Origin of the sequence: Stutzerimonas stutzeri (assembly GCF_024448715.1) — a bacterium.
GTDB lineage: Bacteria > Pseudomonadota > Gammaproteobacteria > Pseudomonadales > Pseudomonadaceae > Stutzerimonas > Stutzerimonas stutzeri_AR.
Genome location: NZ_JAMOHZ010000008.1, coordinates 1 through 115,343 on the forward strand (window position 1 = coordinate 1; position 115,343 = coordinate 115,343).

A 115,343-nucleotide genomic window follows, 5' to 3' on the forward strand; every position below is an offset into this window, starting at 1 on the left:
AGCGTCAATGGTTGTTTTCAGGTTTGTTTAAGCACACACGCTACGCATATAAACAGAGAGCTAAAACCATAACCCGAATGATATCTTCCGTGTTTAACCGAGCAGCAAGACCACACATAGACCATGTGGTTCAACTCGAAACGCTATAAAGAAGTTAACCAGTACTCATCTTGAGCAGCGCGACCGCTTCTGGGCCGCACTACACCCATAGTTGTAAACCACTTCACAGTCATGTCGGTGCATCACGCCTAGGATGCGTCCTCATCAGGCGTGCCCAGGTTGCATGCGGAAACTTCAGCGCATGAAGCGCACCTGCAGCATTGCTAAGCAGGAACGAATCGAGTCACGGAATGACGTTCTCTACCAAGCTGGCTGCTCACTATTTAGAGCTAGCCAAGTCTCCCATCACAGCAACCTGCTTCGCAGGTGAAGACGCTCGCTATGCTCCCGAGTATGAAGTTCTCGAGCAAGAACTAGCTAAAGCTGCTTCCGTGCATGCCGCGGGCGCTGTCGATTGGGAAGTCATGCGTGCAGGCAGCGAAACCCTGCTAGCCACGCAGTCTAAGGACCTACGAATAGCCTCTTGGCTTACCTGGAGCTTGTACCAGCGCGATTCGTTTGCTGGGCTACAAGCCGGTGTCAGCATGCTCAACTATCTGTGCCGAGAGCACTGGGCGGAACTCCACCCTTACAAGCCCCGCACTCGCTCAGCAGCAATCAGTTGGCTCGTTCCGAGGCTAGAACAAGTGCTGGCCGATCATGTGCCGATGGGCGAGCAGCTTCCTTTGTTTGAGCACATTGCGCTTGATCTACGCAGTCTTGAAAGTTGTCTTGCCAGCCATATAGGTACGCAAGCTCCTCTTCTATTACCTCTCTGCCGTCGCCTCGAGGACATGGTCAAACGTGCAGGCAATGCCCATCCACAGCCAGGTCCCGTCGGGGCAGCCATAGCTCAGGTTAAGCAGGCCGCCGCTCAGGTTTTTAATGCAACTGCACCGGTCGAGCATGAGAAAGATGCGCACAAGAGTCTGCGCAGCCTGCAAGATCAGGCCCGCCCGTTGTGCAGCTGGTGGCTGAAGCAGAAAGCCACCGACGTCAAACCGCTTCGCCTCGCGCGGACCCTGCTGTGGCTGCCGATCGACAGTCTGCCTGAACGCAACGCCGAACAGATTACAGTTCTGCGCGGCGTTCCGGCAGATAAGCTCGCCAGCTATCGCGAGCGTTTCACCCAGAGACTTTATGCCGACCTGTTAGCAGACTTGGAAGCCAGCATCGCGCGCGCGCCTTTCTGGCTCGACGGCCAGCGCCTCGCCTGGGAATGTCTGAACGAGCTCGACGCTGAGCAGGCCATACGCGAAGTGGAAATCCAGCTCGCGCTGTTCCTGCAGCGCATGCCGGGCCTCGACGAGTTGCGCTTTCATGACGGCTCGCCTTTCGCCGACGCCGAAACCCGCGCCTGGATCAGCGCCAGGGTGATGCCACACGTACAACCGGCACAGGCACCAAGCGAACCTGTGGCCAGCCACGGCAACGCCACACCAGCCTGGGAAGAAGCGCTCCAAGATGTATTGCCACAGCTTCGCAAGGACGGCCTCAAGAGCGCCGTGCAGAAACTCAAGCTGGGTCTCAACCAGGCCCGCGGCGGACGCGAGCGCTTCTTCTGGCAGCTGACTCTGGCCCGTCTGTGCTTCCAGGCCAAGAAATACGACCTAGCCAAGACCCAGCTCGAATCTCTCGATCAGACGCTGCAGGCAACCGGCCTCGGCGACTGGGAACCCGATCTCGCCCTCGAAGTGCTGCGCCTGTTGCATAGCTGCTATGAGCTGCTGCCGCAGAACCACACCGTGCGTGAAAGCAAGGATGAGATTTACCGCAGACTGTGCCACCTCGACCTCGAAGTGGTACTCGATTAGGCCCCCGGGGCCGTAAACGCAAAGGAGAAGAACCATGGCCAAAGAAGGCTCGGTAGCCCCTAAAGAACGTATCAACGTCACCTTCAAGCCGTCCACCGGCGGCGCTCAGGAAGAGCTGGAGCTGCCACTGAAGTTGATGGTGCTTGGCGACTTCACCCAGCGCGCCGATGATCGCAAGATCGAAGACCGCAAGCCGATCGCCATCGACAAGAACAGCTTCGACGAAGTCCTGGCCAAGCAGGAATTGAACCTTACCTTCGCAGTTCCGAACCGCCTGAAGGACGAGCCCACCGATGAAGAGCTGGCCGTGCAGCTGAACATCAACTCGATGAAGGATTTCAACCCAGCCAATCTGGTCGAGCAGGTTCCAGAACTGAAGAAGCTGATGGAACTGCGCGACGCACTGGTCGCCCTGAAAGGCCCGCTAGGTAACGCCCCGGCCTTCCGCAAGGCGATCGAAAGCGTGCTCGCCGACGACGACTCGCGCGACCGCGTACTTGGTGAGCTGGGTCTCGCCGCGAAAGAACAACTGGACGCCTGAATCTCCCGACAAGGAAAGCCAACACAATGAACACTAGTGCAGCAGCCGTCGAAGGCGGCAAGAACCTCGCCGAACTCGGCATTCTCGACCGCATCATCGCTGAAACCAAACTGACCCCCGACGACGAGGCGTACGACATCGCCAAGCGCGGCGTCTCCGCTTTCATCGAAGAACTGCTCAAGCCGCAGAACGAACAAGAGCCAGTTAAGAAGGCCATGGTTGACCGCATGATCGCGGAAATCGACGCCAAGCTCAGCCGGCAGATGGACGAGATCCTTCACCATCAGCAATTCCAGGCCCTGGAATCGTCCTGGCGCGGTCTCAAACTGCTGGTCGATCGCACCAATTTCCGCGAGAACATCAAGCTTGAGATTCTCAACGCGTCCAAGCAGGACCTGCTGGAAGATTTCGAAGATAGTCCGGAAGTGGTCCAGTCCGGCCTCTACAAGCACATTTACACCGCCGAATACGGCCAGTTCGGCGGCCAGCCCGTCGGCGCTCTGATCGCCAACTACTTCTTCGACCCCAGCGCACCAGACGTCAAGACAATGCGGTACGTGGCTTCGGTCGCAAGCATGTCTCACGCGCCTTTCATCGCCGCTGCTGGTCCGAAGTTCTTCGGGCTGGAAAGCTTCACCGGCTTACCGGACCTGAAAGATCTGAAGGATCACTTCGAAGGCCCGCAGTTCGCCAAGTGGCAGAGCTTCCGCGAGCAGGAAGATGCCCGCTACGTGGGTCTGACCGTCCCGCGCTTCCTGCTGCGTAATCCCTACGACCCCGAAGACAACCCGGTCAAATCCTTCGTCTACAAGGAAAACGTAGCTAACAGCCACGAGCATTATCTGTGGGGCAATACCGCCTACACCTTCGCCAGCCGCCTGACCGACAGCTTCGCCAAGTTCCGTTGGTGCCCGAACATCATCGGCCCGCAGAGCGGCGGTGCGGTGGAAGACCTGCCGCTGCACCACTTCGAGAGCATGGGCGAGATCGAAACAAAAATCCCGACCGAAGTGCTGGTTTCCGACCGTCGTGAATACGAATTGGCCGAAGAAGGCTTCATCGCCTTGACCATGCGCAAGGGCAGCGACAACGCCGCATTCTTCTCCGCTAACTCCGCACAAAAGCCGAAGTTCTTCGGCAACAGCGAGGAAGGCAAGAACGCCGAGCTCAACTACAAGCTCGGCACTCAGCTGCCCTACCTGTTCATCGTCAACCGCCTGGCGCACTACCTTAAAGTGCTGCAGCGCGAGCAGATTGGTGCATGGAAAGAACGCACCGACCTGGAACTGGAACTGAACAAGTGGATTCGCCAGTACGTGGCCGATCAGGAGAACCCCAGTTCCGAAGTTCGCAGCCGCCGTCCGCTACGTGCCGCGCAGGTCGTCGTTAGCGATGTGGAAGGCGAACCGGGCTGGTACCGCGTCAGCCTGAACGTGCGCCCGCACTTCAAGTACATGGGTGCCGATTTCACCCTGTCGCTGGTTGGCAAGCTGGACAAGGAATAAGCATCTATGGCCTACGGCAGCCTTTTCGAACGCCTCGGCGGGGACGCTGACAAGCGCGCCGGCTGGAGTCGCGAAGTTGCGGCAATGGCGTCGGTGGCTGCCCATCTGGCCAAAATGCTCAGCACCCGGGCGGGCAGCGTGCAAACGTTGCCCGACTACGGGTTGCCCGATTTGAACGATATGCGCCTGTCGCTGCATGACTCGCTGCAACAGGCGCGTATCGCCATCGGACGCTTTATAGAAGCGTACGAACCCCGCTTGAGCCAGGTGCGGGTGATATCCCTACCCCGCGACCACGACCCGCTGAGCCTGTCTTTCGCCATCGAAGGCCTGCTGGAACTGGATGGCACCAAGCGTCAAGTGAGTTTTTCCGCAAGCCTGGATGGCAGCGGACAAGTCAAAGTGCACTAAGGAGAGTCAATGCCCGGTAAATCAGCACCTTTCGCTCCTGGTCAACGGCTGATGCCAGGCGAATCCGTCGAAGTGCTGTCCCATATCTCGTTCAGCGAAAGCATCGGGAAGAGCCTCCCGTCCGGCTACCGTCTGGACATTGCCGCGCACGGCGAGTCGATGCTGCTCGATAAGGAGCGCGTCCTTGCGCAGCTAGCGCACTCGCCGATTGAACGTAAAGGCAGCGCCATTAGCATATGGACGATCCGCGACACGGCCTTGTACCCGTGACGTCAAGCCCAGGGATGAGCAAACAGCATGTCGTTTAACCACTATTACCAGAGCGAACTTACCGCTCTGCGCGAGCTCGGCAAGCGCTTTGCCGAGCGTAGCCCGGCGTTGGCGCCGTTCCTGGGCCAGGCCGGGCGTGACCCGGATGTCGAACGGCTGCTCGAGGGATTCGCCTTTCTAACCGGGCGTTTGCGCCAGAAGCTCGATGATGAGTTGCCGGAGCTCACCCATTCGCTGATGCACCTGCTATGGCCGAACTACATGCGCCCGCTACCGGCGTTCAGCATGTTGCAGTTCGATCCGCTCAAGCGGCCCGGCTCTGCGCTCATGGTGCCGCGCAATACGCCCGTCGAATCGAAGCCGGTCCATGGCGTTACGTGCCGTTTTCGTACCGCCTATGCAACCGAGGTGTTCCCCTTGGCGCTCGAGGCGCTGGATTACTCCGTGAAGGGCGGCGGCGCACTGCTCAGCCTGCGCCTGCAGATGACCGCCGACGGCAACCTCGGGGAATTGAGCCTCAAGCAATTGCGCCTGCACCTGGCCGGCGAGCGCTATATCAGCCAGATGCTCTACCTGAGCCTGCTGCGTCACCTTGATGGCGTTTATCTGGTCGCGTTGGATGCCAACGGCAAACCCTTCACCGATGGGTTCGACATTGCTCTGCCTGAATTAAAGCTCGACCCCTCGAAGCTGCACCCGGTGGGTTTTGCCGAAGACCAGGCGCTCATTCCATACCCGCTCAATACATTCCGAGGCTATCGCTACTTGCAGGAATACTTCGCCTTCCAGGACAAATTCCTGTTCGTCGACCTGCAGGGCTTGGATGCGCTGCAGCGATTCCCCGAAGAGGTGCTCAAACAGGCTCGCGGCTTTGAGCTGCGTTTCGATATCCGTAAAGCCGGCGTGCAACGCATCCGCCCAACGCTGGACAACGTTCGCCTGTACTGCACCCCAGTGGTAAACCTGTTCGAGCACGACGCTAGCCCGATCCGCCTCGATGGCAAGCAGGACCAATACCTGCTGCTGCCATCGGAACTGGACAGCAGCCAGTGCGGCGTTTTCTCCGTCGACCGCGTCACCGGCTGGAAACCCGGCGGCATGGGCTACGAAGAATACGTGCCGTTCGAGTCGTTCGAACACGATCCCAGTTTCGACGTCCCGCTCGCGCGCTCGCATTACAGCGTCCGCCAGCAACCGTCGGTGCTCGGAGATGGCCTGGAGACGTATCTGAGTTTCGGCCTGCGTAACCTCGACCAACACGAAACGCTTTCGATCGAACTGACCTGCACCAATCAAAACCTGCCACGGCAGTTAGGGCTCGGCGACATTTGCCTGCCCAGCGAAGACACGCCGGAGTTCCTGACCTTTCGCAACATTAGCGCCGTAACGCCGAGCTACGCGCCGCCGTTGCACCAAGACTTCCTATGGAAGCTGATCAGCAACATGTCGCTCAACTACCTGTCGCTGGCCAATGTCGAGGCGTTGAAGGTGATCCTCGAGACCTACGACTTGCCGCGACATTACGACCAGCACGCGAAAAAGGTCAGTGAGCGCCTGCTCGGCGGGCTCAAGCAGATCGGGCATCAACAGGTCGATCGTCTGCACCGTGGGCTGCCGGTACGCGGTGTGCGTACCGAACTGGAAATGGACCTCGAAGGTTATCTCGGCGAGGGTGACCTGTTCCTCTTTGCCTCGATACTCAATGAATTCTTCGCGCTGTACGCCAGCCTCAACTCGTACCACGAGCTGCGCGTCAGGAGCACACAGGGAGAGGTGTACCAATGGACGCCGCGTATGGGGCAACAGCCCCTGCTGTAAACCGGATCAGCCGGGGCATTCGCGAGTACAGCCTGTTTCAGGGTGTGCTGTTGGTGATGGACCGCCTGAAGACTGCACACCCCGATTTGGACGAAGAGTCCCTCTACGAACACCTGGAGTTCCAGGCCAACCCGAGCCTGGGCTTTCCCGGCAGCGACATTGATCGCGTGGAGTTCTTCGAGGAGCGCGGTGAGTTGCGAGCGCGCATGCGGATCAACCCTATCAGTCTGTTCGGCGCCGGCTCGCCGCTGCCCGCTTTCTATGCCGACCAGGCATTGGGCGACAGCCCCGAGGGCAACCCGACGCTCGAATTCCTCGATTTGTTCAACAATCGCCTGCAGCGCCTGATGCTGCCGATCTGGCAGAAATATCGCTACCACGCGCGCTTCTCCAGCGGCGCGAGCGATCCGCTGTCTGAGCAACTGTTCGCGCTGATCGGGCTGGGCGGCGAACAGATCCGCGCCGCATCGGAGCTGAACTGGAAGCGCCTGCTGCCCTATCTTGGCCTGCTCAGCCTGCGCGCACATTCGGCGGCCCTGATCGAATCCGTGCTGCGCTATTACTTCAAACACGCCGACCTACGCATCGAGCAGTGCCTGGAGCGCCAGGTCGAGATCCTCGCCGAGCAGCAGAACCGCCTCGGTCTTGCCAATAGCCAGCTCGGCGAGAGCTTGGTGCTGGGCGAGCGGGTCCGCGATCGCGGCGGCAAGTTTCGTATCCACATCCGTCAGTTGAGCTGGGACCGTTTCCACGAATTCCTGCCTGTGGGCAACGGCTACCAGCCGCTCTGCGCCTTGGTCCGTTTCACCTTGCGCGACCCGCTCGACTACGACATTCGGCTGGAGCTGCGTCGCGAGGAAATCCACGACCTGCGCATCGGCGCTAAAAACCCCTGCCGCCTCGGCTGGACCAGTTGGCTCGGCAGCGAACGCGCCGACGGCATGGTCACCTTGGGCAGCCAAACTCATTAAGGAAGATGAAATGATCAACGTAGACCTCCAACAACTGGTTCAGGCCCTCGATGCCGAGACCAAGCGCGATCTGGAAGCCGCAGCCGAATGCTGCGTGATGCGGGGCGGCAGCAAAATCCTGGTCGAAGATGTGCTGCTGGGCCTGCTGGAACGCCCCGAAGGCTTGCTCGCGCGCGCTCTGCAGAACGCCAACATCGAAGCGGCCACGCTGATCCAGGCACTGCGGCCGCGCGGCGAATACAGTGAATCGCGCAACCCGGTGTTTTCCGCAGAATTGGTGCAGTGGCTGCAAGACGCCCTGCTGGTGGGCAACCTTGAACTCGGCCAGAGCCATATCGACCAAGCCGCGCTGATCCTTGCGCTACTACGCAACCCGATGCGCTACGCCGGCAGCCATTACCAGCCGCTGCTGGCGCGCTTGAATGCCGAATGCTTACGCGAGTTCGCTCTGGCCCAGCAACCACAGGCTGCTCCGGGCAAGTCAGCGTCGGCGGGCGAATCCAACCTGTCGCGCTTCACCCACAACTTCACCCAGCAGGCGCGCGACGGCAAACTCGACCCAGTGCTGTGCCGCGACGCCGCGATCCGCCAGATGATCGACATCCTCGCGCGCCGCCGCAAAAGTAACCCGATCGTGGTCGGCGAAGCCGGCGTCGGCAAGACTGCCATCGTCGAAGGTCTGGCCCTGCGCATTGCCCACGGAGAGGTGCCGGATGCTCTCAAGGGCGTCGAGCTGCTGTGCCTGGACCTCGGCTTGTTGCAGGCCGGCGCCAGCGTCAAAGGCGAATTCGAGCGCCGCCTGCAGGGAGTAATCGATGAGGTCAAGGCCTCGCCCAAGCCAATCATCTTGTTCATCGACGAAGCCCATACCCTGATCGGTGCTGGTGGTCAGGCTGGCAGCGGCGATGCAGCCAACCTGCTCAAGCCGGCCCTGGCGCGGGGCCAACTGCGCACCATCGCCGCCACCACCTGGAGCGAGTACAAAAAATACTTCGAGAAGGATCCGGCCCTCGCACGGCGCTTCCAGCCGGTTCAACTGCACGAGCCCACCGTCGACGAAGCGGTGACCATCCTTCGCGGCCTCGCCCCGATCTACGAAAAGAGCCACGGCATCTACCTGCGTGACGACGCCGTAGTCGCCGCCGCCGAACTCTCGGCCCGCTATCTCGCCGGGCGCCAGCTGCCGGACAAGGCAGTGGACGTGCTCGACACCGCCTGCGCCCGGGTACGTATCAGCCTGGCGGCCGCGCCGGAAGCGCTGGAGCGCCTGCGTGGCGAAATTGCCGAAGGCGAGCGACAGGGGCTGGCCCTGCACCGCGATCTCGACGCCGGCCTGCAGATCGAAACCGATGCGCTGGACCGCCTGGAAACCCGCTTGGCTGTGGCTCGCGCGGAACTCGAACAGCTGGAGACCCGCTGGTCAGCTCAACGCAGCCTCGCCGAGCGCCTGCTGGAGTTGCGCAAGCAATGCGCCGCCGCTCGACTGAACCCCGAAACCGAGCCTGGCGAAGCAGCGCATTCCGATCTCGAACAGCTCGAAGCCGAGCTGCGTGATCTACAGGTCGAGCTCGCCAGCGCGCAGGCCACCGAGCGCCTGGTGAGCTTCGAAGTCTGCCCGCGCCTGGTAGCCGAGGTGATCAGCCACTGGACCGGCGTGCCGCTTTCTCAACTAGCGCGCGAGCACAACAGCAAAGTACTCAGCTTTGCGACCGATCTGCGCCAGCGCGTACGGGGCCAGGAACAGGCCATCCAGGCACTGGACCGCTCGATGCGTGCCACTGCTGCAGGTCTCAACAAGCCCGATGCCCCGGTCGGTGTCTTCTTGCTGGTCGGCCCCAGCGGGGTCGGCAAGACCGAAACCGCTATAGCACTGGCCGACCTGCTGTATGGCGGCGAGCGCTTCCTCACCACCATCAACATGTCCGAGTTCCAGGAGAAGCACACAGTGTCCCGCCTGATTGGCGCACCACCGGGTTATGTAGGTTACGGCGAAGGCGGCATGCTCACCGAGGCCGTCAGGCAAAAACCCTACTCGGTTGTGTTGCTCGATGAGGTCGAGAAAGCCGATCCGGACGTGATGAACGTCTTCTACCAGATATTTGACAAGGGCGAAGCCAACGACGGCGAGGGGCGTGAGATCAACTTCCGCAACACCCTGATCCTGATGACCAGTAACCTCGCCAGCGACCGTATCGCCAGCCTTTGCCAGGGTGGTCAGCGGCCGGCGATTGAAGACTTGGAGCTGGCCATTCGCCCAGCCCTTACCCAGCACTTCAAGCCCGCACTGCTGGCTCGCATGCGCGTGGTGCCCTACTACCCGGTTCAGGATGAAGTGCTCAATGAACTGGTCGCGCTCAAACTGTCGCGCTTCGGCGAACGTCTGGCGCGGCGCCAGTTGCAATTCAGCCACTGCGAAGCGCTGGTTGACAATCTGGCCGAGCGCTGCACCCACAGCGACAGCGGCGCACGTCTGATCGACCATCTGATTGATCGGCACCTGCAGCCGCAGGTCGTCGACCGCCTGCTCGACGCCATGGCGGGTGGCGAGACCTTGCAACGCGTGCACGCAACTCTCGACGGTAACGGGGCGGTGGTTTGTGAGTTCGCTTAAGGCCCCGCCGATGCTCACCGAGCCTTCGCCTCTTGCCAGTGCGCTATTGGATCGCTTCGCCGAGTTGGCCTGGACGACCGATGCCAGCAAGTGGCTGGACGGGGTGGTAAAAATAGCGGCACAACTGGCTAACTGCCCGCTCATCCAGCTTTACTTGCTGGATGCGACCCACACACGCCTGACCTTGTCGGCCGAATGGTTCGAAGGCTCGCGGCGGCACGAGACCGCGAGCCTGCCCAGCGACTACCACGACGAACAACTGCTGCAGTACTGCCTCAGCCAGAATCGTCAACTGAGTATTGTCCCGCTGGATGCCAGCCTGCATCAGACCGGCTTCCTGCCCGAGTCATCGCGCTCCTGGCACAGTCTGTTGTGCCTGCCGTTGGAGGATGCAGAAGGTCATGCGGTCGGGCTGATGGTAGCGGCCAGTATTGCCAGGCAGGACCTCGCCACCGCAGCCGCAACCTTGACCAACCTTGGCAGGTTCGCCCTCGGCCAAGCCCATCTGCTCAATAGACTGCGCGGCGCGGCGCAACCCGCACTGGCGGAAGTCGCCCCGCCGCGCCCTTGCGCCAGTGGGTATGGGCTGATTGGTGACAGCCCGCGCATGCGCACGGTCTACGGGCTGATCGGCAAGGTTCTGCACAACCCGGTCAGCGTCCTGCTGACGGGTGAAACCGGCACTGGTAAGGAGCTTGTTGCCCGCGCTATTCACGAGTGCGGCTCGCGCCGCAGTCAAGCTTTCATCGTGCAGAATTGTGCGGCCCTGCCCGAACATCTGCTTGAAAGCGAGCTGTTCGGCTATCGCAAAGGTGCCTTCACCGGGGCCGAGCGCGATCACGAAGGCCTGTTCGATGCCGCCAATGGCGGCACGCTATTCCTCGACGAAATCGGCGACATGCCGCTGACCCTGCAAGCCAAGCTCCTGCGCGTCCTGCAGGAAGGCGAAGTCCGGCCGCTTGGCAGCACGCGCACGCACAAAGTCGACGTAAGAATCGTCGCCGCAACCCATCAGGACCTGCACAAGCGCGTCGAAGAAGGCCGCTTTCGTGAGGACCTCTACTACCGCCTTTCCATCTTCCCAATCGAGCTACCGCCGCTGCGCGACCGGGACCAGGACATCCTTCGCCTGGCCCGGCACTTCGCCGACAAGGCTTGCAGCTTCCTGCAGCGCGATACCGTGCGCTGGTCGGACGCGGCACTCGAACAACTGGCCGACTATGCGTTTCCCGGCAACGTGCGCGAACTCAAGGGGCTGGTCGAGCGCGCCGTACTCTTGTGCGACAGCGGCGAACTACTACCGGAACACTTCAGCCTGCGCACCGTGACCGACGAGCTGGACAGCACGCTGAACCTGCGCGAACGCCTCGAACGGGTCGAACGCAATCTGTTGATCGACTGCCTACGCAAGAATGGTGGCAACCAGAGTCAAGCCGCGCGCGAGCTAGGACTGCCACGCCGCACGCTGCTGTATCGCATGGAGCGCCTCGGGATCAGCGCTGCAGACATCTAAGGACGGTTGAACATGTATAACCCTGCCAACGAAACCCATTTCAGCCTCAGCATTGACGGCATAGCGCATGACTTGCAGATATTGGAGTTCAAAGGCCGCGAAGCGCTATCGGAGCCCTTTACTTTCGAGCTCGAGTTAGTCAGTGAGCACGCCGATCTGGATATTGAAAGCCTGATCCACCAGCCGGCCTTTCTTACCCTCTCACCGGTCGGTAACGGCATCCACGGACTGATCTACCGTGTCGTCCAGGGCGACTCCGGCAAGCGCCTGACGCGCTACCAAGTCACCCTGCGCCCGCAGTTGGCCTATCTTGCCCACCGCACCAACCAGCGCATTTTCCAGCATCTGACGGTGGAGAAAATCATCGCTCAGGTGCTCGAAGAGCATGGAATCCAAGCCAACGCGTTCCGTTTCGGGCTCGGCTCGGTCTATCCCGAGCGCGACTACTGTGTGCAGTACGACGAGAGCGATCTTCACTTCATCCAGCGCCTTTGCGAGGAAGAAGGGATTCACTATCACTTCCAGCACAGTGCCTCGGGCCACGTGTTGGTTTTTGGCGACGATCAGACGCGCTTCCCAACACTCGCATCAGTTGCTTATCAACAGGACAGCGGCCTGGTCGCCGACCAGCCCGTAATCAAGCGCTTCGGCCTGCGCGTCGAGACCCGCACCAGCCGCGTCACCCGCCGTGATTACGACTTCGAAAAGCCGCGCCTGACTATGGAAAACACCTTCCAGTGCGAGCTCCAACCGGACCTGGAAGACTACGACTACCCCGGCCGCTTCGTCGAACGAACCCGCGGCAAGCACTTGTCACAGCGGGCACTCGAACGCCACCGCAGCGACTACGAACTGGCCGAAGGGACGAGCGATCAGCCGCTGCTGGTCACCGGTCACTACCTCGACCTCGCCGATCACCCACGGAGCGCTTGGAACCAGCTCTGGCTGCTCAATGAGATCATCCATGAGGGCAAGCAGCCGCAGGTACTGGAAGAGTCAGTCACTGATCTCGGAAGTAGCGACAGCTTCACCCAAGGCTATCGCAACCGCTTCACTGCCACTCCGTGGGATATCCTCTACCGCCCGGCACTCAAGCATCCCAAGCCTAAAGTCTTGGGTAGCCAGACCGTTGTAGTTACAGGCCCCGCCGGTGAAGAGATTCACTGCGACGAGTACGGACGTGTGAAGGTCCAGTTCCCCTGGGACCGCGAGGGCCAGAACGACGGCAAAACCAGCTGCTGGTTACGCGTTTCAAGCAGCTGGGCCGGCGACCGCTACGGCGCCATTGCAATCCCCCGGGTGGGCATGGAGGTATTGGTCACTTTCCTTGCAGGCGATCCCGACCAGCCCCTTGTTACCGGATGCCTGTACCACGCCGAACATGTGGTTCCCTACGACCTGCCGGCGAACAAAACCCGCACCGTCTTCAAGACCCTGAGCTCTCCCGGCGGGGGCGGCTACAACGAACTGCGCATCGAAGACCGCAAGGGCGCCGAGCAGATCTACATTCACGCCGAGCGCGACTGGGACGAGAACATCGAGCACGACCAGAAAATCAGCGTCGGCCACCAGCGCCACGACACCGTCGAGGCCAACAGCTACAGCGACTTCCGCGCCGAAGAACACCGCACCACCCACGCCGACCGCAAGATCGAAATCCGTGCCAGCGACCACCTGACCGTGGGTAACACCCAGCACGTGAAGGTCGGAACGGGGCAATTCGTCGAGGCGGGCAACGAAATCCACTACTACGCCGGCAGCAAAGTCGTCATCGACGCCGGAATGGAACTCACCGCGTCGGGCGGCGGCAGCTTCCTCAAACTCGACCCAAGCGGCGTCACGCTAAACGGCGCGACCATCAAGATGAATTCGGGGGGCTCGCCAGGTAAGGGCTCGGGGCTGCGTATCCAGGTTCCCGAGATCCCTTGGGCCGCAGACAAGGATAAGGCCGGTGCCAAGCCCAAGCTCGCGATGGCGAACGCCCAACTGCAAATCGCTCGCAAGGCCAGACAGATTGGAGCCAGCCGTTGCCCGATCTGTGAAGCATGCCGGGCGGGGATGTGTGAAATTGGAGCAAGCCGATGAACGATAGGGTTGAACAGTGGCTCAGCGAGCAACAAGCCCAGCGCCGGCAGTTGCTGCTCGTTATCGATAGCCTGGCAGAGCCTTCTCTGCTGCCTCATCTGTTCTCAGCGGACCTGGTGCACAGCTACGCCAATCTCTATCAGGGCACCGAGGTCGACGAGATGGCCGGCGTCGGCCCATGGCTGATATCGCTGAACGAGCTGAATCTCACGCAGCTACGCGCGTTGACCGATGCACCGGAGCAGAACTGGGGTTGGCTCGCCAGCATCGAACACGCCGAAGTGGGCGCCCTCATCCAACACTGGCAAGCCCGTATCTTTGCCGACGAACAAGGCCAACGGTCGCTTTATCGATTCCAGGACAACCGCATCGTCGCGCGTCACCTTGGCGAAATGGACGCGTCACAACGCCCACTGCTGCTTGGCCCACTGACCAGCGTGCTCTGCTGGGATGGTCAACATTGGCAGTGTTTCGATAATGGCCGACCTGGCGACTACCCAGAACCCTTTGAAAAGCCCTGGCTGTCCATCGCAGAACCCGCGGACGTACGGCGCGCTGTGGCACACCACAACTTCGAGTTGTGGCTATGGCAGAACCACACGCATGCGACCACTCGGCTCGCCGAAACCCAGGTGCTGAGTGAATGGCTCGACCTTCAGCTCGATAAAGCAAGCGAATGGAACTGGCACAGCGAGCCGCAACTGCACTTTTTACTCTGCTACAAGCTCGACCCCACACTGGCCGATCATCCGGCCTGGCTTCCGGCCGAGCGGGAACCCCCAGAAGCACACTATTCGCGGGTCAGCTCAGCGCTAACTTCAAGCTCTTCTGCACGGAATCGATTCGATGACTGCTAACACCTTTTTCCATAGCCGCTTCCTGCGCGCTCACGCATGGTCTTCGCTATTCGGGCTCTTGCTCAGCGGTTGCAGCACGCTCGGCTCGTTCGGTGCCGACACCTTTACATTTAAAGGCGAACTACCTGCTGATTTCGCATTGAAAGCCCAAGCGCATTACGGCGCGTCCGAGGGATGCAGTGGCCGCGGCCATGTGGAGACTTTCAAAAAGGACTTCGACAAAGCGCCCCATGGGTACCAATTCAAAATTCCCGTTAGCTATCGCGATGGTCTTTGCGATCTGCAACTGGTTAGGGTTGGGTTGTTTATCTATACCAAGTATGGAGAACAAGACTGGCAGGAAACGTACGATAACGGCGGATTGATGGTCGTAGAAGAACTGCCGTTAAATGCTCCGACCTTCAAAGCAGACGGGACTTTATTTAAAACCGCTCGATGTTCTTGGCTATTTCAAATCAGCAAGCTTGAGCTAGGGATAGCCAAAATGCTGGATTGCAAAGGCGCGGGTGCTTATTTGATGCGCAACGTTCTTCCAAAAAAAACTATAACGCTCAACCTAGAATTGGGCGGTAATGATCGACCTTATATGAGGAACTATTGGAAAAAAACCGCGGCGGGCTGGAAGCCATGCACGGGCCGCTGGGGAACAAGTTTTGAGGAGCTTTGTACAGCCCCGCCGCAATTTCGCACCTTCACGATGGATGGCCGTACATGCACGGTTTATCCAAACTGCACAGAGTGACTAAGGGATGAGCAACTCAACCTCGCAAGCCTTGCTCCAATGCCCGATTCGTTTGGATCGGATAAGCTTTCGTTTGGTAGATGAGCATGGAAACGGCCAACCATACGCTGGACTAGCCTACCGGATCACGGACAGCCAGGGGCTTGATTATTACGCGACTCTAGACGACCACGGCTATGCACGTGTGGATGGTGTTCATAGCGGCCCCTTGGTTTTATCTTTTCCCAACGATTATACCGGCGGCGACCCATGGTATACGGGCTTATACAACAGGGAATATTTCTCGATTCCTCTTTCGGACCTTCAGGTTGCAGCCGAGCAGTCACCAGCGGGGCCTCGGCATGCTGATGGACAAACCTATCTAGCGCAAGAACGCGCAGAGAAGGAGGAAGCTTATTTCATACGGGCCGAAGTAAGCGATTTCGTAGAGAGCAAGGGCCATCTTCCGACCCCAGACGCAAATTGGACGACACCGTCCTCACTAAAACAGAACGCAGGCCCAGCAGCCGGAAAGCCTGGTATTGCTCTTGGTTGTAGCAGGCACCATGTAATCGAGATAAAGGCGCTACGTGCCTATAGCCCTTTGCTTTCCCGCGGCGCTGATTTCTGCGCGCTGAATGCCTATCACCTTGCGGTTATGAGCGCCTTCGTCTACGCACCTTTCAGTACACCCAAAGATCCTTACTCTTCAACGCCGCCGCCCTATTCCGCGCTTGGCAGCATCGGATACGTACTTCAGAACCAACTAGGCTGTCGAATTAGGCCAACGCAATTCAATACCGCGTCCCCCTATCATCTGCTTTGTGAAGAAGTCCCCTATTCGAAACGTCTTGAGATCATGCCGTACGATCCGTCGCGCTATGGAAAAGAAGTGCAAGAGGGCTGGCGTAATCCTGAGGACGTGCATTTTCTGCACGATACGGATAACGAGACAAATACTAATACACAGGCCTTCATTACCCATAACGACAAGATCGTGCTGATCTCTATCCGAGGCACGCAGGAACTTCTAGCAGATGCCAGCCGCGACGCAGACGCCCGTCAAGTACCTTATGAAGAAGGTCAGGGCCAAGCACACCGCGGCTTCTATAGAGGCTTCCAGGCCGCGAAGCCTTTCGTGGAGCGTTACCTCAATGCTTTTTATACGGGCGAGCAGACCCTGGTTGTCTGCGGCCACAGCCTTGGCGGAGCAATCGCGCTTTTAGTCGCCGAATGGCTACGTCGCAAACCCACCAAACCGAAAGTCATTCTTTATACCTTCGGCGCCCCACGTGCGGGCGACTCGGCCTTTGTCAAAGCAGCCCAATCCCTCACCCATCACCGTATCGTCAACCACAACGATCCGGTCCCGGCCGTTCCACTGCCCTGGATGGACGCGGAGTGGAAGCTCGCCCTCCCCGGCACAGCTCTGCTTTTCAGCTCGCCAGCAACCGGCATCGCGTTGTTGCTTGCAGGCCTCGTGAACCTTCACGGCGACCCTTACGAGCACCACGGCGAGCAGTGGCATTTCATGCCGCGTAAGCCCGGGGCAGGGAGCGAGGCCGCGGTTCTCTGGCAACCGGGTTGCGCGCTGATCGACGAGCAGACCTGCGCACGCTACGTTGGGGAAGTCGGGCTTGATGGTGATATGCCGAACCGCCTTGCACTATGGGGAACTCACCACTCCAGCGATAGCGGCTACGCACGGGCAGCGCTCACAAACCTGCTGCGCTGGAACGCCAGCGTCGAGGAGCGCAACGGAAAGCTCTTCACTGAAGCCGAAATTCGTGACATTTACGCCCAGCTGCTGAGCACCGCCCAGCTACTGGATAGCTGGCAAGCGCGCTCATTCAACGAATTCCGCTGGGAAATCAGGCGCAGGGGGGAGATGCGTTTCTACGGCAAGAGCGATATGGAACTGCGTGCTATCTACGCCAATGCGGTCGAACAGGGAGAACGCGTTCGAGCAGAACAGAGTCCGGCGCTCACCCGAGCTCAGCAGCGTTTACTAGCCCAGGCCGAGCGCCTGGTTACTCCACGCAGCGTGTTCGGCGAGCACTCGGAACGAGCCGATCTTGCGGAGCTGGTAGCGCAGTGGCGCGCCATCAACGACAACCAGGTCGCAGAGCGGCTCGCCGCTATCAAAAAAGAAAGCGCCCAAGCTTTCTCCTAGTAGATTCGTCACATCGGACGAGAGCGAAAGCATTTATAGCTGCAGCTCTCGTTTCCAACCCAACCCGGCCGTTTTTCGTGACCCCGTTCACCCACGCAGACACGCGGGTGAACTTCAATACTCAGCCTGAGTCTCGCGTCGCCGTTTTCGGCGGGCGAGGCCGTCTGCCCACACGCATTCAAGGAGGAAGTCGCGTGCTAGCCCGCTATTGCGCCCTCGTTTTATTCGCTGCATCCCTCGCCCTTGCCGGCTGCTCCGGCAATTACAAGTTCAACGACGACGAGTATCGCCCGCTGGGTGATCCGCAGGTGTCTGCTCGCGGCAACTGACTCACCAGGAGGAAAAAAGCCATGGAATTGGTTTTCGATATGGTCAGTGCACAGCAATTTGCGCCAGGCCTCATCAGCAGCAAGACCTTCAAGCAGGCCGGCGGCACTATTGGCCGTGCCGAGGATTGCGACTGGGTGATACCGGACCGCAAGCGTGTCTTGTCCAGCCGCCACGCTGAGGTGAGCTACCGGGACGGCGCGTTCTTCCTCACCGACACCAGCAGCAACGGCATTCAGCTCAAGGATACTGGCGCCAGCCTGGACAAGGGTCGGGCGCAGAGAATCGAGCACGGCAGCGTCTATTGCCTGGGCGACTTCGAAATCCGCGCTCGGCTGATCCAGGACCCGGCCTCTTTCGAAGGTGACATCGGGCGTCCGCAGCCAGCCGGCAGCATCATTCCCGACGACGCTTTTCTCGACCTCGATCCGCTGACCGCAATGGACCAGCAGGAGCGCGTATACGCCGAGGTGGACGACTTGACCGCCGTGCTCGCCCCGTCACGAGCCCAGGCGCAACAGCGTGACTACGCACAGATCGACGAAGAAAATCTGCAGATTCCCGAACTGGTGATGCCCAACAAGCTGTCCGCCCAACCCAAGGTCGCGCCCGAGCCAGAACGCTTGCCGCCCGACTTCTGGGCACGCTTCGGCGAAGCGTTGGGCGTTGATCTAGCGGGTCTAGATGAAGAAGCCCGCCAAGCGCTAGCGCTCAAAGCCGCCGGCCTGCTCAAGCAAAACGTTGGTGGGTTGCAGCAGGCGCTGCGCACCCGGAGCGAGCTGAAAAACGAGATGCGCCTGTCGCTAACCACCGTGCAGAGCGCCGGCAACAACCCGCTCAAACATAGCATCGACACCGGCGAAGCGCTGAACCTCTTGCTGCGCGGTGGCAAAGCCGGTCAGCTGCCAGCCGAGCAGGCCGTGAGCCGTGCTTATCGCGACCTGCAGGCGCACCAGGTGGCAATGTTGGCCGCCAGCCGCGCCGCCATCAAGAGCATGCTCGAGCAATTCTCCCCAGATCAGTTGGCCTTGCGCTTCGAGCGTGACAACAAGCCGCTGATTTCTACTTCCGGCAGTCGCTGGCGCGCCTATAAACGCCTGCATCTGGCCATGCAACGTGACGACGATTGGAGCGAACGGCTGTTCGCTCGAGACTTCGCCCAGGTTTATGAGGAGCAGGTACGCCTGATCGCCACACTCAACACCGACCTTCAAGGATGATGTTCATGTCTCGCTTTTTCCCCGCCGCTGTCTTCGCGGCGCTGGCCGTGCTCGGCGGTTGCTCGGCACTTTCGCCCAATTCTGATCTGACCAAGCTCGACCTGTCGCTGCAGGGGAGCGACCGGCTCAACCCCGACCTCAACGGCCGCCCCTCGCCCGTCGTGATTCGCCTGTTGGAACTCAAGCATCCGGTGGCGTTCGAGAACGCCGACTTCTTCTCGCTCTATCAGCGGCCCAAGGAGGTACTGTCCCCGGACCTGGTAATTCAGGAAGAGCTGGAACTGCGCCCGGGCGAGCAGCGCGACCTCAAGCTCTTCGTTCAGGATGGCAGCCGCTACGTCGGCGTGCTGGCCGCCTACCGCGACTTACCCGAATCCAACTGGCGTTTCGTCATTCCTCTGCAGCACAAGGCGCGGAACCACATCGAGCTGAGTCTCGACGAGCACGGCATTCAAGTCGGCGATCCGCTCGCGAAGGGGAACTGATCGATGAGCATGAACAAAGTGATCTGGCAGGAGGGCATGCTGCTGCGTCCGCAGCATTTCCAGCAAAGCGACCGCTATTACGACGCGCAGCTCAAGCTGCGGACCCAGAAGTTGGGTCACTACGCCTGGGGCTTCTTTGGGCTGGAGATTGACCGTCAGTTCCTCAACATGGGCAAGCTGGTACTTAGCCAGGCCAGCGGCCTGCTTCCCGATGGCAGCCTTTTCGAGATTGGCGCCGAGCGTGAGCCACTGGCCCTGGACGTACCGCCCAACACCGGTAACACCCCGGTCTACTTGGCTCTACCGCTGGTGACTGGTAATCACATCGAGAGTCGCCGGCCAGAGCAGAAGGACGTGCTGGCGCGCTATACCGCTTTTGACGAGGAAGTCGCCGACTCCAACGCTGGCGATAGCAGCAGCAGCCAGGTCAGCACCGGCCGACCGGACTTTCGCCTGCTGCTCGGCGAGCAGCAGAGCGACCAGGCTTACGTAAAGCTCAAGCTCTGCGACATCCTCGACACCACGCCGGACGGGGTCATCAGCCTCGACGCCGAGTACATCCCCACCTTTATCGACTTCCAGGCGTCCGGCTATCTGCTGTCCTGCCTGAAGGAAGTAATCAGCATGCTCGGCCATCGCGGCGACATCCTGGCCGAACGTATCCGCGCGACCGGCAAGGTTGGCGGCGCCGAGGTCGGCGATTTCATGATGCTACAGCTGATCAACCGCTACGAGCCGGTGCTGCGCCACTACTTGGGCATCGACCGGGTGCATCCCGAACAGATCTATCGCGAGCTACTGGGGTTGCTCGGCGAACTGGCGACCTTCTCCAGCGAGACCAAACGACCGCGGCTGGATGGCCGCTACCTGCACAACGACCAGGGATTGTCGTTCCGCAAGTTGATGGATGCGATCCGTCAGGTGTTGTCGATGGTACTCGAGCAGCACGCCATCGAGCTGTTGCTGCAGCAACGCCAGTACGGCATCCAGGTCTCGCCGTTGCACGATCACAAGCTGTTAGGCAGCGCCTCCTTCGTGCTCGCCGCCAGCGCGCAATGCGACTCCGAGGAGCTGCGCACACGCCTGCCCGCGCACCTGAAAGTCGGCCCGGTGGAGCGCATCCGCCAGCTGGTCAACCTGCACCTGCCGGGTATCAAGGTGAAGCCTTTGCCGGTGGCGCCGCGGCAGATCCCGTTCCACTCCGGCAAGACCTATTTCGCCTTGGAGCTGAGCTCCGAGGAACTGGCGCAGCTGGAGCGTTCCGGCGGCTTCGCCTTCCACGTGTCCGGCGAATTCACCGGGCTTGAGCTGAAATTCTGGGCGATCAGGGACTGACCGACATGATCAGAGAAATGGACTATGGACAGGACGACAAGACCGTCATCCTCAATCGCCACGGCGACGCCCCGGCACAGAGCCCGCTGACAGACTTCAGTGCGCCACCCAAATTCGAGCAGCTCGAGGAGCGGATGATCTACGCCGCGCGCTTGCGCCCGGCCGAAACCTTCAACATCAGCCTTAACCCGCTGGTCGCGGCCGCATCCTCGCTGCTTTCAGAAGTGGTGCGGCTCAAGCACAGCTACGAAGGCGAAGACCTGCATGCCCTCAACCAGCGCCTGTCTGGCGAGCTCAGGCTGTTCGAACACCGCGCCCTGCACGACGGCGCCGAGAGCAGTCAGGTCATGGCCGCCCGCTACGTGTTGTGTACCGCGATTGACGAAGCGGTGGTCACCACGCCCTGGGGTAACGAGAGCGAATGGTCGCAGATGAGTCTGCTGTCGAGCTTCCACAACGAGACCTTCGGCGGCGAGAAGTTCTTCCAGCTGCTCGAGCGCCTCTCGCGCAACCCGGTCAAGCATCTGCCGATGCTGGAATTGATGTACCTCTGCCTGTCGCTGGGCTTCGAGGGTAAGTACCGCGTACTGCCGCGCGGCATGCTCGAACTCGAAGCGGTACGCGACAGCCTCTACCGGCAGATCCGCCAGCTGCGCGGCGACGTGCCGCGTGAGGTTTCACCGCACTGGCAAGGCCTGCGCGACACGCGTCGTCGTCTTGTGCGCATCGTGCCCTGGTGGATGGTCGCGCTGTTCACGCTGATTTGCCTGGGAATGCTATATGCAGGCTTCGCCTGGGTACTGGGCGAGCATCGCGACACCGTTCTGCAGCCGTACCAACCCGTCGATCCGACCGTTCAAGTCGAGCCTCAGCCGTAACAAGGACGTAATGCCATGAAGGTTTTTTTCGGCAAGCTTGCCGCGTTTTTCCGCAAGACCTGGGTATGGAGCCTATGCGTCCTGCTGGTACTGGCCCTGCTGGTGTGGTTCGTCGGACCGCTGCTGGCGGTGGACGATTACAAATTCTGGGAATCCTCGACCAGCCGCCTGCTGACCATCGCCGGCCTATGCCTGGCCTGGGGACTGTTCATCGTCTTCACCAGCTGGCGTAGCACTCGCCGCAAGCAGGCCGAGGCCAGCGACGAAGAGGCACAGGAGCGCCTGCGCCGCGAGGGCTTGGTCAGCGAAGAGCAAGGCATCCTGCGCCAGCGCTACCGGGACGCCATGCGCACCCTTAAGCGTTCGAGCCTGTATCGCGGGCGCAGCGAAAAATGGCGCAACGACCTACCCTGGTACCTGTTGCTCGGCCCCCAAGGCAGCGGCAAGACCTCGCTGCTGGACTTTTCCGGTTTGGACTTCCCGCTCAACCGCGGCGAAAACCAGCGCCTGACCAAGGATGTCTCTGGCACGCGCTATGCGGACTGGTACTTCGCCGATCACGGGGTGCTGATCGATACCGCCGGTCGCTACCTAACCCAGCCCGACGCTTCCGTCGACAGCAAGGCCTGGGATACGTTGCTCGGCCTGTTGCGCCGCCGCCGTGCGCGGCCGCTCAACGGTGTGCTGGTCAATATCCCGGTCGAGCGGCTGCTGCAATCGAGCGAACTGGAGCTCGAGACCCTGGCACGCCAGAGCCGCCAGCGCCTGCATGAGATCCACCAACGCCTGGGCGCCGACGTGCCGGTCTATCTGGTGCTGAGCAAGGCGGACAAAGTGCTTGGCTTCGACGAGTTCTTCGATCAGCTGTCACGTGAAGAGAGTGACCAGGTGCTCGGCGCTAGCTTTCGCAAGGAGCAGGACGGCACCGACGTCAACGTGGTCCGCGGCGAATTCGAGGAATTGCTGCGCCGGCTCAACAGCCAGGTCATCCTGCGCATGCACCAGGAACGCGATACCCAGCGCCGTGGACGCATCCTCGACTTCCCCCATCAGCTCGGTCAGATCGGCGAGCGCCTGTGTCTATTCGTCGAGCTGGCGTTCTCCGGCAACCGCTACCAACGCGCCAGCCAGCTGCGCGGTTTCTACCTGACCAGTGCACCGCAATTACAAGGTGGGCTCGATCCGCTCACCAGTGGCATCGGCCGTAATCTCGGGCTGTCCAGCAACGCCCTGCCGACCTTGCACAGTGGCCGGGCGCGTTTCATCAATCATCTGCTTAGCCGAGTGATTTTCCCTGAAGCTGACCTCGCCGGACTGGATCAGAAGGAAGTACGCCGCATCGACTGGGGCCAGCGCGCCCTGTATGCCGCGAGCTTCGCCTGCCTGGCACTGTTCGGCGCGCTCTGGGCCAACGGTTTCTCCGGTAACCACGAACGGCTCGAACAGCTGCGCAGCCTGGCCGATCAGCTGAGCGACGAACAGCAGAGCATCACCGCCCAGGACGACGCGCTGCGCACGCTCAAGGCGCTGGATACCAGCTATGCGGCGACACAGGTGTTCCCGAACAAAGCCGAGGTGGCCTACCTGCAACGTGGCGGGCTTTACCAGGGCGAGGTGGTCGACTCAACACTCCATCAAGCCTACCGCCGGGAGCTGGAAAGCCTTCTGCTGCCCCGCGTAGCGCGCCAGCTCGAAGCCCAGATACGCGCCAATCTCGCTGATCGCGAGCGCTTGCTCGGCAGCCTGCGCGCCTACCTCATGCTTAACCTGGAAGAGCGTCGCGACGACAGCTTTCTCAAGGACTGGATCGCCGCCGACTGGTCGCTGCGCTACGCCGGCAACTCGGTCGCACAGAACGGCCTTAACACCCATTTCGAGCGGCTGCTTAGCGACGGCTTCGCTCCGTATGCGCTCAATGACCAGCTCGTCGCCGAGGCACGTCAGGTGCTACGCAGCGAATCGCTGGCCAACGTCGTCTACCGCATGCTGCGCGACCAGGCTCGCAGCTTGCCCGACTATCGTTTCAGCCAACGTCTCGGACCTCAGGGCGCGCTGTTCAACGGCAGCGACTACGCCATTCCCGGCTTCTACACCCAGAACGGTTATCAGAAGTTCTACGTCGCCCAGGGCAGCGACCTGGTGCGCGAGATCCTGCGTGACAACTGGGTGCTCGGCGAGGGCGATAGCCTGAGCCTCAAGGACCTTGGACGCCTGATGGTCGAGATGGAGCAGCTCTACTTCCGAGACTACGCCAACTATTGGAGCGAAGCAGTCGCACAACTGTCGCTGGAGCCTATTGCTGGCGCCGGTCAGGGCGCCGTACTGCTAAGCGGGCTGAGCGCTGCCAATTCGCCGCTGCTGCAATTGCTGGTCGAAGTGCGCGACAACACCCGCTTTGCCGGGTCCGTGGACGCCGCTGGCGACGCCGCAGAAGCCGCCGATGCGCTCAAGGACGCCAATGGCAAGCTGGGCAAAGCCGCCAAGCTGGCATCGGCCGCAGCTGAGCAGGCTCAGGCTGCACTGGCCAAGAATCTTCCGGACACTGCGCGTAAGACCCTGGAGCGTCGCTTCGAACCGTTGCATCGCCTGCTCGACGACAACGCAGGGGCCGGCGCCGAACTGGTCCCGACGCTACAGGCCCTAGACGCATTACAGCTGCAACTGGCGGGCCTGGCCCACTCCAGCGCGCCGGATCAGGCCGCGTTCGAGCTCGCCAAGGCACGCATGGGAGGCCAGCGCGATGCGATCAACCAGTTACGCGCCAGCGCAGCGCGTCTGCCGCATCCGATCGGCAATTGGCTCGGCCTGCTCGCCGAAGACAGCTGGACGCTGGTCCTGAACGACGCCTATCACTACCTCAACCAGCGCTACCAGAGTGAACTGTACGCGTTCTACAAAGGCTCGCTGCGCAAGCGCTATCCGTTCAGCGCCTACAGCGAAAGTGATGTTGCCATCGCTGACTTCCGCGAGTTCTTCAAGGCACAGGGCGTGGCTGAAGGCTTCTTCGATCGCTACCTCAAACCCTTCGTCAGCGGCAGCGCTGGCCGGTACCAACTGCGTCGTGTCGATGGCCGCGGCTTGCCGTTGTCACGCGAGTTCCTTTCGCAAATGAGCAACGCGCAAACCATCCGCCGCAGCTTCTTCGCCGAAAACCCGAACGAGCCGCAGATCCGCTTCAAGCTTGAGCCTTACTCGTTGGATTCGAGCCTGGGCCGCGCCGACTTCCGCTTCGGCAATCAGCAGATGGAATACCGCCACGGCCCGATCGTGCAAACCGCCTTCAGCTGGCCTGCCGACGCCGAGGACGGACGCACCAGCCTGGTAGTCGAAGAGCTCGGCGGGCACCGTGTCGGCATCGAGCAGAACACCGGTCCTTGGTCGCTGTTCCGTCTGCTGGACCTGATGCAAGTGGACTACCACAGCGGCCGTGACGTGCTGATGCTCAAGGCCAATCTGGGCGGCCGTCACGCCAACTATCTGCTGCACAGCCAGCGCTCGCCGAACCCATTCGACATCGACTTGCTGCGTGATTTCAAGCTGCCGGCGACGCTGTGATGACGATTACCGCAAGCCTGGCCCATGGCTGGCGTAGCGCCGCGCGGACCGACACCGGCAAGGTTCGCGCACGCAATGAAGACGCCTTTCTCGACTTCCCCGAGCAAGGCTTGTGGGTGGTCGCCGATGGTATGGGCGGCCACCACAACGGCGCGCTGGCCAGCCGCCTGATTGTCGAGCAGCTGGCCGAGCTGCCGGAAGGCAGTCTGGCCGAACGCCTGGCTAACCTGCGTCGCTGCCTGCACGACCTCAACCGCAGACTCGGCCAGGAACTGACGGTCACCGCCGACCGCCCCGACCCGGTGACCGGCAGTACCGTGGTCGCCCTGCTGATGGAAAGCGATCGTGCCGCATGCGTATGGGCCGGCGACAGTCGCTGCTACCTCTGGCGTGGCGGCCGTCTTTACCAGCTCACACGTGACCATTCGCTGCTACAGCAACTGATCGACGAACAAAACTTAACCCCGCAGGAAGCCGCACGTCACCCCGCTGCGCATGCGCTCACTCGCGCGATCGGCGCCAGCGAGCAATTGGTGCTGGATATTCTCGAGTTCGATGTCTATCCAGGCGATACCCTGCTGCTGTGCAGCGATGGGCTCTACCAGAGCCTGTCGCCGGACGCACTGGGTGCAGCACTCAACTCGCCATCGACGACGCTTGCGCTGCAACGGCTGTGCGACCAGGCCATGGACGGCCCGGCGCGGGACAACCTTAGCGCGGTGGTAGTACGCCGATGAGCGAGCCCCTGCGTGCCGAGCCGGCTTCGGACCTGACCTACTTCGCCTTCGCCTCTACGTCTGCCGCGCCGGGTACTCCGAAGCCGCCTACCATCAGTACCGGCGAATTGCCGCAGGTCTTAGGCGGACGCTACCGGATCGAACGGCTGCTCGGCGTCGGCGGCATGGGCGCGGTCTATCGCGCTCGGGACCTGTTACGCGAACAGTTTGGCGACCCGGAGCCCTACATCGCGCTTAAAACCCTGAGCAATGATTTCGCCGAATACCCCGACGCCCATGCGCTGCTCTACACCGAGTTCGCCCTGACCGCACGGCTGAACCATCGCCATGTCGTGCGACTGTTCGGCTTCGACGTGGACGCGGCCAGCCAACGCGCCTTTATCACCCTCGAATTTCTCAAGGGACCGACCCTCGACCAGTTACTCAGCGAGCGCCCTGATGGCCTCGCCTGGGATGAGCTGCGCGAAATCGCCTTGCCGCTGATCGACGCGTTGGCCTACTCCCATAGCCGCGGCGTGATCCACGGCGACATCAAACCGAGCAACGTAATACTTGCGGAGGACGGGTTGCGCTTGTTCGACTACGGGCTCGGCCAGCCACTCGAGGGCATCCTCAAGAAGCTGCCGAGTCTGTCTCGCAACCGATTCAAGGCCTGGACGACGCGCTATGCGGCCCCTGAACTGCTGGACGGCGCAGAGCCGTCCGCGCTCAGCGATGTCTACGCGCTCGCTTGCCTGCTGTTCGAACTTGCGAGCGGCCAGCACCCGTTCCGCCGACTAAGTGCCAAGCAGGCCAAGGCTATGGCTCTGGATAAAGAGTTGCGGTGCCCACCGAATTTCCCAGCCCATGGCTGGCTGACGCTGCGCTCGGCGCTGGCGTTCGATACCGATAAGCGCACGGCCAGCGTGGCCCACCTGCTGGACATTTTTCACCGCCTCGCACCCAGCCGCCTGCGGCGCTGGTTCGGGCGCACCCACGGATGACATGAGAACAAGGAGGCGCCATGTTTAACGCGGCCAATGACACCCATTTCAGCCTTACCATCGAAGGCGTCGAACACGACCTGCAGGTACTCGCTTTTACCGGTCGCGAAGCCATCAGCCAGCCCTATCGCTTCGACCTCGAGTTGATTAGCGAACGCCCTGACCTGGACCTGCAGAGCCTGCTGCACAAGCCAGCATTCCTGGAACTCTCTCCCGCCGGCAATGGCATTCACGGGTTGATTCATCGCGTCGCTCAGGGCGAATCCGGCAAACGCCTGACCCGTTACCGACTGGCGATCGTTCCGCAACTGGTCTATCTGACGCACCGTACCGATCAGCGCATCTTCCAGCACCTGAGCGTGCCGCAGATCATCGCCCAGGTGCTCGAAGGTCACGGCATCCAGGCAGACGCCTATCGTTTTCAACTCGGCCCGGTGGTCTATCCGGAGCGTGACTATTGCACCCAATACGACGAGACCGACCTGCATTTCGTCCAGCGCCTGTGCGAGGAAGAAGGCATCCACTATCACTTCGAGCACAGCTCGGGAGGCCACGTCCTGGTGTTCGGTGACGACCAGACGAGCTTTCCCAAACTCGGCCAACCCACCGCCTATCTCCAGGACAGCGGGCTGGTAGCCGACGAGCCTGTGATCAAGCGCTTTGCCGTCCGCCTGGAGACCCGTACCAACCGCGTCAGCCGGCGCGACTACGACTTCGAACAGCCGCGCCTGGTGATGGAAGCCGGCCACAAGGGGCCCGAACAGCAGAGCGCAGCAGGATCTAACCTAGAAGATTACGATTACCCCGGGCGCTTCACGGATCGCACCCGCGGTAAGCATCTATCGCAGCGTGCCTGGGAACGCCACCGTACCGATTATCGGCAGGCTGAAGGCCGCAGCGACCAGCCCACACTCGTCAGCGGGCACCTGCTGGAAATTTCCGACCACCCCCGCCGGGAATGGAACGACCTCTGGCTGCTGACCGAGGTGCTCCACGAAGGCAAACAGCCACAGGTACTGGAGGAGTCGGTTACCAATAGCTCAGGTCAGCAAAGGCGCGCCCACACAGCTCAACCGGAAGAAGGACTTAGTTCGGCGGACGAACACTTCACTCAAGGCTATCGCAACCGTTTTGTCGCGACCCCATGGGATGTTCCCTTCCGGCCCGCTTTGCGCCACCCAAAACTCCGCGTACTTGGCGCCCAGACCGCAATCGTCACGGGCCCCGCCGGCGAGGAAATCCACTGCGATGAGTTCGGTCGAATCAAGGTGCAATTTTTCTGGGACCGTGAAGGCCAAGCGAACGACAAGACCAGCTGCTGGCTGCGCGTCGCCAGCAACTGGGCCGGAGACGGCTATGGCGGTATCGCTATTCCGCGTGTCGGGATGGAAGTGCTGGTCACCTTTCTTGAAGCGGACCCTGACCAACCCTTGGTGACCGGCTGCCTCTACCATGCCGAGCACCAGGTCCCCTACGACCTGCCGGCGAACAAAACCCGCAGCGTATTCAAGACCCTGAGTTCACCAGGCGGTGGCGGCTACAACGAGCTGCGTATCGAGGACCGCAAAGGCGCCGAGCAGATCTACCTACATGCCCAGCGCGACTGGGACGAAAACATCGAGCACGACCAGAAGATCCGCGTCGGCCACGAACGCCACGATACGGTCGAAAAGAATAGCTACACCGAGCTGCAGGCCGAGGAACACCTGACCGTCAAAGCCGAGCGCAAGGTCGAAGTCAAACCCGACGACCACCTCACCGTCGGACAGAACCGACACATCAAACTCGGCACCGCACAACTGACCAAAGCCGGTAGAGAAATCCACCTCAAGGCAGGCCAGAAGATGCTCATCGAAGCCGGCGTCGAACTCACCCTCACTGCCGGCGGCAGCTTCATCAAACTCGACCCCGGTGGCATCACCATCAGCGGGCCGATGGCCAAGATCAATGCTGGTGGCGCGCCGGGTAAAGGCTCGGGCATTAAGATCGAGCCGCCCGTGCTACCGGGAGTGGTGGCTAGTGACCAGGCGGGAAGTCTGTTGAAGAACGCATTGCCCGGCGAGCTGATCAGTGCACCGAACAAGCGCAAGCGGATGCTGGACTTCTCGGGCTAACAGGAATAGAGCACGAGTCGGGAGTTGGCTCGCAGCTAGCCTTGTTCGAGCTTCTTGGCGGTCAGCTCTTCGTGTTGATCGCGGTCGTGCTCGGCTTGCGGCGCCCAACCACAGTGTTTCCGGCCGTACAGCTTTCCCTTTCTCTACTCGCTGCGACCCGTGGCGTCACGATCCTGCTCGTATCGTCTTATGAGCGGAAACGGCGGCAACCAGGACTCACGTCGGACGATCCAGCTTTCGTAGGTTGGCATCAGTTGGTCAGGGGCATCCAGCGATCCCAGGCTTACTTCGATTTCATCCGCGGTACGTGCGAAAACGGACGAGCCGCAGCGGGGGCAGAAAAACCGCCCGGCGTAATCACGTGTTTCGCCATCGATGGTCACCGCGTCTTGAGGAAAGACCGCAGCAGCATAAAAGAGCGCCCCGTGATGCTTACGGCAGTCGAGACAGTGACAAAGGCCGACCCGGTATGGAGGTCCCGACGCCGTTATCCGAACGTTGCCGCAAAGGCAACCGCCTGTGAACTGATCCATTCTGCGTCTCCTTTAAAATCAAGCGATCAGAACGTTCCTTTTACATCTGGACCTACGCCAAGTAGCGCCTGAACCACTCCAATGTGCGATCCCATGCCAGCTCGGCCGCAGCCTCATCGTAGCGGGGGGTGGAGTCGTTGTGAAAACCATGGTTCGCGCCAGGGTAAATATGAGCCTCATAGGTCTTGCCCGCCGCCTTTAACGCCTGTTCATAGGCCGGCCAGCCTTCGTTGATGCGCGTGTCGAGCTCAGCATAATGGAGCAACAGTGGCGCCTCGATCTTGCTTACGTCGTCCGCGTCGGCCTGGCGTCCATAGAAGGGGACCGCAGCGCCGAGCTCGGGATAGGCAACGGCGGCGGCATTGGCCACGCCGCCGCCATAGCAGAAACCGGTAATTCCCACCTTCCCAGTTGTGAACGGATGATCCATCAGCCACTCGACGGCAGCGAAGAAGTCATTCACGAGCTTTTCTGGATCGATTGTCTGCTGCAGCTCTCGGCCTTTATCGTCGTTACCGGGATAGCCGCCCACAGAGCTCAGGCCATCCGGGGCAAGCGCGACGAACCCTGCTTTGGCCACTCGCCGGGCGACATCCTCGATGTAGGGGTTGAGCCCACGGTTTTCATGAACGACAACTACAGCCGGCAATCTGCCGGTGGCATTGGCGGGACGAACCAGATAACCACGGACCTGCCCGTGACCTTCGGGCGATGGGTAGGAAACGTACTCGGGGATGATAGCCGGATCGGTGAATTCCACCTGCTGGGCAAGGGCGTAATTCGGACTCAGCGCGGAAAGGATTGTGGTTGCGGTCAGACCACAGACAGCGAAAGCCCCAGCTCGATCGAGAAACTCGCGTCTGCTGATCCTGCCGTGGGCATAGTAGTCGTACAGCTCCAGCAATTCGGGGGAAAAATCTTTAGCGGTAAGACGAACCATTTTTGCTCTCCTTCTGCGTCAAGTCGGCTGGTGCACAGAGAGCCTAGTACCGAAACGCCTTTTGGGCTGACTCAGAGTGTAAGAGTGCAAGACCGGCCAGCTTTGTAATTCACCCCTGCCTTGAGACGGCCACATCGATAACCGAATGAAATTCACTGATGGGCTTTCAAGCCAAGATCGGCATCGCTTCTCGCCCCGCCGGCCGGACCAGCTTTGCCTCCGCAGACCGCTTTGGGCGGCCGCACGGGCAAGTGCATGCCGAACGTATTAACGCCGTCAGCGCTGCGCACGAAAACGTCGCCACCATGCATTAGCGCGATGGCCTTGACGATGGCAAGACCAAGTCCGTGGTTGGCGCCGCTGTTGCTGCGCGAAGGGTCGGTCCTGAAGAACCGTTCGAACAGTCTCGGCAAGTGTTCGCTGTCGATGACCTCGCCCGGGTTGGCGACGCCGATGCTGACTTGATCCTCCCGCTCAGTGATCCACACCTGAATGCTCTGCCCTGCGGCGGTGTGTTGCACCGCGTTGTTAAGCAGGTTAATCAGCGCACGCCGCATGTGAGCCTTCTCGATCTGCACCGTTGCGTCGCCGCTGACCTGCACCTTCACCTGAGCATCTTCGAAAATGAAATCCAGGTAGTCCAGGGTGGTGGCGACTTCAGCGGCGAGCGAAGCCGATGTCAGCTCAGTCGCCTTGCTACCCTGGTCTGCGCTCGCCAGGAACAACATGTCGAGGATGATGGAGCGCAGCCGCTCGAGCTCCTCAAGATTCGATTGCAGAACCTCGAAATAGTCATCCGCCGATCGCCCCCGGCTCAAAGCCACCTGCGTTTGCCCAATGAGGTTCGTCAGTGGCGAGCGCAGCTCATGGGCCACATCGGCATTGAACGAATCAAGGCGCCCGTAGGCCTGCTCGACCCGTTCGAGCGTGGTATTGAAGGCACTGGCGAATTGCTTCAGCTCAGGCGGGAGCGACGAGAGCTGCAAACGGCCGGAGAGTCGCGGCGGCGTCAGCTTCTGGGCTTCATCGGACAGCGTGATCAACGGTTTCAGGCCGATGCGAGCAACCCAATACCCCAGAGCCGCTGCCAGCAGGACGCCAACGATGGCCAAGCTGACAAGTACCAAGAGCAGGTGGCGCTGGGTTTGCCAGAACGCCTCGGTATCAATGGCGATCAAAAAACGCACAGGTGGACGCTGGTCCTTGGCTGGCAATTCGCGTAGCAGGACTTTTATCGGATAGCCGTAGCCATCGAGCATCAGGTCGCGCATGCCTTCCGGTCCTTGGGCGAAACTACGCAGTTGTTCGTCCGGGTCACCGAATTCGAAACGAGGATCGTCACTGACCGCCCAGAAGCGGATGCGGCTGTCTTCCTTGCGAAGGAGCGTGAGCTTGGCGCTTATCTTGGCCCAGTGCTCAGGCGTTCCATAGCGATTCAGGGCCGACTCGAGCACGCTATAACGCGCATCCAGTTCTGCCTCTGGCAGCAGCCCCAGGCCTTTGCCGACCTGGTGGTAAAGCGTCCAACCGATCAATAAAAAGATCACCGTCGCCACGAGCGTGAACATGCCGCTCAGGCGCAGCGCGATAGAGTCAGTAGACACGACGGTCTTCCAATACGTACCCCATGCCACGAATGGTGTGCAGAAGCTTGTGCTCGAAGGGACCGTCGAGCTTGGCTCGCAAGCGCTTGATGGCGACTTCGACGACGTTCGCGTCGCTGTCGAAATTGATGTCCCACACCGTTTCAGCGATCGCGGTTTTCGACAAGATTTCCCCATGACGCCGCGCCAGCACGCTGAGTAGCGCAAACTCCTTGGCGGTGAGGTCCAGGCGAACGTCAGCCCGGGTGGCCTTGCGGCTGATCAGGTCGATCCAAAGGTCGGCAATGCTGATCTGTACCGGCTCGTGACCGCCGCCGCGCCGCGTAAGGGCTTGCAAGCGGGCCACCAGTTCGAGAAAGGAGAAGGGTTTGCCTAGGTAGTCATCGGCCCCTTCGCGAAGGCCCCGAACGCGATCTTCCACCCGCTCGCGCGCGGTAAGCATGATTACCGGCGTCTGCTTGCGTGCCCGCAAGCTGCGAAGCACGCCAAAACCGTCGAGTCCAGGCAGCATGACGTCAAGAATGATGACTGCATAATCGCGCTCAAGCGCAAAGTGCAGCCCTTCGACACCGTCACCTGCGCGGTCCACCGTGTAGCCTTGCTCGGTCAAGCCCCGGTGCAGATAACCAGCGGTTTTCTCTTCGTCTTCGATAACCAGAACACGCATGGCCCAGCCTCAATGATTGGTCGCTGGCTGCAAGGTTGGCTTGCGCCGATGGAATAGCCGCTCGAGCCACAAGTATATGACCGGCGTGGTGAACAGCGTCAGCGCCTGACTGACCAACAGGCCGCCCACCACCGCCATACCCAGCGGCTGACGCAGCTCCGCTCCGGGACCGGAGCCGATGATCAGCGGGACCGCACCGAGCATTGCGGCAAGCGTCGTCATGATGATGGGCCGGAAGCGAGTGACACACGCCTCGTAGATGGCGTCCTGTGGCGACAGGCCACGGCTGCGCTGCGCGTCCAGGGCGAAGTCGATCAGCAAGATGCCATTCTTCTTGACGATGCCGATCAGCAACACCAGCCCGATCAGCGCCATGATCGAGAAGTTCTGACCGAACAACCAGAGCATCACCAACGCGCCGAGCCCCGCCGCAGGCAACGTGGAAATGATAGTCAAGGGATGAACGAAGCTTTCGTACAGCACGCCGAGGATGATGTAGACCGCTACCAGCGCAGCGAGAATCAGCCAGGGCTGGCTCGCCAGCGAGCTCTGGAAGGCCTGCGCCGCGCCCTGAAAGCTGCCACTGATCTCGGTCGGCATGCCGATTTCGTTCTTGGCCCGCTCAAGCATGCTCACCGCATCGCCAAGCGCCACCCCAGAGGCGAGATTGAACGACAAGTTGGACGCGGGAAACATACCGTCATGACTGATCGACAGCGGCCCGCTGACAGGCGCGTCGATCCTCGCCACCGCGGACAGTGGCACCATTTCGCCGCTCAACGGGGATCGCATATAGAAATAATCGAGGCTTTCCGCTCTGCCACGCTGATGCCGGCTAAGTTCGAGAATGACGTTGTACTGGTTCGTCTCGGTCTGGTATTCGCTGATCTGCCGCTGGCCGAAAGCGTCGTACAGGGCCTGATCGACATCGTTGGTGGTCAGGCCGAAGCGTGCCGCAGCGGCGCGGTCGATGCTGATGTGCGTGGTGCTGCCCCCCAGTTGCAAGTCGTTAGAGATGTCACGGAATGCCGGATTTTCCCGCAGCTTTTCGGTCAACCGCTGCGTCCAGGTATTGAGCGTGGGCCCGTCATTACCCTTGAGCACATATGGGTACTGGCTGCGACTGGGACCCGCGCCGAGATTGATGTCCTGCCCCGCACGCAAGTACAAGACGACGCCCGGCACCGCCCTCAGCTTGCCTCTTACCCGATCGATGAAGGCGCTGGCGGAAACGTCGCGCTGGTCGCGATCCTTCAGCGAGATCCAGAAGCGTCCATTGGCAATGGTCTGGTTGCTACCGGTCACGCCCACCGCATGGGTAAACGCTCTGACCGCAGGGTCTTCGCCAAGGATCTTCGCCAATGCCAGATGCTTCTCGACCATGTCCGGGTAGGAGATGTCGGCCGCCGCCTCGGTGGTACCGAGGATGAATCCGGTGTCTTGCACAGGGAAGAACCCTTTCGGGATGAAAACGTAGCCCGAGACAGCCAACGCCAGTGTCAGGCTGAACAGCCCAAGCATGATTCGCTGATGCGCGAGCGCGCGGCGCAAGCCGTTTGCATAGCGGCTTAGCAGCCGCTCGCCGAAACCGGGACGCTGCTGCGCGTCATGATCAGGAGCCCGCATGAATAGCGCGGCGAGCGTCGGCGCCAGCGTCAGGGAAACCACCACGGAAATGAGAATGGTGGAAGTGGCTGTCAACGCGAACTCCTTGAACAACCGTCCTACCACACCGCCCATGAACAACAGCGGGATGAACGCCGCGATCAGCGAGACACTGATCGAAATGACCGTGAAACTGATCTCATTGACACCCTTGATCGCAGCCTCGCGCCTGCCTTCGCCGGCCTCCAGATGACGGTGAATGTTTTCCACCACCACGATCGCATCGTCCACTACGAAACCCACCGCGATCACGATGGCCACCAGGGTCAGGTTGTTCAGGCTGAAACCGAGCACATACATCAGCGCGAGTGAGGCGATCAACGAAACGCCAAGCACGCTGGATACGATCAGGGTTGCCGACCATTGCCGCAGAAACAGCGCCATCACGCCGATCACCAGCACCACCGCGATCAACAGCGTGAGTTCCACTTCGTGCAAGGAGGCGCGAATGGTCTCGGTACGATCGTTGAGTACAGTAACTTCGATCGACGCGGGCAGAAGGGCTTGCAAGCGCGGCAGTTCACCCAGAATGCGATCCACCGTTTCGACGATGTTGGCGCCGGGCTGACGCCTGATCACGAGGTTTAGGCCTGGTTCATCGCCCGACCAGGCGCGCACGTAATCATTTTCCGATCCGCTCGTAACCCGCGCCACATCGTTCAGGTGCACCGGAGCACCATCGACGTAGGAGACGATCAGTTGCCCGTATTCCTCGGGCTGGAACAGCTGGTCGTTGGTCGAGATCGTCGAGATGCTCGACTCGCCATAAAACGCGCCCTTGGCCAGGTTGAGGCTGGTGTTCTGAATCGCCTGGCGAATGTCCGCCAGGGTGAGGCCGACCGCCGCCAGTTTGTCCGGCGATGCCTGCACGCGGATGGCCGGGCGACGCTGGCCGGTGATATTGATCAGCCCGACCCCTTCGATCTGACTGAGCTGCCTTGCCAGCACGGTTTCGACCTGGTCGCTCAATTCCGTCGCAGGCATCAAGGCGGAACTGACGGTGAGAATCAGCACGGGGCTGTCAGCGGGATTGACCTTTCTCCAGGTCGGCAGGCTCGGCATATCCTGTGGCAACTTGCCGGCTGCACTGCTGATCGCGGCCTGTACCTCCTGCGCAGCGGTATCGATGCTCTTGTCGAGGGAGAACTGCAGTATCAGGTTGGTCGAGCCCAGTGCGCTGCTTGAAGTCATCTGCGTCAGGCCGGAAATCGCGCTGAATTGCACTTCCAGCGGCGTCGCCACAGATGACGCCATGGTTTCCGGGCTGGCGCCAGGTAGCTGCGCCGTCACTTGGATGGTCGGAAACTCCGCCTCTGGCAACGGGGCAACCGCCAATCGGGGATAGGCGATCAAGCCCATCAGCAGCATGGCGAAGGTCAGCAACAAGGTCGCGACCGGGTGATGGACGCACCAGGTCGATACCGAACCCCGGCTGCTCATTGCTGCGCCTGTATGGCAAGCGTCTGTTCCGATGGCGCTTCGAGCACCTCGACTTTTGTGCCCGGCTTAAGTCGCGATTGACCATCGCTGACCAATACATCGCCGGCTTGCGCGCCCTCGATGATGACTGTCTCGCTGTCGCGATAAATCAGCTTCACCGGCACCACCTCAGCGACATCACCGTTGAGCCGATAGACGAAGTGATTGTTCAGGCCGCGCAGCACCGCCTTGGGCGGGACGACCAGCGCGTTCTTGTAGAGCGCGGTCTGCACCTTGACGTTCACCAATTGCCCGGGCCAAAGGTTCTGGTCGCCGTTATCGAATTCGGCCTTAGCCCGTAGCGTGGCGGTGGTGGTGGAGATTTGATTGTCGATCAGGGTGAGGCGGCCTTTCCCGAGCACGTTCTGCGCCGACCTGTCATCGCTCACGTAGGCTTTGACGATTGCTGATTCCGGCGCATCGAGTAGCCGCTTCAGGGTCGGCAACATCCCTTGCGGCAGCGAAAACTCCACCGCAATGGGTGCGATTTGCGTGACCGAAAACAACCCCTCGGCATCGCTCATCCGCAAAAAGTTGCCCTCGTCCACATTGCGAATGCCCACCCGGCCAGCAACCGGCGACCGAATCTGAGTGTGGGACAGTTGTACCTCGGCTGCGGCAATCGCGGCCTTGTGCCCCGAAACCGTAGCCTTGAGTTGATTGAACAGCGCCTGCTGTTGATCGAAGGTCTGTCGTGACACGCCGTTGTCGGCAATCAACAAACGGTATCGCTTGAGATCGATTTCCGCTCCATCCAGTTGCGCCTGGCTTTGCCCCAATTGCGCCTTGGCCTCGGCGAGGCTGGCGCGGATCGAACGGTCATCTATGGTGGCAAGCAATTCGCCCGCCTTCACCCACTGCCCTTCCCGGACGTGGTGGCGGGTCAGCATGCCGTCGACTTGAGGACGGATCACCACGCTGTGCAGCGAAGCCACTCGGCCGATGCCGCTTGCATAAGCCGCCACATCCCTTTTCTCGACGGCCACAACCCGCACCGGAACCGCAGTGGAGGTTAAGGCCTTGGTAACGGCAGGCTCGCTCGATAGCCAGCTGCCTGCGATAGCCAGGCCGACTAATCCACATAAGGCTGCAATTACTTTGGTTCGGGTACGCATCGATAGGACGCCAGACGAGGTTATTAGATTTTTGTGGCTCACTTATAACCTGCCGGACGGGTCAGCAGAATGACCACCAACTGACAGCGCTGTCAGCAAGGGCTAGCTGCGGGACCGAATTGTCGTCACCGGTCGCAACGCCGTGCTCCATCAGTAATCTTTTCAGTACCGCTGACATGTCGTCACGCCTAAAAGCGCACACAAAATCAGACTCAAAGGTAAATCCGACGACTCATGGGTAAAAACCCGTAGCGGGGGGTAAGGCAACCTATTCGACGTCTGCCAATACTCGGGACACAAACAGAACAAGAGTCCCGCAATGAATATGTACCAACCCACCGAGCGGAACGAGGCCGGCCAGATCGGACGTTCCCAGGCTCGCGTCGAAGATGCGGCGCTGTTGCGTGGGCTGGGCCGCTATGCCGATGACATGGCCACCCCGCCCGGCACCCTGCACGCTGCCATTGTTCGTTCGCCCCATGCGCACGCTCGCATCATCTCGGTCAATGCCTCGCCTGCACTGGCCATGAAGGGCGTACATGCCGTGCTCACCGGAGAGGACGTCAAGCGTTGGGCAAACCCTTTTCCAGTCGGCGTCCGTGCCCCCATGGAGCATTGGTGCCTGGCGGTGGACAAGGCTCGCTATGTGGGTGAGCCCGTCTGCGTGGTCATCGCAGACGACCGTTATCTGGCCGAGGATGCGCTTGACGCGATTCAGGTCGAGTATGAGCCGTTACCGCCGATCATCGATCCGGAAGCCGCCACCCAAGAGGAAGCGCCCGTACTCCATGAGGCGGTGGGTAGCAACGTGGTCAATGAGCGTAACTTCCGCTACGGCGATCCGGAGCGGGCGTTCGAAGAGGCGCCTCACCGGGTGTCGATCAAGGTCCACTACCCGCGAAACTCCTGCACTCCGATCGAGTGCTATGTGGTTCTGGGACATTACCAGGCAGCCACCGGCACCTATGACGTCCTTTCCAATTTCCAGGGCCCCTACGCGCTGCACTCGGTAATGGCACGTGCGCTGAACGTCGCAGGGAACCGCCTGCGCCTGCGCACGCCGCCAGATTCAGGTGGCAGCTTCGGCATCAAACAGGGGGTGTTCCCCTATGTAGTTCTCATGGGCCTGGCGTCACGCAAGGTCGGCGCCCCGGTCAAGTGGGTCGAAGACCGACTGGAGCACCTGCAGGCCTCATCCAGCGCCACCAACCGCGTCTGCGAGATTCAGGCAGCAGTCGAGAGCGATGGCCGCGTGGTCGCCTTGCACTACGACCAGATCGACGACTGCGGTGGCTACCTGCGCGCGCCGGAGCCCGCCACCTTCTACCGTATGCACGGCAACCTGTCCGGCGCCTATGCCATTCGCAACCTGTCGGTGCGCAACCGCGTCGTGCTCACCAACAAGGTACCCAGTGGGCTCAACCGCGGTTTTGGCGGCGGCCAGGTGTACTTCGCACTGGAGCGCCTGATGCATGAGGTCGCGGTCCAGCTTGGTCTGGACCCGCTGCAGGTTATTCGGCGCAACCTGGTTCCGGCGGGCGTGTTCCCCTATCGAGCTGCCGCTGGAGCCCTTCTCGACTCAGGCGACTATCCCGCAACCGTCGACCTCGCCATTCGGGAGGGTGGACTCGACGAACTGCTGCGCCGCCAGAAACAGGCACGTGCCGAGGGCCGCCTCTATGGCATCGGCTACACCGCCGTGGTCGAGCCGTCGATTTCCAACATGGGCTACATCACCACCGCGATGACGCCCGAAGAGCGGCGCAAGAGCGGTCCCAAGAACGGGGCGGTCAGCACGGCCACCGTCAGCGTTGACCCGCTTGGTGGCGTGACGGTCCATATTTCGTCGACCCCCCAGGGCCAGGGTCACCAGACCGTTGTCGCCCAGATCGTGGCGGAGGTGCTGGGCGTGGCGCTCGGCAGCATTAACGTCAATGTCGAACTGGACACAGGCAAAGACGCCTGGTCGATCGCATCGGGCAATTATTCCAGCCGCTTTGCTGGCGCGGTCGCAGGCTCGGTATACAACGCAGCGGTAAAGATCCGTGAACGCATGGCCGGTATTGCGGCCGCGATGTGGGATGTACCTGCGGATCAGGTGCGCTTCGCCGGTGGCAAGGTTTTCGTTGAAGACGGCCCCAGCCAAGCCTTCCATCGTATTGCAGGATCAACCCATTGGTCGCCTGGCCTTCTCCCTGAAAATGAAGAAGGCGGACTGCGCGAAACCGCCTTCTGGACGCCGCCTCAGCTGACCGCTCCAGACGACAACGACTGCATCAATAGCTCGCTGTGTTACGGCTTCATCTTCGATTACTGCGGCGTGGAAATCGATCGGATCACAGGTCAAGTCCATATCGACCGCTACGTCACCTGCCACGACGCCGGCCGAATCCTCAACCCGATGCTGGTCGATGGGCAGATCCGTGGCGGATTCACCCAAGCGCTCGGCGTCGCGCTGATGGAAGAGTTCGCCTATGGCGACGACGGCAGCTTTCTTTCGGGCACCTTTGCCGACTACCTGGTACCGACTGCGCCCGAGGCCGTGGAACCGGTGATTTTGCATATGGAGACGCCCTCGCCCTTCACCCCGCTTGGCTCCAAAGGGGTGGGCGAAGGCAACAACATGAGTACACCGGTGTGCATCGCCAATGCCGTGGCCGACGCACTGGGCCGTTCGGATATCAAGCTGCCGATGACGCCGTCACGCGTGCGCAGCATGATCGGCATCGACGAGCCACCACCGCCCGAAGGCGTGGTGTCTGAAGCACCACGGGTCGCCGGTGGCTCGGCGCTGCAGGCACAGGACTCGGTGGTAATTCCGGCGCCGCCACAGCAGGTTTTCGATGCCCTGCTCGATCCGGAAACGTTGCAGTCGATCATCCCTGGTTGCCATGCGCTCGAGCTGGAAAGCGAAAACCATTACCGCGCCGATGTAACCGTAGGCGTTGGAATGATCCGCGCTCGCTTCGCGGCGCGTGTTGGGCTCACGGATCTGGACCCGCCGCATTCGCTGCGCCTTTCCGGCTCGGGCAACAGTCCGATGGGCTCGGCGACCGGTAGCGCCAAGGTCACCTTCGTCGAGCTGGACAACGGCCATACGCGACTGGAATACGCCTACGACGCAGCCGTGAGCGGCAAGGTCGCTGCCGTGGGCGGACGCATGCTGCAGAGCGCCTCGAAAGTGATCATCGGCCAGATATTCACCCGCCTCGCCCAGCGCCTGACCGGCAAGCCAGTGAAGACCAGCCCCTGGCAACGATTGCTCGCCCTGCTGGGCTTGGGAGGTGCGAAATGAAACCTGCTGCATTCGATTACGTCCGCGCCGCCAACAAGCGCGAAGTGCTGCAGTTGCTCGCCGAGCACGGCGAACAGGCCCGAGTCATCGCTGGCGGTCAATCGCTGATGGCGGTGCTGAATATGCGCCTGGCACAGCCGAAAGTACTGATCGACATCAACCATGCCAGCGACTTGCACTACCTGAATCTGGAAAAAGGTCGATTGGTGGTCGGCGCCGCCGTGCGCCAGGTCGAGCTGATGGATCGCCCAAGCCTGGCCGACGAAGTACCACTGCTGGCCCAGGCCATGCCCTGGATCGGCCACTTCCAAACCCGCAATCGCGGCACCGTTTGCGGCTCGGTCGCTCACGCCGATCCCAGCGCGGAAATCCCCCTGTGCCTGGTCACGCTTGGCGGCACCGTGGTGCTTGAGTCACTCAAGGGCAAACGTCGGGAAATCGCCGCAGCGCAATTTTTCCAGGGCGTACTGACCACCGAAAAGCGCCCGGACGAGCTGGTCGTTGAAGTGCACTTTCCGCTATGCGAAGCGGGTGTCACCTATCGCTTCCAGGAAATCGCCATGCGCCACGGTGATTTTGCGCTCGTCGCGCTGGCCGCCTGCATTCGGCAAGAGCATGTGGATCTGGGCGTCGGCGGCGTTGCAGACCGCGCCGTCCTGCGCCGCCTGCCCCTTGGCGCGGAGCTGAAAGACGCACTCAACACGTTCGCCTGGTCGCTCGGCGCGCAGGACGATGTACATGCCAGCGCGGCATACCGGCGTCAGCTGGTCCGCGAACTGGGCCAACAACTGATCGAGGGCAATACCCATGCACGCGCCAGCTGACCAGCGCTATCCCGTCAAGTTGGAACTCAACGGCCGGAAGCGCGAAGCGCTCGCGGAGCCGCGTATGCAGCTATGCGACTTTCTGCGCCATGAGCTGGGCGCCACGGGTGTACACGTGGGCTGCGAGCATGGCGTCTGCGGTGCCTGCACCGTGCTCGTGGACGGCGTGGCCTCGCGCTCCTGCTTGATGCTGGCGGTACAGGCTCACGAGCGTCGGATCGATACCGTGGAGTCGCTCGCCCGTGACGACGTCATGAATGATCTGCAACAGGCATTCAGCCGCCACCACGCGCTGCAGTGCGGCTTCTGTACCGCCGGCATTCTGATGTCCTGCGTGGAATACCTCGAACGCGTGCCGAACCCGGACGAAACCCAGGTTCGCGACATGCTGTCCGGCCACCTGTGCCGCTGTACCGGCTACACCGGCATGGTTCAGGCGGTACTCGAAGTAGCACAAAAACGACAAGAAAACCCCGTGGAGAACAACAACAATGTTTGATCTTGGACGCAGCTTCCTCGCCGCGGTCGAACGCCGGCCGCAGACGGTGGCGATCAGCGACGGCGAGTTGAAGAAAACTTACGAGACCTGGTTCGCCGATATTCAGAACGCCGCCCACGGCCTTGAGCGACTGGGCCTGAAAAAAGGCGACCACCTGGTTGCCGTCATGCAAAACCGCTGGGAAATGGCCACCTTGCACTGGGCCTGTCAGTTCGCTGGCATCATCATGACGCCTCTGAACTGGCGCTGCAGCGCCGACGACCTGAGCTGGTGCGTCAGCGATGCCGAAGCACGCGTAGTGATTCATGACGACTCGGCACACGAAGCTGTCAGCGCCTGCGAATTCGATGGCGTTCAATGCATCAGCTCCGGGCTGCCAACCAACGGCAACGTCATGAGCTTCGAGCAACTGATTGCCGACGCCCCAAGCGAAACGATCCTGCGCGCCGGCCCCGAAGACTGGTCGCTGATGCTCTACACATCCGGCACCACCAGCCGTCCCAAAGGCGTACCCCGAAGTCACCGTGCCGAACGCGCCTCCGCCGTCGCGCACGTGGCGCAGAATCTGTATGGCCATGAAGAGTGCACATTGGGCGTGATGCCGCTGTATCACACCATGGGCGTGCGCTCATTGCTGTCGATGGCATTGCTGGACGGCCATTTCGTCTGCGTGCCGAAATTCGATGTCGAAGCCACGCTGAACGCCATCGAGCGCGAGAAGATCACCAACCTGTATCTGGTGCCGACGCTCTATCACATGCTTATCGAACACGCTGCGTTCAGCGCCGAGCGTGTCGCCAGCGTGACCAAGCTCGGCTTCGCCGGCGCGCCGATGAGCGATGGATTGATGCAACGGGTCGAGGCGGCATTCAAGCCCGAACTATTCGTCAACCACTACGGCAGCTCGGAAATCTACACCTTCACCATCGACCAGAAGGCCAGCGGCAAGCCCGGCTCGTCGGGGCGTAGCGCGCTCAACCAGCGCATCCGTGTCGTGGCGCTCGACGCCCAGTCAGCCGACGACCTGTGCAAGCCCAACGAAGAAGGCCAGATCATCGCCGACCTTTCCAGCGACGAAGCCTTCGATGGCTACTGGAAGCGGCCAGATGCGGATGCCAAATCCATTCGCGACGGCTGGTACTACACCAGCGACACCGGTTATTTCGATGACGATGGCGATCTGTTCGTCACCGGCCGCGTCGATGATTTGATCATCACCGGCGGCGAGAACGTCAGCCCCGCCGAGATCGAAAATGCCCTGTCCCTCCACCCGGCAGTCGAGGAAGTCGCCGTGGTGGGCTTGCCGGATGAACAGTGGGGCAAGCTGATCGCTGCGTTCATCAAGCTGCGCCATCCGATTACCGAAGATGAATTGGACGCCCATTGCGTCTCGTCCGGCCTGGCGCGCTTTAAGCGCCCGCGTCGTTACGAATTCGTCGACCAGATCCCCAAATCGCCGGTCGGCAAGGTCCTGCGCCGCGTACTCGTCGCCGAGTACGGCCAGCCCGTGACCACTAATTGAATCCCCTTTTCGCACGTAGGAACATCAGACATGAACAGCCAGCAGATCGCCCAATTCCTGGAAACCTCCTTTGACGGCTTTACCGTCGAGCTCAATACCGAACGCGAACGCGCCGACATCATTCTGGGGCGTCCACCGTTCAACGTTATCGCCATGAGCCAGCGCGATACGCTGCGCGAAGTTTTTGAAGCACTGGATGCTCACCCGGACGTGCGTGTCATCGTCCTGCGCGCCGAGGGCGAGCACTTCTCCAGCGGCGGTGACATCAAAGGCTTCCTCGAAGCATCTCCCGAGCACGTCTCCAAACTGGCCTGGAACGTTGCAGCGCCGGTGCGTTGCACCAAGCCGGTTATCGTGGCCAACCGCGGCTACACCTTCGGTGTCGGCTTCGAGCTGTCACTGGCCTGCGATTTCCGTATCGCTTCGGAGACGACCCGCTATGCCCTGCCCGAGCAGAACCTCGGCCAGATCCCGGGCTCGGGTGGCTCCGCGCGGCTTCAGAAGATCATCGGCATCACCCGCACCAAGCACATGGTCATGCGCGCCAAGCGCATCACCGGGCAGCAAGCCTACGACTGGGGCATCGCCACTGAGTGTGTGCCGGATAACGAGCTGGAAAGCACCGTAGACGCGTTGGTTGATGAGCTGCGCCGATTCTCGCCGCTGGCCCAGCGCACCGCGAAGAAGCTGATCAACGACAACGAAGACTCGCCGTTGACGGTCGCCATTGAGATGGAAGGCCATTGCTACAGCCGCCTGCGCAGCTCGGCAGATTTCAAGGAAGGGGTCGAAGCCTTCCACGGCAAGCGCCCGGCGGTGTTCCGCGGCGAGTAAGCGACACCCAAAAGCAAAACGTAACCGAGCGTTGCGCGCCGCCTGGCCAATGCATCTTTGATCAGAGGGATGCGAGCCACGCAACAGCCGGCGCAGGTTTCTTCGCCGGCTGCATGCGCTTGGCCTGGATGCGAAGTCAAGCGAATGGGTCCCGGTAGCAGCTGCAGATAACAACAAACAGAGGCATCACGATGCTCAACGATATGACTCCTTTGGCGAATGATCTGCCAGACGCCAAACCCGGCAAACCAGCGCTGCGCCAGATACTGAACAGCAAAACCATCAGCGTCGGCCTGGTCGCGGCCGTGTTTGGCTGCACCGGCCCCGCACTGGTGGTGATCAAGGCCGCCGAGGCCGGGCAACTGAGCGCTGGTCAGACCGTTGCCTGGTTGTTCTCCATCTACGTGCTGGGCGGGCTGCTAAGCCTGTTCCTTGCACTGCGGTATCGCCAGCCAATCTGCGGCGCCTACACCATTCCCGGCGCTGCGATCCTCGCTACATCGCTTGTGGGCATGAACTTCAGCGACGCCGTGGGCGCCTTTATCATGAGCGGCTTGCTGGTCTTGCTGCTCGGCGTTTCCGGCCTGATCGGACGGCTGATGCGGTGGCTGCCGATGCCTATCGTGATGGCGATGATCGTGGGGGCCATGATTCGCTTCGCCACCGGAGCCGTCGATTCGATTGCCGCCATGCCATTGATCGCAGGCTCCGCGGCGCTGAGCTTCTTTCTGGTCACGCGGTTCGTCAAATCGGTGCCGCCGGTAATGGTGGCGGGCATCGTTGGATTTGGCCTTGCGCTGGCGATGGGTCAAATACAGCCCGCCGATGTGGACGTTGTTTTCGTGATGCCCGCCTTTACCGCACCGACTTTTTCGCTGGATGCCTTTCTGGCCATTACCATTCCGTTGACTGCATTGGTCATCGGCGCCGAAAACGCCCAGGCGGCGGGCGTACTGATGGCCGAAGGTTACAACCCGCCCATCAATGCCATGACGGTGGTCAGCGGCGTCGGCGGTATGCTCGCCGGATTGCTGGGCGGCCACAACGCGAATATCGCCGGACCAATGACCGCGATCTGCTCATCCGAGCAAGCGGGCGAAGACCCGCAGCACCGCTACGGCGCGGCGTTGGTCAACGGCGTGCTGTTCGGTCTATTCGGATTGTTCGCAGGCCTCGCCGTGCCGTTCATCCTGGCGTTGCCAAAAGCGCTGATCATGATCGTCGCCGGGTTGGCGATGATCGGCGTGCTGCTCAGCGCTCTGCAGCAGGCATTCCAGAAGGGCGGCGCCTGTCAGATAGGCGCCTTCGTTGCCCTTGCGGTGGCGATGAGCAATTTTTCGCTGATGGGAATCAGCGCGCCCTTCTGGGCGCTGGTTTGCGGCGTGCTGGTGTCCTGGCTATTGGGCGAAATCGAACGCTGATCGGTGCTCTGAATAACCCGCACGGCGCGCAAACAGCCAGGCCAGAGCCCTGGCTTTTCCAAAGCGCGCGCTGATGGCTCGTATCAGTATTCATTAATTTCATCCATTTACTGCTGAACCTAAGATGGAGCCAGCCACAGAGCCAGCTACTGCACAGCATTCATAACAATAAGTAGAGGCGGATATGAACGACCCCGTGCTTTTTCAGCATTTCCCGACAGGCCCAGTGCGTTCACGCCGACGGCCTCTGTTCGATATAGCCGACCCCGTCTCCACGGCAAAGGCGTCCCACAAAAATAACAGGCGTCTCGCCAAGCCCATCGAGCCTGCCATCAGGCTAGAGGCTGCATATCGGCATCCCGCCAGCCAACGTTCGGTATTGGCCGACCACGGAGATGGCAGAACATCATGAAAAGTCTTTTGAATCCTGCATCAATCATCGCGCTCTGCTGGGCGGCCTTCCAGATTCACATGGTGTACGGCGAACCTCTGGAACTGATAGTCGCCGTGCCTATTCACGTCATGTTTGGCGTGGTGCTTACCTTTATCACCCATCCGCTGCGCCAAGACAGCCGGGGTACGCTGTCGCTTGCCCGTGCTTCGGATTACCTGCTGGCGGCAATCGCAGCGGCCATCGCTGCGTACTACCTGATTGACGCGGAACGGCTAGTCACGCGGATCGCCATGGTCGATCTGTTGGAAAAATGGGACTTCATCGTCGGCATTGCAACCATTGCCCTTGTGATCGAGGCCGTACGCCGGTCGCTGGGAATGGGCTTGACGGTAGTTATCCTGGTATTCCTCGGCTACCAGTTCATCGGCCCCGCGTTACGCGATCTGCCGTTGTTGAGCATCATCGGTCACGGTGGCGAACCGACCATGTTGTTCCTCGAGACGTTCCTCGATCTGCAAACCATGCAGAACGAAGGCGTGTTCGGTATCCCGAGCATCGTTTCCTACAGCCAGGTGTTCTACTTCCTGCTGTTCGGCGCGTTCCTGCAGCTGTTTGGTGGCGGCCAGCTGTTCATGGACATGTCCGTGCTGTTGGTGGGGCGCTTCCGCGGCGGCATGGCCAAGGTATCCATTGTCTCTTCGACCCTGTTCGGCGCGGTGAGTGGCAGCGCCACCGCCAACGCGGCGGTGATGGGCATGTTCACCATTCCGGCGATGAAGAAGTCGGGGATGAGTTCGGAAGAGTCCGCTGCGGTCGAAGCCGCCTCGTCAACCGGCGGGCAATTGATGCCACCGGTCATGGGCGCGGCGGCCTTTCTGATCGCGCAGTTCATGGGCATCCCTTATGCTCAGGTCGCCATCGCCGCGCTGATCCCGGCGCTGCTGTTCTATATCGCGCTGTACTTTGTCGTGGATCTACTGGCCCGTCGCAAGGGCCTGACAGCGCTCAAGTTGAGCGAGATGGACACCAACTGGGCCAGCGTCTTCAAGCGTCTTTACCTGTTCATTCCCGTGATCATGCTGGTCTATCAGATCATGGCCGGCCGCGCCTTGAGCTCCGCCACGCTGGAAGCCATCTGGGTCACGATAGTCTTCGGCCTGATCACCCGTGTTTGGGGAGGTTTCAGCACTGAGGGCATCAGCGGCGCAGTCAAGGCCACCGCCAACGTGTTCATCGATTCGCTGAAGGCGCTGGATTCCGGTTCGCGCGGCGCCATTGCCGTGGCAATTCCTTGCGCTGGGGCAGGCATCGTCGTCGGCATCGCGTCGATGACCAACCTGGGTCTGACGTTCGGCTCGTTCGTCACTGCGCTATCGGGCGGCATGCTGATCCCTGCCCTGCTGCTGGTGATGCTCATGGTCATCGTCATGGGCATGGGTATGCCGACCACCGCCGCCTACATCATGGGCGCAATCCTGGCCATCCCGGCACTGGACAAGCTTGGGATCCCGGCGTTGTCGTCGCACTTCTTCGTGCTGTACTTCGCCGCTCTGTCGATGGTCACGCCACCCGTGGCGCTCGCCGCCTTCGTCGCAGGAGGAATCGCCAAGGCGAATATCTGGAAGACAGGCTGGATCGCGTTCCGCTACAGCCTGGCCGGCTTCCTCGTGGCATACGCTTTCGTCTTCAGCCCAGCGCTGCTTTTGCAGGGCGAGTGGACCGAAATACTTCCCGCAGTCGTCACCGCGGTCATCGGTTGCTATGCCCTGGCTGGCTGCGTGGCGGGCTATCTGAGGGCTAGAAACACACTGCTCGAGTCGTTCCTGCTGTTTGTCGCTGCCGCGATGCTGATTGCACCGGTAATCAAGGCGTCGCTCGCAGGCCTGGTTCTGCTGACCCTGGTATGGGTCTGGCAAGTCCGCAAAACAAAGGCCGCCTCCAGCAACGCCTTGATGGAGAGTTCAAGAGCCTGATTTAACGCCAGCTCAGCTCAACTGTCTGGCAAACGTTTCACCCATAAAGAGAACAAGAAAATGATTAAAGCATTCAAGAAAAACGCACTGCCTTTCATTCTCGGCGGCTTCCTCGCCTTCTCCGGTACGGCCTTTGCCGCCGACCCGGTAAACGTCAAGTTTGCTGCCGGGCCGACCGGCACCACCTGGTACGCCTACGCGGGCTCCCTGCGCACCGAGATGCTCGAAGGACTACCGCAGGGTTCGACTGTCGACATCCTTGGCACCCCCATGGCTATCGCCAATACCAAGCTGCTGGCTGCCAAACGCACAGACATTGGTTTGATTTTCCCGCCAGTCGCCTCTTGGGCGGTGCAGGGCTTCGGGCCGTTCGACAAGAAGACAGACAACGTGCTCGGCCTGGTCGGTGGCCTCGACCAGTATTACCAGCGCATCACCGTGCAGAAAGACAGCCCCATCACCTCTATCGCTGAGATAAAGGAGAAAAAACTTGCAGTGCGTATCGGTACCGGCCCGCAGGGCAGTCTGAACGAGTACATCAGTAAATTGATTCTCGAAGCCAACGGACTGACCTATGAGGATATCGAGGCCTTTGGCGGCAGCGTCAGCAAGTCCAGCCTGAGCATTCTGCAGGACCAGTTCGGCGACAAGCAGATCGACATGATCATCGGCATCACCACGGACGGACACCCGAACACCGCGCAGCTCTCGATCGCTCCCGGCCAGCGCTTTCTCAGCCTGAGCGACGATGCCGTGAAATTCCTCGAAAAATACGGCTTCGCGCGCGCCACCATGCCCGCCAACATGTTTGAAGACCAGAGCGAGCCGGTAGAGGGTGTGGGCTTCAGTACCTCGCTGTATGCCAATGCTTCGGTGTCCGAGGAAGATGCCTACCAGATCACCAAGGCGGTCATGGAGCGTCGTGAAAACCTCCAGCGCTCGTTCGGTTCGATGAAAGGCTGGACCGCTGAAGGCTCGGCCGCCGAAATCAACCTGGGCACCCCGCTGCACCCAGGTGCGAAGAAATACTACAAGGAAGCCGGGCTGCTCAAGTAAGCCGCGCCCACCGTCTTGCAGGAGCGAATGAATGACCGGCAATCCCGAAACACTAACCGGCGGGCAAGCGATAGTTGAGTTGCTGCGGCGCAATGGCGTCGACCGCGTGTTCACTGTTCCCGGCGAAAGTTTCCTGCCGGTTCTCGACGCCCTGCATGACGCACCGGACATCGAGCTGGTGGTATGCCGCCAGGAAGGCGGTGCCTCAATGATGGCCGAGGCACACGCCAAGATCACCGGACGCCCCGGCGTCTGCTTCGTCACTCGTGGCCCCGGCAGCGCCAACGCGCTGGCCGGGCTGCATGTGGCGTCACAGGATTCGACCCCGCTGCTGGTGTTCGTCGGTCAGGTGCCGCACGGCTTCCAGGAGCGAGAAGCCTGGCAGGAAGTCAACGTGAAGGCGCTGTTCGGATCAGTCGCCAAGTGGGCCTCGGACATCCAAGAGGCTGAACGTCTTCCCGAATATGTCAGCCGCGCCTTTGCCACCGCTCAGTCGGGACGCAAGGGGCCCGTGGTGATGGGATTGCCGGAAGACCTTCTCTATCAACGACTGAACAGGGTCGAGCTTGAACGCTCGCCCGGCGTGCAGAGCTACCCCGCCCCACGCGACGTACTGTCGCTTCTCGCATTGCTGGCCGAAGCCAGGAGGCCGCTCGCCATATTTGGCGGGTCAGGCTGGACGCCGGAAAGCCGCCAGCAGCTGCAACACTTCGCCGAAACACACGGCCTGCCTGTGGTGACAGCCTTCCGGCGGCAGGATCGCTTCGACAACGGCAGCCCGAACTATGCAGGCGACGCCGGCCTGGGCATGAACCCCCAACTGGCGGAGCTGATAAAGGATGCCGATTTGCTGATTGCGGTCGGTACCCGGCTGGGTGACATCGCCACCCGGCACTATGAGCTGGTCGAGGTCCCGCGGCCTCGGCAGCAACTTATTCATGTCCACCCCGAGGCCGAGGAGCTGGGCCGCGTCTACCAACCGGATCTTGCGATCTGTGCGGGGATACAGGGTTTCGCCGACGCGGTCGGCGCCCTGACCCGACCACTGTTGACGGCGGAGCGCGAATCCTGGCTTGGCCGGGCTCGCCGGGTCTACCTCGACTGGAGCAAGCCGACAGAATTACCGGGGCCGTTGCAGTTTGGGGAAATTGTCGCCTGGCTTGGCAAACGGCTACCGTCCAACGCTGCGATCAGTAACGGTGCCGGCAATTACACGTTGTGGGTGCACCGTTTTTACCCGTTTCGCGCGCTGGGCAGCCAGCTTGCGCCCACCTCTGGATCGATGGGCTACGGCCTGCCGGCGGCGATCGCAGCCAAGCTGGCCAATCCCGAACGCCCGGCGGTGTGCTTTGCCGGCGATGGCTGCTTCCTGATGACTTGCCAAGAGCTGGCGACGGCCGTGCAGTACAAAGCGAACGTCATCATCATCGTGGTCAACAATGGCTCCTACGGCTCCATTCGCATGCACCAGGACAAACAGTATCCCGGACGCCGCTACGGCACTGACCTGATAAACCCGGACATGCTCCGGCTAGCGGAAGCGTTTGGCGCCGGTGCTGCCCGCGTGGAACGAACAGATCAATTCGCGGAGGTGTTCGAGCAGGCACTCAATGCCGATCGACCGTTTCTGATCGAGCTGATCATCGACCCGGCCATTCTCAGACCCTGATGGTCGCATCGGAGCATGACGCACCGTCGCCATGCTCCTTCAATCTGTTCTGGAAGCGCAGGAGCAGGCTCACAGTGCTGTTCCAAAGAGCATCGCTCGCAGTGATGACCAGCATCAAAATTGCTTAATAGGCAGTCAATGCCGGCGCTTCTAGCATGGTCTGCGAACAATAACTACAGAGAGACCCGCCATGCCGTCCATATCCAATTCCACGGCCAACACCGACGCCATCGTCCACCGCCCCATCGGGGCCAGCTTGCGGGGCTGGCTGAATCACCTTCAACAAAGCGGTCGTTTCAATATCGTCCGAGCGGGCACCGAGCTGCGTTTTGGCGTCGCTGCGATAGCGAACCGTCTCGACGGTCAGAGCGCCTCGCTGTTCCTCCGCCCAAGTGGCCACTCCATTCCGGTTATCTCCGGCCTGCTGTCGGATCGTCAGTGGATGGCCGAGGCGATGGGAGTCGAATCATCTCAGGTACTGGCCCGTTTCGAGGAAGCCAGCCTGAATCCACTGCCATGGCAGGAAACCGAAGACGCGGTGTGCCAGCAGGTCGTGCATCGCGATGTGGATCTGCTGGCGCAGCTGCCGATCCCCACGCACAACGAGCACGACAGCGGCGCCTATATCACCGCCGGTTTGCTGATCACTCGCAATCCGCGTACCGGCGTGCAGAACGTGTCGATCCATCGCTTGCAGGTCAGTAGTCACAACCGCCTCGGCGCCCTGCTGCTGCCACGCCATACCTTGGCGTACTTCCAGGAAACCGAAAGCGTTGGCGAGGATCTGGAAGTCGCGGTAGTAGTCGGCTGCGACCCCCTGACCCTGATGGCATCTCAGGCGATCGTGCCGATCGACCACGATGAACTGGAAATTGCCGGCGCACTGCACGGCCAACCGCTCAAGGTCGCCAAATGCGTCACTAACCGCATCCGCGTGCCGGCCGATGCCGAGATTGTCATCGAAGGAAGACTGCTGGCGAATGCTCGCGAAGAAGAAGGTCCTTTCGGTGAATTCCCGCAGTATTACGGCGAGCGTGCCGAGCGACACGTAATCGAGGTGGATGCTGTCACCCACCGGGACTCACCGATGTTTCATACCATCGTCGGTGGTGGACTGGAGCATCTTCTGCTGGGCGGAATTCCGCGCGAGGCAACGATGCTGGCGCATCTGCGTCGCAGCTTCCCTTCGGTGCGCGACGTGCATCTGGCTCGGGGAGGCGTATGCCGGTATCACCTGTATGTGCAGATCGACAAGCGTTCCGAGGGCGAGGCGAAGAACGTGATCCTCGGTGCGCTCGGCGGGCATTACGACATCAAGCATGTCGTCGTCGTGGATACCGATGTCGACATCCATAACCCCACCGAAGTCGAGTGGGCGGTGGCCACGCGCTTTCAAGCCGATCGCGATCTGGTACTTATCCACGAATCCCAGGGTTCCAAGCTCGACCCCTCCACGCGTGACGGCATTGGTTCGAAGATGGGCTTCGATGCCACAGTTCCCCTTGAGGCGCCACCGATGCGTTTCAAACGCATCCAGGTCCCCGGCGAAGCGGAGGTGGAGCTTGCCGAAGCCTGCCAGTTGGCCGACGAAGACTGGGAGCAGCTATTGACCCACTCGCAGCACGACTGAGCCGCTCAGCGGAGACAGCAACGTGCGGGACGCCTGCAATGGCGCGGCGTCCACCGGCGACCGTCTCGATCGGATGAAGCGGTCAGCCAATCAAATTCGAATAAGAAATTCCCAACAGGAGAATCCAATGCAGGCTCGACATTTCATCGATGGAGACTGGTGCGAAAGCGGTCAGTGGAGCGAAAGCCTGGACCCGGCCAATGCTGAAACCATTGGCCAGTTTGCAGACGGCGGGCTGCGCGAAGCTCAGGCCGCCGTCGATGCGGCCGCACGCGCCTTTGCCGAGCCACAGTGGTCACAGAACCCGCGCCTGCGCCAACAGGTCCTTCTGGAATGGGCGGCCGCCCTCAAAAGCCGTCAAGAGGATCTTGCGATCCTGCTGACCCGCGAGAACGGCAAGGCGCTGGCGCAATCACGTGGCGAAATCGGCGGCGCCATCTCGGAAATCCTGTATTACGCGGGCCTGGCTCGCCATATTCCAGGCCATGTGCTGGAGGTGGCACCCGGCGAATTTTCCACCATGCTCCGCGAGCCAGCGGGGGTCGCGGCCCTGATCATTCCCTGGAACGCTCCGGCCGTTCTGCTGGTGCGCGCGCTAGCGCCTGCATTGGCGGCCGGCTGCACCTGTGTGATCAAGCCGGCGCCACAAACTGCATTATTCAATGCCGCCTTTCTCGAACCCTTGCTGCAGTTGCCCCTGTTGCCGCGCGGCGCCGTCAACCTGTTCGCGGAAACCGGCCACGTCGGTGCCGCGCACCTCGTCGCCTCACCTGCGGTGGACGTGCTCAGTTTCACGGGCTCGACTGCAACCGGAACGCGGATCATGCAAGATGCAGCGCCCACCATGAAGAAGTTGTCGCTCGAGCTCGGCGGCAAATCCTGCTGTGTGGTGCTCGAAGATGCGGACATCACGGCCGTGGCACTTAAGCTCGCTGCGGCAGCCACGATCATTTCCGGCCAGCAATGCACGGCAGCCCGTCGCGTGCTGGTACACGTCAGCCGCTTGGCGGAAATGAAACAGGCCCTCGCCGCCGCATTGGGCGAGATACGTCTCGGCCATGGTCTTGAAGCCGCTACGCAGATGGGACCGCTGATCGACTGGCACTCTCGCGATCTGGTGGGACAACGGATCGCTGAAGCGATGGGCAGCTGCGATGAGGTGCTGCTGGCTGGAGGCCAACCGGATGGCCCGTTGGGCGCCGGCGCGTTCCTCTCGCCCACGCTGATCGCTCATCGCGACAGCGGTGCGTTCTTTTGCCAGGAGGAAATCTTCGGGCCGCTGTTGGTTCTGGAGGCATTCGAGGATGATGCCGAAGCGATTGCCCGCGCCAATCACTCGGACTTCGGTCTGTCAGCGAGTGTCTGGACCCACGATGGCGCGCGCGCCATGCGCCTCGCCCGGGCGCTGCGCAATGGTACGGTGTGGATCAACGACCACAACAAGCTTTTCGCCGAGGCAGAAACGGGTGGCTATCGCAAGAGTGGGCTGGGCCGACTCCACGGCTATGACGCGCTGATGGATTTTACAGAGCTCAAGCACGTCTACCAGAATGTCGGCACCCTGTAGGTAGCCAACGCCGAGGTCAGAGATGGAACTGCGCCAACTGAAGTACTTCACCTGCCTGTATGAAGAGGGTTCGGTCACGAAGGCGGCGCAGCGCCTGAACATCGTGCAGCCAGCCCTCTCGATGCAGATTGCCAAGCTGGAAGAAGAACTCGGGCAACCGTTGTTCGACCGCACGCCCAAAGGCATGACGCCAACCGAAGCGGGGGTACAGGCCTACCGTTTGTTCATGCCGATCCTCAGTGAACTGCTAGAGGCCCGCCAAGCGTTGATCGACCGCAGCGGCAAGATCGGCGGAAGGATCAACGCAGGCCTGATCGCCTCGGCGGCCAACCAGGCACTGGCAAGCACCCTCGCCTATTTCGTCGAGCATCACCCGGACGTCGATCTGCAGGTCAGCTACGGCTACAGCCAGGATCTGATCGATCGCGTGCTGTCTGGCGCACTGGACTTCGCCGTCATCAACCAGAGCTTCCAGCAGGAGCATCTGAACCGGATCGATATCCTCGACGAAGAGCTGCTCGTTGCAACCGGCGCCACTACCCGGTTGCGCATGCCGATGCCCGTACCGCTCAGCGCGTTGCCGAAACTGAAGCTGGTTCTGCCTTCCCGCCGCCACGGCCTGCGCATCGTCATCGACCAGGCGCTCGCCGTTCATGGAATCGAATTGACCCCGCATCTCGAACTCGATGACCTGACGGTGATCGAGAGCTTTCTGCGCCGCAGCGACTGGATCAGTGTGCTGCCAGCCACCGTGTTGCAACGCGGGCTGGAAGACGGCGCGCTGCGTGCCTATCCGCTTGCGAATCCCGGAATCACCCGTCGAATGGTCTGCGTACACGACAGCCGGCGCCCCCTCACGCCTGCCGCCACACTGTTCGTCGATATCATCAGCAAGACGCTGGGCACCGCTCTCAATGCCATCCATTTCTATAAGGAAGGCGCGATACAGGACACCGATCATGATCTCAGCTAATCCTCGCCCTCAACGGCTCATCATCGGGATATCAGGCGCTTCGGGTGCGATATATGGCGTGCGCCTGCTGGAGCTGTTGCGCGACACACCGATCGAGACCCACCTGATGGTCACCAAATCGGCGCTGATTACCCTCGCTCACGAAACCGGTCTCTCGTGGTCGCAACTCAAGACCATGGCGACCGTGAGCTACTCCAATCAGGACATCGGCGCAGCCATCGCCAGCGGATCGTTCAAGACCATGGGCATGATCATCGCCCCTTGCTCGGTGCGTACCATGTCGGAAATTGCCAGCGGGGTGACCTCTACCCTGCTGACTCGCGCGGCGGACGTCATTCTGAAGGAGCAGCGCCGGCTGGTATTGATGGTGCGCGAAACGCCATTGCACCGAAACCACCTGCGCACCATGACCGAGCTGGCTGAACTTGGCGCCGTCATCGCGCCACCGGTCCCGGCCTTCTATGCCCGACCGACATCGATCGATGACATGGTCAACCACACAGTCGGGCGCGTGCTGGACATGTTCGACATCGAGCTGGGAGTCGTCCGCCGCTGGCGTGATGAGCCCGAAGCAGTTCCGACTCTGGACGAAATCGAGACGGCGATGGCCGACGAGCAGGGTTGAGATGAACGGCCGGCGAGGTGACGCGTTGTCAGGCTTAAACGCACTATGCCGGGAGCGTGGCCAGGAACTGGCCGATCAGCTCGAGAGTATTGCTCCTGGCCTGGTTCTGCGGAAAATGCCGGCAGTTGTCGAGCAGCTCGGTGCGGCTGTCGGGCACGTGATGCGCTATCAGCGCCATTTGCTCGGTGGTTGCGTACTCATCGTCCCGCCCCTGGAGCGCCAGCACCGGTACCGCAATGCGCGGCAAATGGTCGAGCAGATGCCAGCCGGTGAAGTCCGGGGCCAGCCAGGTGTCGCTCCAGCCATGAAAAGCACCGTCCGTGTTCATGCCGTGATAGGCGGCGAGCTGTTCACGCAGGCCGCCGCCAAGGAACTGACCGGTAGTCTGGCGGATACCGGCGAGGCCCGCCGGCTCGACCGTGACGTGCGGCGCGAGCGCCACCACGCCTCGAACGCGCGGATCGTTGCGTGCGGCGTAAGCCAGGGCGATAGATGCACCATCGCTGTGGCCAACCAGCACCACGTTGTCGAGCCCAAGCGCCTCGATAACCTGAGCCAGTTCATCAGGGCCAGCTTCGCTCAAGTAATCCAGCCGGCGTGGCAGCGGTACTGCGCTCGATCCGCCATAGCCTTGCCGGCTGTAGGTAAGAACCGACAGGCCCGTTGCGGCAGCGAGCGTGTCGGGAAAATCCTTCCACAGGGCGACACAACCCAAACCCTCATGCAACAGAACAAGCGTCGGACCAGTCGAATCCGCGTTGGACAACAACCGATACTCCAGCGTGGCCGTACCGGTATCGAGAAAGGAGCAAGACGACATCCCACAAGCTTCCTAGTAGAGCGGGGGTTGAAGGGTAACCGATTATCACGGCGCGCCAATGCGTTGTCCGCGACCAGGGGAAACAGGCATGCAACATCTTGACCTACAGGTAATCGAGCAGGCCCTGCGATGGGTGACAGACGGTCACAAGCTATGGCTATGCACGGTTCTGTCGACCTATGGATCGGCACCTAGGGCGCCGGGTGCATTGCTCGTTGCGCGTGCGGATGGTTCCCATGTCGGCTCTTTATCCGGCGGCTGCGTCGAAGAGGACTTTCTCGCCAGCCTTGCGCAGGGCGAACTACGCGCGCCCGCGCAAATCGTTCGCTACGGTGAGAGCGCCGATGATCGGCACCGGCTCCGTCTGCCCTGCGGCGGCATTCTTCAGGTGCTGGTCGAGCATCACGCTCCGACTGAAGCTTTGGCAAACCATCTGGAGGCCTTGCAGGCTGCTCTGCAAGGCCAGCGCCGTCTTCTGCGCCGGGTAAACCTCACGACCGGTAACGCGGAGCTGCTGCCCGACCGAGGCGGCGAGCAGACCTGCCTCATGGATGAACATGCCGAGATTCGCATTGGACCGGCGTTGCGCCTGCTGCTCGCTGGCGTATCACCGGTAGCGCAAGCCTGCGCCGGCTTCGCGCGGGCACTTGGCTGCGAGGTGATTGTCTGCGACCCCCGCGAGGAAATGCAGGGCATGCTGGTCGAGGGTATCGAGGTTCGACCGGTATTGCCTTCCATGTTCATCGCGTCGGGAGGGTGCCACGAGGCCACTGCGGTGGTTGCACTAACCCATGATCCGCGCATCGATGACCTCGCGCTGATGGAAGCCGTACGGACGCCGGCGTTTTACATCGGTGCCATGGGTTCGCGACAGACCTCATCCAACCGGGCGGAACGGCTGCAGCGCGTCGGCGGCCTGAGTCTGGAGCAAATCGAGCGCATCCACATGCCTATCGGGCTGGATCTAGGCAGCAAGACTCCGGCCGAAATCGCCCTTTCGGTAATGGCGGACGTATTGCGCGTGTACCGAGGCAAGGCCCGTGATGCGCTCTGAAGCGAATGGAGTCATCGGCCTGGTTCTCGCCGCCGGGCAAGCTCGTCGTTTCGGCGCCGACAAGCGCTTGGCCCGCCTCAGCGATGGCCACGGCGTGCTGGAGACAACTTTGCGGGTCGCGGCATCGGTGTTTTCCGAATTGGTGCTCGTGCTGCGTTCAGATGATCAGCTCTCGGATTACCGTCTACCGCCAGATGTGCGCGTTGTGCATGCAGCTCGCGCCGAACATGGAATGGGAGCAAGCCTGGCGGAAGGCGTGGCAGCCATTCACTCACAGTCGGCGCGGGCTATCGCCGTCCTGCTAGGCGATATGCCCTGGATCTCGACGGCTACGCTGGCGCAATTGGCCCAGGCAGCGACTGAGGATGGAATCGTCCAGCCTTGTCATATGGGCCGGCCTGGACATCCGGTGCTGTTCGGTCGTCAATTCTGGCCGCAGCTTCGCGCGCTGGATGGCGATAAGGGTGGAAGCGCGCTGATCGCCCGACACCCGACCGCACATGTATTGATCAACGTCACAGACCCGGGTATTCATCTGGATGTCGACGTGCCGTCCGATCTTGCTTCTGCTCCCGAACCCGCCGGTTTTCACACACCGGCCTCAGCGTGAGGCGCTAACGATGTCCATTGCCCAACGTGTATTTCACGGCAAGTTCGGTCGGGTTGCCCTTCTAGACATGAACCGACCGCTGGTGACCCACTCGCATCATGAGTGTCATGTGCTTGTGAAGGCAGCAGGCGCCGATACGTTTTTCAACGTGAACGGACGTCAGGTTCCGCTCACCGACCGTTGCGCCGTGCTGGTAAACGCCTGGCAGCCGCACTTCTATGATTACCAGCAGGGCTCCGAGCACACCCAGATCCTTGCGCTTTATATCGAACCGGCATGGCTGGCCGACGCGCAACAGTCGTTGGCGCTCAGCGGGCATCCGGAATTCTTTTCACAGCCATGCATTGAGCTCAGTAGCAAGAACCGGGCTATGGCTGACCGGCTAATCGCCGAAACCTATTCGTCCGGACTGGTACCGCTTGAGCGTATCGAATTTCTGTTGTTCGACTTTCTTATCGAGCTGATCGAAGACTATTCACAGTGGCGCCAGCTCTGCCGGCTGGGTATACAGACGCGACAGGGTTTCCGAGACGCACGCGTCCGGCGGGCCTGCGACTATCTGCAGACACACCTGGACGATCCGCAGTGCATCGCTAACGCAGCGCGAGCGGGGGGACTTTCACGTGCGCATTTTTTCACGCTCTTTCGGCAGGACACCGGCATGACACCCATGCTGATGCTGAACGACGCACGTATGCGCCAAGCCTTTTCCTGGCTGGAGCACGAGCGCACCGGAACACTTGGCAAGTTGGCCGAGAATCTCGGATTTTCCGAACAGGGGCACTTCACGCGATTCTTTCAACAACATATAGGGGCATCCCCGAGCCAGTACCGCCGGGTTGTGGACAGCTACTCGCCGTCCAACTCCGTCAAAAGCTGATAACGGGCGTTGGCGGTGCTATTGCGGCGACAACCCAGCGAATGAACCGTTCAGCGGAACGCGGTGGAAAGGCGATGAGCGGCCACTGCTAAAGAAGCGTTAGCTGTCAGAATGACATCACGGCTGCAGCGGAGCAGCCGCTTTTCTGAATCGAGCGCGAGCCTGCTTATCATGTCTGCTGAAAAACTCTACACGATCGTCCTGGAACACAGCCTGGAGGTTCTTCTCGAAGCCGCCACGATTGAGCAGGTCGAGGCGTTCTGGGATGCGTACGACTCCAGCTACTATGGCCTGCGCATGGAGGAGGAAAACAGCCACCACGCGCGCGTAATCGTCACCGACCAGATCCCCGAGGAAGAAGAAGCCGAGCTCTGCATCGGCTGATCTCGCTTCCATGCCCAGCCACCCAGACCCACACAAATCGTTCATTGCTCGTCGATAAGCCTGGCGGCCATGGCCTGCTTGCTGTCCAACTGAAAGAACAGCGATGCGGCCAACATCGACATCGCACCGATGCAAAGGAAAGTCAGGTGGAACGCCTGCAGCACGGCCTCGCCATCGGCACCCTGGGCGGTGAAGCCGCCAAGCAATGCACCGGCCGAGGCCACGCCCAGGCTCATCGACAACTGCACCACCACCGATAGCAGGCTGTTGCCACTGCTGGCGCTCTGATTGCTAAGGCCGACCAGAGTCACGGTGTTCATCGCGGTGAACTGCATCGAGTTGACCACGCCAATCAGGCTCAGGTGCAGCAGCAGAGATACCGTTGGGGTACTTGCGTCGATCGTCGCCAGGCTTGCAATCAAGCTGCCCAGCAGCAGGGTATTGCCAACCAGAATTCGTCGATAGCCAAGGCGGTCGATCAGCGGCTTGGCCAGTGGCTTGATCAGCATGGCGCCAATTGCCAGCGGAATCATGGTCATCCCCGCCTCTGCTGGCGAATAGCCCAGGGCGACTTGCAGCAACAACGGCAGCATGAATGGCAGCGCACCACTGCCCAGACGGGCGAACAAATTACCGAAGATACCGACGGCGAAGCTGCGGGTCCGGAACAACGACGGGCTGAACAGCGGGTTGTCGACATGCCCGGCGCGCAACCAGTAAGCCGCCAGGCTGGCGCTGCCGATAACCATCAGTAGCAGGACACGGGCATGCGGCATCTGCATATCGCCGAGCCCTTCCAGCGCGATGGTGATCAGCACCATCGCACCGCCGAAAAGCATAAAGCCGATGGTGTCGAAACGGATTCGCTCGGCGCTTTTCAGATCAGGCATGAAGCGAAACGCGGCGATGCAACCTACCAGCCCAACCGGTAGGTTGATCAGGAATATCCAGTGCCAGGACGCGTATTCCACCAGCCAGCCGCCGAGGGTCGGACCGATCAGCGGACCGACCATGCCCGGTAGCGCGATGAACGTCATCACGCGCACGAATTCGCTGCGCGGATAGGCACGCAGCACGACCAGGCGCCCGACCGGCAGCATCAGCGCACCACCCACGGCCTGCACCACTCGCGAAATCACCAGCTGATTGAAGCTCGCACTCATTGCGCAGAGCAACGAGCCGAGCGTGAACAGCACGATGGCGGAGAAGAAGATCCGACGGGTGCCGAAGCGATCCGCGACCCACCCCGATGCCGGAATCAGTAGCGCCACGGTGAGCATGTAGGCGATGACTACGCCCTGCATGCGCAACGGATCTTCTGCAAGATCGCGCGCCATGGCTGGCAAGGCGGTGTTGAGGATGGTGCCGTCGAGGGTCTGCATGAAGAACGCAATCGCGACCAGCCAGGGCAATACACGGGCGGTTCTGGCGTCCAGCGCGGCGGTTTGAGGCATAAGCCCCCCTGACTTGAAAAACACCATGGTAGACCGTCATTGGCGATCGAGCAGACCTTCACGCTGCCCGATAGCTCGGTGAAGTCGACGAAGGGCTGGCAGTGCCATGGAAGCCCTTCGCCTCAGCGATGAACTGGAAGCGCGCCGCGAGGCGCTCAGGCATAGCCAGTCGAGGCGCTGCTGGGCTGGTTTACCATCACGGGGTCAGAAATTCTGGTAGCCCGCTTCTAACAAGCCAAACTATCATAAGCACGCTTGTGAATTTGGTGAGAGCAATGACGACCCAACCGACCATAGGTTTTGTTCTGCATGACGTCGCGCGCCTGATGCGCAAACGCTTCGAGCAGCGTGCGCGACAGATAGGCCTGACGCGCTCGCAATGGCAGGTGCTGTCCAAGCTGGCCATGAACGAGGGCATCCACCAGAAAGGCTTGGCCGATCTGCTGGAAATCGAGTCGATCACCCTGGTCCGCCTGCTTGACAAGATGCAGGAGCGCGGCTTGGTTGAACGCCGCCCCCATCCCACCGACCGGCGGATGACACTGCTCTACCTCACGCCGGAATCTCACCCACTGCTGCAGGTCATGCGCACCCTTGGCGAGCAGACCCGCGTCGAAACCATGATTGATTTCTCCGAAGCAGAAGGCCGGCAGCTAGAGCAATTCCTGGCGCGCATGCGCGCGAACCTGCTCTATGCCTGCGACCAGCCGGTAGACAATGAGGAGCCAAGCGATGTCTGAACTTCGCACTGAAAACCTGCCTACCTCGGCCGAGCACGCCAAAAGCGCGGCCCTTGCCCGTCCGCAAACCTCAGCTACCAGCCAAACCAAACCGTCGGAGCCATCGTCGGCGGCGAGGCAACGGCTGCGCCGCGGCCTTTTCCTGTTGCTGCCCATCGCCCTGCTGGCTTGTGGCGCTCTGTATGTCCTGGGTGGCCAGGTGATTTCCACCGACAACGCCTATATCCAGGCCGACCGCGTGGGGGTTTCCACCGATGTAGCCGGGATTGTCGAATCCGTTGAAGTCACCGATAACCAACTGGTGAGTAAAGGGCAGGTATTGTTTCGTCTACGCCCTAAGCCTTTTCAAATCGCCCTGGACAGTGCCGAGGCGCAATTGGGTGAGGTCCGCAACCATCTGGAGAACCTCAAAGCCAGCTATGTCCAGGCCTTGGCCGAAATCACTCAGGCGCAATCGGAAATCCCTTACCACGAGACGAATCTGATGCGCCTGGAGAAGCTGCTGGGCGTTTCGGCGGTGTCGAGAACCCAGTACGACGACGCCCGCCACCTTCTAAAAGCAGCCCAGCAAAAAGTCGCGGTGGCCAAGGCTCAAGCCCAGACCACGCTTGCCCAGCTGGGCGGCAGTATCGATCTGCCTCTGGAGCAGCAACCGGCCTATATGCAGGCCCAGGCCCGGGTCGATGAGGCGGCGCGCAATTTGAAAAATTCGGTGGTGGTGGCGCCCTTTGCCGGCATCGTCACCAACGTTGACGCGCTCGCCACCGGCGCCTATCTGCAACCACCGCAATCTGGCTTCAGCCTGGTATCGACCGAACACATTTGGGTTGCCGCCTCGCCGAAGGAAACCGAACTCACCCATATGCAGCCGGGCCAACCGGTGGAAATCAGCGTCGACACCTATCCCGGCGTGACCTGGCATGGCACGGTTGAAAGCATTAGCCCGGCGTCCAGCTCGAGCTTCTCCCTGCTTCCGGCGCAGAACACCACAGGCAACTGGGTGAAAGTAGTGCAGCGTATTCCGGTGCGCATCAGCATCGATGACGCCGCTGGGAAACCACCTCTGCGTCACGGGATGAGTGTGGAAGCGGACGTCGACACCGGCCATCCCCGTGGCATGCCAGAATTATTCAGCGGCCTGTTCGTCAGCAGGGCGCAGGCCCATGAGTGACAGCGACACGGTGATGCCACCCTCCACGCAGCGGCTGATGATCACCGCATGCGTTGTGCTGGCGGTAATCATGCAGGCACTGGACACCACCATCGCTAATGTCGCCCTGCCCTATATGCAGGGCAGCGTGTCGGCCAGTTCAGACCAGATCAACTGGGTGCTGACCTCATACATCGTGGCCGCCGCGATCATGACCCCACCCTCGGCATTTCTCGCTCGCCGCTTCGGACGCAAAACCGTATTGCTGTGGGCTATCGTCGGTTTCGTATTGTCATCGGTGCTATGTGGAGTCGCCCAGTCGCTGGGAGAAATCATTGCGTTCCGGCTTATGCAGGGCCTGGCTGGGGCCGCGCTGGTTCCGTTGTCCCAAGGCATTCTGCTGGATATTTATCCGCTGGAAGAGCGTGGCTCGGCCATGGGCCTGTTTGGCGTTTCAGTGATGGTCGGGCCGGTGCTTGGGCCGATGCTCGGCGGCTGGCTGACCGAAAACCTCAGTTGGCGCTGGGTGTTTTTTATCAACCTGCCCATTGGCCTGTTGGCGCTGCTCGGCATTATTCGTTATGTCGCGGAAACACCGTCGGATAAAACTTCACGTCTCGACTGGCTAGGTTTCGGCTCCCTCAGCGTAGCTATCTTGGCGGTGCAATTGTTCCTTGACCGTGGCGAACAGCTGGGTTGGTTTTCATCCCTGGAGATTATCATCGAGGCTGTGGTGGCCCTCTCCGCCCTCTACGTTTTCCTTGTGCACACCTTCACAGCCAAAGACCCCTTTATCAGTCTGAGATTGTTCAAGGACCGCAACTTCAGCCTGAGCCTGGTATTTATCTTCATCATCGGTGTTACTTACCTCGCCTCCCTGGCGCTGATGACGCCGTACTTGCAGAACCTGATGGGTTACCCAGTACTGACGGCGGGGATGGCCTTGGGGCCCCGAGGCCTGGGCACCATGCTGACCATGTACCTGGCCGGGCGCCTGGTTGGCAAAGTCGACACGCGCTGGTTGTTGTTTTGGGGGCTTGCGCTTTCGGCTGGCTCGATGTGGCTGATGACCGGTTGGACGCCCGATGTGTCCATGCAAACGGTGATCTACGTCGGCCTTATGCAGGGCGCCAGCCTTGGCTTCATGTTCGTACCGCTATCGACGGTCGCCTTTGCCACGCTGCCGGTGTCGCTGCGTGCGGACGGCACCGGGCTGTATAGCTTGTCGCGCAACGTCGGCTCCAGTGTGGGGATATCCATAGTTACCGTATTGCTGGTGCAGAACACGCAGATCAACCATGCCGAAATCGGCGCGCATGTCACCGACTTCAACCGGGCCTTCGATGCCTGGCCAATCGGCAATGTGCTCGACCCGCTTACGGTCAGCGGGCGGGCGATGCTGGATAGCATGATCAGTACCCAAGCGAGCTGGATCGCCTACATCGACGACTTCAAGCTACTGATGGTGCTTTCGCTGGTAGTGATGCCATTGTTACTGGTGATGAAGCCGCCACGTACGCTACCGAGCAGCGATCATGGGCCGGTATTGGAATAAGCAAATCGAGTTCGCTCTACGGTGAAGATGAGCCTCGAATCGTCATCAAGCTAGCCTGAACGACTGCGACAACTCAACGCACCCTCGCGCTCCGAACCCCACCATTCTTGCGTTTGGCACATCGATTCCTTGTAGCTCTGTTCGATCAGCCCTATACGTAACAAAGTATTTCGTTCAGAATTGTCGCGAATCATTATCGTTAACCATCACAGGTGCGAACTTCCCCGCTACCAATTAACTCTTCGGAGGCTTCATGCGCATTCCCGCTACCCTCGCCGTCGCTTCACTGCTGCTCGCCCCCCTCGTCCAAGCCAAGGAATATCCAATCGGTGAACCGCAGCAGTGCGGCGGTATGGAAGTCGGTGCGGTGTACCTGCAGCCCGTCGAGATGGAACCTGCCGGCATGATGCTCGATGCCGCCAAGTCCGATGTGCATCTGGAAGCCGATATCGCCGCCACCGAGGGCAACCGCAACGGCTGGCAGGAAGGCAGCTTCGTGTCCTACCTGAACATCCGCTACGCGCTGAGCAAGAAAGGCTCCGACGAGAAGATCGAGGGCGACTTCCATCCGATGGTTGCCAATGACGGGCCGCACTACGGCGACAACGTCAAGCTGATGGGCCCAGGCAAGTACACGCTGACCTTCACCGTCTCGCCGCCAGGTGGCGATCACGCCATGTTCGGCCGCCATGTCGACAAGGAAACGGGCGTCGCGCCCTGGTTCGAACGCTGCGAGCTGAACTACGAGTTCACCTACGCTGGCATCGGCAAGAAAGGCGGCTATTGAGCCGGAGGCCAGCCATGCAACGCGCTCTGCTGTACGCCCTGCCCTTGCTCGCCGTTTTTTCCGGCGTGGCTCAGGCCGGGCTGCCAACCTACGAGCTGACCATTCGCGACGGCCATTTCGAGCCGGCGACTATTGAAGTGCCGGCTCGCCAGCGCTTCAAGATCGTCGTGATCAATGCCGGTAGCGGCCCGACCGAGTTCGAGAGCACGCCTCTGCGGGTGGAAAAGGTGCTCTCGCCTGGCGTCACCTCGTTCGTCGTGATTCACCCGCTCAAACCGGGTCGTTATCCCTTCTTCGACGAGTTCCACCTGGACCTCCCGGAAGGCGAAATCATCGCCAAGTAGTCCCTGTGGCCTGCACGGCTGGCGCACTTTCGGTCTCGACGCTTCGTCGCCGAATCGAGCAACAACCAGCCACGCGGGCCACCCCACAGGAGAACCGAAATGGGCCAATCCCTGTTCATCGTCTGGCGCGAAAGCGTCGAGGCCCTGCTGGTCATCGGTATTCTGCATGCCTGGCTGAGCCAGCAACCGAATAACCGCCACGCGCTACGCATGCTTTGGGGTGGCGTAGCAGCCGGGTTGGGCCTGGCAACGCTATTGGCCTGGGGCATTCTCAGGGCTGGCGACTGGCTGGCTGGTCCGGCGGGAGAGTGGTTTCAGTGCGGCATGCTGGTGGTCGCCAGCGTCCTGATTCTGCAGATGGTCGGTTGGATGCATCATCACGGTCGCGACCTCAAACGCAGTCTGGTCGACAATGCCGCGGCGCGTTTGAGCCAGGGCAGTGGCATCGGTCTGCTGGTGCTGGCGATGCTCGCCGTGGCCCGCGAAGGCAGCGAGACGGTGGTGTTCCTCTACGGTATCGGCCATCAGCAGCAGGGTACCGATCTTACCGGTTTCATCATCGGCGGCGTGCTTGGCTTCGTCCTCGCGCTGCTCAGCTATGCGGCTCTACAGGCCGGTAGCCGCGTGTTCTCCTGGAAGCGCTTCTTCAAGGTCAGCGAGGCCCTGCTGTTATTGCTCGGCGCTGCACTATTGATGGCCGGGCTCGATCGTTTCAGCGGTCAGCTCATGGGCATGGATGTGCCAGACGTGCTTTATACGGTCTTCGGTGACGCGCTGTGGGACAGCTCGGCGCTGCTCGATGATGGCGGCACGCTGGGCAGCACCATTGCCGGGCTGACCGGATACCGCGCCATGCCTTCGCTGGCGGCTGTAATTCTCATGGCGCTGTACTGGCTGGCCGTCTGGGCCTGGTTGCGACCAAGACCGGAGGCTCGTCTGGAGGCGCGCCCAGCATGATCGCCAGCACTCCCTGGCTGGCACGTATCGGCGACCTGCTGCGCCAGCATGCCAAGGCCATCCGCCTGATCCAGTGGCTAGTGGTCGGTTTCTATCTGGTCCTGCTGCTGGTGCCCGCCGTTCTTTCACTGCCGCCTTCCGAGGCGCGCATGCTCGACAACATTACGGTGTTCGCCCAGTTCCTGTTCTGGGGGCTGTGGTGGCCGTTCGTCTTGCTGTCGATGGTGATTTTCGGCCGGCTCTGGTGCGGTGTGCTTTGTCCGGAAGGTTCGCTCAGCGAATGGATCAGCTGGCGCGGGCTGAACAAACGCACCCCGCAATGGATGCGCTGGAGCGGCTGGCCGACCGTGGCGTTCGTACTGACCACCGTCTACGGTCAACTGATCAGCGTCTATGACTACGGCCGTGCTGCGGCCTTGATTCTTGGCGGCTCGACGGTCGCGGCGATGATCGTTGGCTTTCTCTACGGTCGCGGCAAGCGCGTCTGGTGCCGGCACCTATGCCCGGTGAGCGGCGTGTTCGGTCTGCTCGCGCGCCTTGCGCCGATGCACTACAAGGTCGATGAAGAACGTTGGCAGGCCAATCAGGGACCGAAACTGGTCACGCCCAATTGCGCACCGCTGATCGACATCCGCCGCATGCAGGGCAATAGCGAATGCCACGCCTGCGGTCGTTGCAGCGGGCAGCGCGGTGCCGTCGCCCTCGCCGCGCGATCGCCCAACGAAGAAATTCTCATCGTCGGCGAGCAGCCGCAAAACAATCACTGGGACAGTATCCTGCTGCTGTTCGGCATGATCGGCTTGGCCATGGGCGCGTTCCAGTGGACAGTCAGCCCCTGGTTCATCACGCTCAAGCAGGCGGCGGCGGAATGGCTGGTTGATCGAGACATTTTCTGGCCGCTGCAGGCCAACGCACCTTGGTGGCTATTGACCCACTACCCGCAGGCCAACGACGCCTTCACCTGGCTCGATGGCACGGTGATCCTCGCTTACATTGGCGCCTGCTCGCTGATGATCGGCGGTGCGCTCTGGTTACTGTTGCGCGCCGCGGTGCGTCTGATGGGGCGTGGCGATAACGTATTCCAACATTTGGCGTTGGCCCTTACGCCACTGGGCGGGGCCGGTCTGTTTCTCGGCCTGTCGGCGACCACCGTCAAGCTGCTGCGTTACGAGGGTTTGATCCTCGCCTGGGCGCAGCCCGCCCGCGCATTGTTACTGGTTGGTGCCATAGGCTGGAGCCTGTATCTGGCCTGGAAGGTTATCAGCCGTTACGGTGCCAACGGCCTGCGCCGCCTGATGGCGTTCACCTGCTGCGGGCTTGGCACCGCGTTGGTCGGCTACGGCTGGTATCTGCAGTTCTGGGGCTGGAGCTGATTCGCTCGTTATCAGTCGGTGGGCTAAAGCGGAACGCCGCCCGGCCCACCCTACCGGTGACTACTGCGTAGGGTGGGCTTCAGCCCACTGCCCGGGTGCCGGTTACCACGTAGGGTGGGCTTCAGCCCACCGCATTCCGCTCAAGTCTCAAAGCTCACCTCGTCCAGCCTCCAGCGCTTTCCTGCCCTGCTCCACCCTCAAATTCCCTCGTCGCCTTCGAATTCTTCGGTGGCGCGGGCGACCATCTGCCGCCAGGCACCCGACTCTTCCGCCAATAGGCGCATGGCTTTCAGGCTGGCCTCGAAAGCCAGCCGGTAGTGCTGTGCGTCATTTTCACTGGCGGCCCGATCGGCATGCGTCTGGGCTTCGCTCAATAGCGCCTCGAACTGGTCATGGTCCAGGGCCATAGGTGTCTCCTCGGTAGTGATCGATTTGAGCTTAGACCACCATCACATCAGGACGACTCGCTCCGATTGGCGGGCCGCCTCGACGGTGATCGGCATTCAACCAAGGCCAATCATCACTTCAGCTTTAGCCGCCGCGCCAGCTTGTGCAGATTACTGGGGTCGACATCGAGCATCCGCGCCGCTTGCGCCCAGTTCTCGCCGCTGGCCTCCAGCGCACGAATAATCGCTTGGCGCTGACTGGTATCGACGGCTTCGCGCAGCGACACGATGTCCGACTGGGCCACCAGCTGCACCTCGGCAATCGGCGTCAGCGAGGTCGAGTTCGAGCTATCCAGATCGAGCAGATTCGGCTCCAGCGTGAGAATTTCGCTACGCGACGCCCCACGGCTGAGCAGGCGTAGCGCCGCACGACTGATCACGTGCTCCAGCTCGCGTACATTGCCTGGCCAGGAATAAGCCAGCAGCGCCCTTTCGGCAGCTGGCGACAGCCGCATGCTGCGCAGCCCCAGACGCGCACGGTTCAGCTCGAGGAAATAGCCAGCGAGGATCAGGACATCATTGCCGCGCTCGCGAAGCGGCGGAATCGGGGCCGGATAGACCGACAATCGATGATAGAGATCGGCGCGGAAATCCCCGTCACGCACACTGTTCCGCAGGTTGCGGTTGGTCGCGGCGATAATCCGTACATCGACCTGGCGCGGTTTGTCGGCTCCCAGCCGTTGAATCTCGCCGTTCTGCAAGGTACGCAACAGCTTCGCCTGGACGACCAGCGGCAACTCACCCACCTCATCGAGCACGAGGGTGCCGCCGTTGGCCGCATCGAAACGCCCTGGGCGGTCGGTAGTGGCCCCGGAAAAGGCGCCCTTGACGTGACCGAACAGCTCGCTTTCGGCCAGCGACTCCGGTAACGCCGCGCAATTGACCAGCACCAGCGGCTTGTTGCGTCGCCGCGAATGACGATGCAGCCAACGTGCGAACAATTCCTTGCCTACCCCGGTTTCGCCCAGCAGCAGCACCGGCAGCTCGGAATCGGCCACCACTTCGAGCTCGCGCAGCAGATCGGCGATCACCTGGCTCTGGCCAAGGATTTCGCCATCGCCGGGCACCTGAGTGCTCTCCAGCACGTCGCTACGGACCAGGCGCAGGCCGCGGTTCTCATGCTCCAGGCGAGTGATGCGGATCGCCGCTTCGATCAACAAGGTGTAACGCTGCAGGTCGTGCCGGGCCTTGTCGTCGAAGGTGCCGGCATGCAGCGCATCGAGGGTCAGTGCGCCCCACAGTTTGCCTTCGAGGTACAGGCTGACCCCCATGCAGTCGTGCACCGGCAAAGGCTCACCGGCGTGTTCGTCGAGCAGGCCATCATAGGGGTCGGGCAAGCGGCTGTCGGGTTCGAACCATGTCGGCTCGCGCTGAGAAAGAATCGCTGCCAGCCGCGGATGCTGGGCGACCACGAAGCGCCGACCGAGCGCCTCCTGAACCAACCCCACCGCCGCCAGCGGGCGTAACGTGCCCTCGTCGAGGCGCAGCAATACAACCGCACCACAGCGAAAACGTTGATGCAGCGTATGCACCAGCCGCTGCAGACGAACCGCGTTGGGCAGTTCGATGGTCAAGTCGCCCAGAATCGATTCTTCGATCATGGTTCCAGTTACCCTTCAAGGTTTTTTAAACCCTAAACCGCCTCGGTACTTTTCACCAGCGGGGATGCCCATTCAAGCGCAAGCGGAACATTTCAGCGCTTCGGATAGCCATAGAAAGAACGAAGCCCATCGTCGCAGCGCTGTGCTGTTTGGCAAGCGGCTCCAAGCCGTCGAATGCGGAAATTTTCGCTGTCGAGCCAAATCATGATTGGCGACAAAAGATTTGCTTAGCCCAACCGGTAAATTTAACGTGCACAACACCCGGTACGCTTATTCCGGGTCGGGGGCGGGCATCAAGATTCAACCCTGTTAGCCTTTTGAGGAAAGATTCATGAAGAAAATCTTAATTCCACTGCTCGCCCTGGGCGGCGCAATGGTTCTCCAGCCGGCCATGGCGCAGGACGGTGAAGCGCTGTTCAAGAGCAAGCCTTGCACTGCCTGCCACAGCGTCGACGCCAAGCTGGTCGGGCCGGCGCTGAAGGACGTTGCCGCCAAGTATGCTGGCCAGGAAGGCGCTGCCGATATGCTCGCTGACCACATCAAGAACGGTACTCAAGGCAACTGGGGCCCGATCCCGATGCCGCCAAACCCGGTAACCGAAGAAGAAGCCAAAGCACTCGCCGAATGGGTGCTGAGCCTCAAGTAACAGCAAGCGACGCCATGCCCTTTCCCCGAATGCAGTCTTGCGTTTGGGAGCTCGCCTGGCGCTCTCTTTCCTCGTTCCCGCTGCCCTGGCGATCGTCCCGACTGCCGAACGCCAGGCATCTCCCAGCATCTACCGGTACAGGACCGAGCTTCTGCCACGGCCTGTGCATGCCTCGGTCCCGCACTCACGCTCACGCAGTACCACAAGCGGCGCGAATCCCGGCCTCGGTTCGCTACAATCGTCAGCCCACTGACGACCCAAGGCCCCGCACATGGACATCGATCTCGCCCGTACCTTTCTCGAGATCATCCGCAGCGGCAGCTTCATCGCCACCGCCGAGCGGCTGCATATCACCCAGACGGCAGTCACCGCGCGGGTGCGCAGCCTGGAAACGCAGCTCGGCTGCCGTCTGTTCGTGCGCAACCGCGCAGGCGCACGGCTGACGAGCGATGGCGAGCGCTTCGTCGCCTATGCCACCCAGCTGGTGCAGACTTGGGAAACCGCGCGGCGAGATCTGCCCTTGCCGCGCGGTTACGACAACCTGCTGACGCTCGGCGCTGAAGTGAGCCTATGCAATCCGTTGATGCTCGCCTGGGTGCAGCGCTTGCGCCAAGTGATGCCAGACCACGCGCTGCGCAACGAGGTGGCCACCGACAACGAATTACAGAAAAAGCTCGACCTCGGCGCGCTGGATGCAGCGCTGGTGCACCAACCCGAATACTGGCCGGGGCTGCAGGTTGAACAGCTGCTCGAAGAGAAGCTGATACAAGTCGAGCACGCCATCAACCCCGAGCCCTACCTCTACGTGGACTGGGGCCCGGCGTTTCGCACCCAGCACGACCTCGCACTGCCCATCAACATACGCGCCGCCTTGTCCTTCAGCCTCGGTCCGCTAGCGCTGCAATATCTGGTGCAGTGTGGTGGCCGCGGTTATTTCCGTACGCGGGTGGTTCAGCGTTATTTGGACGAAGGCATTCTCAAGCGCGTCGAGCAGGCGCCGGAATTCAGCTATCCGGTCTACCTCGTTTATTCGCGCGCGGCGCAGTCTCCGGCGCTGTTCAAAGCGATTGAGCTATTGCGCAAAGTAGCCGTGGATGACTACGACTGGTCGCGCTGGAACTACGAGTTTTAAGTGAAGCGCCGATGTAACGATGCGTGGATCAATCCGGCAGATGCTTTAACCAGTTCTGATAGAGCGCAGCGATAAGGTCGGTCTGGGTGATCATGCCCACCAGTCGCTGCTGATCGTCGACCACCGGCAGGCAGTGCAGACCGCGGTCGGACAGCAAGAAAACCAGCTCGACCATGTGGGTATCCTCGGTCACTGAAACCACCGGAGCGCTCATGATCGCGCCCAGATGTACACCACGAAGAAATTTCAGCTGCCCGAAATTGATCCGCGCAGAGGCCGGGCGGAAGTGCTTGAGCAGATCGACCAGGGTCACGATACCCACCAGCTTGTGGCTATCGGGTTCCAGGACCGGCAATGAGTGCAGCCGATGCTCGCGCAGGCTCTGCCAGGCTCGCTGGATGGTGCAGTCCGGTGTGCTCCAGTAAAGATCCCGCGACATGATGTCGGCGGCGGTGATCTCGCCCATGCTCCGCCGTAGCGCATGTTTTTCGGTCTGTTTGATCAGCTGCGCAAGATCGTCACGGGTGATGTCCACGTACTCGCCAAAATCCGCCAGAGCCCGCTCGACATCGTCTTCGCTGAAGCTCATACGCTCGCTGGGTAGCGCATCGTGTGTGTGATGAGTATTGCCTTTCTGAGGGCGCGGCTTCGGATAAGCGTGTCCGGTCAGGTTGTTGTAGACCAGCGCAACCGCGACCAGCAACAGCGAATTGAACGCCACCGGATACAGCAATTCGAAGCCGTACGCATGGAGTTCGGGGCTACCTACCACCGCGACCAATGCGAGCGCGGCGCCCGGCGGATGCAAGCAACGCAGGCCGAACAGACAGACGATGGCCAGCGCGCCCGCCATGCCAGCGGCCGTAGCCACTGGGACTGCGCTTGCACCAAGCGCCACGCCGATCAAGGTTGCGAACATACTTCCGGCGATAACCGACCATGGCTGCGCAAAAGGACTGGATGAGGCGCAGAACAGTAGCACGGCCGACGCGGCCGCCGGCGCCGTCAAAGGCAGCGTGATCGAGGTGCCGAAGACCCAGGCGCTGGCAGGCATTACCAACAGCATCGCCAGCCCGACGCCAATCGCGGCACGCAGCCATTCAGCGGGCCGCGCCGACAACGGCGCGGGCACAAATGATCGACACCAGTCGAGGAGGCGTTCCTGCATGGTTCCTGCTTTTGCTGCGAATGTTTCGATAGGTTGCGATGCCAAGAAACTGCCCGTTCGGACGACGTACCGCAACATTCATGAGTGGATCGGCGCACCGAATAGTTGCATCTATCAAATTGCGCGCACATTGTCGGTGCGCCACCGCATCATGACCAATGAATAGTATTGATCTTTAGCGACAATAATTTTGCTCCCAAAAAGCAACCCGTGAGTCTCACGGGCATATGCTCACTGGCCATTGGGGCGCGCAATGCAGTCAGACTTTCCTATGCTTGGCTGATCAAGTGAAGGAGCCAGCAACCGATGATTCTTTGTAAGCGCGCCTATGAGCAGGCGCAGGCCAGTGACGGATACCGGGTTCTGGTCGATCGGCTGTGGCCACGCAATTGCCGCAAGGATCAGCTACGGCTTAATGACTGGATGGCCTCCCTCGCTCCCTCCACCGCGCTGTGTCGGTCGTTCAAGTCGCGCGAACTGGACTTCAACGCATTCAGCCAGGCCTATCGCAAGGAGCTGGCCGCGCATCCGGAACACTGGTGGCCACTGTTGGAAATCGCCGAGCGCGGCCCGCTGACCTTGATCTACGCCGCGCGTGACGAGCAAGCGAACAACGCGTGGGTATTAGCCGAATGGCTGGAAGAAGAACTGGAGCACCGAGGGGCTCAGAGCTCGCCGACCTGCTATGCCGGCGAGCGGTTGGCATAAGTGGCTTAGCAGGCCGCTGTCAGTGCTTGCGATTGACGGTCAGCGCGGCACGAATTACGTCGGCGCCGATGTCCGCCTCATAGGCTTTCCATACCGGCATCATCTTCTCGCGCCAGGCCTGACGCTGCTCCGGCGTCAGAGTGATGAGCTTGCTGCTGCCGCTGGCGAGAATGCGGTCACGGTCGCGCTGATTGAGCGCTGCGGCTTCACGGTTCACCGCCTGGGTGACTTCCAGAATGATGCCCTCGAGCTCCGAGCGCACCGCGAACGGCATCGTCATCCAGAACTTCGAACTGGTCACCAGCATGTAATTGAGCACACCGTGATTACTCTCGGTGATGAACGGCTGGACTGTGTGCATGTTCTGGCTGGCGATGTTCGACCAGGGGTTTTCTGCGCCCTGAACCACGCCGCCCTTCAGGGACTTGAACACGTCGGCGAAAGGCAGGACCACCGGCTTGGCACCGACCGCCTGGAACTGCGCTTCCAGCACGGCGGAAGGCTGCACGCGAAACGCCAATCCGGCGGCATCTTCCGGCACGCGCAGCGCACGCGTGGCGGAAAGCTGCTTCAGACCGTTATTCCAGTACGCCAGGCCATAGATGCCGGAATCGGCCATGGAACGCAGCAATTCGCGACTCATCTCGCGCTTCTGGAAGCGTTGAACGGCCGCCTGGTCGTCGAACAGGAACGGCAGATCGAAGACCTGTAGTTTTTTCGTGTACTTACTGAACTTCGAGAGGGAGGGCGCAAGCATCTGCACTTCGTTATTCAGCAGGGCCTGCATTTCGTCGGCGTCGCCAACCAGCGTCGAGTTCGGATAGACCTCCACCTTCACCTTGCCGGCCAGGCGCTCGTGCACCAGCTTCTGGAACATCAGCGCGCCTTTACCCTTGGGCGTGTCATCCGCCACCACGTGAGCGAACTTGATGACGACGGGGCCCCCTTCGGCTGCCATCACCGGCGCACTCAACCAATACAGGGCTGCGACCAACGCAGCGACACAAAACTTGAACATCTGACCCCCAACGGGAAAAGCTCGACTTCGGCGCCTTGTGAGCACCGTTCGAGTGATTTATCGATTGCGATACGACCCGACACACGCTGCTGCGCGACAGATCCATTCGAGTTTGGTTGGCCAGATCATTCACGACGATGAAGCGTCGGCGGCTGGCCTTTATTGGAATACAGATCGTGAAACCCCAACGTTGAAGCCGTCGCGATCCGAACTGGAAAGTTTTCGTCATCGCTGGACGTGGCACAAGCGCGGGAAAGTCCAACCAGCTCTCAAAATGGGATATTGCATTTATCGGAATGACCGAACTTCCCGCAGCCAGCTATTTCTACAGGCAATCCATAAGCCGATAACCAACGCCATGAACCAACGCCCATCGCACCAGCAACTCACTCTGATCGACTGCCTGATCGTAGGCGGCGGTCCCGGTGGGCTGACCGCCGCCCTGTACCTGGCCCGCTTCCGTCGCAGTTGCCTGGTGGTGGACGCCGGCTCCAGCCGGGCCTCGTGGATTCCTCGCTCGCATAACTATCCTGGGTTTCCTCCGGGTATCAACGGCAACGATCTGCTCGTGCGGCTGCGTGAGCAGGCCAGCGGTTACGGCGCCCGGCTCGAACACGGCCGAGTCGAGCACATCGAGCCACACGCGGAAGGCTTCAGCGTGCGCTACGGCAATCAGCGCTGCATTGCCCGGCGCATCATCTTGGCCACCGGAATCGAGGACACGCTGCCGGATATGCCTGACGTCGAGCAGGCCATCGCAGAAGGCAAGGTCAGACTGTGCGCCATCTGCGATGGTTACGAGGTCAAAGGTGACAACGTTGCCGTGTATGGCGAAGCAGAATGCGCCATCAGTCACGCAGTGTTCTTGCGTACATTCAGCGATCAAGTCACCGTCGTGGTGCACGGCGAGCAGGACGCCTGCGATCAGGCCATCGCTCTGGCCGAGCACTACGACATCCGTCTGATCAGCGACCGCGTAGAGGCCCTGCGCCCCTGCGAGACCGGTATCGAGCTAATCACCTGCAACGGCGACACTCATCGCTTCGACATTATCTATCCCAGCCTGGGGGCACGTTTTCGCTCCGAGCTCGCCCAGCAGCTGGGCGCAGGGTGCGATGAATGTGGCGGCGTGCTGGTTGACGACCATCTGCAGACTTCGGTTCGCGGGCTCTATGCCATCGGTGACGTGACCATGGGCCTGAAACAGATGAGCGTCGCTATCGGCCAGGCTGCCCAGGCGGCAACGGCGGTGCACAACAGCCTGGAAGCCAAACCCTGGGGTGGCTCGGCAGCCACGCGCTGATCAATTTCCGTCCGGTTTGCAGCGCAGCCAAGCCGTCAGCGGAACAGGCAAATCAATGCAGAGCGCCGCCTCCTGACTGCCGACGAGGCGAGCGCTATGATGGCCACATTTACATGCTGCCCGAGATCGTCCATGACAGACCAAGACATACGCTGGCAACAGCGCCTGGCCAACTACAACCGTGCACTCGCGCAGCTGACGAGGGCCGTTGAACTGGCGCAAGCGCGACCGCTCAGCGAACTGGAAAAGCAAGGCATGATCCAGGCGTTCGAGTTTGTGTTCGAACTGGCCTGGAACCTGATGAAGGACTATTTCCTTTATCAAGGCAATCCCGCCATCACCGGGTCGCGTGATGCAATCCGCACCGCGTTCAAGCAGGGCCTGATCGTCGATGGTGAAGGCTGGATGGAAATGATCAAGAGCCGCAACCAGACAGCACATACCTACAACGAGTCCATCGCCAACGAGATCGCGGGGAACGTCGTGACGCTATACCACCGCCTTTTTCAGCAGTTGCAAGAGCAAATGAACCAGCTGGTCCGACAAGAATGAACCACGAGCTTCATTTTGGCTTGCCAGCAAATGCCATCAACAAACTGCGCGATGTGTTCGGTGGTTGGCCGCAGATTCAGCGCGTAGTGCTATATGGCTCTCGCGCAAAAGGTACCTACCGGCCCGGCTCCGACATAGACCTGACGATCGAAGCCGATGCGCTATCGCTCTCCCAGCTACTGGCCCTCGAAAACCAGATCGACGAGCTGCTCCTACCCTGGATGGTCGACCTCTCACTCAAGCGTCACATAGACAACCCCGCCCTTCTCGATCACATCCACCGCCTAGGCGTACCCTTCTACATTCGCCAGGACGAAGAATCGTCTGAATGAAATCGTTCCGGAAATTCAGATAGCCGTTCTGCCTGGTGCGCCTTGCGCCAAAACGCAGTGCGCCGGGCATCCGTTAACAACATTCAGAAGCACTTGGCGGTCTAGGATAGATACAGAGCCCGTCCGCCTCGGAGCACTTCATGTCACTCAGCGTTTTCGACCTGTTCAAGATCGGTATCGGCCCGTCCAGCTCGCATACCGTGGGGCCGATGCGCGCGGCGTTGCGCTTTGTCGAAGGGCTCGAGCATGACGACCTGCTGACTACCACCGAGCGCTTGAAGGTCGAGCTGTACGGCTCGCTCGGCGCCACCGGCAAGGGCCACGGCAGCGACAAGGCGGTGATACTCGGGCTTGAAGGCGAGCTGCCGGAGGACGTCGATACCGGCAGCATCCCGCAACGCATGGCAGCCATCCGCGAGTCCCATGAATTGCGCCTGCTGGGCGACAAACCCATTCGATTCGAAGTCAGCAACGACCTGCAATTCATCCGCAAGCCGCTGGCCTTCCACCCCAACGGTATGATCCTGCGTGCCTTCGATGGCGCCGGGCTGCAACTGCGCAGCCGCGAGTACTATTCGGTCGGCGGAGGATTCGTCGTCGACGAACAGGCGGCCGGCAGCGACCGCATCGTCGAAGACCGCACGCCTCTGCCCTACCCTTTCCATAGCGCTGACGAGCTACTGGCGCTATGCAGCGAGCACGGGTTGTGCATCAGCCAACTGATGCTGGCCAACGAAGTCGCCTGGCGCCCCGAAGCCGAGACCCGTGCCGGCCTGCTGAAAATCTGGCAAGTCATGCAGGATTGCGTCAAGGCCGGTTGCCGCACCGAAGGCGTGATGCCCGGTGGACTCAAGGTGCAACGGCGCGCGGCAGGCCTGTATCGCCAGCTCAGCGAGCATCCGGAAGCCAGCCTGCGTGACTCGCTCAGCGTGCTCGACTGGGTCGACCTTTACGCGCTGGCGGTAAACGAGGAGAACGCCGCCGGCGGTCGTGTGGTCACCGCGCCGACCAACGGTGCGGCGGGGATCATCCCGGCGCTGCTTCATTACTATGTGCGTTTCATCCGCGGCGCCAACGAAGACGGCGTCGTGCGGTTTCTGCTTACTGCGGCAGCGATTGGCATCCTCTACAAGGAAAACGCCTCGATTTCCGGCGCCGAAGTCGGTTGCCAGGGCGAGGTCGGCGTCGCCTGTTCAATGGGTGCGGGCGCGCTCTGCGAAGTGCTGGGCGGCAACCCGCGACAGGTCGAGAATGCCGCCGAAATCGGCATGGAGCACAACCTCGGACTGACCTGCGATCCGGTCGGCGGGCTGGTGCAGGTGCCCTGCATCGAGCGCAACGCGATGGGTGCGGTCAAGGCGATCAACGCCGCGCGGATGGCGCTGCGTGGTGATGGCAGCCACTTCATCTCGCTGGATAAGGTGATCCGCACCATGCGCCAGACCGGCGCGGACATGAAGAGCAAATACAAGGAAACCGCCCGTGGCGGGCTGGCGGTCAATATCATCGAATGCTAAATCCGCCATTTTCGCCGCCCTAAGGGCAGACACTATTCACCAACGCAAACCTTTATCATCCGTTCGGCAGCGCGTCGTAGAACGAGTGAATTCCTTGATCCGCCCCGCTGTCTTCCTTTAAGTGCTTACCGGAAAGCCCAATCCAATGTTGAGGACTAGATGAGTACCAGCCCCGACCCGTCCACGCCCAAAAACCTCAACATGGCACGAAGCACGCTGCAGTTCCCTGTGGTCGGGATCGGCGCCTCGGCGGGCGGCCTCAAAGCATTAATCACGTTCTTCGAAAACATGCCCAACGATTGCGGCATGGCTTTTGTTGTAATCATGCACCTCTCGCCCAAGCATGAGAGCAGCGCCGACAAGATTCTGCAGAACGTCACCAAGATGCCAGTCTTGCAGATCACCGAACCGACACCCATCGAGCGCAACCACGTCTATGTGATCCCGCCGGCGATGGATCTGTCGATGAACGACGGCTATCTGCGGCTGTTGAAGCCCGCGCGGGAACGCGGCCCCCAAGTAGCCATTGACCTGTTCTTCCGAGCGTTGGCGGACGTACATCACAGCCACGCCGTGGGTATCGTTCTCTCGGGCACGGGATCGGATGGCTCAGTCGGTCTGTCACGCATCAAGGAGCAGGGTGGCGTTACGCTGGCTCAAACGCCGGAAGACGCCGAATACGACTCGATGCCGCGCAGCGCCATTGAAACTGACATGGTCGATATCGTGCTACCGGTTATGGATATGCCGCAAAAGCTGGTGGAGCTGCGCCAGAACCTGGAGGCGCTCCTGGCACGGCAGGATCCGATCATGTCAGCAGGCGATAGCGAGCAAGCCGGAGATGCACAGGGCGAGCTCGAATCTGCTCAGGCTCACGCCCAATCCAAACCCAACGAGCTAGCGCTGCGCGAAATTCTCGCCGCGCTCCGCTCCCGCACCGGCCACGACTTCAGACACTACAAGCAAGCCACGGTATTGCGCCGCATTGAGCGGCGTATGCAGGTCAATGCCTTGCGTGATATGCCCAGTTATGCCCGCTTTTTGCAAAGTAGCCCAGAAGAAACCCCGGCTCTGCTTGCAGACATGCTCATCGGCGTCACCAATTTTTTTCGCGACCGAGAAGCCTTCGAGGCCTTGGAGCGCGACATCATCCCGTCGTTGTTCGAGCAGAAAGCCGACACTGAAGATAAATTTCTGCGCGTCTGGGCGGCAGCCTGCTCGACCGGGGAAGAAGCCTATTCGCTGGCGATGCTGTTGGCAGACCAAGCCGAAATCAGCGGTGTAAAAGGTGAAATCCAGTCACAGGTGTTTGCCACCGATATCGACGACCGTGCGCTCGAAACTGCCCGCGCCGGCGTGTACCCGGAAGCCATCCTGACGGACGTGCCGCCGAGCCGGCTGCGGCAATATTTCGTCAAGGGACAGAATCACTACCGCATGCAAAAGGAGCTGCGCGAGACGATCCTGTTCGCCCGGCACAATATCTTGCGCGACCCACCTTTTTCTCGACTCGACCTGATTTCGTGTCGAAACTTAATGATCTACCTGGACAGGGACATCCAGCTCGAAGTGCTGCGCATGTTTCACTTTGCCCTCAACCCCGGCGGCTACCTGTTCCTGGGCAGTTCGGAAACCGCTGACGCCTGCAGTCACCTGTTTGCCCCGGTAGACAAGAAAAACCGTATCTACCGAGCCAGGGAAGTAGGCGCCGCCCTGCGGCGCGCGCCTACGGGGCCGTATCACGGCTTCTCGCTTACAGCCCCAAGTCATCCACCCTTCAGCGAACCGTCCAAGCGCAACCGGAAGTTTTCCTTTGCCGACGTGCACCAGCGCGCGCTCGAGCAGTACGCACCGCCCAGCGTTATCGTCAATCACGATGGTGAGATCGTGCACATGTCCGACCGGGCCGGGAATTTCCTGCGCTATGTCGGTGGCGAACCCTCGCTGAACCTGACGACGCTAGTGCATCCGCAACTGCGGCTCGAACTTCGTACCGCGCTCTATCAGGCGACCCACACAGGCAAGAGTATCGAAGCGCGACGGGTCCGGCTGGAGCGCGATGGCCGCAGCTTCTACGTGAATATGGTGGTCCGCCCGTTCCGCGATAACGAAGCTGGCAGCGACTACATGCTGGTGCTCTTCGATGAAGTCGAAGACTGCATGGACAGCAACACCCTGGAGGATCCCGAAACTAAGGACAGCGTACTGACCCAGCTGGAAGCCGAGCTGCAGCAAACCAAGGAACGGCTGCAGGTCACCATGGAGCATTCGGAGACCTCCACCGAAGAATTGCGCGCTTCCAACGAGGAGTTGCAGGCGATCAACGAAGAATTGCGCTCGGCCACTGAAGAACTGGAAACCAGCAAGGAAGAGCTGCAGTCGATCAACGAAGAGCTCACCACGGTCAACTTCGAGCTCAAAACCAAGGTCGACGAAACCAGCAAGATCAACGATGACCTGCAGAACCTGATTTCCTCCACCGACATCGCCACGGTCTTCGTCGACCGCAAGATGCGCATCAAATGGTTTACCCCGCGCGCCAAGGACATCTTCAACGTGATCGGCAACGACGCCGGCCGATCGCTGTTCGACATTACCCATCGTCTCGACTATCCACAGCTGCAAGCGGATGCCGCCAAGGCGTTCGAGGAGCTTCATCTGGTCGAACGCGAGATCGGGTCCAAAGGTGATAACCGCTGGTATATGGCGCGGTTTCTACCCTACCGCACGCTGGATGACCGCATTCAGGGCGCCGTGCTGACCTTTATCGATATCACGGATCGACGCCGGGCCGAGGAGCAGCTACGCGTCGGTGAGGCCCATATGAAGCTCCTGGCGCAAAGCACCAAGGGCTACGCCATCATTACCCTGGATCGCGATGGCTATATAACCACCTGGAACCGCGGCGCGGAATTCATCTTTGGTTACACCGAAAAGGAGGCGATCGGCCAGCACATCGACATCCTTTACAGCGAGGAAGACCGCCGAGCGGGAGTGCCGGAAGCCGAACGTAAACGGGCCCAAGAGCAGGGCCAAGCCACGGATGAACGTTGGCATGTTCGCAAAAATGGCTCGCAGTGCTTCTTCAGCGGCCTGGTCAATCCGCTCGTCGATAACAACGGTAAGGTGATCGGCTTTGCAAAGATCGCCCGCGACTTGACCGAAGACCGCGAGCGCAACTCAGCACAACAGGACGAATTGGCGAACATCCAGGCTGCCAACATGCAGAAGGACCAATTCTTCGCGGTGCTTTCGCATGAACTCAAGCATCCGCTGAACCTAATTCAGCTCAATACCGATCTGGTCGCGCGCTCCCAGGCTACCAAGCACTTTCCGGCTTTGCGCAAGGCCACCCAGTCGATCCAGAACGCCGTCCGCAGCCAGTCGCGCATCATCGACGACCTGATGGACGTATCGCGCATTCGTACCGGCAAACTGAAACTGCAGTTCTCGACACTGCAATATCAGGAGGTCCTGCGTGGTATCGAGGCCGTGTTCGCTCCGTTGGCACAGGCCGAGAACGTGACGTTCGAGGCATTCAAACCAGAGCAGCCGCTTTACGTTCATGCCGACCCTACGCGTCTGGACCAGATTATCTGGAATCTGTTGAACAACGCCTGGAAGTTCACCAAAGGCGGAGAGCGCATCTGTCTCCAACTCGAGCGCGAAGGCGACCAGGCCCGCCTGGACGTCATCGATACCGGTGAAGGTATCTCGGCAGATTTTCTGCCCAAGGTATTCGACATGTTCGGGCAGGCCGAGATGCAGCACGCGCAACGCTCCAAACATGGATTGGGCATCGGGCTGGCGCTGGTCAAGCAACTGATCGAGGCCCACCACGGCCGTATCGAAGCCTTCTCCGAAGGGCCCGGTCGGGGTGCACGGTTCAGTGTCTGGTTACCGATCCATCTGCAAACTGAAATTGAACTCAGCGAATCGGCCAATAGTGAAGAGATTGGCGGGCTAGCTGGCATCAAGATTCTGCTGGTGGATGATTCGCCCGATATTCTCGAGACCATGTGTGAACTGCTGGAAAGCGAAGGCGCCATCGTAATCACGGCTGATGGCGGCGCCGCCGGCATCCAGTTGGCCGAGCAGCGTGAATTCGACGTAATCGTCTCGGACATTGGCATGCCGGAGATCGACGGCCACAAGATGATGACGGCCATCCGGAATAACGGGCAGAACGCGAGTACTCCGAGTATCGCCCTGACGGGTTACGGCACCATGCGCGATGTCGAAAAAGCCAAGGCAGCGGGATTCACCCTGCACTTGCGCAAGCCGATCGACCTGCAGGCATTGATCGACGCCGTGACCCAGGCGGTGCGATAAGAAAGGTCCCGCCGACTTGCAGATGTTTGTCGGCGCGCAGAGTAAGCGCCAGATCACGCAGGCGATCCGGGTCCGTGCGGCATCGGATCACTAGCAACCTGGCTCTACGATGGGTGATCTAGAGCTAACGAGCCTACAGATGTAACTAGACGACTTTAAGAGCCGGTACGTGTCTGGCACTCGCGTTCAACGGCGCAACACATCGGCTCCAAGATAGATTCGCGCCAATGGCGCTCCACGCCCCAGCGTTTTACAACGTAGCAAGCTGCGCACCGGCCAAGCTGTTCAGCTCGCTCGAGTTGGAGTTCGGCCGCTTCAGCCTTCTTTACCGATCCCGTAGTCGCGCAGTTTGTTGGCAATGGTGGTGTGCGAAACGCCCAGCCGCTTGCCCAGCAGACGACTGCTCGGATGCTGCTGATAAAGCGCCTCCAGCACCGCCTTCTCGAAACGCCCGACGATGCTGTTCAGGCCACCCTCCAGGGAGAATTCGCCCAACGGCTGCGGCGTGCCGTAATCCGGCAGGCGAATGTGCTCGGGCTTGATCACCCCGCCCTCGCACAGCGAAACCGCCTGAAACAGGGTGTTCTCCAACTGTCGCACGTTGCCCGGCCAGCGGTAGCCGGCCAGCCGTTCCAGCGCCTGAGACGACAGGCTCGGCAGGGCACAACCGATCTGCCGACTGGCCTGATCGAGAAAGTGCAGCGCCAGCGGCTCCAGCCCGTCGAGGCACTCACGCAGCGGTGGAATGTGCAAAGAAAGCACGTTGAGCCGGTGATACAGATCCTGACGAAATTCGCCCTTGGCGCAGAGTTCGGACAGATCCACTTGCGTAGCGCAGATCACCCGCACATCCAGATAGACCTCCTCGTCGCCGCCCACCCGGCGGAAACAACCGTCCTGTAGGAAGCGCACCAGCTTGGCCTGCAACCGCGTACTCATCTCGCCGACGCCATCGAGAAAAAGCGTCCCGCCCGAGGTCAGCTCCAGCAGGCCGAGCTTGCCTTCGGGTCGCGCGCCCTCGAAGGCACCTGGGCCGTAGCCGAACAGCTCAGTCTCGGCCATGGATTCCGGCAAGCCGGCGCAGTTCAGCGCCATGAACGGCGATTGCCCGCGCGGGCTCGACAGGTGGCAGGCGCGCGCCAGCAGCTCCTTGCCGGTGCCGGTTTCGCCTTCGATCAGCAACGGCGCGTCCAGCGGAGCCATGCGGCGCGCTTCACGGACCACCGCGGCCATCACTTTCGAACTCTGGAAGATGCTGTCGAAACCGCGCAGCTCCTGCTTGCGCACGTTGTAGATGCGCTCGCCGACACGATCGGCGCGATGCAGCGTCAACACTGCGCCAGCCAACGCCTCACTGTCGTCGTGTTCCGATTGGAGCGGGGCGATGTCGGCGAGGAACACGTCGCCCTTGATGGTCACCCGCAGCCCATTGATCCGCGCCTTGTTCGCCCGCACCAGCTCCGGCAGATCGAAATCCTCGGCGTAGCGCGACAGGCTCATGCCCGGCACTTCATCCACCCGCACACCGAGCAACTGCGCCGCGGCACGGTTGGCGGCAACGATGGCGCCCGTCATGTCGATCGACAGCACCGGAAACTCCAGCGCACCGAGCAGTGCATTGAGTTCCAGCGAATGCCGCTCGCTGGGCATCAGCCCGACCTTGCGTACCTCGAACACGCCCTGCAGGGCTTCGATCTTGGGACGCAGGGCTTGCAGTTGCAGGTTCATCAGATTGGGGCAATGCAGGTAGACCGCGTTACCGTGCTCGCCGCCGACTTCGCCGCGGGCGACGTTGATGCCGTAATCGACGAGCAGTTCGAGCATGTCCCGCAGAATGCCGATGCGGTTCTGGCAGATGATCTTGATACGCATGCAAATGCCTTATGGCGTGGGGTTTGGCCGCGCCAACTTCTGCGCCTCGCCATGATAGGCGTCAAGATTATTTGACACCCCACGCGCACCGCAAGCGGTCTCCTGGCTGGCTTGCGTTTCAGTAGATCAGGCCTTGCGTGGCAGAACCTCGGGATTGGCCAGCTCGCAGGGCCCGCCAGCAAAGAAAGTTCGCACATTGGCGAAGGCATCGCCGAAATACAGCTCGTAACCTTGCCGCTCCACATAACCCAGATGAGGCGTGCAGAGCACCTTGGGATGCTGTAGCAACGGGTCCTGCGGGTCGGTCAGCGGCTCGTCCTCGAAGACATCGAGCGCCGCGAACCCCGGTCGTCCCTGGTTCAATCCGTCGAGCAGCGCGCCCGGTGCGATCAGCTGGGCGCGACTGGTATTGACCAGTAGCGAGGTGGGTTTCATCAACGCCAGGTCTTCGCCGGTGACGATGTGCAACGTGCTGTCCGACAGACGCAGATTGAGGCTGAGCACATCGACTTCGCTGAAGAAGGCTTGCCGGCTGGCAGCCGCCTGATGGCCATCGCGCCTGGCGGCTTCGCGCGATGTCTCGCTGCCCCAGACCATCACCGGCATCTCGAAGGCCTGGGCGTAACGGGCCAGCCGCTGGCCAATCTTGCCGTAACCCCAGATGCCCAGCGTCTGGCCGCAGAGTCGCTCGCCCAGATTGATCTGCCACTGCCCCGCATACAGCGCCTGCATCGCCGGAAAGAGCGCGCGCCGCGCCATGAGGATCAGCGTCCAGGTGAGTTCGGCCGGTGCGATGGGAGAGCCCCGCCCCTCCATGACCGCCACGCCATTGCGTGTACAGGCGGCGAGGTCGAGATGCGCGGAAACCTTGCCGGTCTGGCTGATCAGCTTGAGCCGGGGGAGCCGCGCCAGCAGCGCCTCGTCGATGATCGTGCGTTCGCGTGTCAATACCAGGGCATCGGCGTCTGCGAAGCGTTCGGCGAGAATATTCGGATCCTGTTCCGCCTCGTGATAAACCGTCACCTGATGGCCGTCGAGCCGGTCGAAGCAGTCCAGCGAACGGGTGACATTCTGATAGTCGTCGGGGATGACGATGTGCATGACGTGTTCTCCAGTGCCGCCAGCCCGATCGTCTAGCTGGCGTGTGCCAATATTCCATAGAAGGCCAGGTGATTAAAACGCCGACGCCACAGGGTGAAGCGGTCGCTTTCGTTGTTGCAACCTTTGCCGTGACCGCCGTCCAGATACTTCAGTTTACTGCGCCCGATGCGTCCAGCGGGCGAACCCTAAATCGGCCGTAAGGCAGACCGGCCGGCCCTGGGAAAGAACGGTAGGTTTACGTGCCCACAGCCGAAAACCCGCGTCGCGCAGGGGGTCTTTAGTTTTGCTAAAGATGCTCCGACGTTGCGGCTCTCCCTACGCTGGGGCCAATGCCAGCTGCTGTCCGTGCAAACGCTCTAATCCACAAATTATTGGAAAGAATAATTTACGGAAGGGAGGCGATTAACAGGCTACGCTTCGCACTCCAAGAAAATCGTAAACATAACGTTACGGACTACCGTGTTTCGATGGGCTTAAAGGTGACAACTCGGTCTCCTCGCCCGCACGCAACGGGGTTGAATGAGCCATTCATAACAACAAAGCTCAGGCGGCCACCCGCTCAGGAGGTCCGATGAAAACCACGCAATACGTCGCTCGCGAACCGGACGCGCAAGGTCACATCCATTACCCGGACGCTGAACACGCCGTCTGGCAGACCCTGATCGAACGCCAGCTGAAGCTTCTCGACGGCCGCGCCTGTCAGCAATATCTGGACGGGATCGAACAGCTCGCTTTGCCCCGCGATCGCATTCCGCAATTACATGAAATCAACCGTGTACTCGAAGCGACGACCGGCTGGCAGGTGGCGCGAGTGCCGGCGCTGATCCCGTTCCAGACATTCTTCGAGCTGCTGGCGAGCAAACGCTTTCCGGTCGCCACTTTCATCCGCAGCCCGGAAGAGCTGGACTACCTGCAGGAACCGGATATTTTTCACGAGATATTCGGTCACTGCCCGCTACTGACCAACCCCTGGTTCGCCGAATTCACTCACACCTATGGCCAGCTCGGCCTCAAGGCCAGCAAGGAAGAACGCGTCTATCTGGCGCGCCTGTACTGGATGACCATCGAGTTCGGCCTGGTCGATACCCCGGCAGGCCGGCGCATCTACGGCGGCGGCATTCTTTCCTCACCGAAGGAGACGCTCTATAGCCTGTCCGACGAACCCGAGCACCAGCGCTTCGATGTGGTCGAGGCGATGCGCACGCCGTACCGTATCGACATCTTGCAGCCGGTGTACTTCGTACTCCCCGAGCTCAAGCGCCTGTTCGAGGTTGCCCATGAAGACATCATGGAATACGTGCGCACCGCCATGCAGCGAGGCCTGCACCAACCGAAGTTTCCGCCCAAGGCGGCATAGTTTGCTGAACGGTGGGCTAAAGCCCACCCTACGGCCGATGCCCATCCAACGCGGCGCAGATTGTAGGGTGGGATTTAGTTTTTGTAGGGTGGGCCGGGCGGCGTTCCGCTTTAGCCCACCGAAGACAAGCAATCACCGCACACGTCCGTTCCATTTCCATTCATCAACAAAGGACCGAACCATGACCGCCCTCACCCAAGCCCACTGCGAAGCCTGCCGCGCCGATGCGCCCAAGGTTTCCGATGACGAACTGGCCGAGCTGATCAAGCAGATCCCCGACTGGAACATCGAAACCCGCGACGGCCACATGGAGCTGGAGAAGGTGTTCCTGTTCAAGAATTTCCGCCACGCGTTGGCATTCACTAATGCCGTCGGCGAGATCGCCGAAGCCGAGGGGCATCACCCTGGTCTGCTCACCGAGTGGGGCAAGGTCACCGTGACTTGGTGGAGCCATTCGATCAAAGGCCTACATCGCAACGACTTCATCATGGCCGCGCGTACCGACGAGGTGGCGAAAACCGCCGAGGGCCGCAAGTGAAGCATTTCGGTGAAGTGGTGCGGGTCCCCGGCGACCCGATTCTCGGTCTGCTCGATGCCTATCGCGCCGACCCGAACCCGGCCAAGCTCGACCTGGGCGTCGGCGTCTACAAGGACGCTCTGGGCCTGACGCCGATTCCCAAAGCCGTGAAGCTGGCCGAGCAACGGCTGATCGACAGCGAGCAGACCAAGAGCTATATCGGCGGACATGGCGATCCGTTGTTCGGCGATCGACTGCTGCGCCTGGTTCTCGGCGAAGCATCACCCGCGCTGATCGAAAACCGCGCCGGCTGCACCCAGACCCCCGGCGGCACCGGCGCGCTGCGGCTAGTGGGCGACTTCATCGCCAAATGCCTGCCGGGCCGCAGCCTCTGGCTCAGCGACCCGACCTGGCCAATCCACGAAACCTTGTTCGCCGCGGCCCGACTGAAGGTCGAGCACTATCCCTACGTCAACACGCAGAACCAACTCGACGTTCCGGCCATGCTCGCCGCGCTGGAGCGGATTCCCTGCGGCGATGTGGTGCTGCTGCACGCTTGCTGCCACAACCCCACCGGCTACGACCTGAGCCAGGCCGACTGGCGTCAGGTGCTGGAGATCGTCCGTAGCCGTGAGCTGTTGCCGCTGTTCGACTTCGCTTATCAGGGCTTCGGCGACGGGCTGGACGAAGACGCCTGGGCCGTGCGCCTGTTTGTCGAGGCGTTGCCGGAGGTATTGATCACCAGCTCCTGCTCGAAGAATTTCGGCCTGTATCGCGAACGTACCGGCGCGCTGATCGCGGTCGCCGACAATGGCGATTCGCTGATCGACGTGCGCAGCCAATTCGCCTCAGTGGCGCGCAATCTTTGGTCGACCCCACCGTCCCATGGCGCCGCCGTGGTGGCGACGATTCTGGCCAATAGCGAGCTGCGCCAGCTCTGGCAGCAGGAAGTCGCCGCCAAACGCGAGCGCATTGCCGGTCTGCGTCAGGGTTTGGTGGAAGCACTCGCGTCATACGGCCTGGCCGAGCGCTTCGCACATATCGCCCGGCAGCGCGGAATGTTTTCCTATACCGGCCTGACGGCCGAACAAGTGCTGCGCCTGCGCCGCGAGGATTCGGTTTATCTGGTCGAAAGCGGACGCGCCAATATTGCCGGGTTGGATGCCGAGCGGCTGGCCCAACTCGCCGAAGCGATTGCGCGGGTCGTGCAGAACTGAGACGGGCTGGAAGCTACATCCGCAACTACATGCTGCCTGAACGTACCCACGCTCCGCCGTGGGCACGATCGGAAATGCCCTTGCCGAATCGATCGAAAAGCCCTCCGCCAGCGCTAATCAAAAGCCGAGTCGACCGCACGGAACCTGAACAGAGACCGTATGTCGTATCAATTGGCCATCATGGCGCATCGATCTGCACTAACATGGTGGCTCAGCTAACCGCAACGCAGCCGCTATGAGACCCCGGCGACGACAGACGGGGTCCAGCGCCGAGAACTGCGGCCGCTAACGTCCAAACATGTCCGACAACGAGCGCGCCAATGATTCAACGTGACGCCAGTAATCCTGCTCCCGCTTCCTATTCCTGCCATTCCGCCGAGGAGCACGGCGGTTGTCCCAGCTGCGCCAGCGGCGAGCGCCTCGGCTTTCGCTTCAGCTACGCCTATCAGCCGATCGTCGACCTGCAGGCACGCGACATCTTCGCTCATGAAGCCCTAGTCCGAGGAGTCAACGGCGAACCAGCGCCCAGCGTGCTGTCGCAAGTGACCGAGGACAATCGTTTCCGCTTCGACCAAGCCTGTCGCGTCAAGGCGATCAAAACCGCGGCCAAGCTCGACATGCGTTCCAGGTTGTCGATCAACTTCATGCCCAACGCCATCTACCGTCCCGAGCTATGCATCCGCTCGACACTTGAAGCGGCGCGCGTGCATGACTTTCCGGTAGAACGAATCATCTTCGAAACCGTCGAGGGCGAGCGCATCAGCGATGCCAAGTGGCTCGCCGAAGTCCTGAGCGAATACCAACGCATTGGTTTCTTGACCGCTATCGACGATTTCGGCGCGGGCTTCGCTGGGCTGAATCTGCTCGCCGATTTCCAGCCGGACATCATCAAGCTGGACATGGATCTTATCCGCGGCATCGATCAGAGCCGTGCCCGCCAGGCCATCGTTCGCGCCACGGTGCGGATGTGCCAGGAACTGACTATCTCCGTTATCGGCGAAGGCGTGGAAACCCTTGATGAATGCAGCGCTCTGCACGATCTGGGCATCAACCTGATGCAGGGTTATCTATTCAGCAAGCCGTTGTTCGAATCCTGCGGCCAGGCGGACCTACTGACCTGGCCGCGCGGGCTACCAAGCTGAGCCACGCTCAACCCGCCTTTAACAGCTTGAGCAGCTCACGTGCGGCCTCTTTCGAGGACGCCGGGTTCCGCCCGGTAATCAGCAAGCCGTCGACCCGGAGATTGATCGGTTGGCGCAGCCGTGTGCCTGCTCCGTTCTGCCCCATACGGACCGGAGCCGAGACGACGTGAAGGTGCCGCACCCGTAGGGTGGGCTTCAGCCCACCGGCGGCGAGGCTCCGGGTTTTGGTGGGCTAAAGCCCACCCTACCTATCGCCGTGCGACAACTTCGTTGCACAGGTCATCTGCAGGAGCAAGACTTTTTGGTTCCTTTTTGGCGGGGCGGCCATCCGTGCGACTGCTAAAACGGACTCGCCCAGCAGGGCCAAACCAATGCGCCAGCCCGCTTGCCAAAGGCGACCACAGCGAACGCAAGCCCACAAGCTTCGCGACCAACGACTCGGCGCCCCCTCGCGCCTACGAAAAGCCGGAATGCGATGCGACTCGGCAAAATAAAAAGGGCGCCGAAGCGCCCTTACCAACAAACTTCCGATCAGATCCGAAAGCTCCCCACCAGCTGCTTCAGCCTCGCAGCCTGTTGCTCCAGATCGCCACAAGCACGCAGGGTCGACTGCAGGTTCTCCACGCCTTCCTGGTTGAGGGTGTTGATCTCGGTGATGTCCATGTTCAGCGACTCGATCACCGAGGTCTGTTCCTCGGTAGCGGTAGCCACCGACTGGTTCATCGCATCGATCTCGCCGATGCTCTGGGTCACGCTGCCCAGACGCTCGCCGGCCTGGTTGGCGATGCCCACGCTGGCCTCGCTCTGACGCTGGCTCTCGGTCATGGTGGACACCGAATCACGTGCGCCAACCTGCAGCTTCTCGATCATGCCGTGGATTTCTTGCGCCGAAGTCTGGGTGCGGTGGGCCAAACTGCGCACCTCGTCAGCCACTACCGCGAAGCCACGCCCGGCTTCCCCGGCACGTGCCGCTTCGATGGCGGCGTTGAGCGCCAGCAGATTGGTCTGCTCGGAAATGCCCTTGATCACATCGAGGATCTGCCCGATGCCAACGGTCTGGCTGTTGAGCGCCTCGATCTGGGTGCAGGATGCGCTGATGTTGTTCGATAGCTTCTTCATCGCCTCGATATTCTGCTCGACCACCTTGCGCCCGTCTTCGGCCTGATGGCTGGCGCCGCTGGCTTGCTGCGATGCATCGGCGGCATTGCGGGCGATTTCTTGCGCGGCGGCGCCGAGCTGGTTGATCGCCGCGGCAACGCTGTTGGTGCGGCTGGCCTGCTCGTCGGAATTCAGCATCGACGAGTTGGACGCGGTCAGCACGCGCTGCGCGACCTCGTTGACCTGCTCGGTGGCTGACGACACTTCCCGAATCGAGCCATGGATCCGCTCAACGAAGCGGTTGAAGGCCATCGCCAATTCACCGAACTCGTCCTGCGATTGCACGGTAAGACGGCGAGTCAGATCACCCTCACCTTCGGCAATGTTGGCCATTGCCCTGCCCATATCGGTCAGCGGACGCATCAGCACGCGAATCAGCATGCCCAGCAGCACCATGATGAACACTACTGCAATCACAGCCGCCACGAAGGCAGAGGTACGGAAGCTGGACAGCGCCGCATAGGCCTTTTCCTTATCCACCGAAATGCCGACGTACCAGGTCACCGACGGCAGGCCGGGAACCGGGCTGAAGCTGAGGATGCGCTCCTGGCCATCAAGCTCTGCCTCGCTAAAACCGCTGTTCAGCGAAGGCGTGTTCTTTGGATAGAGCTCAGCCAGCGACTTCATGACTTTGGTCTTGTCGGGGTGAACCAACACCTTGCCGTCGCCGCTGACGAGGAACGCATAGCCCATGCCGTCGAAGTTCAAGGCGTTGATGATGTCTACCAGCACCTTCAGACTGAGGTCGCCACCCACCACGCCCAGGTTCTGGCTACCAGCTTTGGCCGGCGTCGCTACGGTGATGATCAGCTCGTTGGTCGCCGCATCCTGATAGGGCTCGGTCAGTGTGGTCTTGCCTGCGTTGACTGCGTCCGTGTACCAGGGGCGCTGGCGCGGGTCGTAGCCAGCCGGCAACTCGAAGCGTGGGTGAACGATGAATTCGCCATCGTTGCGACCCAGGTAAGTAAAGGCGAAGGTGGAGCTGAGGGCCGGTTGCTGTACCAGTGCTTCGACGGCAGCACCGGAGCTATCGCGAGCGATGGTCTGCGCCGTGTTTTCCAGCAACACGAGGCGCCCTGAAAGCCAGTTTTGAATGTTGTGCGCCGTAACTTCGCCCATCTCGTCCAGGTAGCTTTCCAGCTTGGCCTGGATGGCGTTGCGCTGCAGGTAATCGTTGTAGAGCGTGAACAGGGCGAAGGTCGCGATCACCACGAGTGAGGCGGCCAGCAGGATCTTGTGGCTGAATTTGAGATGACTAGGCATGGCGCGAGTCCGGGTTGATCTGAATCGAAGCGGCAATCCTTTCCTGGCTGAGCGTCCTTGCACTAGTCGATTTGTCGGCTGCGGCGGCCGTATCTTTAACCCAGCAATCCGATCGGAATAGCCGCAAGCGCCCGTCAGCCGGGCGCTTCGGCCGATATCACGACGCATACCGATGAACGGTATGGCATTTCGAAACGACCACTGCGCCACCGAACAAAAAACGGCACGCCTGTTACCAGCGCGCCGTTCTGTTGCTGCATTTAGATGTCGGGAATTAGCGCCCAGCCAGCACCGGCAACACACGCGGGCGCAGACCCTCACCGAGGATGGTCAGAACGCCCACGGCACCCGCAATCCAGTACCAGCGTACCAGCGGGTCGAAGCCCAACCAGCCGAGGGCATGCAGGAATACCATCAGGATCATCACCGGGCTGACGTAGCGCACCATGAACAGCCAGAGCGCATAGCCCAGCGGTGGCAAGTTCAGCTCGTCGCGCATGATGTCGCCGCGCAAACAGTAGCCGGCCAGTATCACCATGAAGATTCCGCCCAGCGGCATCATCCAGCGCGAGGTGATGTAATCCAGACCGTCGAACAGGGTCATGCCGAACAGCTTCCAGTCTGCGCCGACGTTGAACGAAAGCATCGCCAGCAGACTGATCACCAGCAGCAGCGAGCCCGACCCGAGCGCTGCGCGGCTGCGACGGATGCCGTATTTCTCGTTGAGGTAGGCCACCACCGCTTCGATCATCGAGATCGCCGACGTCAGCGCCGCCACCGAGACCATGGCGAAGAACAGCACGCCGAACACCGTGCCGAACGGCATCTGCTGGAAGGCCAGCGGCAGGCTCATGAAGATCAGCCCTGGTCCGGCGCTGGGGTCCATGCCGTTGGCGAAGATCACCGGGAAGATCGCCAGGCCCGCCAGCAGCGCCACACAGGTGTCGGCGATGGCGACGATGAAGGTGGTACGGGCGATGGATTGGCCATCGGGGATATAGGAGCCGTAGGTGAGAATCGCCCCGGAGGCCAGGCTGAGAGTAAAGAACGCGTGGCCGAGGGCCGCCAACAGCGCCTCGCCGGTCAGCTTGCTGCTATCGAAACTGAACAGGAAGGCGAAACCTTCGGAAAAACTGCCGTTGGTAAAGGAATAGCCCACCAGCACGATCAGCATCAGCGCCAGCCCCGGCATCATCCAGCGGAAGGCCCGCTCCACGCCGGCTTGTACGCCCTTGCCAACGATCCACAGCGTCAGCAGCGCCACCAGCACGCTCCAGCCACCGAGCGCCCAAGGGTTGGCGTTGTGCGCTTCGAAGACTTGCCCAAGCGCCTCGACACTTGGCGCCGCCAGTGAGCCGTCGAGCATTTTCCAGGTATAGGCGAAGGCCCAGCCTGCGACGACCACGTAGAAGCAGAGGATCATGAATCCCGCCAGCATGGCCATGCCGCCCACTGCTTTCCATAACGGGTTGCCATTGTTCTCGCGCACTACCCTGCCAATGGCGTCGATGGGGCTGCCACGCCCACGCCGGCCAATGGCGATCTCGGTCATCATCACCGGAATGCCGATGGCCAGGATGCACGCCAGATACATCAGCACGAAAGCGCCACCACCGTATTCGCCAGTGATGTAAGGGAATTTCCAGATATTGCCGAGGCCGACCGCGGAACCGGTCGCGGCGAGAATGAAGCCCCAGCGAGAGAGCCAGAGATTCTTGGGTTTTTCACGGGTCATGCGTCACCTGTTTGTTTTTATCTGTGACGAGGATGGAACCCGCCACGCTCGTGGCGCGGCGGAATATGCAAGGCGGATACACCTTTATTGAGCGTCGGGCTGCACCTCCGGGGCGGCGTTGCGAAACGCCTCCAGACCGTCACAGCGCGCGACCATCTCGAGAATGCGTGGGTACGCGGTGAGGTCACAGGCAAAACGGCGCGCATTGTATACCTGCGGGATCAGACATGCCTCCAAGTAGCCTGGCCGACCGCCGAGTGACAGCTTGCCTTCGAATGCCGCCAGCCCCTGCTCGAAGCTGGTAAGACCGGTGGTGATCCAGTGGCGGATCCACCTGTTCTTGGCCTCGTCGTCCACGCCCAACGTACCGCTGAGGTATTGCAGTACTCGCAGATTGTTCAGCGGATGCAGATCACAGGCGATGTGCAACGCTAGCGAGCGCACCCGTGCACGATCGGCCGGATCATCGGGCAGCAAGGCCGGGAGCGGGAACACTTCGTCCAGGTATTCGAGAATCGCCAGCGACTGGCTGATGCGCTCGTTGCCATCGATCAACAGCGGCACCAGCGCCTGCGGGTTGAGTGCCTTGTAGTCGGCTGAATGCTGCTGGCCGCCATCCTTGACCAAATGCACGGGCAGGTTTTCGAATGCCAGCCCTTTCAAGTTAAGCGCGATGCGCACTCGGTAAGCGGCGCTGGAGCGCCAGTAGCCGTAGAGCTTGAGCGTAGGCGCTGCGCTTGGCGAATCGGTGGTTGTGGCTTGAGTGTTTTCCATGAATATCCCTGAGCAGTAGGGTGGCCGAACGGCGTAGTAGGGTGGGCTTCAGCCCACCATTTCAGGGCTGCTGCTTCCGCATCGGTGGGCTAAAGCGGAGCGCCGCCCGGCCCACCCTACGTACTGCGCCGACTGTTACTCACCACCGATTACGCCGCGGCGAACCTGATCTTCCTCGATGGATTCGAACAGCGCCTTGAAGTTGCCTTCGCCAAAACCCTGGTTGCCCTTGCGCTGGATGATCTCGAAGAAGATCGGGCCGATCACCGTGTTGGTGAAAATCTGCAGCAGGATGCCGTCGTCACCTGATTTGCCAGTGCCCGGTTTATCGACGCCCGGCGCGCCATCGATCAGCAGGTTCAGCTCGCGCAGCACCTCGGTGGGCTCGCCATGTCCGGCGACGCGGGCGTCGACTTTCTCGTAATAGGTGTCAGGCGTGCACATGAAATCCACGCCGTTGGCACGCAGCTGGCGCACGGTGGCGTAGATGTCGTCGGTGGACAGAGCGATGTGCTGGATGCCCTCGCCGTGGTATTCGCGGATGAATTCCTCGATCTGCGATTTGTCATCGGCCGACTCGTTGATCGGGATGCGGATCTTGCCGCAGGGCGCCGTCATCGCGCGGGAGAACAGGCCGGTGAGCTTGCCCTCAATGTCGAAATAACGGATCTCGCGGAAGTTGGCGATGCGCTCGTAGAAGCCGGACCAGACGTCCATCTGCCCGCGCATGACGTTGTGGGTCAGGTGGTCGATGCAGGTCAGACCCACGGCGTTGTCGTTCGGCGTGCGGCCTTCGATGTATTCGAAGTCGACGTCATAGATGCTCTTGTCACCGTAACGGTCGACGAGGTACAGCAGCGAGCCGCCAATACCCTCGACACAGGGAATGTTCAGCTCGCCGAAGTTGGCGTGGCTACCCACCAGCTTGGCGCCCTGGGATTCGACATAGGCGGCAGCTTGGGCGGCATTCTTTACCCGAAACGCCATGGCGCAGGCGCTCGGCCCGTGCTTTTCGGCGAAAGCATGCACATGACCGCTCGGGCTGCCGTTGAGCACGATGTTGATGTCGTTCTGCTGGAACAGCCAGACGGCCTTGGAACGATGTTTGGCCGTCTCGGTGAAACCCATCTGGTTGAACAGCTGCCGCAGCTGCTCGATGCCCTCGGCATTCGGCGCGGTGAATTCGACGAATTCGAAGCCATCAGTGCCGATGGGGTTGTGCTGCTCGATCTTGGTCACGGCGTTCATGTCGCCTCCTGGTTCTTGTTGTTCGGAGCCGCTGCACGGCTTGGCTGCGCCCATCACAAACCAGCCGGAGAAGACACACAAGCCCGCCGCAAGCCTCGTCCGCAGCCGGAAACACGCTGTGCTGGAAGGATTTATTTACAGCATGCTGTAAGGCCCGGATGCCGAGGTTGCGCCGTTTCAGGCGTAACGAAAAGCTGACAGCGCCGTGCGACAGCCCGTCGCATCTCGTTCGTAGGGTGGTGCTTTAGCCCACCGGGCGCTGGTGGGCTGAAGCGCCACCCTACACGACCCGCTGCGCTGCATTCAGGCAGTTGCCAAGGCTGCTAAACCGAGCCGCTCAGGTTGAAACACAAGCCCGGCACCGGTAGGGCTGCGCCTGTATCAAATGGCTCGGCAGCTGCGAAACGGGCGGCACGGAGCCGCCGGGAACGTTAAGCGTGCAGGCGTTGCTCGCGCGGCTGCGACATGCCGCCGGCTTGCACGCGTTCAAGCGCCAAGCGGTCAGCGATGATCGACGTGGGTTCGCCGCTGGCAGCGGCACGGTTGAAGATCTCACGCAGGGTATCGCCGATGCCTTTGACATGCGCATCGGTCTGCGCCGCGCTGCCCCCGATGCGTTGGTAATAGACGTCGATGATGCCGCCAGCGTTGATGGCATAGTCCGGCGCGTAAAGGTGATTGCGACGCTGCAGCTCGACGCCGATCTCCGGAGTCGCCAGCTGGTTGTTCGCGGCACCGGCGATCACCGGTGCGCGCAGGCTCTGCAGGGTTTCGGCATTGAGAATGCCGCCCATGGCGCAGGGCGCGAACACGTCCACATCCAGGCCGTAGATATCGTGCGGGCGCACCGCGTTGGCGCTCAATTCGTCCATTGCCTGCTGCACGTTGGCATCGAAGATGTCGCTCACCCACAGCTCGGCACCGGCGGCCTTGAGGTGACGGGCCAGGCCGAGACCGACGTGACCAACGCCCTGAATCGCGACTTTCAATCCGTTCAGGTCGTCGCGACCGAGGCGATGACGCACCGCCGCTTTAAGCCCGACGAACACACCGAGCGCGGTGGACGGCGACGGGTCGCCGCTGGCGATGCTGCCGTCGAGCGTCGTGCGTGGAGTGGCGCCGATGACATGGCGGGTGCGCTGGGCAAACGCCTGCATTTCCGGCTCGCCGGTGCCCGAATCGGCCGCGGTGATGTAGCGCCCGCCGAGGCTGTCGATAAAATCACCCATGGCGTGCAGCAGCGCCTGGCTCTTCCCGCTATGTGGATCGCCAACGATCACCGCCTTTCCGCCACCGAGCTTGAGCCCCGCCAGCGACGACTTCAGCGTCATCCCGCGGGACAGCCGCAGCACATCGCGCAGGGCATCGTCGTCACTGGCGTAGGGAAACATCCGGCAGCCGCCCAATGCCGGGCCGAGCGTGGTGTCGTGAATCGCGATGATGGCTTTGAGGCCCGACGCCTTGTCGTGGCAGAACACCACCTGTTCGTGGTGATCGAAATCGGGATGGGTGAAGACGGACATTGCGGATTCCTCTGTTTTTGTTCGGTTCGGCCCCGGTTCATCGAGGCCGTTGAAATTTATTAGTGAACAGCATGTGCACAGAGCCAAACCGTAGGGTGGGCTTTAGCCCACCGGCTGCGGTCGCCAATAGCTCTGGTGGGCTGAAGCCCACCCTACTGGAGCGCTGGCGGACCCACCCTGCTACCCCTACGAATCATGCCGCAGGCTCGAACAACCGCACGCTCTGCACCTCGTCGCCGCGGTTCAGTTGCTCCTTCAGCAGCTTTTCCTGCTGGCGGGCCTTGGCGATGGAGCGCTCCTTCACCGGGCCGTAACCGCGGATCTGTTCCGGCAGCGCCGCAATCGCCACGGCGGTGCGGTAATTGGTCGGTTTGAGCTGGGTCAGGAGTTCATCAAGGTTGTGCTCGTACTCGCTGATCAACTCGCGCTCGACACGGCGATCATGGCCGTAACCGAACACATCCAGCGGCGTCCCGCGCAGAAATTTCAGCTTCGCCAGCACGCCGAAGGCATTCAGCACCCAAGGCCCGAGTTCGCGCTTGCGTGGCTCGCCAGTGGCGCTGTCGCGCTTGGCCAGCCAGGCCGGTGCCAGATGGAACTGCAGTTTGTAGTCGCCCTCGAACTGCGCTTCGAGCTGCTGGCGGAATTCCGGCTCGCTGTACAGCCGCGCCACTTCGTACTCGTCCTTGTAGGCCAAGAGCTTGAAGTAATAACGCGCCACGGCTTTGGACAGGGCCAGATCGTCGGCCGTATCCACTGCGCGCACGCGCTCGACCATTGCCCGATAACGCTTGGCGTAGGCCGCATTCTGGTACTGGGTAAGGAAGTCCACGCGCCAGTCGACGATCTCTTCCAACGTCTGGCAGATCGGTTCGGACGCTTCGGCCGGACGCGCCAGCCTTTCCACCGCCTCGCGTTCGAGCACCGCACGACGGCCCCAGCGGAACGCCTGCAGGTTCAGCTCAGCGGATACGCCGTTAATGGTGATGGCCTTCTCGATGGCCTCGGCCGAAAGCGGCAACAGACCCTGTTGATAGGCGAAGCCCAGCAGGAAGAGATTGGTGGCGATGCTGTCACCCAGCAACCGCGTGGCCAGGCGAGTGGCATCGATAAAGTGAGTCTTCTCGGCGCCCACCGCATCCATCAGTGCTTCACGCATGGCCTTGCCCGGCACCTGGGCATCCGGATTTCGGGTGAATTCGGCAGTGGCCGACTCGTGGCTGTTGATCACCGCATGGCTGATCTGGTCGTTGAGGCGGGTCAGCGAATCGTCACCCGCGGCAACGATCAGGTCGCAGCCCAGCAGGAGATCGGTCTCGCCAGCGGCGATGCGCACCGCGTAGACATCGTCCTGTTTGGCGGCGATACGGATGTGCGTCACCACCGGGCCGAACTTCTGCGCCAGACCGGCCTGATCGAGAACGGTGCAGCCCTTGCCTTCCAAGTGCGCGGCCATGCCCAGCAGCGCGCCGAGGGTAGTGACGCCGCTGCCGCCGACACCGGGAATCAGCACATTCCAAGGACGCTCCAGGGTCGGATGCTGCGGCTCCGGCAGTTGGTCGCCCGAAATGCCACCGGCCACGGCTTCCGGCTTGCGCAGCCCGCCGCCATGCACGGTAACGAAACTCGGACAAAAGCCTTCGACGCAGGAAAAATCCTTGTTGCAGGCGTTCTGGTCGATCTCGCGCTTGCGCCCCAGCTCGGTTTCCAGCGGCAACACAGCCAGGCAGTTGGACTTCTCGCCACAGTCGCCGCAGCCCTCGCACACGGCGGGGTTGATGAAGGCGCGCTTGGCCGGATCTTCCAGCTTGCCGCGCTTGCGCCGACGGCGCTTCTCGGTAGCGCAGGTCTGGTCGTAGATGATCACCGAGACGCCTTTAAACTCGCGCAGCTCGCGCTGTACGGCGTCCAGGTCACGGCGATGATGGAAGCTGGTGATCGGTGCGAAGGTGTTGCGGGTCGGGTATTTGTCCGGCTCGTCGCTGACCAGGGCAATGCGTTTGACGCCTTCGTCGGCAACCTGTCGGCTGAGCTGATCGACGCGCAGCTCGCCATCAATCGGCTGGCCACCAGTCATCGCCACCGCATCGTTGTAGAGAATCTTGAAAGTGATGTTCACGCCAGCGGCCACCGCAGCGCGCACCGCCAGGCTGCCGGAATGGAAGTAGGTGCCATCGCCGAGATTCTGGAACATGTGTGGCGTCTCGGTGAACGGCGCCTGACCGATCCAGTTGACCCCCTCGCCGCCCATCTGGGTAAAGGTCTCGGTGCGCCGGTCCATCCACTGCACCATGTAATGGCAGCCGATGCCGGCCGAGGCTCGGCTGCCTTCCGGCACCTTGGTCGAACTGTTGTGCGGGCAGCCGGAGCAGTAATGAGGCGTACGCACAGTGTCGTAGCTACGGGCGGCCAGGGCTTTTTCCTTGGCCGACAGGAAGGCCAGCCGCGCCTGGATGCTGTCGCTGGTGTAGATCGGCGCGAGGCGCTTGGCGATTACCCGGGCGATCATCGCCGGGGTCAGCTCGCTGAGGTTCGGCAACAGCGAGGTGCCGTGCTCGTCGAACTCACCGACAACGCGCGGGCGCTTGTCCAATGGCCAGTTGTAGAGCTGCCCGGTGAGCTGGTCTTCAAGGATGCTGCGCTTCTCTTCGACCACCAGAATCTCGTCCAAACCCTGGGCAAATTCATGCACCGAGACCGGCTCCAGCGGCCAGCTCATGCCGACCTTGAGTACCCGCAGACCGACCGAGGCGCACAGCGCTTCGTCCAAACCGAGGTCGTCCAGGGCCTGGCGCACGTCGAGGTAGCTCTTGCCGGTGGTGATGATGCCGAGGCGCGGATTCGGCGAATCGAGCATTACGCGGTTGAGGTTGTTGGCGCGGGCGAAGGCGCGGGCGGCGTAGATCTTGTAGAGGTTGAGGCGTTTTTCCTGCGCCAGCGGTGGGTCCGGCCAGCGGATGTGTACGCCGTCTTCGGGCAGTTCGAAATCATCCGGGATGCGCGTCTGCACCCGTAGCGGATCGACTTCCACGACAGCCGATGAGTCGACATTCTCGGCGATGGTCTTGAGCGCCACCCAGCAACCGGAATAGCGCGACAACTCCCAGCCGATGATGCCGTAGTCGAGAATTTCCTGAACGTTGGCCGGGTTCAGCACCGGGATCGAGGCGGCGATAAAGGCGTGCTCGCTCTGGTGCGGCAGCGTCGAGGATTTGCAGCCATGGTCGTCACCCGCCAGCAGCAAGACCCCGCCGTGGGGCGAGACACCGGCGGCGTTACCGTGCTTGAAGACGTCACCGGAGCGGTCGACGCCCGGCCCCTTGCCGTACCACATGGCGAACACGCCATCATACTTGGCACCGGGGAACAGGTTGGTCTGCTGGCTGCCCCAGACGGCTGTAGCCGCCAGTTCCTCGTTGAGGCCCGGCTGGAAGTGAATGGCGTTCTGCTTGAGATAGTCGCGCGCTTCCCAGAGGCTCTTGTCCAGCCCGCCGAGCGGCGAGCCGCGATAGCCGGAGATGAAGCAACCGGTATTCAGGTTCTGAGCCTGGTCGCGCTGATGCTGCAGCATCGGCAGGCGGGTCAGCGCCTGGGTGCCGGTGAGGTACAGATGCCCGGTTGCGAGCCGGTACTTGTCATCCAGGCGGATCTCGGCCAATGACATGTGGCGCTCCTGTTTGTTTTTATCGGAGTCAGGACAACGTTTTACGTTGCCCGCCTAACAAGGCTGTGGGGGCTGCACGGTAAGCCGTCCCACGCCAGCGTCCGGCAGGGGATCACCCCACCGTTGCGCGTTGGATAAGAGTCTGGCCGGGACGAAGAGAGATTTTCTTTCTACTTTTGCGGTGTAAGCGCGATCGCGTGCATGATCCATTCACTAACAACAACAAAACAGGAACAACCATGCATACTTCGCTGAGCAGCATCGACCGCAAGATTTTGCTGCTACTGCAACACAACGCCGACCTCTCCGCCGCCGAGATCGCAGAAAAGGTCGAGCTGTCGCAATCGCCCTGTTGGCGCCGCATCCACCGCATGCAGGAAGAAGGGCTGATCGAACGCAAGGTCGCCCTGCTCAACCCCAAGAAGCTGGGGTTGAACATGACGGTGTTCGTCAACATCAAGCTCTCTGCCCACGGTCGCAGCAACCTCGACGAATTCGAGCGCGCCGTCGTCGGTTATCCCGAGGTACTGGAATGCCACACCATGGCCGGCGAGTCGGACTACTTGCTCAAGGTCGTGACCAAGGACATCGACAGTTACGAGCGCTTCCTGCGCGACCAGTTGCTACAGCGGCCGCATGTGCAAGAAGCGCATTCGCACATCGCGATGAGCGAGGTTAAGCGGACGACAGAGTTGCCGCTGGACTGACAAGCGCCAAACGCCTCGACAGGCTACGCCGGCTGGGCAATCTCGCCAGTTCGGGTTCCAGCCGCGCTCGCCTGGGTACCGGACCAACCCGCGACAGCAGCCCGCGAATACACGGCCGTCCCACCAACCACTGTCGCGTCCAGCGACAGTGGCGAGCCGTCGAGATCGCTGAGCAGCAGCAGATCGGCGTCATAGCCGGGCGCGATGCGGCCCTTGCTCGTCCCGAGGCCCGACGCCCGAGCGGGGTTTTCGCTGACCAGCTTCCAGGCGTCGGCCAGCGGCAGAAGTCCCAACTCGGCGATGGTGAAGGCAGCCCGAAACAGGCTCGGGTAGTGATAGTCGCTGCACAGCACATCGACCAATCCCTGCTCGATCGCCTCGCGAACGCCGATAGCGCCGACATGGGAACCACCACGAACCAGATTGGGCGCGCCCATCAGCACGGCTGCTCCATTCGCCTGACTAGCGCGTGCCGTCTTCGCGCACATCGGAAATTCGGCAATGGCGACCCCGAGTTCGCGAGCCGCGGCCACGTCTTCCGGCGTTTCGTCGTCATGCGAGGCCAGCGCGACGCCATATCGGCGAGCAGATGCGGCGAGTTCAATCGTCTGAGTTTCGCCCAGCGAACGACTCGCCTGCAGTTCTTCTAGGAATGCAGTCGTATCCGCTTCGGCCATGGAGACGCGTCGACGAAGCCCGGCCAGATAGCGCTCGACCTTTTTCGCGTTGTCCAGCGGCGGCAAGTGGTCGTTGAGTGAGAGCAGATGAATGCGACCCGAGGCGATCCAGTCCAGCAGCTCCGCGTGGCCGTCAGTATTGACCTTCTCGTGACGAATATGGATGCGTGCCTGGCAGCTGAAACGCGGCATAAGGCGATCCAGCGCACCGAGCAGCCTGCGTACCGTTTCACGGCTGCGCGGGCCGGGCTCGAATCCATCGGTGATGCTGTAAAAGAACATGGTGATGCCGTTGGCGACCAGGCTGGCGTCATTGGCCGCCAGCGCCAGTTCAAGGGGGAACTCCGTACCCGCGCGAGGCGTGATATCCCGCTCGAACGCATCCCCATGGAGATCGATGATTCCCGGCAACAGGTAGCGCCCCTGACCGTCCACCCGGCGGGTTTGCGAATCGCCCACGCCATGGCCGATAGCGTGGATCAGACCCGCTTTAATCCACACTGAGGTAGGGGTTAACCAGCCCTCCGGCGTAAGCGGACGCACGTTGTCGATAACCCAGTTCATTTCGGCTGGACGGGAAAGCGGTTGATCGGACATCTGCCCTCCATGTGGCAACACTGGCGCTTCGCGCCAATCAATGAATACAGCAACGATAAAAACGAACTGGCGGGTCAGATGCCCTGGCGCATCAGGCGCTGGCGCAGCCGCGAGGAACACTGCTCGACCGCGTACACCAGCACGAAGATCATCAGCACGATCGTTGCCGCCTGGTCGTAGCGGAACATTTCCATCGAGACGGCCAGTTCGGCACCGATCCCGCCTGCGCCAACAAGCCCGAGCACCACGGAAGAGCGCACGGCTTTTTCCAGCGAGAACAGGCCGGTGTTGATCAGGCTGGGCATCGCGCCCGGCAGCAGCGCCACGGCGATGCGATCCGCCGGACTGGCGCCAATCGAAGCGAGCGCTTCCGACGGTCCCGGATCGACTTCTTCCAGCGCCTCGGCAAAAAAGCGCGCACAGAAGCCGATGGTGTCGATGATGATCGTCAGCGTGCCGGCAAAGGTGCCAAGCCCGACCGATGCCACGAAGAACAGCGCCCACGCCAGGTCCGGCACTGTGCGAAAAAAACTGATCAGCGCCCGGGTGGCGTGCAGCACACCCGCATGTGGCGACGTATTACGGGCCGCGAGCAAGGCCAGCGGGACGCTCAGCAGAATACCGATGACCGTACCGACCAGAGCCATTTGAAAGGTCACCAAGATCGCTTTGGCCATCGGCCAGGCGCGGTCGGTGGCCGGAGGCAGCATCTCGCCGCCAATGGTGGCCATGTTCGGCAGCCCCCGGAGCAGGTCCGACAGTGACAGTCCCGCACTGGACAGCGACCAGAGAAAGAACAGCACGAACAGCCCAACGAGTACTTGGACCAACGCGCTTGGCCGCTCGAAGCGTCGGCCCAACTCAGGCGTTAACGGCGCAGTACGTTCAAGCATAAAAGCCTCGCAGGCTGGCCAGGGTTTCCGTACCGCTGGCGCTATCCAGCATTAAGCGCTGCTCACGCACGCCGATGATTCGATCCGCGTAATGCAGCGCATGCTCGATATGGTGCGAAACGAAAAACAGGGTCAGCCCGTTCGCCCGCCCAAGCGCTGCGAAGAGTTCCATGACCTCCTCGCCGGATTGCGGGTCCAGGCTTGCGGTGGGTTCGTCGGCGAACAGAATGCTCGGCTCCTGCATCAGCGCGCGAGCGATGGCCACACGCTGGGATTGGCCACCGGATAGCTCGTCGCAGCGCTTGTGCGCCAGATGGGCGAGCCCGACCTGAGTCAGGCAGTGCATCGCCTTTTCTCGGTCGGTCTGGGCTGCCAGCCCCTGCAACCAGTGCCGAGGCCCGCTATGGTGCGCGAGCGTGCCGTGCAGCACGTTGGTCAGCACCGACAGACGCGGCACCAGCCCATGTTTCTGAAACACGAAACCCACTCGGTTGCGCGCTTTGCGCAGATCGCGGCCCGACTTGCCGCATAGGCTGGTGCCGTCCAGGACGATCCGGCCGGCATCCGGCTCGATCAGCCTCACGCAACAACGCAGCAGCGTGCTCTTACCCGCACCATTGGCACCTATCAGCGCCACTGACTGGCCGGGCTCGAGGCGGAAACTGATATCGGCGAATACCGGCTTGTCGTTACTGGCGAAGCGCTTGGTCAAACCATTGACCTGTAGCGGGTAAGGCTCGGTCGCTACGCGCGGCAGTGCAGCGGCAAGACTCGTCATGCATGAGCTCCTTTGATTGGGCGCAATAGCGGTCTGAACCGGTTGCTCATTCGCCGATGAAATCGGCGTATTCGGGGAAGCCCGCAGTGGCGTACATCGACCGCACGTAGTTGTAATGGGTGTCCTTGACGTTGGTGACGAAGCGCATGCCCGAGTATTTCTGGTTGTCTTCACCTTGGAGAATCGCGGCAATCAGCGCATCGGAGTGCTCGACGAAGGCCTGACGCATCTTTTCAACCTTTTGATCGTCGACGTGGCTGCCGGCCATCAATACGTCGTTCGGCAGATCGGGACCGCGGGCGATGACGCGAAAAGCGCCTGGCTGCAAGCCGCCTTTTTCCATTTCGTCCTGACGCAGGCTGAGGAAATTCTGGTGGTTCATGCCGATGGCCGATACATCCCCGCGCTTGAGCGCTTCCCAGAGCACCGGAATCTTCGTATTGACGACCTCGACGTCTTTCAGCGGATCGAGCCCAGCATCAGCCAGCGCCTGGATCGGCCCCAGATGCTTGGAGGTGGAACCGACGTCACCGAGGCCGACCTTACTGCCCTTCAGATCGTCGATACTGTTGTAGGGCCCCTCGGCCATGGCAATGATGACGGCGAAGTAATCGGGGCGGGACAGGCCGGCGACGATCTTCGCGTCGGCGCGCTTTTGCATCACCACGTATTCGGCTGGGCCGGTGAGCACGAAGTCGACCTTGTTGAAACGCAGGGCCTCGACGGCCGCGGTGCGGTTGGTAACGGGCTGGAATTCAATCTCATAGCCGGTGACTTTCGACAGCTCGTCGCGGAATGCGCCGAATTCGCGCTGCAGCTCTTCCATACCGACCAGATCGGTCACCGCCAGCTTTACCGTTTCGGCTTGGACGGCTGAAACCAGGCAAACCAGACCGGCCAGCACTACTCCAACGTTTTTGATCAGCGACATCGTCCGTGGCCTCCATCGGCTATATAGAGTCGAACCACTGTCGCAGTGCTATCTGACTGACGCGTGAAGGTCTTGTGATTAATCGGTGACTTGTCTAGCAACTGATCGAAAAGCGCGCCTGTGCAAGTGGAGCCGCACCGCCATGCGCAAACGCGAACGGCGCTAAGCGGCCGGCTCTGCCAGCGCGCTTCGCCTCTGCACCCGACCGGCACGGAACAGGGCCGCGGGTCCGGCGAGCAAGCACAGCCCCATTAGCGCGAACGCCGCCCACCAACCCGCCAGCTGCTCGTCGCCCAGCCAGTCGAGCACCATGCCGAACAGCAAAGGCCCGAGGAACGCACCGGTAAAGCCGGTGCAGGAATACAGCGCCATGACGGCGCCGCGATGACTGGCGGGCGCCACCGCCACCAACCCGGCAGTCAGCGCAGCAGAGTCGGCCGTGACCGTAACGCTATAGCAAATGATCAGCACCAGCAGCGCCCAGAATGGCAGCGCCGCGCCGAGTCCGAGCAGGCAGGCCAACAGCGCCGAAAACAGCATCACTGCGACCAGCCAACGCTGCCGGCCAAAACGGATCGCCATTTCGTTACCGAGGATGCTGGCCGGCATGCCGATGAGCGTTGCGATCATCGCCACCCAGGTTCCGCTCAGCCAGGGCGATTGGCCCTGCCAATCACCGGCGAACACGATGAAGGCCACCAGCCAGGCGCGGAAGGCGAACAATTCCAGATTATGCATGGCATAGGCCAGGCAATAGGCGATGACGGAGCGTTCCATCAGCGGCGCCAGGTCGAGCAGGCGTCGCGGCTCATGCTCGGCGACCGGCTTTGGCGGTAACCCGCGCCACACCATCACCCAGGCCAATAGCGCGCAGCCCCCGCTGAGCAGTGCCGGCAATTGCCAACCGCCAAGCTTGGCCAACTCGCCAGAAAGCAGGAAGGACAGCGCCGTGCCGAGGCCGAAGCTTGCCGTGTAAAACGCGATGGCGCGCGATTGTGCCGGCCCTTCGATGCGCTCGGACAGGGCCTTGAGCCCTGGCATGTAGGTGCCGGCCATGCCGATACCGGCGAGGACACGCCAGAGCAGCGCCGACCAGAAGCCATCGGCCAGCACGAAGCCGGCGCTGGCGAACGCGGTCAGCAGCATGGCCCAGAGGTAGATCAGCCGCGCATCGTGGCGATCGGTCAGCCCCGTCAGTATCGGCACCGCGAGCATGTAACCGAGAAAGAAGCCGCCGCCGATCCAGCCCGCCTCGGTGTTGTTCAGGTCCCAGAGTGACTGAAACTCGGGCAGCAGCGCCGCGAACAGCGCGAATCCGGCCATGCCCAGGGTTTCCGCGATGCACATCACCAAGGTCAACCGGCGCGCGGTCGAGCTCAGTTGGACAGCGGGTGGCGGTGAGGCGTCGGTCGGATTCATTCGGCATCCATCTTGGTGGCGACTTCCCTGCGGGTCCAGCGTATCTCAGAGAGACTGGCCGTCGGCGGCCAGGCTGACTCCGGCTGGCAGCGCGTCGGGATGCTCCAGCAACCAGGAGTCCAGATTGTGGCCGATATGGGTCAGCACTGCCTGCCCCGGGTTCAGTTCGGCAATCGTCGCCAACGCGTGGGTCAGGTCGTTGTGATTCTGCGGTGACGCCTGAGGCGGGCTCGAACAGTCCAGCACCAGCAGGTCGAGCGTGCGCTGCCGCAGCACGCTCAAGCTGATATCAGGCACGCCAAGGGTGTCGGTGAGATAGGCAATGCGCCGCCCCATTCCCTCGAACAGATAGCCCTGTGTCGGCTTTGAATGATTGAGCGGCAACGCGGTAACGCTGAGCTCACCCAGCTCGCGACGCTCCAGCGCGGCGAACGGCTGGGAAAAATCCAGAATACCGGGATGCTTGTAGAGATCGGCCAGCCCCTCGGGGTCCTGCGGGCCATGCACCGGAATCCGCAGCCCGAGCCCCCAGCGCAGGTGCAACAGACCCTGGGCGTGATCGGCGTGGTAATGGGTTTGCAGAATGCCGCTGAGGCTACCCGGCGCGAAGCGCTCGGTCAGGTCGGTGAGGCCGCTGTCGACCAGCCAGCGCTGCGAGCCGCATTCGATCAATGCGCAGCAGGGTCCGCGACGCCAGGTCGAATCGGCGCGAGCCCGGCCACAGGCCACGCAATCGCAGTTGTACACCGGCACCTGACGGGCGTTGCCGCTGCCGAGAATGGTCAGGCGCATGCGGGAGCCTGGTCGATCAGCTGCAACAGGCGCTGCACGCTTTGCTCCAGCGCCCCGGAGTTGTCCAATAGCAGCGCCTCGCCCTGCCCCGCTGCCTGGAACTGGTCGTTGCGGGCCAGCCGTGCGTCTATTTCCTCGAGCGATTCACGCCCCCGTGCCAGCAACCGCTGACGCAGCACCGGCAGCGACACCGTAAGCAGGACCGCCTGCAGCTGCGGATAATACCGGCGCGCCTCGGCCAGATAGGCGCGTGAGCCATTGACCAGCACATCCTGGCCCGCGGCCAGCCAATCGTCGATCTCCCGGGAAATGCCGTAGTGCAAGCCATTGGCCCGCCAGTGCAGGGCGAAGGCGCCGGTCGCTCGCAATTGCTCGAACTCCGCCTCGCTGACCGCCAGGGCATCCTCCCCTACCGCCTCGGCTGATCGGGTGATGACGCGCCGGGCGATCCGACACCCGCGCGCCTGCAGCGGCTCGCTGGCCGCTTGTAACAGGCTGTCCTTGCCTGAGCCGGAAGGCCCCATCAGATAGATCAGTCGTCCCGTCATCCGTCCCTTCATCAAAACACCCTTCTGCCTTGCCGCCATACCTGTCGGACCACCGGCTGGCCATGCCTGTCGCTCGCCTGCAGCAGATCCGCACGCAGACCGGGGCGGATTTCGCCACGGTCGTCCAGGCCCGCTGCCTGAGCCGGCGCCAGGCTGACCGCGGCGATGGCCTTGGGCAAGTCATAGCCGTTGCCCAGCGCAGAGAGCATAAACGCCGCCTGCAGCAGACTGGCCGGATAGTAATCGCTGGAGAGTATGTCCAGCACACCCTGGCGTGCCAGATCAGCCGCGGCAATGTTGCCCGAATGCGAACCACCGCGAACGATGTTCGGTGCGCCCATCAGCACCTTCAGCCCACGGGCGTGGCTGGCCTGCGCCGCTTCGAAGGTGGTGGGGAATTCAGCGATGGCCATGCCGAAGCCGGCCGACTCCTCAACGTGTGCAAGGGTCGCGTCGTCGTGGCTGGCCAACGCCAGGCCGCGCGCCTGGCAGATCTCGACGATGGCACGGCGCTGGCGGTCGCTGTATTGCCTGGAGTTGGCGACCTGTTGGTCGCTGAACGCATCCATCTCCGCCGCGTTGAGGTGGTACTTGCCCATGTAGTACTCGCGGTATTTCTCCGTCTGAGCGAATTGGCGCTGGCCCGGCGAGTGGTCCATCACCGATACCAATTGCACCAGCGGATGCTCTACCAGATCGCGAAACACCGGCAGCGCATCCGGATGGCAGACCTCGCAGCGCAGGTGTAGCCGGTGATCGGCGCGGGTGTCGCCGGCGGCCTCGGCCTGGGCAATGGCGTCGAGCATGGCGGGTAGCTGCTGCATGCGCTTGCCGCGCGGGTTGATGTCGCCGATGGATAGCGCATCGAACACCGTGGTGATGCCCGCGGCTACGATCTGCGCATCATGAGTCAGCACCGCCGATGCCGAGGGCCAGTCGACACCGGGGCGCGGCGTCATGTGCTTTTCCAGATTGTCGGTGTGCAGTTCGACCAGGCCCGGTATCAGGTAATCGCCGCCCAGGTCCTGGGCCTGCGGCAACTGACTGCGCCCCTCGTCCAGCGCGGCGATGAGCCCGTCACGAATCACCAGCGTGCCGTCGATCACCCGATCCGCCGTGACCACACGGGCATTACTCAATATCAGTTCAGCAGGCATGGCGATGCTCCTCGGCGGCCATGTCCAGGTAGCGATCGGCGACCGCCTCGCGTATGGCACGGTCGTGAAAGATGCCGATCAGTGCCGCGCCGGCGGCCTTGGCTTCGGCGATCAGCTCCAGCACCACCCGGCAGTTGGTCTCGTCGAGCGAGGCGGTGGGTTCGTCCAGTAGCAGCACCGGCCACTGCACCATGAAGCCGCGCGCCAGGTTCACCCGTTGCTGCTCGCCACCGGAAAAGGTGCCGGGCGCCAGCTGCCAGAGCCGCTCGGGGATGTTCAGCCGGGTCAGCAGGCTTTCCGCTCGGGCCTGCGCCTCCTGCCGGCTCCAGCCCCGCGCCTGCGCTGGCGCCATGACCACTTCAAGGCAAGGCACCCGTGGAATTACCCGCAAAAACTGGCTGACATAGCCGAGGCTTTCGCGACGGACCGCCAACATTTGCCGAGGCTCGGCACCGACCAGTTCCAGTGCTTCGCCACGATGGCGCAGGCGGATGCTGCCGGTGGCCAGGTAATTGCCGTACAGGCAGCGCAACAGGGTGGATTTGCCGGCGCCGGAGCGTCCATGCAGCACCAGACACTCGCCGGGGGCCACAGTGAAGCTGACCTCGTTCAGTACGTTTAGGGTTACGCCGTGCTGCTGGTGGAGCGTGAAGGATTTACGCAGGTTGCGGACTTCGATCGGGTTGTTCATGAGTTACCTCGCAACGAAAGGAAGGACTGAAGGCCGTACCGGCATGCCTGATTTGCGAGCAAGAACTCGGCGGTGCTCGCGGCTCGCACTGGACCCTTGTAGGAGCCAGCTTGCTGGCGAAACTCTTTGCGCAAGACCGTTCGTCCCGGGCGCTGCCCGGTTCGCGAGCAAGCTCGCTCCTACAAAGAACGGAGGGGCCATGATCCAGCCCATCCTCCCGGCCCCAAGGACACCAGCCGTGCGTAATTCTCGAGCCAAGGGCTCGGCGCCCCCCTCGCTCCTACAAGAGCAGCGGGTAGCGTTGCGCTCGCGGCTTACATCGGCCCCCTGTAGGAGCCAGCTTGCTGGCGAAGCTTTTCGCGACGAGCCGACCGCCATACGCGGATTGCGTGCAACCCCACTCATGGTTGCAACACCGACGACACCAACAGCTGCGAATACGGGTGCTGCGGATCATCAAGAATCTGGTCGGTGAGGCCGGTTTCCACCACGCGCGAGCGGCGCATAACCATCAGTCGATCAGCCAGCAGCCGCGCGACGGCGAGGTCGTGAGTGACGATCACCACCGCCAGATCCAGCTCATGTACCAGCCCGCGCAACAGATCGAGCAGGCGCGCCTGCACCGAAACGTCGAGACCGCCAGTGGGCTCGTCCATGAACACCAGACGTGGCCCGGAGACCAGGTTGCGGGCGATCTGCAGGCGCTGCTGCATGCCGCCTGAGAAGGTGCGCGGTAGATCGTCGATGCGCGCCGGGTCGATCTCCACCTGGCTCAGCCAGTCCAGCCCGGCCTGGCGCAACTGACCGTAGTGGCGCTGCCCCTGGGCCATCAGCCGCTCGCCGATGTTGGCGCCGGCCGATACGCCCATGCGCAGGCCGTCGCGCGGGTTCTGCTCGACGAAGCCCCATTCGGTGCGCAGCAAGCTCCGACGTTCCGCCTCGCTGGCGGCGTAGAGATCGAGCCAGGCGCCGTCGCGACCGCGATAACTCACCGAACCCCGGTCGGGCGGGCAGCGTCCGGCCAGCAGGCTGAGCAATGTGGATTTGCCGGAACCGGATTCACCGACGATGCCCAGTACCTCACCCGGATGGAGATCGAAGTCGACGCCCTGGCAACCGGTATCCGGCCCGTACAGGCGAGTCAGCCCGCGGACCGAAAGCAATGGCTGGTCGAGGTTGCTGGCAGGTTGTTGCAGATCGAGCGCGGCGTTCATTCGGCGGTCTCCTGGGCGTCGCGGCGTTGCGTGCAGTAATCGGTATCCGAGCAGACGAAGCGCTTGGTGCCGGCGTCGTCGACGATGAGTTCGTCGAGGTAGGAGCTGTCGCTGCCGCAGAAGTCGCAGCACTGATCCCAGGCCTGGATGGCGAAGGGGTGATCCTCGAAGTCCAGGCTGCGCACGTCGGTGTAAGGCGGCAGCGCATAAAGGCGCTTCTCGCGCCCGGCGCCGAACAGCATCAGCGCCGGGCTCATGTCCAGCTTGGGATTGTCGAATTTGGGAATCGGCGAGGGATCCATCACGTAGCGACCGTCCACCGTCACCGGATAGGCGTAGCTGGTGGCGATATGGCCGAAGGTGGCGATGTCCTCGTAGAGCTTGACGTGCATGACCCCGTAGTCCTCAAGGGCGTGCATGGTCCGGGTCTCGCTTTCCGACGGCTCGATGAAGCGCAGCGGCTCGGGGATCGGCACCTGATAGACCATGATCTGATCGTTGCGCAGCGGCGTTTCCGGAATCCGGTGGCGGGTCTGGATCAGCGTCGCCTCGGGCGTGCGGGTAGTAGTGGCGACACCCGCGGTGCGGGCGAAGAAGCGCCGGATCGACACCGCGTTGGTGGTGTCGTCCGCGCCTTGGTCGATCACCTTGAGCACGTCCTCGGCACCCAGAATGGCGGCGGTCAGCTGCATGCCGCCGGTGCCCCAACCGTAGGGCAGCGGCATTTCGCGTCCGCCGAAGGGCACTTGATAACCGGGGATTGCCACGGCCTTGAGCAGCCCGCGACGGATCATGCGTTTGGTCTGCTCGTCGAGGTAGGCGAAGTTGTAGCCCTGCTCCGTCGCGCCGGGCTGGCGTTCAGTGACAGTCATGTTCATGCGCGGCGCTCCTCGGCATTGGGCTCGGGCTGGGCCGTGGCGGTCTCGTCGACCGGCGCGCGGCGCAGCTTGCGAATCAACTCCAGTTCGGACTGGAAATCGACGTAATGCGGCAGCTTGAGGTGCGAGACGAAACCACCGGCCTCGACGTTGTCGCAGTGCATCAGGACGAACTCTTCTTGTTGCGCCGGCCCCTGCACCGTCTCGCCGTATTCGGCGCCGCGCAGCGCACGGTCGACCAGGGCCATGCCCATCGCCTTGCGCTCGGCGTAGCCGAAGGCCAGCCCGTAGCCGCGGGTGAACTGCGGATCGATGCCCTGACCGCCAACGAATTGGTTGACCATCTCGCACTCGGTGACTTCGATATCACCCAGCGGCACGGCGAAGCCCAGCTCCGGCGGCTCCATCCAGACCTCCACCTGACCAATGCGGATTTCCCCGGCGAACGGATGGTTGCGGCCATAGCCACGCTGGGTCGAATAGCCCAGCGCCAGCAAAAAACCTTCGTCGCCACGGGCCAGCGCCTGCAGGCGTTGAGCGCGATCACTGGGAAATTCCAGTGGTTCGCGGGTGATGTCCGGCACGGCCTGATCGCCGCCGCGCTCGGGTTTCATCAGGCCTTCTGCGGCCAGCAGATCGAGCACACGCGGACAGCTCGCCAGCGTGGCGTCCGGGTCGCTCTCGGGGCCGGGATGTTCGCCCTCGGCGAGCAGGCTGAAGTCCAGCAGGCGATGGCTGTAGTCGAAGGTCGGGCCGAGCAGCTGACCGCCCGGCAGATCCTTGAAGGTTGCGGAGATACGCCGACTTGGCCGCATCTGCGCGGTTTCCAACGGCACGCTGTTACCAAAGCGCGGCAGCGTGGTGCGGTAGGCGCGCAGCAGGAAGATGGCTTCGAGCAGATCGCCGGCCGCCTGCTTGATCGCCAGTGCAGCCAATTCTTCGTCGAACAGCGAACCTTCGGCCATGACCCGCGCTACCGCCAACGGCAGCTGCTGACGGATCTGGTTGACGCTCAGTTCGGGCAAGGCAGTATCGCCGCGGCGCTTCTTCGCCAGCAGCCGGTGAGCGTTGTCGATGGCCTGTTCGCCACCCTTTACGGCTACGTACATCAGGCGACCTCCTCTATCGATGGCGCAATGCGGGTGCTGCGGGGCAAGCCAATCAGGGTCTGGCCGGCGGCGAAGAAAGCGTCCAGCCCGCGCGGAAAATCATTGCGCGCGGCACGCTGTTGCCAGAACGCGGCCGGCACCGGCAGGCTGACTTCGCGCTGACCAAGAATGCCGGGGCCGCTCCAGCTCAATGCCGCGCCACCGTCGAGGCCATCGAGCTGGACCAGCAATGTGCAGGACTGATCAGGAAAGCGTTCGCTACCGGTGCAGAAGCCGGACAGGTCGTCCAGCGCTTGCGCGTCAAGCAACGCAAAGTCCGCCAGTTCACGCTCAGCGACGATCGCGCAACCGCAGTGGAAGGCCAGGTTGGTGCGCACCGTTGGCGTATCGAAAGCCGGCGCCAGCCACAGCCGCGTCTCGCTATCGAGCAGGCTCAGGCACACCGCATAGGTTGCCGGTGCCAGCGGATCAAGGGCCGCTACCGGAATCACTGGCTGCACCAGGCCAGGCTCGGCGAGCGCCTTGAGCGCGGCGCGGAACACACGCTGGCTGTCCAGCACTTGGTCGTCGAATGCCGCATGCAACAGGTCTGCACTCATCAATCCTCTCCTCTCACCAGGGTGAAGAATTCCACTTTGCTGCTGGCCGTCTCGGCATCCTGCGCAGCGCGGTGGGTCGCCTGCGCGGCCGCTAGCGGTGCGATCATCTGCTCCTGCCAGCGCGCCTGATCGCGGCCCTGCAGATGCGCGTCGGCCAGCGCGGCCAGTTCGGCGTGATGCTTGTCGCGCCCGGCCACGTAGCTGTAACCGGTGCGGCCGTCGCCCAGGCGCACAACGCAGCGGGTCACAGTCATTTCGCCGAGGTTGAACGCAGCGCCGGTGCCGCCCATACGGCCACGCACCAGCGTCATGCCGATCTCCGGTGCACGCACCAGTCGATAGTCGATGTCCTTGAGTGCAGCCTCGTAACGCGCCAGCTCTTTGCCGGCACGGGCGAGCACGCCCATCCAGCGCTGACGAGTGGCAATTTCAGGGGTCATGCGCGTCTCCATCAGGTAGCGACCTGGTACTGGAAACGGTCGGCACGGCTGGTCGACAACGACAGCTCCACCGGCCGTCCGGCCAGGTCATGGGAAAGGGTCAGTACGGTCAGCAGCGGCGCGTGACGCGGCATCAGCAACTGGTCGGCCTCATCGGGCGTGGGCAGCCGGGCGCCGATCAGGCTGAAGGCGCGACTCAGCGGCAGTTCGCGCACGGCCAGGTACTGGCGCAGCGAGCCGCCGTTGTAATCAGCCAGTAACGACTGGCGGCTGGCGCAGAAACGGTGACGGATCAGGCTCACCGGTTGTTCGTCCAGCAGGCGCAGGGTGTGCAGTTCAAGCAACGGTGCGCTTTCGCCAAGCTTCAGGTAATTCGTTTCTTCGGCGGTGGCCGGACGCAGCTGGCGTTGCAGCAGGCGTGCCTGGACTCCGAGGCCCTGCGCCGACAACGACTCGCTGTAGGCGCTGCCCGCAGCCAGCGGATAGATCAGCGGCCGCGCCAGCACCCGTGTGCTTCTGCCTTGCTGGCGCAGTACGCGCCCTTCGCTGACCAGCTCATCGATAGCACGGCGCAGCGTGTGCCGATTGACCTCGAAGCGTGCCGCCAGCTGAGCCTCACCCGGTAGCTGATCGCCCGGCTGCAGATGGCGCAGTTCCTCACGCAACTGAGCGGCCAGCTGCAGGTAACGCGGCTGCGGTTGTCTAGACATGTGCATAGCTAAAAAAAGACGCGCGCGGCGTCCCTCTCCGATCAGATGAACAATTTGCGCAAGCGCTGGGAAACGATGTCGATCACGCTCACCACCGCCACGATGACGATCAGCAGTGCGCAGGTCTGGCCGAACTGGAAGCCGCGAATGGCCTCCCAAAGAATCACGCCGATGCCGCCGGCACCGACCATCCCCACCACTGTTGCCGAGCGCACGTTGGATTCGAAGCGATACAGCGCGTAGGAAATCCACAGCGGCAGCACCTGGGGAATGACGCCGAAGATGACCTCCTGCAGAGCGCTTGCACCGGTAGCGCGGACGCCTTCCACGGGGCCCGGTTCGATGGCTTCCACCGCTTCGGCGAATAGCTTGGCGAGCACGCCGGTGGTACCGACGAACAGCGCCAGCACGCCGGCGAAAGGCCCAAGACCCACCGCGACGACGAAGAGCATGGCGAAGAC

The 115,343-nt window shown here is 61.5% G+C and carries 94 protein-coding genes and 2 pseudogenes (1 of these 96 running past the window's edge); 59 read left to right on the plus strand and 37 right to left on the minus strand.

What is annotated here, in order from left to right; all coding sequences use genetic code 11:
* The first annotated feature begins 350 nt into the window (after window positions 1-350).
* From tssA to tssI, 22 genes are all read left to right on the plus strand, one after another.
* Window positions 351-1,913: a type VI secretion system protein TssA gene (gene tssA, locus NAV33_RS16885; RefSeq protein WP_255982164.1), complete on the plus strand. Its 1,563-nt coding sequence runs from the start codon at window positions 351-353 to the stop codon at window positions 1,911-1,913.
* A gap of 34 nt (window positions 1,914-1,947) precedes the next feature.
* Window positions 1,948-2,454: a type VI secretion system contractile sheath small subunit gene (gene tssB, locus NAV33_RS16890; RefSeq protein WP_255982166.1), complete on the plus strand. Its 507-nt coding sequence runs from the start codon at window positions 1,948-1,950 to the stop codon at window positions 2,452-2,454.
* Window positions 2,455-2,480: 26 nt separating this feature from the next.
* A complete protein-coding gene (tssC, locus tag NAV33_RS16895; protein WP_255982168.1) occupies window positions 2,481-3,959 on the plus strand; it encodes a type VI secretion system contractile sheath large subunit in 1,479 nt (492 codons plus the stop codon).
* 6 nt (window positions 3,960-3,965) lie between these two features.
* Window positions 3,966-4,370, plus strand: a complete 405-nt coding sequence (gene tssE, locus NAV33_RS16900; protein ID WP_255982170.1) for a type VI secretion system baseplate subunit TssE — start codon at window positions 3,966-3,968, stop codon at window positions 4,368-4,370.
* 9 nt (window positions 4,371-4,379) lie between these two features.
* Window positions 4,380-4,640 carry a hypothetical protein gene (locus NAV33_RS16905; RefSeq protein WP_255982172.1) on the plus strand — a complete coding sequence of 87 codons (261 nt, stop codon included), beginning with the start codon at window positions 4,380-4,382 and terminating at the stop codon, window positions 4,638-4,640.
* A 27-nt stretch (window positions 4,641-4,667) separates the two neighbouring features.
* Window positions 4,668-6,458, plus strand: a complete 1,791-nt coding sequence (tssF, locus tag NAV33_RS16910) for a type VI secretion system baseplate subunit TssF (RefSeq protein WP_255982174.1) — start codon at window positions 4,668-4,670, stop codon at window positions 6,456-6,458.
* Window positions 6,422-7,429 carry a type VI secretion system baseplate subunit TssG gene (tssG, locus tag NAV33_RS16915; RefSeq protein WP_255982176.1) on the plus strand — a complete coding sequence of 336 codons (1,008 nt, stop codon included), beginning with the start codon at window positions 6,422-6,424 and terminating at the stop codon, window positions 7,427-7,429. Before tssF ends, tssG begins: the two co-directional genes overlap by 37 nt.
* Before the next feature lie 10 nt (window positions 7,430-7,439).
* The gene (gene tssH, locus NAV33_RS16920) at window positions 7,440-10,040 is read left to right on the plus strand and encodes a type VI secretion system ATPase TssH (protein WP_255982178.1); all 2,601 of its coding nucleotides are present in this window, start codon (window positions 7,440-7,442) and stop codon (window positions 10,038-10,040) included.
* A 10-nt stretch (window positions 10,041-10,050) separates the two neighbouring features.
* Entirely contained in the window at window positions 10,051-11,553 is a 1,503-nt protein-coding gene (locus NAV33_RS16925; protein ID WP_255982616.1) for a sigma-54 interaction domain-containing protein, read from the plus strand.
* A 12-nt stretch (window positions 11,554-11,565) separates the two neighbouring features.
* Window positions 11,566-13,638: a type VI secretion system tip protein VgrG gene (locus NAV33_RS16930; RefSeq protein WP_255982180.1), complete on the plus strand. Its 2,073-nt coding sequence runs from the start codon at window positions 11,566-11,568 to the stop codon at window positions 13,636-13,638.
* On the plus strand, window positions 13,635-14,495 hold the full coding sequence (locus tag NAV33_RS16935) for a DUF4123 domain-containing protein (protein ID WP_255982182.1): 861 nt from the start codon (window positions 13,635-13,637) through the stop codon (window positions 14,493-14,495). The genes NAV33_RS16930 and NAV33_RS16935 overlap by 4 nt, the downstream gene beginning before the upstream one ends.
* On the plus strand, window positions 14,485-15,237 hold the full coding sequence (locus tag NAV33_RS16940; RefSeq protein WP_255982184.1) for a hypothetical protein: 753 nt from the start codon (window positions 14,485-14,487) through the stop codon (window positions 15,235-15,237). The genes NAV33_RS16935 and NAV33_RS16940 overlap by 11 nt, the downstream gene beginning before the upstream one ends.
* A gap of 7 nt (window positions 15,238-15,244) precedes the next feature.
* Window positions 15,245-17,389, plus strand: a complete 2,145-nt coding sequence (locus NAV33_RS16945) for a lipase family protein (protein WP_255982186.1) — start codon at window positions 15,245-15,247, stop codon at window positions 17,387-17,389.
* Between the two features lie 194 nt (window positions 17,390-17,583).
* A complete protein-coding gene (locus tag NAV33_RS16950; RefSeq protein WP_255982188.1) occupies window positions 17,584-17,718 on the plus strand; it encodes a type VI secretion protein in 135 nt (44 codons plus the stop codon).
* Between the two features lie 21 nt (window positions 17,719-17,739).
* A complete protein-coding gene (gene tagH, locus NAV33_RS16955) occupies window positions 17,740-18,936 on the plus strand; it encodes a type VI secretion system-associated FHA domain protein TagH (RefSeq protein WP_255982190.1) in 1,197 nt (398 codons plus the stop codon).
* Window positions 18,937-18,941: 5 nt separating this feature from the next.
* Entirely contained in the window at window positions 18,942-19,421 is a 480-nt protein-coding gene (tssJ, locus tag NAV33_RS16960; RefSeq protein WP_255982192.1) for a type VI secretion system lipoprotein TssJ, read from the plus strand.
* 3 nt (window positions 19,422-19,424) lie between these two features.
* On the plus strand, window positions 19,425-20,756 hold the full coding sequence (gene tssK, locus NAV33_RS16965) for a type VI secretion system baseplate subunit TssK (RefSeq protein WP_255982194.1): 1,332 nt from the start codon (window positions 19,425-19,427) through the stop codon (window positions 20,754-20,756).
* A 5-nt stretch (window positions 20,757-20,761) separates the two neighbouring features.
* Window positions 20,762-21,634 (plus strand): type IVB secretion system protein IcmH/DotU, encoded by an 873-nt coding sequence (icmH, locus tag NAV33_RS16970; RefSeq protein ID WP_255982196.1) that lies wholly within the window; start codon window positions 20,762-20,764, stop codon window positions 21,632-21,634.
* A 15-nt stretch (window positions 21,635-21,649) separates the two neighbouring features.
* Window positions 21,650-25,189 carry a type VI secretion system membrane subunit TssM gene (tssM, locus tag NAV33_RS16975; protein WP_255982198.1) on the plus strand — a complete coding sequence of 1,180 codons (3,540 nt, stop codon included), beginning with the start codon at window positions 21,650-21,652 and terminating at the stop codon, window positions 25,187-25,189.
* Window positions 25,189-25,926, plus strand: coding sequence for a PP2C family protein-serine/threonine phosphatase (locus NAV33_RS16980; protein ID WP_255982200.1), 738 nt, complete (start codon window positions 25,189-25,191; stop codon window positions 25,924-25,926). The genes tssM and NAV33_RS16980 overlap by 1 nt, the downstream gene beginning before the upstream one ends.
* On the plus strand, window positions 25,923-26,909 hold the full coding sequence (locus NAV33_RS16985; RefSeq protein WP_255982202.1) for a serine/threonine-protein kinase: 987 nt from the start codon (window positions 25,923-25,925) through the stop codon (window positions 26,907-26,909). Before NAV33_RS16980 ends, NAV33_RS16985 begins: the two co-directional genes overlap by 4 nt.
* Before the next feature lie 20 nt (window positions 26,910-26,929).
* A complete protein-coding gene (gene tssI / locus NAV33_RS16990; protein ID WP_255982204.1) occupies window positions 26,930-29,023 on the plus strand; it encodes a type VI secretion system tip protein TssI/VgrG in 2,094 nt (697 codons plus the stop codon).
* 143 nt (window positions 29,024-29,166) lie between these two features.
* On the opposite strand, the gene NAV33_RS16995 is transcribed toward tssI, so the two are convergent.
* The 6 genes and pseudogenes from NAV33_RS16995 to NAV33_RS17020 form a co-directional block, all read right to left on the minus strand.
* On the minus strand, window positions 29,167-29,556 hold the full coding sequence (locus tag NAV33_RS16995) for a GFA family protein (protein WP_255982206.1): 390 nt from the start codon (window positions 29,554-29,556) through the stop codon (window positions 29,167-29,169).
* A gap of 52 nt (window positions 29,557-29,608) precedes the next feature.
* Window positions 29,609-30,496, minus strand: a complete 888-nt coding sequence (yghX, locus tag NAV33_RS17000) for a YghX family hydrolase (protein WP_255982208.1) — start codon at window positions 30,494-30,496, stop codon at window positions 29,609-29,611.
* A gap of 242 nt (window positions 30,497-30,738) precedes the next feature.
* A pseudogene (locus tag NAV33_RS17005) lies at window positions 30,739-32,100 on the minus strand (heavy metal sensor histidine kinase); the annotation flags it as partial.
* On the minus strand, window positions 32,090-32,767 hold the full coding sequence (locus tag NAV33_RS17010) for a heavy metal response regulator transcription factor (RefSeq protein ID WP_255982210.1): 678 nt from the start codon (window positions 32,765-32,767) through the stop codon (window positions 32,090-32,092). The pseudogene NAV33_RS17005 and the gene NAV33_RS17010, both read right to left, overlap by 11 nt.
* Before the next feature lie 9 nt (window positions 32,768-32,776).
* Window positions 32,777-35,872, minus strand: a complete 3,096-nt coding sequence (locus tag NAV33_RS17015; RefSeq protein WP_255982212.1) for a multidrug efflux RND transporter permease subunit — start codon at window positions 35,870-35,872, stop codon at window positions 32,777-32,779.
* Window positions 35,869-37,026: an efflux RND transporter periplasmic adaptor subunit gene (locus NAV33_RS17020; protein WP_255982214.1), complete on the minus strand. Its 1,158-nt coding sequence runs from the start codon at window positions 37,024-37,026 to the stop codon at window positions 35,869-35,871. Before NAV33_RS17020 ends, NAV33_RS17015 begins: the two co-directional genes overlap by 4 nt.
* A gap of 319 nt (window positions 37,027-37,345) precedes the next feature.
* Between NAV33_RS17020 and NAV33_RS17025 the strand changes: the two genes are divergently transcribed.
* The 13 genes from NAV33_RS17025 to NAV33_RS17085 all read left to right on the plus strand — a co-directional run bounded on the left by NAV33_RS17025 (window position 37,346) and on the right by NAV33_RS17085 (window position 55,308).
* Window positions 37,346-40,321 (plus strand): xanthine dehydrogenase family protein molybdopterin-binding subunit, encoded by a 2,976-nt coding sequence (locus NAV33_RS17025; protein ID WP_255982216.1) that lies wholly within the window; start codon window positions 37,346-37,348, stop codon window positions 40,319-40,321.
* A complete protein-coding gene (locus tag NAV33_RS17030; RefSeq protein ID WP_255982219.1) occupies window positions 40,318-41,145 on the plus strand; it encodes an FAD binding domain-containing protein in 828 nt (275 codons plus the stop codon). Before NAV33_RS17025 ends, NAV33_RS17030 begins: the two co-directional genes overlap by 4 nt.
* The gene (locus tag NAV33_RS17035) at window positions 41,129-41,644 is read left to right on the plus strand and encodes a (2Fe-2S)-binding protein (protein WP_255982222.1); all 516 of its coding nucleotides are present in this window, start codon (window positions 41,129-41,131) and stop codon (window positions 41,642-41,644) included. The genes NAV33_RS17030 and NAV33_RS17035 overlap by 17 nt, the downstream gene beginning before the upstream one ends.
* Entirely contained in the window at window positions 41,637-43,166 is a 1,530-nt protein-coding gene (locus tag NAV33_RS17040; RefSeq protein ID WP_255982225.1) for an AMP-binding protein, read from the plus strand. Before NAV33_RS17035 ends, NAV33_RS17040 begins: the two co-directional genes overlap by 8 nt.
* Window positions 43,167-43,196: 30 nt before the next feature.
* Window positions 43,197-44,000, plus strand: coding sequence for an enoyl-CoA hydratase/isomerase family protein (locus NAV33_RS17045; protein WP_255982227.1), 804 nt, complete (start codon window positions 43,197-43,199; stop codon window positions 43,998-44,000).
* Window positions 44,001-44,191: 191 nt separating this feature from the next.
* Complete coding sequence (locus tag NAV33_RS17050) at window positions 44,192-45,421, plus strand: benzoate/H(+) symporter BenE family transporter (protein WP_255982229.1); 1,230 nt, start codon at window positions 44,192-44,194, stop codon at window positions 45,419-45,421.
* A 408-nt stretch (window positions 45,422-45,829) separates the two neighbouring features.
* Complete coding sequence (locus tag NAV33_RS17055; RefSeq protein ID WP_255982231.1) at window positions 45,830-47,788, plus strand: TRAP transporter permease; 1,959 nt, start codon at window positions 45,830-45,832, stop codon at window positions 47,786-47,788.
* Window positions 47,789-47,848: 60 nt separating this feature from the next.
* Window positions 47,849-48,844, plus strand: a complete 996-nt coding sequence (locus tag NAV33_RS17060) for a TAXI family TRAP transporter solute-binding subunit (protein ID WP_255982233.1) — start codon at window positions 47,849-47,851, stop codon at window positions 48,842-48,844.
* Between the two features lie 31 nt (window positions 48,845-48,875).
* Entirely contained in the window at window positions 48,876-50,513 is a 1,638-nt protein-coding gene (locus tag NAV33_RS17065) for a thiamine pyrophosphate-binding protein (protein WP_255982235.1), read from the plus strand.
* Between the two features lie 190 nt (window positions 50,514-50,703).
* Window positions 50,704-52,143 carry a UbiD family decarboxylase gene (locus tag NAV33_RS17070; protein ID WP_255982237.1) on the plus strand — a complete coding sequence of 480 codons (1,440 nt, stop codon included), beginning with the start codon at window positions 50,704-50,706 and terminating at the stop codon, window positions 52,141-52,143.
* A 127-nt stretch (window positions 52,144-52,270) separates the two neighbouring features.
* The gene (locus NAV33_RS17075) at window positions 52,271-53,710 is read left to right on the plus strand and encodes an aldehyde dehydrogenase family protein (protein WP_255982239.1); all 1,440 of its coding nucleotides are present in this window, start codon (window positions 52,271-52,273) and stop codon (window positions 53,708-53,710) included.
* 22 nt (window positions 53,711-53,732) lie between these two features.
* Complete coding sequence (locus NAV33_RS17080; protein WP_255982241.1) at window positions 53,733-54,683, plus strand: LysR family transcriptional regulator; 951 nt, start codon at window positions 53,733-53,735, stop codon at window positions 54,681-54,683.
* The gene (locus tag NAV33_RS17085) at window positions 54,670-55,308 is read left to right on the plus strand and encodes a UbiX family flavin prenyltransferase (protein ID WP_255982243.1); all 639 of its coding nucleotides are present in this window, start codon (window positions 54,670-54,672) and stop codon (window positions 55,306-55,308) included. The genes NAV33_RS17080 and NAV33_RS17085 overlap by 14 nt, the downstream gene beginning before the upstream one ends.
* 43 nt (window positions 55,309-55,351) lie before the next feature.
* On the opposite strand, the gene NAV33_RS17090 is transcribed toward NAV33_RS17085, so the two are convergent.
* Entirely contained in the window at window positions 55,352-56,128 is a 777-nt protein-coding gene (locus NAV33_RS17090) for an alpha/beta fold hydrolase (RefSeq protein WP_255982245.1), read from the minus strand.
* An 88-nt stretch (window positions 56,129-56,216) separates the two neighbouring features.
* On the opposite strand from NAV33_RS17090, the gene NAV33_RS17095 reads away from it, so the two are divergent.
* The 4 genes from NAV33_RS17095 to NAV33_RS17110 all read left to right on the plus strand — a co-directional run bounded on the left by NAV33_RS17095 (window position 56,217) and on the right by NAV33_RS17110 (window position 59,056).
* Entirely contained in the window at window positions 56,217-57,182 is a 966-nt protein-coding gene (locus NAV33_RS17095) for an XdhC family protein (RefSeq protein WP_255982246.1), read from the plus strand.
* On the plus strand, window positions 57,172-57,792 hold the full coding sequence (locus NAV33_RS17100) for a nucleotidyltransferase family protein (protein ID WP_255982618.1): 621 nt from the start codon (window positions 57,172-57,174) through the stop codon (window positions 57,790-57,792). Before NAV33_RS17095 ends, NAV33_RS17100 begins: the two co-directional genes overlap by 11 nt.
* A 10-nt stretch (window positions 57,793-57,802) precedes the next feature.
* Window positions 57,803-58,672 carry a helix-turn-helix transcriptional regulator gene (locus tag NAV33_RS17105; protein ID WP_255982248.1) on the plus strand — a complete coding sequence of 290 codons (870 nt, stop codon included), beginning with the start codon at window positions 57,803-57,805 and terminating at the stop codon, window positions 58,670-58,672.
* A 171-nt stretch (window positions 58,673-58,843) separates the two neighbouring features.
* A complete protein-coding gene (locus tag NAV33_RS17110) occupies window positions 58,844-59,056 on the plus strand; it encodes a hypothetical protein (RefSeq protein ID WP_255982250.1) in 213 nt (70 codons plus the stop codon).
* 41 nt (window positions 59,057-59,097) lie between these two features.
* Here the strand turns inward: NAV33_RS17110 and mdtD are convergent, their stop codons facing one another.
* Window positions 59,098-60,510, minus strand: coding sequence for a multidrug transporter subunit MdtD (mdtD, locus tag NAV33_RS17115; RefSeq protein ID WP_255982252.1), 1,413 nt, complete (start codon window positions 60,508-60,510; stop codon window positions 59,098-59,100).
* A 275-nt stretch (window positions 60,511-60,785) separates the two neighbouring features.
* Here mdtD and NAV33_RS17120 point away from each other — a divergent pair, with 275 nt between their 5' ends.
* From NAV33_RS17120 to NAV33_RS17150, 7 genes are all read left to right on the plus strand, one after another.
* Window positions 60,786-61,250, plus strand: a complete 465-nt coding sequence (locus NAV33_RS17120) for a MarR family winged helix-turn-helix transcriptional regulator (protein ID WP_255982254.1) — start codon at window positions 60,786-60,788, stop codon at window positions 61,248-61,250.
* Entirely contained in the window at window positions 61,243-62,421 is a 1,179-nt protein-coding gene (locus NAV33_RS17125; protein WP_255982256.1) for an HlyD family secretion protein, read from the plus strand. Before NAV33_RS17120 ends, NAV33_RS17125 begins: the two co-directional genes overlap by 8 nt.
* Window positions 62,414-63,955, plus strand: coding sequence for a DHA2 family efflux MFS transporter permease subunit (locus tag NAV33_RS17130; protein WP_255982258.1), 1,542 nt, complete (start codon window positions 62,414-62,416; stop codon window positions 63,953-63,955). The genes NAV33_RS17125 and NAV33_RS17130 overlap by 8 nt, the downstream gene beginning before the upstream one ends.
* A 253-nt stretch (window positions 63,956-64,208) precedes the next feature.
* Window positions 64,209-64,742, plus strand: coding sequence for an iron transporter (locus tag NAV33_RS17135; RefSeq protein WP_255982260.1), 534 nt, complete (start codon window positions 64,209-64,211; stop codon window positions 64,740-64,742).
* Between the two features lie 14 nt (window positions 64,743-64,756).
* Complete coding sequence (locus NAV33_RS17140; RefSeq protein ID WP_255982262.1) at window positions 64,757-65,086, plus strand: cupredoxin domain-containing protein; 330 nt, start codon at window positions 64,757-64,759, stop codon at window positions 65,084-65,086.
* Window positions 65,087-65,185: 99 nt separating this feature from the next.
* Complete coding sequence (locus tag NAV33_RS17145; protein WP_255982264.1) at window positions 65,186-66,043, plus strand: FTR1 family iron permease; 858 nt, start codon at window positions 65,186-65,188, stop codon at window positions 66,041-66,043.
* Window positions 66,040-67,416 (plus strand): 4Fe-4S binding protein, encoded by a 1,377-nt coding sequence (locus NAV33_RS17150; RefSeq protein ID WP_255982267.1) that lies wholly within the window; start codon window positions 66,040-66,042, stop codon window positions 67,414-67,416. Before NAV33_RS17145 ends, NAV33_RS17150 begins: the two co-directional genes overlap by 4 nt.
* A 197-nt stretch (window positions 67,417-67,613) precedes the next feature.
* On the opposite strand, the gene NAV33_RS17155 is transcribed toward NAV33_RS17150, so the two are convergent.
* Complete coding sequence (locus NAV33_RS17155) at window positions 67,614-67,823, minus strand: hypothetical protein (protein ID WP_255982269.1); 210 nt, start codon at window positions 67,821-67,823, stop codon at window positions 67,614-67,616.
* Window positions 67,824-67,936: 113 nt separating this feature from the next.
* Window positions 67,937-69,463 (minus strand): nitric oxide reductase transcriptional regulator NorR, encoded by a 1,527-nt coding sequence (gene norR / locus NAV33_RS17160; protein WP_255982271.1) that lies wholly within the window; start codon window positions 69,461-69,463, stop codon window positions 67,937-67,939.
* Between the two features lie 331 nt (window positions 69,464-69,794).
* On the opposite strand from norR, the gene NAV33_RS17165 reads away from it, so the two are divergent.
* Window positions 69,795-70,109, plus strand: coding sequence for a c-type cytochrome (locus tag NAV33_RS17165; protein WP_255982273.1), 315 nt, complete (start codon window positions 69,795-69,797; stop codon window positions 70,107-70,109).
* A gap of 271 nt (window positions 70,110-70,380) precedes the next feature.
* Window positions 70,381-71,241 (plus strand): LysR family transcriptional regulator, encoded by an 861-nt coding sequence (locus tag NAV33_RS17170; RefSeq protein ID WP_255982275.1) that lies wholly within the window; start codon window positions 70,381-70,383, stop codon window positions 71,239-71,241.
* A gap of 28 nt (window positions 71,242-71,269) precedes the next feature.
* On the opposite strand, the gene NAV33_RS17175 is transcribed toward NAV33_RS17170, so the two are convergent.
* A complete protein-coding gene (locus tag NAV33_RS17175; RefSeq protein ID WP_255982277.1) occupies window positions 71,270-72,409 on the minus strand; it encodes an HPP family protein in 1,140 nt (379 codons plus the stop codon).
* Between the two features lie 306 nt (window positions 72,410-72,715).
* Here NAV33_RS17175 and NAV33_RS17180 point away from each other — a divergent pair, with 306 nt between their 5' ends.
* Window positions 72,716-73,117, plus strand: coding sequence for a DUF488 domain-containing protein (locus NAV33_RS17180; RefSeq protein WP_255982279.1), 402 nt, complete (start codon window positions 72,716-72,718; stop codon window positions 73,115-73,117).
* A 19-nt stretch (window positions 73,118-73,136) separates the two neighbouring features.
* On the opposite strand, the gene NAV33_RS17185 is transcribed toward NAV33_RS17180, so the two are convergent.
* Window positions 73,137-74,135: a TRAP transporter substrate-binding protein gene (locus NAV33_RS17185; protein ID WP_408099923.1), complete on the minus strand. Its 999-nt coding sequence runs from the start codon at window positions 74,133-74,135 to the stop codon at window positions 73,137-73,139.
* Window positions 74,136-74,493: 358 nt separating this feature from the next.
* On the opposite strand from NAV33_RS17185, the gene NAV33_RS17190 reads away from it, so the two are divergent.
* The 5 genes from NAV33_RS17190 (at window position 74,494) to NAV33_RS17210 (ending at window position 82,171) form a co-directional block, all read left to right on the plus strand.
* Window positions 74,494-75,438, plus strand: a complete 945-nt coding sequence (locus tag NAV33_RS17190; protein ID WP_255982281.1) for an NAD(P)/FAD-dependent oxidoreductase — start codon at window positions 74,494-74,496, stop codon at window positions 75,436-75,438.
* Window positions 75,439-75,570: 132 nt separating this feature from the next.
* Entirely contained in the window at window positions 75,571-75,990 is a 420-nt protein-coding gene (locus NAV33_RS17195) for a nucleotidyltransferase substrate binding protein (RefSeq protein WP_255982283.1), read from the plus strand.
* Entirely contained in the window at window positions 75,987-76,322 is a 336-nt protein-coding gene (locus NAV33_RS17200) for a nucleotidyltransferase domain-containing protein (RefSeq protein ID WP_255982284.1), read from the plus strand. The genes NAV33_RS17195 and NAV33_RS17200 overlap by 4 nt, the downstream gene beginning before the upstream one ends.
* A gap of 140 nt (window positions 76,323-76,462) precedes the next feature.
* Window positions 76,463-77,839, plus strand: coding sequence for an L-serine ammonia-lyase (locus NAV33_RS17205; RefSeq protein ID WP_255982286.1), 1,377 nt, complete (start codon window positions 76,463-76,465; stop codon window positions 77,837-77,839).
* A 159-nt stretch (window positions 77,840-77,998) separates the two neighbouring features.
* Complete coding sequence (locus NAV33_RS17210; RefSeq protein WP_255982289.1) at window positions 77,999-82,171, plus strand: CheR family methyltransferase; 4,173 nt, start codon at window positions 77,999-78,001, stop codon at window positions 82,169-82,171.
* 315 nt (window positions 82,172-82,486) lie between these two features.
* Here NAV33_RS17210 and NAV33_RS17215 read toward each other — a convergent pair whose 3' ends face one another.
* Both NAV33_RS17215 and NAV33_RS17220 read right to left on the minus strand, forming a co-directional pair.
* A complete protein-coding gene (locus NAV33_RS17215) occupies window positions 82,487-84,043 on the minus strand; it encodes a sigma-54-dependent transcriptional regulator (protein WP_255982291.1) in 1,557 nt (518 codons plus the stop codon).
* Window positions 84,044-84,169: 126 nt separating this feature from the next.
* Window positions 84,170-85,144, minus strand: coding sequence for a D-2-hydroxyacid dehydrogenase family protein (locus NAV33_RS17220; RefSeq protein WP_255982293.1), 975 nt, complete (start codon window positions 85,142-85,144; stop codon window positions 84,170-84,172).
* Window positions 85,145-85,715: 571 nt separating this feature from the next.
* Between NAV33_RS17220 and phhA the strand changes: the two genes are divergently transcribed.
* From phhA to NAV33_RS17240, 4 genes are all read left to right on the plus strand, one after another.
* Window positions 85,716-86,501: a phenylalanine 4-monooxygenase gene (gene phhA, locus NAV33_RS17225; RefSeq protein ID WP_255982296.1), complete on the plus strand. Its 786-nt coding sequence runs from the start codon at window positions 85,716-85,718 to the stop codon at window positions 86,499-86,501.
* A gap of 181 nt (window positions 86,502-86,682) precedes the next feature.
* Window positions 86,683-87,039 (plus strand): 4a-hydroxytetrahydrobiopterin dehydratase, encoded by a 357-nt coding sequence (locus NAV33_RS17230; protein WP_045430164.1) that lies wholly within the window; start codon window positions 86,683-86,685, stop codon window positions 87,037-87,039.
* Window positions 87,036-88,235 carry an amino acid aminotransferase gene (locus tag NAV33_RS17235; protein ID WP_255982298.1) on the plus strand — a complete coding sequence of 400 codons (1,200 nt, stop codon included), beginning with the start codon at window positions 87,036-87,038 and terminating at the stop codon, window positions 88,233-88,235. Before NAV33_RS17230 ends, NAV33_RS17235 begins: the two co-directional genes overlap by 4 nt.
* Before the next feature lie 320 nt (window positions 88,236-88,555).
* Window positions 88,556-89,377, plus strand: coding sequence for an EAL domain-containing protein (locus tag NAV33_RS17240; protein ID WP_255982300.1), 822 nt, complete (start codon window positions 88,556-88,558; stop codon window positions 89,375-89,377).
* Window positions 89,378-89,384: 7 nt separating this feature from the next.
* Here the strand turns inward: NAV33_RS17240 and NAV33_RS21480 are convergent.
* From NAV33_RS21480 to NAV33_RS17270, 7 genes and pseudogenes are all read right to left on the minus strand, one after another.
* Window positions 89,385-89,477: pseudogene (locus tag NAV33_RS21480) on the minus strand (type 1 glutamine amidotransferase domain-containing protein); the annotation flags it as partial.
* A 431-nt stretch (window positions 89,478-89,908) separates the two neighbouring features.
* The gene (locus NAV33_RS17245; protein WP_255982302.1) at window positions 89,909-91,798 is read right to left on the minus strand and encodes a methyl-accepting chemotaxis protein; all 1,890 of its coding nucleotides are present in this window, start codon (window positions 91,796-91,798) and stop codon (window positions 89,909-89,911) included.
* 274 nt (window positions 91,799-92,072) lie between these two features.
* A complete protein-coding gene (locus tag NAV33_RS17250; protein ID WP_255982304.1) occupies window positions 92,073-93,533 on the minus strand; it encodes a sodium-dependent transporter in 1,461 nt (486 codons plus the stop codon).
* A gap of 84 nt (window positions 93,534-93,617) precedes the next feature.
* The gene (maiA, locus tag NAV33_RS17255; protein ID WP_255982306.1) at window positions 93,618-94,307 is read right to left on the minus strand and encodes a maleylacetoacetate isomerase; all 690 of its coding nucleotides are present in this window, start codon (window positions 94,305-94,307) and stop codon (window positions 93,618-93,620) included.
* Between the two features lie 135 nt (window positions 94,308-94,442).
* Window positions 94,443-95,555, minus strand: coding sequence for a 4-hydroxyphenylpyruvate dioxygenase (gene hppD, locus NAV33_RS17260; protein ID WP_255982308.1), 1,113 nt, complete (start codon window positions 95,553-95,555; stop codon window positions 94,443-94,445).
* Window positions 95,556-95,986: 431 nt separating this feature from the next.
* Window positions 95,987-97,078 (minus strand): Glu/Leu/Phe/Val dehydrogenase dimerization domain-containing protein, encoded by a 1,092-nt coding sequence (locus NAV33_RS17265; protein ID WP_255982310.1) that lies wholly within the window; start codon window positions 97,076-97,078, stop codon window positions 95,987-95,989.
* Window positions 97,079-97,271: 193 nt separating this feature from the next.
* Entirely contained in the window at window positions 97,272-100,742 is a 3,471-nt protein-coding gene (locus NAV33_RS17270; RefSeq protein WP_255982312.1) for an indolepyruvate ferredoxin oxidoreductase family protein, read from the minus strand.
* 239 nt (window positions 100,743-100,981) lie between these two features.
* On the opposite strand from NAV33_RS17270, the gene NAV33_RS17275 reads away from it, so the two are divergent.
* The gene (locus tag NAV33_RS17275) at window positions 100,982-101,449 is read left to right on the plus strand and encodes an Lrp/AsnC family transcriptional regulator (RefSeq protein ID WP_255982314.1); all 468 of its coding nucleotides are present in this window, start codon (window positions 100,982-100,984) and stop codon (window positions 101,447-101,449) included.
* Between the two features lie 23 nt (window positions 101,450-101,472).
* On the opposite strand, the gene NAV33_RS17280 is transcribed toward NAV33_RS17275, so the two are convergent.
* From NAV33_RS17280 to phnE (NAV33_RS17355), 16 genes are all read right to left on the minus strand, one after another.
* Window positions 101,473-102,723 (minus strand): alpha-D-ribose 1-methylphosphonate 5-triphosphate diphosphatase, encoded by a 1,251-nt coding sequence (locus NAV33_RS17280; protein ID WP_255982316.1) that lies wholly within the window; start codon window positions 102,721-102,723, stop codon window positions 101,473-101,475.
* Between the two features lie 74 nt (window positions 102,724-102,797).
* A complete protein-coding gene (gene phnE, locus NAV33_RS17285) occupies window positions 102,798-103,616 on the minus strand; it encodes a phosphonate ABC transporter, permease protein PhnE (RefSeq protein WP_255982318.1) in 819 nt (272 codons plus the stop codon).
* Window positions 103,609-104,394 (minus strand): phosphonate ABC transporter ATP-binding protein, encoded by a 786-nt coding sequence (locus NAV33_RS17290; protein ID WP_255982320.1) that lies wholly within the window; start codon window positions 104,392-104,394, stop codon window positions 103,609-103,611. Before NAV33_RS17290 ends, phnE (NAV33_RS17285) begins: the two co-directional genes overlap by 8 nt.
* 46 nt (window positions 104,395-104,440) lie before the next feature.
* Window positions 104,441-105,325 carry a phosphate/phosphite/phosphonate ABC transporter substrate-binding protein gene (locus NAV33_RS17295; protein WP_255982322.1) on the minus strand — a complete coding sequence of 295 codons (885 nt, stop codon included), beginning with the start codon at window positions 105,323-105,325 and terminating at the stop codon, window positions 104,441-104,443.
* Between the two features lie 162 nt (window positions 105,326-105,487).
* On the minus strand, window positions 105,488-106,744 hold the full coding sequence (locus tag NAV33_RS17300; protein ID WP_255982324.1) for an MFS transporter: 1,257 nt from the start codon (window positions 106,742-106,744) through the stop codon (window positions 105,488-105,490).
* Between the two features lie 45 nt (window positions 106,745-106,789).
* Window positions 106,790-107,536 (minus strand): phosphonate metabolism protein PhnP, encoded by a 747-nt coding sequence (gene phnP, locus NAV33_RS17305; protein WP_255982326.1) that lies wholly within the window; start codon window positions 107,534-107,536, stop codon window positions 106,790-106,792.
* Window positions 107,527-108,084 carry a phosphonate metabolism protein/1,5-bisphosphokinase (PRPP-forming) PhnN gene (phnN, locus tag NAV33_RS17310; protein ID WP_255982328.1) on the minus strand — a complete coding sequence of 186 codons (558 nt, stop codon included), beginning with the start codon at window positions 108,082-108,084 and terminating at the stop codon, window positions 107,527-107,529. Before phnN ends, phnP begins: the two co-directional genes overlap by 10 nt.
* A gap of 11 nt (window positions 108,085-108,095) precedes the next feature.
* Window positions 108,096-109,241, minus strand: a complete 1,146-nt coding sequence (locus NAV33_RS17315; protein ID WP_255982330.1) for an alpha-D-ribose 1-methylphosphonate 5-triphosphate diphosphatase — start codon at window positions 109,239-109,241, stop codon at window positions 108,096-108,098.
* Window positions 109,231-109,932, minus strand: coding sequence for a phosphonate C-P lyase system protein PhnL (phnL, locus tag NAV33_RS17320; RefSeq protein WP_255982332.1), 702 nt, complete (start codon window positions 109,930-109,932; stop codon window positions 109,231-109,233). Before phnL ends, NAV33_RS17315 begins: the two co-directional genes overlap by 11 nt.
* 401 nt (window positions 109,933-110,333) lie before the next feature.
* Window positions 110,334-111,146 (minus strand): phosphonate C-P lyase system protein PhnK, encoded by an 813-nt coding sequence (gene phnK / locus NAV33_RS17325; protein ID WP_255982334.1) that lies wholly within the window; start codon window positions 111,144-111,146, stop codon window positions 110,334-110,336.
* A complete protein-coding gene (locus NAV33_RS17330; protein WP_255982622.1) occupies window positions 111,143-112,018 on the minus strand; it encodes an alpha-D-ribose 1-methylphosphonate 5-phosphate C-P-lyase PhnJ in 876 nt (291 codons plus the stop codon). Before NAV33_RS17330 ends, phnK begins: the two co-directional genes overlap by 4 nt.
* Before the next feature lie 2 nt (window positions 112,019-112,020).
* The gene (locus NAV33_RS17335) at window positions 112,021-113,133 is read right to left on the minus strand and encodes a carbon-phosphorus lyase complex subunit PhnI (RefSeq protein WP_255982336.1); all 1,113 of its coding nucleotides are present in this window, start codon (window positions 113,131-113,133) and stop codon (window positions 112,021-112,023) included.
* The gene (phnH, locus tag NAV33_RS17340) at window positions 113,133-113,732 is read right to left on the minus strand and encodes a phosphonate C-P lyase system protein PhnH (protein ID WP_255982338.1); all 600 of its coding nucleotides are present in this window, start codon (window positions 113,730-113,732) and stop codon (window positions 113,133-113,135) included. Before phnH ends, NAV33_RS17335 begins: the two co-directional genes overlap by 1 nt.
* The gene (gene phnG, locus NAV33_RS17345; RefSeq protein ID WP_255982342.1) at window positions 113,732-114,184 is read right to left on the minus strand and encodes a phosphonate C-P lyase system protein PhnG; all 453 of its coding nucleotides are present in this window, start codon (window positions 114,182-114,184) and stop codon (window positions 113,732-113,734) included. The genes phnH and phnG overlap by 1 nt, the downstream gene beginning before the upstream one ends.
* On the minus strand, window positions 114,184-114,888 hold the full coding sequence (gene phnF / locus NAV33_RS17350) for a phosphonate metabolism transcriptional regulator PhnF (RefSeq protein ID WP_255982344.1): 705 nt from the start codon (window positions 114,886-114,888) through the stop codon (window positions 114,184-114,186). The genes phnG and phnF overlap by 1 nt, the downstream gene beginning before the upstream one ends.
* Window positions 114,889-114,923: 35 nt before the next feature.
* Window positions 114,924-115,343, minus strand: the 3' portion of a protein-coding gene (phnE, locus tag NAV33_RS17355) for a phosphonate ABC transporter, permease protein PhnE (RefSeq protein ID WP_255982346.1). 375 nt of this gene lie beyond the right edge of the window; only the last 420 of its 795 coding nucleotides appear in the window; its start codon lies beyond the right edge, outside the window; its stop codon occupies window positions 114,924-114,926.

Coding starts and splice junctions, on each gene's coding strand:
- tssA (WP_255982164.1), top strand. CDS start 351: ATGACGTTCTCTACCAAGCTGGCTGCTCACTATTTAGAGCTAGCCAAG.
- tssB (WP_255982166.1), top strand. CDS start 1,948: ATGGCCAAAGAAGGCTCGGTAGCCCCTAAAGAACGTATCAACGTCACC.
- tssC (WP_255982168.1), top strand. CDS start 2,481: ATGAACACTAGTGCAGCAGCCGTCGAAGGCGGCAAGAACCTCGCCGAA.
- tssE (WP_255982170.1), top strand. CDS start 3,966: ATGGCCTACGGCAGCCTTTTCGAACGCCTCGGCGGGGACGCTGACAAG.
- NAV33_RS16905 (WP_255982172.1), top strand. CDS start 4,380: ATGCCCGGTAAATCAGCACCTTTCGCTCCTGGTCAACGGCTGATGCCA.
- tssF (WP_255982174.1), top strand. CDS start 4,668: ATGTCGTTTAACCACTATTACCAGAGCGAACTTACCGCTCTGCGCGAG.
- tssG (WP_255982176.1), top strand. CDS start 6,422: ATGGACGCCGCGTATGGGGCAACAGCCCCTGCTGTAAACCGGATCAGC.
- tssH (WP_255982178.1), top strand. CDS start 7,440: ATGATCAACGTAGACCTCCAACAACTGGTTCAGGCCCTCGATGCCGAG.
- NAV33_RS16925 (WP_255982616.1), top strand. CDS start 10,051: ATGCTCACCGAGCCTTCGCCTCTTGCCAGTGCGCTATTGGATCGCTTC.
- NAV33_RS16930 (WP_255982180.1), top strand. CDS start 11,566: ATGTATAACCCTGCCAACGAAACCCATTTCAGCCTCAGCATTGACGGC.
- NAV33_RS16935 (WP_255982182.1), top strand. CDS start 13,635: ATGAACGATAGGGTTGAACAGTGGCTCAGCGAGCAACAAGCCCAGCGC.
- NAV33_RS16940 (WP_255982184.1), top strand. CDS start 14,485: ATGACTGCTAACACCTTTTTCCATAGCCGCTTCCTGCGCGCTCACGCA.
- NAV33_RS16945 (WP_255982186.1), top strand. CDS start 15,245: ATGAGCAACTCAACCTCGCAAGCCTTGCTCCAATGCCCGATTCGTTTG.
- tagH (WP_255982190.1), top strand. CDS start 17,740: ATGGAATTGGTTTTCGATATGGTCAGTGCACAGCAATTTGCGCCAGGC.
- tssJ (WP_255982192.1), top strand. CDS start 18,942: ATGTCTCGCTTTTTCCCCGCCGCTGTCTTCGCGGCGCTGGCCGTGCTC.
- tssK (WP_255982194.1), top strand. CDS start 19,425: ATGAGCATGAACAAAGTGATCTGGCAGGAGGGCATGCTGCTGCGTCCG.
- icmH (WP_255982196.1), top strand. CDS start 20,762: ATGATCAGAGAAATGGACTATGGACAGGACGACAAGACCGTCATCCTC.
- tssM (WP_255982198.1), top strand. CDS start 21,650: ATGAAGGTTTTTTTCGGCAAGCTTGCCGCGTTTTTCCGCAAGACCTGG.
- NAV33_RS16980 (WP_255982200.1), top strand. CDS start 25,189: ATGACGATTACCGCAAGCCTGGCCCATGGCTGGCGTAGCGCCGCGCGG.
- NAV33_RS16985 (WP_255982202.1), top strand. CDS start 25,923: ATGAGCGAGCCCCTGCGTGCCGAGCCGGCTTCGGACCTGACCTACTTC.
- tssI (WP_255982204.1), top strand. CDS start 26,930: ATGTTTAACGCGGCCAATGACACCCATTTCAGCCTTACCATCGAAGGC.
- NAV33_RS16995 (WP_255982206.1), bottom strand. CDS start 29,556: ATGGATCAGTTCACAGGCGGTTGCCTTTGCGGCAACGTTCGGATAACG.
- yghX (WP_255982208.1), bottom strand. CDS start 30,496: ATGGTTCGTCTTACCGCTAAAGATTTTTCCCCCGAATTGCTGGAGCTG.
- NAV33_RS17010 (WP_255982210.1), bottom strand. CDS start 32,767: ATGCGTGTTCTGGTTATCGAAGACGAAGAGAAAACCGCTGGTTATCTG.
- NAV33_RS17015 (WP_255982212.1), bottom strand. CDS start 35,872: ATGAGCAGCCGGGGTTCGGTATCGACCTGGTGCGTCCATCACCCGGTC.
- NAV33_RS17020 (WP_255982214.1), bottom strand. CDS start 37,026: ATGCGTACCCGAACCAAAGTAATTGCAGCCTTATGTGGATTAGTCGGC.
- NAV33_RS17025 (WP_255982216.1), top strand. CDS start 37,346: ATGAATATGTACCAACCCACCGAGCGGAACGAGGCCGGCCAGATCGGA.
- NAV33_RS17030 (WP_255982219.1), top strand. CDS start 40,318: ATGAAACCTGCTGCATTCGATTACGTCCGCGCCGCCAACAAGCGCGAA.
- NAV33_RS17035 (WP_255982222.1), top strand. CDS start 41,129: ATGCACGCGCCAGCTGACCAGCGCTATCCCGTCAAGTTGGAACTCAAC.
- NAV33_RS17040 (WP_255982225.1), top strand. CDS start 41,637: ATGTTTGATCTTGGACGCAGCTTCCTCGCCGCGGTCGAACGCCGGCCG.
- NAV33_RS17045 (WP_255982227.1), top strand. CDS start 43,197: ATGAACAGCCAGCAGATCGCCCAATTCCTGGAAACCTCCTTTGACGGC.
- NAV33_RS17050 (WP_255982229.1), top strand. CDS start 44,192: ATGCTCAACGATATGACTCCTTTGGCGAATGATCTGCCAGACGCCAAA.
- NAV33_RS17055 (WP_255982231.1), top strand. CDS start 45,830: ATGAAAAGTCTTTTGAATCCTGCATCAATCATCGCGCTCTGCTGGGCG.
- NAV33_RS17060 (WP_255982233.1), top strand. CDS start 47,849: ATGATTAAAGCATTCAAGAAAAACGCACTGCCTTTCATTCTCGGCGGC.
- NAV33_RS17065 (WP_255982235.1), top strand. CDS start 48,876: ATGACCGGCAATCCCGAAACACTAACCGGCGGGCAAGCGATAGTTGAG.
- NAV33_RS17070 (WP_255982237.1), top strand. CDS start 50,704: ATGCCGTCCATATCCAATTCCACGGCCAACACCGACGCCATCGTCCAC.
- NAV33_RS17075 (WP_255982239.1), top strand. CDS start 52,271: ATGCAGGCTCGACATTTCATCGATGGAGACTGGTGCGAAAGCGGTCAG.
- NAV33_RS17080 (WP_255982241.1), top strand. CDS start 53,733: ATGGAACTGCGCCAACTGAAGTACTTCACCTGCCTGTATGAAGAGGGT.
- NAV33_RS17085 (WP_255982243.1), top strand. CDS start 54,670: ATGATCTCAGCTAATCCTCGCCCTCAACGGCTCATCATCGGGATATCA.
- NAV33_RS17090 (WP_255982245.1), bottom strand. CDS start 56,128: ATGTCGTCTTGCTCCTTTCTCGATACCGGTACGGCCACGCTGGAGTAT.
- NAV33_RS17095 (WP_255982246.1), top strand. CDS start 56,217: ATGCAACATCTTGACCTACAGGTAATCGAGCAGGCCCTGCGATGGGTG.
- NAV33_RS17100 (WP_255982618.1), top strand. CDS start 57,172: ATGCGCTCTGAAGCGAATGGAGTCATCGGCCTGGTTCTCGCCGCCGGG.
- NAV33_RS17105 (WP_255982248.1), top strand. CDS start 57,803: ATGTCCATTGCCCAACGTGTATTTCACGGCAAGTTCGGTCGGGTTGCC.
- NAV33_RS17110 (WP_255982250.1), top strand. CDS start 58,844: ATGTCTGCTGAAAAACTCTACACGATCGTCCTGGAACACAGCCTGGAG.
- mdtD (WP_255982252.1), bottom strand. CDS start 60,510: ATGCCTCAAACCGCCGCGCTGGACGCCAGAACCGCCCGTGTATTGCCC.
- NAV33_RS17120 (WP_255982254.1), top strand. CDS start 60,786: ATGACGACCCAACCGACCATAGGTTTTGTTCTGCATGACGTCGCGCGC.
- NAV33_RS17125 (WP_255982256.1), top strand. CDS start 61,243: ATGTCTGAACTTCGCACTGAAAACCTGCCTACCTCGGCCGAGCACGCC.
- NAV33_RS17130 (WP_255982258.1), top strand. CDS start 62,414: ATGAGTGACAGCGACACGGTGATGCCACCCTCCACGCAGCGGCTGATG.
- NAV33_RS17135 (WP_255982260.1), top strand. CDS start 64,209: ATGCGCATTCCCGCTACCCTCGCCGTCGCTTCACTGCTGCTCGCCCCC.
- NAV33_RS17140 (WP_255982262.1), top strand. CDS start 64,757: ATGCAACGCGCTCTGCTGTACGCCCTGCCCTTGCTCGCCGTTTTTTCC.
- NAV33_RS17145 (WP_255982264.1), top strand. CDS start 65,186: ATGGGCCAATCCCTGTTCATCGTCTGGCGCGAAAGCGTCGAGGCCCTG.
- NAV33_RS17150 (WP_255982267.1), top strand. CDS start 66,040: ATGATCGCCAGCACTCCCTGGCTGGCACGTATCGGCGACCTGCTGCGC.
- NAV33_RS17155 (WP_255982269.1), bottom strand. CDS start 67,823: ATGGCCCTGGACCATGACCAGTTCGAGGCGCTATTGAGCGAAGCCCAG.
- norR (WP_255982271.1), bottom strand. CDS start 69,463: ATGATCGAAGAATCGATTCTGGGCGACTTGACCATCGAACTGCCCAAC.
- NAV33_RS17165 (WP_255982273.1), top strand. CDS start 69,795: ATGAAGAAAATCTTAATTCCACTGCTCGCCCTGGGCGGCGCAATGGTT.
- NAV33_RS17170 (WP_255982275.1), top strand. CDS start 70,381: ATGGACATCGATCTCGCCCGTACCTTTCTCGAGATCATCCGCAGCGGC.
- NAV33_RS17175 (WP_255982277.1), bottom strand. CDS start 72,409: ATGCAGGAACGCCTCCTCGACTGGTGTCGATCATTTGTGCCCGCGCCG.
- NAV33_RS17180 (WP_255982279.1), top strand. CDS start 72,716: ATGATTCTTTGTAAGCGCGCCTATGAGCAGGCGCAGGCCAGTGACGGA.
- NAV33_RS17185 (WP_408099923.1), bottom strand. CDS start 74,135: ATGTTCAAGTTTTGTGTCGCTGCGTTGGTCGCAGCCCTGTATTGGTTG.
- NAV33_RS17190 (WP_255982281.1), top strand. CDS start 74,494: ATGAACCAACGCCCATCGCACCAGCAACTCACTCTGATCGACTGCCTG.
- NAV33_RS17195 (WP_255982283.1), top strand. CDS start 75,571: ATGACAGACCAAGACATACGCTGGCAACAGCGCCTGGCCAACTACAAC.
- NAV33_RS17200 (WP_255982284.1), top strand. CDS start 75,987: ATGAACCACGAGCTTCATTTTGGCTTGCCAGCAAATGCCATCAACAAA.
- NAV33_RS17205 (WP_255982286.1), top strand. CDS start 76,463: ATGTCACTCAGCGTTTTCGACCTGTTCAAGATCGGTATCGGCCCGTCC.
- NAV33_RS17210 (WP_255982289.1), top strand. CDS start 77,999: ATGAGTACCAGCCCCGACCCGTCCACGCCCAAAAACCTCAACATGGCA.
- NAV33_RS17215 (WP_255982291.1), bottom strand. CDS start 84,043: ATGCGTATCAAGATCATCTGCCAGAACCGCATCGGCATTCTGCGGGAC.
- NAV33_RS17220 (WP_255982293.1), bottom strand. CDS start 85,144: ATGCACATCGTCATCCCCGACGACTATCAGAATGTCACCCGTTCGCTG.
- phhA (WP_255982296.1), top strand. CDS start 85,716: ATGAAAACCACGCAATACGTCGCTCGCGAACCGGACGCGCAAGGTCAC.
- NAV33_RS17230 (WP_045430164.1), top strand. CDS start 86,683: ATGACCGCCCTCACCCAAGCCCACTGCGAAGCCTGCCGCGCCGATGCG.
- NAV33_RS17240 (WP_255982300.1), top strand. CDS start 88,556: ATGATTCAACGTGACGCCAGTAATCCTGCTCCCGCTTCCTATTCCTGC.
- NAV33_RS17245 (WP_255982302.1), bottom strand. CDS start 91,798: ATGCCTAGTCATCTCAAATTCAGCCACAAGATCCTGCTGGCCGCCTCA.
- NAV33_RS17250 (WP_255982304.1), bottom strand. CDS start 93,533: ATGACCCGTGAAAAACCCAAGAATCTCTGGCTCTCTCGCTGGGGCTTC.
- maiA (WP_255982306.1), bottom strand. CDS start 94,307: ATGGAAAACACTCAAGCCACAACCACCGATTCGCCAAGCGCAGCGCCT.
- hppD (WP_255982308.1), bottom strand. CDS start 95,555: ATGAACGCCGTGACCAAGATCGAGCAGCACAACCCCATCGGCACTGAT.
- NAV33_RS17265 (WP_255982310.1), bottom strand. CDS start 97,078: ATGTCCGTCTTCACCCATCCCGATTTCGATCACCACGAACAGGTGGTG.
- NAV33_RS17270 (WP_255982312.1), bottom strand. CDS start 100,742: ATGTCATTGGCCGAGATCCGCCTGGATGACAAGTACCGGCTCGCAACC.
- NAV33_RS17275 (WP_255982314.1), top strand. CDS start 100,982: ATGCATACTTCGCTGAGCAGCATCGACCGCAAGATTTTGCTGCTACTG.
- NAV33_RS17280 (WP_255982316.1), bottom strand. CDS start 102,723: ATGTCCGATCAACCGCTTTCCCGTCCAGCCGAAATGAACTGGGTTATC.
- phnE (WP_255982318.1), bottom strand. CDS start 103,616: ATGCTTGAACGTACTGCGCCGTTAACGCCTGAGTTGGGCCGACGCTTC.
- NAV33_RS17290 (WP_255982320.1), bottom strand. CDS start 104,394: ATGACGAGTCTTGCCGCTGCACTGCCGCGCGTAGCGACCGAGCCTTAC.
- NAV33_RS17295 (WP_255982322.1), bottom strand. CDS start 105,325: ATGTCGCTGATCAAAAACGTTGGAGTAGTGCTGGCCGGTCTGGTTTGC.
- NAV33_RS17300 (WP_255982324.1), bottom strand. CDS start 106,744: ATGAATCCGACCGACGCCTCACCGCCACCCGCTGTCCAACTGAGCTCG.
- phnP (WP_255982326.1), bottom strand. CDS start 107,536: ATGCGCCTGACCATTCTCGGCAGCGGCAACGCCCGTCAGGTGCCGGTG.
- phnN (WP_255982328.1), bottom strand. CDS start 108,084: ATGACGGGACGACTGATCTATCTGATGGGGCCTTCCGGCTCAGGCAAG.
- NAV33_RS17315 (WP_255982330.1), bottom strand. CDS start 109,241: ATGCCTGCTGAACTGATATTGAGTAATGCCCGTGTGGTCACGGCGGAT.
- phnL (WP_255982332.1), bottom strand. CDS start 109,932: ATGAACAACCCGATCGAAGTCCGCAACCTGCGTAAATCCTTCACGCTC.
- phnK (WP_255982334.1), bottom strand. CDS start 111,146: ATGAACGCCGCGCTCGATCTGCAACAACCTGCCAGCAACCTCGACCAG.
- NAV33_RS17330 (WP_255982622.1), bottom strand. CDS start 112,018: ATGACTGTCACTGAACGCCAGCCCGGCGCGACGGAGCAGGGCTACAAC.
- NAV33_RS17335 (WP_255982336.1), bottom strand. CDS start 113,133: ATGTACGTAGCCGTAAAGGGTGGCGAACAGGCCATCGACAACGCTCAC.
- phnH (WP_255982338.1), bottom strand. CDS start 113,732: ATGAGTGCAGACCTGTTGCATGCGGCATTCGACGACCAAGTGCTGGAC.
- phnG (WP_255982342.1), bottom strand. CDS start 114,184: ATGGAGACGCGCATGACCCCTGAAATTGCCACTCGTCAGCGCTGGATG.
- phnF (WP_255982344.1), bottom strand. CDS start 114,888: ATGCACATGTCTAGACAACCGCAGCCGCGTTACCTGCAGCTGGCCGCT.